This is a genomic window from Aeromonas sp. 1HA1 (assembly GCF_029237385.1).
GTDB lineage: Bacteria > Pseudomonadota > Gammaproteobacteria > Enterobacterales > Aeromonadaceae > Aeromonas > Aeromonas popoffii.
On record NZ_JAACGC010000004.1, the window covers coordinates 1 to 113,097 of the forward strand.

At 59.2% G+C, this 113,097-nt stretch carries 103 protein-coding genes, 5 tRNA genes and 4 pseudogenes (1 of these 112 only partly in view); 75 read left to right on the top strand and 37 right to left on the bottom strand.

Annotation, left to right across the window (positions count from 1 at the left end; translation table 11 throughout):
- Window positions 1–126 precede the first annotated feature (126 nt).
- Window positions 127–435, bottom strand: a pseudogene (locus GWQ22_RS02010) (hypothetical protein); the annotation flags it as partial.
- Between the two features lie 185 nt (window positions 436–620).
- A complete protein-coding gene (locus GWQ22_RS02015) occupies window positions 621–1,007 on the bottom strand; it encodes a TraR/DksA C4-type zinc finger protein (RefSeq protein ID WP_005318322.1) in 387 nt (128 codons plus the stop codon).
- Between the two features lie 467 nt (window positions 1,008–1,474).
- Between GWQ22_RS02015 and GWQ22_RS02020 the strand changes: the two genes are divergently transcribed.
- From GWQ22_RS02020 to GWQ22_RS02060, 9 genes are all read left to right on the top strand, one after another.
- Window positions 1,475–2,806, top strand: coding sequence for a glutamine synthetase family protein (locus GWQ22_RS02020; protein WP_275929329.1), 1,332 nt, complete (start codon window positions 1,475–1,477; stop codon window positions 2,804–2,806).
- A gap of 175 nt (window positions 2,807–2,981) precedes the next feature.
- Window positions 2,982–4,343, top strand: a complete 1,362-nt coding sequence (locus GWQ22_RS02025; protein ID WP_275929330.1) for an aspartate aminotransferase family protein — start codon at window positions 2,982–2,984, stop codon at window positions 4,341–4,343.
- 54 nt (window positions 4,344–4,397) lie between these two features.
- Complete coding sequence (locus GWQ22_RS02030; protein ID WP_042035913.1) at window positions 4,398–5,495, top strand: polyamine ABC transporter substrate-binding protein; 1,098 nt, start codon at window positions 4,398–4,400, stop codon at window positions 5,493–5,495.
- A gap of 116 nt (window positions 5,496–5,611) precedes the next feature.
- Window positions 5,612–6,697 (top strand): polyamine ABC transporter substrate-binding protein, encoded by a 1,086-nt coding sequence (locus GWQ22_RS02035; RefSeq protein ID WP_275929331.1) that lies wholly within the window; start codon window positions 5,612–5,614, stop codon window positions 6,695–6,697.
- Window positions 6,698–6,771: 74 nt separating this feature from the next.
- Window positions 6,772–7,926, top strand: a complete 1,155-nt coding sequence (potA, locus tag GWQ22_RS02040) for a polyamine ABC transporter ATP-binding protein (protein ID WP_042035915.1) — start codon at window positions 6,772–6,774, stop codon at window positions 7,924–7,926.
- Entirely contained in the window at window positions 7,923–8,828 is a 906-nt protein-coding gene (locus tag GWQ22_RS02045) for an ABC transporter permease subunit (RefSeq protein ID WP_108537724.1), read from the top strand. Before potA ends, GWQ22_RS02045 begins: the two co-directional genes overlap by 4 nt.
- On the top strand, window positions 8,825–9,667 hold the full coding sequence (locus GWQ22_RS02050; RefSeq protein ID WP_212512865.1) for an ABC transporter permease subunit: 843 nt from the start codon (window positions 8,825–8,827) through the stop codon (window positions 9,665–9,667). The genes GWQ22_RS02045 and GWQ22_RS02050 overlap by 4 nt, the downstream gene beginning before the upstream one ends.
- A 45-nt stretch (window positions 9,668–9,712) precedes the next feature.
- Complete coding sequence (locus GWQ22_RS02055) at window positions 9,713–10,417, top strand: MOSC domain-containing protein (protein ID WP_275929332.1); 705 nt, start codon at window positions 9,713–9,715, stop codon at window positions 10,415–10,417.
- Window positions 10,418–10,571: 154 nt separating this feature from the next.
- Window positions 10,572–10,648, top strand: a tRNA-Pro gene (locus GWQ22_RS02060).
- 265 nt (window positions 10,649–10,913) lie between these two features.
- Here GWQ22_RS02060 and GWQ22_RS02065 read toward each other — a convergent pair.
- Both GWQ22_RS02065 and GWQ22_RS02070 read right to left on the bottom strand, forming a co-directional pair.
- On the bottom strand, window positions 10,914–11,441 hold the full coding sequence (locus GWQ22_RS02065) for a hypothetical protein (protein WP_212512867.1): 528 nt from the start codon (window positions 11,439–11,441) through the stop codon (window positions 10,914–10,916).
- 123 nt (window positions 11,442–11,564) lie between these two features.
- A complete protein-coding gene (locus tag GWQ22_RS02070) occupies window positions 11,565–12,029 on the bottom strand; it encodes a thioesterase family protein (RefSeq protein ID WP_042035920.1) in 465 nt (154 codons plus the stop codon).
- A 133-nt stretch (window positions 12,030–12,162) separates the two neighbouring features.
- Between GWQ22_RS02070 and recQ the strand changes: the two genes are divergently transcribed.
- Window positions 12,163–13,986 (top strand): ATP-dependent DNA helicase RecQ, encoded by a 1,824-nt coding sequence (gene recQ, locus GWQ22_RS02075; protein ID WP_275929333.1) that lies wholly within the window; start codon window positions 12,163–12,165, stop codon window positions 13,984–13,986.
- Between the two features lie 50 nt (window positions 13,987–14,036).
- Here the strand turns inward: recQ and GWQ22_RS02080 are convergent, their stop codons facing one another.
- The gene (locus GWQ22_RS02080) at window positions 14,037–14,336 is read right to left on the bottom strand and encodes a cytochrome c (protein WP_108536127.1); all 300 of its coding nucleotides are present in this window, start codon (window positions 14,334–14,336) and stop codon (window positions 14,037–14,039) included.
- A gap of 104 nt (window positions 14,337–14,440) precedes the next feature.
- On the opposite strand from GWQ22_RS02080, the gene GWQ22_RS02085 reads away from it, so the two are divergent.
- The 3 genes from GWQ22_RS02085 (at window position 14,441) to GWQ22_RS02095 (ending at window position 17,013) form a co-directional block, all read left to right on the top strand.
- Window positions 14,441–15,868 carry a protein adenylyltransferase SelO gene (locus tag GWQ22_RS02085; RefSeq protein WP_275929334.1) on the top strand — a complete coding sequence of 476 codons (1,428 nt, stop codon included), beginning with the start codon at window positions 14,441–14,443 and terminating at the stop codon, window positions 15,866–15,868.
- Window positions 15,869–15,878: 10 nt separating this feature from the next.
- Window positions 15,879–16,169 carry a DUF3630 family protein gene (locus GWQ22_RS02090; RefSeq protein WP_042035924.1) on the top strand — a complete coding sequence of 97 codons (291 nt, stop codon included), beginning with the start codon at window positions 15,879–15,881 and terminating at the stop codon, window positions 16,167–16,169.
- 169 nt (window positions 16,170–16,338) lie between these two features.
- A complete protein-coding gene (locus GWQ22_RS02095; RefSeq protein ID WP_042035925.1) occupies window positions 16,339–17,013 on the top strand; it encodes a 7-cyano-7-deazaguanine/7-aminomethyl-7-deazaguanine transporter in 675 nt (224 codons plus the stop codon).
- Between the two features lie 273 nt (window positions 17,014–17,286).
- On the opposite strand, the gene rraA is transcribed toward GWQ22_RS02095, so the two are convergent.
- Window positions 17,287–17,772 carry a ribonuclease E activity regulator RraA gene (rraA, locus tag GWQ22_RS02100; protein WP_026456861.1) on the bottom strand — a complete coding sequence of 162 codons (486 nt, stop codon included), beginning with the start codon at window positions 17,770–17,772 and terminating at the stop codon, window positions 17,287–17,289.
- Between the two features lie 146 nt (window positions 17,773–17,918).
- Between rraA and GWQ22_RS02105 the strand changes: the two genes are divergently transcribed.
- Window positions 17,919–18,107, top strand: a complete 189-nt coding sequence (locus GWQ22_RS02105) for a hypothetical protein (RefSeq protein ID WP_275929380.1) — start codon at window positions 17,919–17,921, stop codon at window positions 18,105–18,107.
- A 71-nt stretch (window positions 18,108–18,178) separates the two neighbouring features.
- Here the strand turns inward: GWQ22_RS02105 and mgtE are convergent, their stop codons facing one another.
- The 5 genes from mgtE to argS all read right to left on the bottom strand — a co-directional run bounded on the left by mgtE (window position 18,179) and on the right by argS (window position 24,564).
- Window positions 18,179–19,603, bottom strand: a complete 1,425-nt coding sequence (gene mgtE, locus GWQ22_RS02110) for a magnesium transporter (RefSeq protein ID WP_042035927.1) — start codon at window positions 19,601–19,603, stop codon at window positions 18,179–18,181.
- Between the two features lie 276 nt (window positions 19,604–19,879).
- Window positions 19,880–21,208, bottom strand: coding sequence for an HslU--HslV peptidase ATPase subunit (gene hslU / locus GWQ22_RS02115; protein WP_042035928.1), 1,329 nt, complete (start codon window positions 21,206–21,208; stop codon window positions 19,880–19,882).
- Between the two features lie 64 nt (window positions 21,209–21,272).
- Window positions 21,273–21,806 (bottom strand): ATP-dependent protease subunit HslV, encoded by a 534-nt coding sequence (gene hslV, locus GWQ22_RS02120; protein ID WP_108537143.1) that lies wholly within the window; start codon window positions 21,804–21,806, stop codon window positions 21,273–21,275.
- Window positions 21,807–21,999: 193 nt separating this feature from the next.
- Complete coding sequence (locus GWQ22_RS02125) at window positions 22,000–22,815, bottom strand: SPOR domain-containing protein (protein ID WP_042035932.1); 816 nt, start codon at window positions 22,813–22,815, stop codon at window positions 22,000–22,002.
- 3 nt (window positions 22,816–22,818) lie between these two features.
- Entirely contained in the window at window positions 22,819–24,564 is a 1,746-nt protein-coding gene (gene argS / locus GWQ22_RS02130) for an arginine--tRNA ligase (protein WP_275929335.1), read from the bottom strand.
- Between the two features lie 314 nt (window positions 24,565–24,878).
- Here argS and GWQ22_RS02135 point away from each other — a divergent pair, with 314 nt between their 5' ends.
- From GWQ22_RS02135 to GWQ22_RS02145, 3 genes are all read left to right on the top strand, one after another.
- Window positions 24,879–25,445 carry an LON peptidase substrate-binding domain-containing protein gene (locus tag GWQ22_RS02135; protein WP_275929336.1) on the top strand — a complete coding sequence of 189 codons (567 nt, stop codon included), beginning with the start codon at window positions 24,879–24,881 and terminating at the stop codon, window positions 25,443–25,445.
- Between the two features lie 133 nt (window positions 25,446–25,578).
- Window positions 25,579–26,148, top strand: coding sequence for a sigma-70 family RNA polymerase sigma factor (locus GWQ22_RS02140; protein WP_042035936.1), 570 nt, complete (start codon window positions 25,579–25,581; stop codon window positions 26,146–26,148).
- Window positions 26,141–26,818 carry a ChrR family anti-sigma-E factor gene (locus GWQ22_RS02145; protein WP_275929337.1) on the top strand — a complete coding sequence of 226 codons (678 nt, stop codon included), beginning with the start codon at window positions 26,141–26,143 and terminating at the stop codon, window positions 26,816–26,818. Before GWQ22_RS02140 ends, GWQ22_RS02145 begins: the two co-directional genes overlap by 8 nt.
- Window positions 26,819–26,881: 63 nt before the next feature.
- Here the strand turns inward: GWQ22_RS02145 and bacA are convergent, their stop codons facing one another.
- The 5 genes from bacA to galE form a co-directional block, all read right to left on the bottom strand.
- Window positions 26,882–27,697 (bottom strand): undecaprenyl-diphosphate phosphatase, encoded by an 816-nt coding sequence (bacA, locus tag GWQ22_RS02150; RefSeq protein ID WP_275929338.1) that lies wholly within the window; start codon window positions 27,695–27,697, stop codon window positions 26,882–26,884.
- 115 nt (window positions 27,698–27,812) lie between these two features.
- Window positions 27,813–28,838 carry a galactose-1-epimerase gene (gene galM, locus GWQ22_RS02155; RefSeq protein WP_275929339.1) on the bottom strand — a complete coding sequence of 342 codons (1,026 nt, stop codon included), beginning with the start codon at window positions 28,836–28,838 and terminating at the stop codon, window positions 27,813–27,815.
- Complete coding sequence (gene galK / locus GWQ22_RS02160) at window positions 28,835–29,983, bottom strand: galactokinase (RefSeq protein ID WP_275929340.1); 1,149 nt, start codon at window positions 29,981–29,983, stop codon at window positions 28,835–28,837. Before galK ends, galM begins: the two co-directional genes overlap by 4 nt.
- Window positions 29,980–31,038 (bottom strand): UDP-glucose--hexose-1-phosphate uridylyltransferase, encoded by a 1,059-nt coding sequence (locus GWQ22_RS02165; RefSeq protein WP_275929379.1) that lies wholly within the window; start codon window positions 31,036–31,038, stop codon window positions 29,980–29,982. Before GWQ22_RS02165 ends, galK begins: the two co-directional genes overlap by 4 nt.
- Window positions 31,039–31,120: 82 nt before the next feature.
- A complete protein-coding gene (galE, locus tag GWQ22_RS02170; protein WP_275929341.1) occupies window positions 31,121–32,134 on the bottom strand; it encodes a UDP-glucose 4-epimerase GalE in 1,014 nt (337 codons plus the stop codon).
- Window positions 32,135–32,336: 202 nt separating this feature from the next.
- On the opposite strand from galE, the gene GWQ22_RS02175 reads away from it, so the two are divergent.
- The 6 genes and pseudogenes from GWQ22_RS02175 to GWQ22_RS02200 all read left to right on the top strand — a co-directional run.
- Window positions 32,337–33,344: a substrate-binding domain-containing protein gene (locus GWQ22_RS02175; protein ID WP_275929342.1), complete on the top strand. Its 1,008-nt coding sequence runs from the start codon at window positions 32,337–32,339 to the stop codon at window positions 33,342–33,344.
- A gap of 190 nt (window positions 33,345–33,534) precedes the next feature.
- On the top strand, window positions 33,535–36,606 hold the full coding sequence (locus tag GWQ22_RS02180) for a beta-galactosidase (protein WP_275929343.1): 3,072 nt from the start codon (window positions 33,535–33,537) through the stop codon (window positions 36,604–36,606).
- Between the two features lie 235 nt (window positions 36,607–36,841).
- Window positions 36,842–37,828, top strand: coding sequence for a galactose/glucose ABC transporter substrate-binding protein MglB (gene mglB / locus GWQ22_RS02185; RefSeq protein ID WP_042035948.1), 987 nt, complete (start codon window positions 36,842–36,844; stop codon window positions 37,826–37,828).
- A gap of 53 nt (window positions 37,829–37,881) precedes the next feature.
- Window positions 37,882–39,402, top strand: a complete 1,521-nt coding sequence (mglA, locus tag GWQ22_RS02190) for a galactose/methyl galactoside ABC transporter ATP-binding protein MglA (RefSeq protein ID WP_275929344.1) — start codon at window positions 37,882–37,884, stop codon at window positions 39,400–39,402.
- Between the two features lie 16 nt (window positions 39,403–39,418).
- Complete coding sequence (gene mglC, locus GWQ22_RS02195) at window positions 39,419–40,429, top strand: galactose/methyl galactoside ABC transporter permease MglC (protein WP_017412477.1); 1,011 nt, start codon at window positions 39,419–39,421, stop codon at window positions 40,427–40,429.
- Between the two features lie 95 nt (window positions 40,430–40,524).
- Window positions 40,525–40,704, top strand: a pseudogene (locus tag GWQ22_RS02200) (hypothetical protein); the annotation flags it as partial.
- A 669-nt stretch (window positions 40,705–41,373) separates the two neighbouring features.
- On the opposite strand, the pseudogene GWQ22_RS02205 reads toward GWQ22_RS02200, so the two are convergent.
- The 3 genes and pseudogenes from GWQ22_RS02205 to GWQ22_RS02210 form a co-directional block, all read right to left on the bottom strand.
- Window positions 41,374–41,556 (bottom strand): annotated as a pseudogene (locus GWQ22_RS02205) (carbamate kinase); the annotation flags it as partial.
- Window positions 41,548–41,944, bottom strand: a pseudogene (locus GWQ22_RS21840) (hypothetical protein); the annotation flags it as partial. The pseudogenes GWQ22_RS21840 and GWQ22_RS02205, both read right to left, overlap by 9 nt.
- Complete coding sequence (locus tag GWQ22_RS02210; protein ID WP_167335271.1) at window positions 41,925–42,101, bottom strand: hypothetical protein; 177 nt, start codon at window positions 42,099–42,101, stop codon at window positions 41,925–41,927. The pseudogene GWQ22_RS21840 and the gene GWQ22_RS02210, both read right to left, overlap by 20 nt.
- Before the next feature lie 747 nt (window positions 42,102–42,848).
- On the opposite strand from GWQ22_RS02210, the gene arcA reads away from it, so the two are divergent.
- The 4 genes from arcA to GWQ22_RS02230 all read left to right on the top strand — a co-directional run bounded on the left by arcA (window position 42,849) and on the right by GWQ22_RS02230 (window position 47,692).
- Window positions 42,849–44,069 carry an arginine deiminase gene (gene arcA / locus GWQ22_RS02215; RefSeq protein ID WP_042035951.1) on the top strand — a complete coding sequence of 407 codons (1,221 nt, stop codon included), beginning with the start codon at window positions 42,849–42,851 and terminating at the stop codon, window positions 44,067–44,069.
- A gap of 62 nt (window positions 44,070–44,131) precedes the next feature.
- Window positions 44,132–45,058: a carbamate kinase gene (arcC, locus tag GWQ22_RS02220; RefSeq protein ID WP_042035952.1), complete on the top strand. Its 927-nt coding sequence runs from the start codon at window positions 44,132–44,134 to the stop codon at window positions 45,056–45,058.
- Between the two features lie 100 nt (window positions 45,059–45,158).
- Window positions 45,159–46,163 (top strand): ornithine carbamoyltransferase, encoded by a 1,005-nt coding sequence (gene argF, locus GWQ22_RS02225; RefSeq protein WP_042035954.1) that lies wholly within the window; start codon window positions 45,159–45,161, stop codon window positions 46,161–46,163.
- A gap of 122 nt (window positions 46,164–46,285) precedes the next feature.
- Window positions 46,286–47,692 (top strand): YfcC family protein, encoded by a 1,407-nt coding sequence (locus GWQ22_RS02230; RefSeq protein ID WP_042035955.1) that lies wholly within the window; start codon window positions 46,286–46,288, stop codon window positions 47,690–47,692.
- Between the two features lie 206 nt (window positions 47,693–47,898).
- On the opposite strand, the gene GWQ22_RS02235 is transcribed toward GWQ22_RS02230, so the two are convergent.
- The 4 genes from GWQ22_RS02235 to GWQ22_RS02250 form a co-directional block, all read right to left on the bottom strand.
- Entirely contained in the window at window positions 47,899–48,390 is a 492-nt protein-coding gene (locus GWQ22_RS02235) for an ArgR family transcriptional regulator (RefSeq protein WP_275929345.1), read from the bottom strand.
- 201 nt (window positions 48,391–48,591) lie between these two features.
- Window positions 48,592–49,056, bottom strand: a complete 465-nt coding sequence (pyrI, locus tag GWQ22_RS02240) for an aspartate carbamoyltransferase regulatory subunit (protein ID WP_005318436.1) — start codon at window positions 49,054–49,056, stop codon at window positions 48,592–48,594.
- Window positions 49,057–49,073: 17 nt separating this feature from the next.
- The gene (gene pyrB, locus GWQ22_RS02245; protein ID WP_042035958.1) at window positions 49,074–49,994 is read right to left on the bottom strand and encodes an aspartate carbamoyltransferase; all 921 of its coding nucleotides are present in this window, start codon (window positions 49,992–49,994) and stop codon (window positions 49,074–49,076) included.
- A gap of 274 nt (window positions 49,995–50,268) precedes the next feature.
- Complete coding sequence (locus tag GWQ22_RS02250) at window positions 50,269–50,811, bottom strand: hypothetical protein (RefSeq protein WP_275929346.1); 543 nt, start codon at window positions 50,809–50,811, stop codon at window positions 50,269–50,271.
- A gap of 201 nt (window positions 50,812–51,012) precedes the next feature.
- Between GWQ22_RS02250 and GWQ22_RS02255 the strand changes: the two genes are divergently transcribed.
- Window positions 51,013–51,089, top strand: a tRNA-Trp gene (locus GWQ22_RS02255).
- A 319-nt stretch (window positions 51,090–51,408) separates the two neighbouring features.
- Window positions 51,409–52,779, top strand: a complete 1,371-nt coding sequence (locus tag GWQ22_RS02260; RefSeq protein WP_275929347.1) for a phosphatidylserine decarboxylase family protein — start codon at window positions 51,409–51,411, stop codon at window positions 52,777–52,779.
- 53 nt (window positions 52,780–52,832) lie between these two features.
- Here the strand turns inward: GWQ22_RS02260 and GWQ22_RS02265 are convergent, their stop codons facing one another.
- Entirely contained in the window at window positions 52,833–53,351 is a 519-nt protein-coding gene (locus GWQ22_RS02265) for a class IV adenylate cyclase (RefSeq protein ID WP_275929348.1), read from the bottom strand.
- A gap of 180 nt (window positions 53,352–53,531) precedes the next feature.
- Window positions 53,532–53,714 carry a hypothetical protein gene (locus tag GWQ22_RS02270; RefSeq protein WP_275929349.1) on the bottom strand — a complete coding sequence of 61 codons (183 nt, stop codon included), beginning with the start codon at window positions 53,712–53,714 and terminating at the stop codon, window positions 53,532–53,534.
- Between GWQ22_RS02270 and GWQ22_RS02275 the strand changes: the two genes are divergently transcribed.
- Window positions 53,713–55,602 (top strand): methyl-accepting chemotaxis protein, encoded by a 1,890-nt coding sequence (locus GWQ22_RS02275; RefSeq protein WP_042035962.1) that lies wholly within the window; start codon window positions 53,713–53,715, stop codon window positions 55,600–55,602. The two genes, GWQ22_RS02270 and GWQ22_RS02275, sit on opposite strands and share 2 nt — an antisense overlap.
- Before the next feature lie 54 nt (window positions 55,603–55,656).
- Here GWQ22_RS02275 and GWQ22_RS02280 read toward each other — a convergent pair whose 3' ends face one another.
- Window positions 55,657–56,169, bottom strand: coding sequence for a lipocalin family protein (locus GWQ22_RS02280; protein WP_042035963.1), 513 nt, complete (start codon window positions 56,167–56,169; stop codon window positions 55,657–55,659).
- A 17-nt stretch (window positions 56,170–56,186) separates the two neighbouring features.
- On the bottom strand, window positions 56,187–57,089 hold the full coding sequence (locus tag GWQ22_RS02285) for an AraC family transcriptional regulator (RefSeq protein WP_042035964.1): 903 nt from the start codon (window positions 57,087–57,089) through the stop codon (window positions 56,187–56,189).
- A 157-nt stretch (window positions 57,090–57,246) separates the two neighbouring features.
- Here GWQ22_RS02285 and yqhD point away from each other — a divergent pair, with 157 nt between their 5' ends.
- The 7 genes from yqhD (at window position 57,247) to GWQ22_RS02320 (ending at window position 67,463) form a co-directional block, all read left to right on the top strand.
- A complete protein-coding gene (gene yqhD / locus GWQ22_RS02290) occupies window positions 57,247–58,410 on the top strand; it encodes an alcohol dehydrogenase (RefSeq protein WP_275929350.1) in 1,164 nt (387 codons plus the stop codon).
- Window positions 58,411–58,915: 505 nt separating this feature from the next.
- Window positions 58,916–60,439, top strand: a complete 1,524-nt coding sequence (locus tag GWQ22_RS02295) for a Re/Si-specific NAD(P)(+) transhydrogenase subunit alpha (protein WP_275929351.1) — start codon at window positions 58,916–58,918, stop codon at window positions 60,437–60,439.
- Window positions 60,440–60,450: 11 nt separating this feature from the next.
- Window positions 60,451–61,935 carry a Re/Si-specific NAD(P)(+) transhydrogenase subunit beta gene (gene pntB, locus GWQ22_RS02300; protein ID WP_275929352.1) on the top strand — a complete coding sequence of 495 codons (1,485 nt, stop codon included), beginning with the start codon at window positions 60,451–60,453 and terminating at the stop codon, window positions 61,933–61,935.
- A 463-nt stretch (window positions 61,936–62,398) separates the two neighbouring features.
- On the top strand, window positions 62,399–63,067 hold the full coding sequence (locus GWQ22_RS02305; protein WP_275929353.1) for a PAS domain-containing protein: 669 nt from the start codon (window positions 62,399–62,401) through the stop codon (window positions 63,065–63,067).
- Between the two features lie 39 nt (window positions 63,068–63,106).
- On the top strand, window positions 63,107–64,399 hold the full coding sequence (locus GWQ22_RS02310; RefSeq protein ID WP_275929354.1) for an L-serine ammonia-lyase, iron-sulfur-dependent, subunit alpha: 1,293 nt from the start codon (window positions 63,107–63,109) through the stop codon (window positions 64,397–64,399).
- Between the two features lie 239 nt (window positions 64,400–64,638).
- Window positions 64,639–66,039, top strand: a complete 1,401-nt coding sequence (locus tag GWQ22_RS02315) for an L-cystine transporter (protein WP_042035970.1) — start codon at window positions 64,639–64,641, stop codon at window positions 66,037–66,039.
- Between the two features lie 95 nt (window positions 66,040–66,134).
- On the top strand, window positions 66,135–67,463 hold the full coding sequence (locus tag GWQ22_RS02320; RefSeq protein ID WP_275929355.1) for a CoA-disulfide reductase: 1,329 nt from the start codon (window positions 66,135–66,137) through the stop codon (window positions 67,461–67,463).
- A gap of 126 nt (window positions 67,464–67,589) precedes the next feature.
- Here GWQ22_RS02320 and GWQ22_RS02325 read toward each other — a convergent pair whose 3' ends face one another.
- Window positions 67,590–68,345 carry an outer membrane protein assembly factor BamD gene (locus GWQ22_RS02325; RefSeq protein WP_042036042.1) on the bottom strand — a complete coding sequence of 252 codons (756 nt, stop codon included), beginning with the start codon at window positions 68,343–68,345 and terminating at the stop codon, window positions 67,590–67,592.
- A 117-nt stretch (window positions 68,346–68,462) separates the two neighbouring features.
- On the opposite strand from GWQ22_RS02325, the gene rluD reads away from it, so the two are divergent.
- From rluD to GWQ22_RS02345, 4 genes are all read left to right on the top strand, one after another.
- Window positions 68,463–69,443: a 23S rRNA pseudouridine(1911/1915/1917) synthase RluD gene (rluD, locus tag GWQ22_RS02330; RefSeq protein ID WP_108536082.1), complete on the top strand. Its 981-nt coding sequence runs from the start codon at window positions 68,463–68,465 to the stop codon at window positions 69,441–69,443.
- 105 nt (window positions 69,444–69,548) lie between these two features.
- Entirely contained in the window at window positions 69,549–70,286 is a 738-nt protein-coding gene (gene pgeF, locus GWQ22_RS02335) for a peptidoglycan editing factor PgeF (protein WP_275929356.1), read from the top strand.
- Between the two features lie 207 nt (window positions 70,287–70,493).
- Window positions 70,494–73,067: an ATP-dependent chaperone ClpB gene (gene clpB / locus GWQ22_RS02340; RefSeq protein WP_275929357.1), complete on the top strand. Its 2,574-nt coding sequence runs from the start codon at window positions 70,494–70,496 to the stop codon at window positions 73,065–73,067.
- A 61-nt stretch (window positions 73,068–73,128) separates the two neighbouring features.
- Window positions 73,129–73,953, top strand: coding sequence for an MBL fold metallo-hydrolase (locus GWQ22_RS02345; RefSeq protein ID WP_042035979.1), 825 nt, complete (start codon window positions 73,129–73,131; stop codon window positions 73,951–73,953).
- A gap of 311 nt (window positions 73,954–74,264) precedes the next feature.
- Here the strand turns inward: GWQ22_RS02345 and asnA are convergent, their stop codons facing one another.
- Window positions 74,265–75,257: an aspartate--ammonia ligase gene (gene asnA, locus GWQ22_RS02350; RefSeq protein WP_275929358.1), complete on the bottom strand. Its 993-nt coding sequence runs from the start codon at window positions 75,255–75,257 to the stop codon at window positions 74,265–74,267.
- A gap of 153 nt (window positions 75,258–75,410) precedes the next feature.
- Between asnA and asnC the strand changes: the two genes are divergently transcribed.
- Window positions 75,411–75,872, top strand: coding sequence for a transcriptional regulator AsnC (asnC, locus tag GWQ22_RS02355; protein WP_345893612.1), 462 nt, complete (start codon window positions 75,411–75,413; stop codon window positions 75,870–75,872).
- Window positions 75,873–75,988: 116 nt separating this feature from the next.
- Here asnC and GWQ22_RS02360 read toward each other — a convergent pair whose 3' ends face one another.
- Window positions 75,989–76,753, bottom strand: coding sequence for a transporter substrate-binding domain-containing protein (locus GWQ22_RS02360; RefSeq protein ID WP_275929360.1), 765 nt, complete (start codon window positions 76,751–76,753; stop codon window positions 75,989–75,991).
- Between the two features lie 85 nt (window positions 76,754–76,838).
- On the opposite strand from GWQ22_RS02360, the gene GWQ22_RS02365 reads away from it, so the two are divergent.
- On the top strand, window positions 76,839–77,375 hold the full coding sequence (locus tag GWQ22_RS02365) for a DUF2301 domain-containing membrane protein (RefSeq protein WP_275929361.1): 537 nt from the start codon (window positions 76,839–76,841) through the stop codon (window positions 77,373–77,375).
- Here the strand turns inward: GWQ22_RS02365 and GWQ22_RS02370 are convergent.
- Entirely contained in the window at window positions 77,372–77,776 is a 405-nt protein-coding gene (locus GWQ22_RS02370; RefSeq protein WP_108537126.1) for a CBS domain-containing protein, read from the bottom strand. The genes GWQ22_RS02365 and GWQ22_RS02370 overlap by 4 nt on opposite strands.
- Window positions 77,777–77,910: 134 nt before the next feature.
- Between GWQ22_RS02370 and GWQ22_RS02375 the strand changes: the two genes are divergently transcribed.
- Complete coding sequence (locus GWQ22_RS02375; RefSeq protein WP_275929362.1) at window positions 77,911–78,615, top strand: SDR family oxidoreductase; 705 nt, start codon at window positions 77,911–77,913, stop codon at window positions 78,613–78,615.
- Window positions 78,616–78,653: 38 nt separating this feature from the next.
- Here GWQ22_RS02375 and GWQ22_RS02380 read toward each other — a convergent pair whose 3' ends face one another.
- Window positions 78,654–79,166 carry a 2-amino-4-hydroxy-6-hydroxymethyldihydropteridine diphosphokinase gene (locus GWQ22_RS02380; protein ID WP_275929363.1) on the bottom strand — a complete coding sequence of 171 codons (513 nt, stop codon included), beginning with the start codon at window positions 79,164–79,166 and terminating at the stop codon, window positions 78,654–78,656.
- A 126-nt stretch (window positions 79,167–79,292) separates the two neighbouring features.
- On the opposite strand from GWQ22_RS02380, the gene GWQ22_RS02385 reads away from it, so the two are divergent.
- The 4 genes from GWQ22_RS02385 to GWQ22_RS02400 all read left to right on the top strand — a co-directional run bounded on the left by GWQ22_RS02385 (window position 79,293) and on the right by GWQ22_RS02400 (window position 82,692).
- Window positions 79,293–79,385 carry a YnhF family membrane protein gene (locus tag GWQ22_RS02385; protein ID WP_108536977.1) on the top strand — a complete coding sequence of 31 codons (93 nt, stop codon included), beginning with the start codon at window positions 79,293–79,295 and terminating at the stop codon, window positions 79,383–79,385.
- Between the two features lie 105 nt (window positions 79,386–79,490).
- Window positions 79,491–80,891, top strand: a complete 1,401-nt coding sequence (locus tag GWQ22_RS02390; RefSeq protein WP_275929364.1) for a HAMP domain-containing sensor histidine kinase — start codon at window positions 79,491–79,493, stop codon at window positions 80,889–80,891.
- A gap of 8 nt (window positions 80,892–80,899) precedes the next feature.
- On the top strand, window positions 80,900–81,415 hold the full coding sequence (locus GWQ22_RS02395; RefSeq protein ID WP_275929365.1) for a hypothetical protein: 516 nt from the start codon (window positions 80,900–80,902) through the stop codon (window positions 81,413–81,415).
- Window positions 81,412–82,692 (top strand): sigma 54-interacting transcriptional regulator, encoded by a 1,281-nt coding sequence (locus GWQ22_RS02400; RefSeq protein ID WP_275929366.1) that lies wholly within the window; start codon window positions 81,412–81,414, stop codon window positions 82,690–82,692. Before GWQ22_RS02395 ends, GWQ22_RS02400 begins: the two co-directional genes overlap by 4 nt.
- A gap of 55 nt (window positions 82,693–82,747) precedes the next feature.
- Here GWQ22_RS02400 and GWQ22_RS02405 read toward each other — a convergent pair whose 3' ends face one another.
- A complete protein-coding gene (locus GWQ22_RS02405; RefSeq protein ID WP_275929367.1) occupies window positions 82,748–83,230 on the bottom strand; it encodes a DUF1097 domain-containing protein in 483 nt (160 codons plus the stop codon).
- Between the two features lie 373 nt (window positions 83,231–83,603).
- On the opposite strand from GWQ22_RS02405, the gene msrP reads away from it, so the two are divergent.
- Window positions 83,604–84,608, top strand: coding sequence for a protein-methionine-sulfoxide reductase catalytic subunit MsrP (msrP, locus tag GWQ22_RS02410; RefSeq protein WP_275929368.1), 1,005 nt, complete (start codon window positions 83,604–83,606; stop codon window positions 84,606–84,608).
- Entirely contained in the window at window positions 84,599–85,225 is a 627-nt protein-coding gene (gene msrQ / locus GWQ22_RS02415; RefSeq protein ID WP_275929369.1) for a protein-methionine-sulfoxide reductase heme-binding subunit MsrQ, read from the top strand. Before msrP ends, msrQ begins: the two co-directional genes overlap by 10 nt.
- 46 nt (window positions 85,226–85,271) lie before the next feature.
- On the opposite strand, the gene GWQ22_RS02420 is transcribed toward msrQ, so the two are convergent.
- Window positions 85,272–85,520, bottom strand: coding sequence for a PepSY domain-containing protein (locus GWQ22_RS02420; RefSeq protein WP_042035998.1), 249 nt, complete (start codon window positions 85,518–85,520; stop codon window positions 85,272–85,274).
- 63 nt (window positions 85,521–85,583) lie between these two features.
- Between GWQ22_RS02420 and GWQ22_RS02425 the strand changes: the two genes are divergently transcribed.
- The 5 genes from GWQ22_RS02425 (at window position 85,584) to GWQ22_RS02445 (ending at window position 90,925) form a co-directional block, all read left to right on the top strand.
- Complete coding sequence (locus GWQ22_RS02425) at window positions 85,584–85,916, top strand: hypothetical protein (protein WP_042035999.1); 333 nt, start codon at window positions 85,584–85,586, stop codon at window positions 85,914–85,916.
- 82 nt (window positions 85,917–85,998) lie between these two features.
- Window positions 85,999–86,655 (top strand): response regulator transcription factor, encoded by a 657-nt coding sequence (locus tag GWQ22_RS02430; RefSeq protein WP_042036000.1) that lies wholly within the window; start codon window positions 85,999–86,001, stop codon window positions 86,653–86,655.
- Between the two features lie 37 nt (window positions 86,656–86,692).
- Window positions 86,693–88,042 carry a sensor histidine kinase gene (locus GWQ22_RS02435; protein ID WP_275929370.1) on the top strand — a complete coding sequence of 450 codons (1,350 nt, stop codon included), beginning with the start codon at window positions 86,693–86,695 and terminating at the stop codon, window positions 88,040–88,042.
- 125 nt (window positions 88,043–88,167) lie between these two features.
- Entirely contained in the window at window positions 88,168–88,629 is a 462-nt protein-coding gene (locus GWQ22_RS02440; protein WP_042036002.1) for a hypothetical protein, read from the top strand.
- Window positions 88,630–88,957: 328 nt separating this feature from the next.
- A complete protein-coding gene (locus tag GWQ22_RS02445) occupies window positions 88,958–90,925 on the top strand; it encodes a DNA topoisomerase III (RefSeq protein WP_275929371.1) in 1,968 nt (655 codons plus the stop codon).
- A 73-nt stretch (window positions 90,926–90,998) separates the two neighbouring features.
- On the opposite strand, the gene GWQ22_RS02450 is transcribed toward GWQ22_RS02445, so the two are convergent.
- Complete coding sequence (locus GWQ22_RS02450) at window positions 90,999–92,354, bottom strand: TrkH family potassium uptake protein (protein WP_275929372.1); 1,356 nt, start codon at window positions 92,352–92,354, stop codon at window positions 90,999–91,001.
- On the bottom strand, window positions 92,351–93,004 hold the full coding sequence (locus GWQ22_RS02455) for a TrkA family potassium uptake protein (RefSeq protein ID WP_275929373.1): 654 nt from the start codon (window positions 93,002–93,004) through the stop codon (window positions 92,351–92,353). Before GWQ22_RS02455 ends, GWQ22_RS02450 begins: the two co-directional genes overlap by 4 nt.
- 127 nt (window positions 93,005–93,131) lie before the next feature.
- Between GWQ22_RS02455 and murB the strand changes: the two genes are divergently transcribed.
- Both murB and birA read left to right on the top strand, forming a co-directional pair.
- On the top strand, window positions 93,132–94,169 hold the full coding sequence (gene murB, locus GWQ22_RS02460; RefSeq protein ID WP_275929374.1) for a UDP-N-acetylmuramate dehydrogenase: 1,038 nt from the start codon (window positions 93,132–93,134) through the stop codon (window positions 94,167–94,169).
- The gene (birA, locus tag GWQ22_RS02465; protein ID WP_275929375.1) at window positions 94,166–95,131 is read left to right on the top strand and encodes a bifunctional biotin--[acetyl-CoA-carboxylase] ligase/biotin operon repressor BirA; all 966 of its coding nucleotides are present in this window, start codon (window positions 94,166–94,168) and stop codon (window positions 95,129–95,131) included. Before murB ends, birA begins: the two co-directional genes overlap by 4 nt.
- Before the next feature lie 80 nt (window positions 95,132–95,211).
- Here birA and coaA read toward each other — a convergent pair whose 3' ends face one another.
- The gene (coaA, locus tag GWQ22_RS02470) at window positions 95,212–96,150 is read right to left on the bottom strand and encodes a type I pantothenate kinase (RefSeq protein WP_042036009.1); all 939 of its coding nucleotides are present in this window, start codon (window positions 96,148–96,150) and stop codon (window positions 95,212–95,214) included.
- A gap of 261 nt (window positions 96,151–96,411) precedes the next feature.
- On the opposite strand from coaA, the gene GWQ22_RS02475 reads away from it, so the two are divergent.
- The 18 genes from GWQ22_RS02475 to rpsL all read left to right on the top strand — a co-directional run.
- Window positions 96,412–96,496: transfer RNA gene (locus tag GWQ22_RS02475), tRNA-Tyr, on the top strand.
- Window positions 96,497–96,534: 38 nt separating this feature from the next.
- Window positions 96,535–96,609: transfer RNA gene (locus GWQ22_RS02480), tRNA-Gly, on the top strand.
- A gap of 172 nt (window positions 96,610–96,781) precedes the next feature.
- Window positions 96,782–97,966, top strand: coding sequence for an elongation factor Tu (gene tuf, locus GWQ22_RS02485; RefSeq protein WP_033135315.1), 1,185 nt, complete (start codon window positions 96,782–96,784; stop codon window positions 97,964–97,966).
- Window positions 97,967–98,019: 53 nt separating this feature from the next.
- Window positions 98,020–98,096 (top strand) — tRNA-Trp (locus tag GWQ22_RS02490).
- A gap of 60 nt (window positions 98,097–98,156) precedes the next feature.
- A complete protein-coding gene (gene secE, locus GWQ22_RS02495; RefSeq protein WP_042036010.1) occupies window positions 98,157–98,540 on the top strand; it encodes a preprotein translocase subunit SecE in 384 nt (127 codons plus the stop codon).
- A 9-nt stretch (window positions 98,541–98,549) separates the two neighbouring features.
- Window positions 98,550–99,101 carry a transcription termination/antitermination protein NusG gene (gene nusG / locus GWQ22_RS02500; RefSeq protein ID WP_005318554.1) on the top strand — a complete coding sequence of 184 codons (552 nt, stop codon included), beginning with the start codon at window positions 98,550–98,552 and terminating at the stop codon, window positions 99,099–99,101.
- A 133-nt stretch (window positions 99,102–99,234) separates the two neighbouring features.
- Window positions 99,235–99,663 (top strand): 50S ribosomal protein L11, encoded by a 429-nt coding sequence (gene rplK / locus GWQ22_RS02505; protein ID WP_005318556.1) that lies wholly within the window; start codon window positions 99,235–99,237, stop codon window positions 99,661–99,663.
- Between the two features lie 4 nt (window positions 99,664–99,667).
- On the top strand, window positions 99,668–100,369 hold the full coding sequence (gene rplA, locus GWQ22_RS02510; RefSeq protein ID WP_042036011.1) for a 50S ribosomal protein L1: 702 nt from the start codon (window positions 99,668–99,670) through the stop codon (window positions 100,367–100,369).
- A 256-nt stretch (window positions 100,370–100,625) separates the two neighbouring features.
- Window positions 100,626–101,126, top strand: a complete 501-nt coding sequence (gene rplJ / locus GWQ22_RS02515; protein ID WP_005318563.1) for a 50S ribosomal protein L10 — start codon at window positions 100,626–100,628, stop codon at window positions 101,124–101,126.
- Window positions 101,127–101,177: 51 nt separating this feature from the next.
- The gene (gene rplL / locus GWQ22_RS02520; RefSeq protein ID WP_042036012.1) at window positions 101,178–101,540 is read left to right on the top strand and encodes a 50S ribosomal protein L7/L12; all 363 of its coding nucleotides are present in this window, start codon (window positions 101,178–101,180) and stop codon (window positions 101,538–101,540) included.
- 222 nt (window positions 101,541–101,762) lie between these two features.
- Entirely contained in the window at window positions 101,763–105,791 is a 4,029-nt protein-coding gene (gene rpoB, locus GWQ22_RS02525) for a DNA-directed RNA polymerase subunit beta (protein WP_275929376.1), read from the top strand.
- Window positions 105,792–105,881: 90 nt separating this feature from the next.
- Entirely contained in the window at window positions 105,882–110,186 is a 4,305-nt protein-coding gene (gene rpoC, locus GWQ22_RS02530; protein WP_108536018.1) for a DNA-directed RNA polymerase subunit beta', read from the top strand.
- 196 nt (window positions 110,187–110,382) lie between these two features.
- On the top strand, window positions 110,383–111,099 hold the full coding sequence (locus GWQ22_RS02535; RefSeq protein WP_042036015.1) for a transcriptional regulator: 717 nt from the start codon (window positions 110,383–110,385) through the stop codon (window positions 111,097–111,099).
- A gap of 25 nt (window positions 111,100–111,124) precedes the next feature.
- Window positions 111,125–111,505 (top strand): RidA family protein, encoded by a 381-nt coding sequence (locus tag GWQ22_RS02540; protein WP_042036016.1) that lies wholly within the window; start codon window positions 111,125–111,127, stop codon window positions 111,503–111,505.
- A gap of 86 nt (window positions 111,506–111,591) precedes the next feature.
- Window positions 111,592–111,984: a sulfurtransferase complex subunit TusD gene (tusD, locus tag GWQ22_RS02545; protein ID WP_275929377.1), complete on the top strand. Its 393-nt coding sequence runs from the start codon at window positions 111,592–111,594 to the stop codon at window positions 111,982–111,984.
- 8 nt (window positions 111,985–111,992) lie between these two features.
- Window positions 111,993–112,349, top strand: a complete 357-nt coding sequence (tusC, locus tag GWQ22_RS02550; protein ID WP_108536016.1) for a sulfurtransferase complex subunit TusC — start codon at window positions 111,993–111,995, stop codon at window positions 112,347–112,349.
- 7 nt (window positions 112,350–112,356) lie between these two features.
- Window positions 112,357–112,635: a sulfurtransferase complex subunit TusB gene (gene tusB, locus GWQ22_RS02555; protein ID WP_042036020.1), complete on the top strand. Its 279-nt coding sequence runs from the start codon at window positions 112,357–112,359 to the stop codon at window positions 112,633–112,635.
- A 183-nt stretch (window positions 112,636–112,818) separates the two neighbouring features.
- On the top strand, window positions 112,819–113,097 hold the 5' portion of the coding sequence (gene rpsL / locus GWQ22_RS02560) for a 30S ribosomal protein S12 (RefSeq protein WP_005306278.1). The gene runs 96 nt beyond the window's last position; the window shows 279 of its 375 coding nt (coding positions 1–279); it begins with the start codon at window positions 112,819–112,821; its stop codon lies beyond the right edge, outside the window.

The window sequence follows — 113,097 nt, forward strand, 5'->3', positions numbered from 1 at the left end:
CGGCCGCACGATGAAGAGCAAAAGTTAGCATGATCGTTACCATGTTCGGGAGTCACATAGGAGATCAGATCCTGGAAATCGGGAAAAGTGCCAATCAGTTCACAATATTTGTGTATAAGAGTCAGCTTCCAGACCGCGAAACAGCGGTATGGGGACGGCGATGAGGGAGGATTCGAGTGCGCTGGAGGTGCCCATCCAGAACACATTGATGGTTTGGCCCTTGCTCAGCTGCTGTTGCAGGCTGTGCTGGTTGAGGTTGAGTTCGACCTGCTGGATGCGAAATGGCTGCCCGGCATGGGTCAGCGCCAGTTCCAGCAGCTTGAGCTGGTATTCCTTGTCGAGATCGTTGATCGGTCGGCTGGGGACCTTGACCGTGAGGGTCTGTGCTTGTGCCAGCAACGGCAGACACAAGCACAGTTTGAGGAACCATTTCACTCTCTGCTCTCCTGTAGATTCCGGACTTGCCCGGAGTCTAACAGAACTTGTCACTCTCTTGTGCGACGCCGTGATCAGGGCTCATGTGAAGCTTTTTATCCGCATTTATCAACATAAACGCCGGTTCCTGTGCTGCGCATGGCTGACGACTTCTCGCGACCGGCTCGTGACGGTTCTTCGAAGAATCAGGCGACGCGACGATACACATGGGTATCGTTGAACTCCTTGGTACTCTGGCATTCGACGCAGAAGCGGGACTCGGGACGAGCCTGTAGTCGCTTGAGTGAGATCTCGTCACCGCAAGATTCGCAGTAGCCAAAATCCCCTTCGTTGATACGCCTTAATGCACCCTGCAGCTTGCGCAGGTGCAACTTGTCATGCTCGATGCGGTTCAGCTCCAGACGACGGGCTTCCTCGATACTGGCACGGTCAATTTCATCTGCCATCTCGTTGGTATCGGTGGCGATGGCCTGGCTGGCCTGGGAATTGAGGCGATCCTCGAGTTCGAGGATCTGGCGCTCGATCTGCCCCTTGTAAAAGGCCAGTTGGTCTTTAGTCATGAAATCACACATACGGTTTACTACCAGTCAGTTACTAACCCAATTATCCCTGTTTATGGGGGCTGTCTGCCTGCAGACCAAGCCCTGTGTCCTGCATTTGCACCAAATCCAAGCAGGAGAGTGCAAATCAGGGCGGGCCTTGTACCAAAAAAAAGCAGGTATGCAAAGCAAATAGGGCAAGGATTGTGCGCCCTTGCAAAAAAATGACCCGATTCGGACAGGGGCTGACTGAGAACATGGGGGATCAGGCCCCCTCGGTGGCACCGGGATTGCCGTCAGCGTTGAGGGCGCCAGGGTGTTTAGTATTTGGTGTCGCCATGGTCATTATATGCACCGTTACTTATCATTTTTTAAACACCACTGCTTGACATTGGCTATAACGGCGGGCTTTTATGGTGGTGTTGATTACAATTCGATAACAAGGGTGTTCCATATATTAGACACCTTTGCCAATGGCAATCGTAAAGTCGGGGTTTAACATGGACAGTATCAAGGGCTGGATGGAGAGCAATCGCATCACGGAAGTGGAGTGCCTGTTTCCGGATTTCACCGGTAATGCCCGAGGCAAGATCATTCCAGCCAACAAATTTTTGCGCGAAGGGGGCATGCGGCTGCCCGAGGTCATCTTCACCCAGACGGTGACCGGCGAGTACCCGGATGACGACAGCATGATAGACCCGCTGGAGCGGGACATGCAGCTCTACCCGGACCCCAACACCATTCGTTTTGTGCCCTGGGCGCTGGAGCCGACCGCTCAGGTGATCCACGACTGTTTCGACATCAATGGCAAGCTGATCGACATAGCACCGCGCTCCGTGCTGCGTCGGGTCCTGTCATTTTATGAGAAACAGGGCTGGAAGCCGGTGGTGGCGCCCGAGCTGGAGTTCTATCTGGTCAAGCGCAACGAAGACCCCGACTATCCGCTGGTGCCGCCCATTGGCCGCAATGGCCGTCCCGAGACGGCCCGCCAGTCGTTCAGTATTGATGCGGTCAACGAATTCGACCCCATCTTCGAAGACATGTACGACTACTGTGAGGCGCAGGAGCTGGAAGTGGACACCCTGATCCACGAATCCGGCGCCGCCCAGATGGAGATCAACTTCCTGCACGGCGATGCCATCGATCTGGCGGATCAGGTGTTCCTGTTCAAGCGCACCATGCGTGAGGCGGCCCACAAGCATGGCATCTACGCCACCTTTATGGCCAAGCCGATGAGCGACGAGCCGGGCTCCGCCATGCACATCCACCAGAGCCTGGAAGATGTGGACGGTCGCAACCTGTTCAGCACGGAAAATGGCGGCAATACCGAGCAGTTCATGCACTTCATCGCGGGCCTGCAAAAGTACACCCCGGCGGTGACCGCCTTGCTGGCGCCGAACGTCAACTCCTACCGTCGCCTCACCTTCGGCGAGAGCGCGCCGCGCAACGTGCAGTGGGGGGTGGAAAACCGCACCTGCGGCCTGCGCGTACCCTTCTCCGAGGCCGGTGCACGCCGGGTCGAAAACCGCTTCGCCGGGGCCGATGCCAATCCGTATCTGGCCCTGGCCGCCACCCTGGCCTGTGGTTACCTCGGCATGATGGAGAAGCTCGAGCCGCTGCAGGAGATGAAGTCGAGTGCCTATGATCTGCCCTACAGCCTGCCCCGCTCGCTGGAGGAGGCTCTGAGTCACCTGGAACAGTGCGAGCCCATCAAGGAGATGCTGGGGGAGCGCTTCATCCGGGCCTTTGTCGCGGTCAAGCGCAAGGAGTACGAGACCTACTTCGGGGTGATCAGCCGCTGGGAGCGGGAGTTCCTGCTGCTGAACGTGTGATCCGGATGCGTGCTTGCCACGCGCCGCCCAGATAGGGGGAGGCCAATGACGGCCTCCCCTCTGCTCATATCGCATCAACACCCCACCCGTGAGTGGCAGTGCTGTGAGTGCGCCAGCCGTCCTCACCGACTGACGAAACAGTCTCGCTTAAATCGAAGGAACCGAGGAGCAAGCAATGAAGCAGACCACACGTGAGTGGCAACAGCTGGATGCCAGCCACCACCTGCACCCCTTTACCGACTTTCAGGCGCTCAACAAGAAGGGCAGCCGCATCATCACCAAGGCCGAAGGCATCTATCTGGAAGATTCGGAGGGGCGCCGCATCCTGGACGGGATGGCGGGTCTCTGGTGCGTCAACATGGGTTATGGTCGGCAGGAACTGGTGGATGCCGCCACCAAACAGATGCAGCTACTGCCCTACTACAACCTCTTCTTCCAGACCAGCCACCCGCCTGCGGCCGAGCTGGCGACCCTGCTGGCCGAGATCACCCCCTCCCATCTCAATCACGTCTTCTTCACCGGTTCGGGCTCCGAGTGCAACGATACCGTACTGCGCATGGTACGCCACTACTGGGCCAGCAAGGGGCAGCCGGACAAGCAGGTGATCATCAGTCGCCACAATGCCTACCACGGCTCGACGGTGGCGGGCGCCAGCCTGGGCGGCATGAAGGGCATGCATGCCCAGGGTGGCCTGCCCATCCCCGGCATAGTGCACATCGATCAGCCCTACCACTTCGGTGAGGGGCAGGGGATGAGCGCCCATGAGTTTGGTCTGGAGCGCGCCCGCCAGCTGGAACAGAAGATACTGGAACTGGGGGTGGACAAGGTCGCCGCCTTTATCGGCGAGCCCATCCAGGGTGCTGGCGGCGTCATCATCCCGCCCGACAGCTACTGGCCCGAGATCCAGCGTATTTGCGATCACTACGGCATCCTGCTCATTGCCGACGAGGTGATCTGCGGTTTCGGCCGTACCGGTCACTGGTTCGCCAGCGAAGGGTTTGGCATCAAGCCGGACCTCATGTGCCTGGCCAAGGGGATCACCTCCGGCTATCTGCCGATGGGGGCCGTGATGGTGGGTGACAGGGTCGCCAAGGTGCTGGTGGAGGAGGGCGGCGAATTCAACCACGGCTTCACCTATTCCGGGCATCCGGTGGCCTGTGCCGTCGCTATCGCCAACATTACGCTTATGCAAAATGAAAGCATAGTTAAGCGAATTCATGATAATATCGGCCCCTATTTGCAGCGCCGCTGGCGCGAACTGGCAGACCATCCGCTGGTGGGAGAAACCCGTAGCAAAGGCCTGGTGGCCGCGCTGGAAATAGTGCAGGACAAACAGACCAACAGCCGCTTCCCGGCTGCGCTGCAGGCCGGTATGACCTGCCGGGAGTTCTGCTTTAACAATGGCTTGGTGATGAGGGCTGTCGGCGATACCATGATCATATCGCCCCCCTTGGTGATCACTGAGGAACAGGTGGATGAATTGGTCAATCTGGCCAGGCTCAGTCTGGATCTGACGGCTGCAAAGCTGAAAGGGTAGGTGAGTGCCGGGCAGGTTGGCTTGCGCATACAATTTGCTTAGGAGACAAGGACGATGTCTTTCAAAACGGGAATGATTGCCGCTTCTGTCGCGTTGGTCATGATGAGTACCGGGGCGATGGCTGAGAACAAGGTGTTGCACGTCTACAACTGGAGCGACTATATCGCGCCGGATACCCTGGAAAACTTCCAGAAAGAGACGGGCATCAAGGTGGTATACGACGTGTTCGACAGTAACGAGGTGCTGGAAGCCAAGTTGTTGGCGGGCAGTTCGGGCTACGACATAGTCGTGCCGTCCAACCCCTTCCTGGCCAAACAGATCAAGGCGGGCGTGTTCCAGAAGCTGGACAAGTCCAAGCTCTCCAATTGGCAAAACATGGATGTCGACCTGTTGAAGGCGCTCGATCCGAGCGACCCGGGCAACCAATACTCCATTCCTTACATGTGGGGCACCATTGGCTTCGCCTACAACGCCGAGAAGGTGAAAGCCGTGCTGGGCAAGGACGCGCCTGTGGACTCCTGGGATCTGGTGTTCAAACCGGAGAACATGGCCAAACTGAAAGAGTGTGGTGTCTCTTTCCTCGACTCCCCGACCGAAATGCTGCCGGCTGCCCTGCAATATCTGGGCTTCAAACCGGATAGCCAGAAGCCGGACGAGTTGAAGCAGGCAGAGGCACTGTTCCTCTCCATCCGTCCCTATACCGCTTATTTCCACTCCTCCAAGTACATCTCGGATCTGGCCAACGGCAACCTGTGTGTCGCTGTCGGTTACTCGGGGGACTTGCAGCAGTCCAAGGCGCGGGCGGCGGAGGCCAAGAACGGCGTGACCCTGACCTACACCATTCCGAAAGAGGGGGCTGGCAGCTTCTTTGACATGCTGGCCATTCCGGCCGATGCCAAGAACGTCGAGGCCGCCCACACCTTCATCAACTACCTGATGAAGCCGGAAGTGATCGCCAACATCACCAACGTGGTGCAGTTCCCGAACGGCAACAGGGCGGCGACCCCGCTGGTGGATGAGCCTATCCGTACCGACCCGGGTATCTACCCGAACGCGGAGACGCTCAAGAAGATCTATACCTTCCCGGATCTGCCGGCCAAGACGCAGCGTCTGATGACCCGCAGCTGGACCAAGATAAAATCAGGCAAGTAAGTGATGAGTGCCCCTCCCGGTCTGCAGTTCGGCCGGGAGGGTGGTGGCAACCCGACAGGTTGGACGGCGCGCATGGATGCGCACTGGCATACCCAAAAACATGAGGACTGATATACGTGCACACAACCAAGATAGTGACGATGGCCCTGGCGTTGGGGTTGGCAAACGTGGCCCAGGCAGCCCCAGTGGTTCATTTTTACAACTGGTCCGATTATATCGGCGAGACCACCCTCAGTGACTTTCAGCAGGCAACCGGGATCCGGACCGTCTACGACGTGTTTGATTCCAACGAGACCCTGGAAGGCAAGCTGCTGACCGGACGCACCGGTTACGATCTGGTGGTGCCTTCCAACAATTTCCTGGCCAAGCAGATCAAGGCTGGTGCGTTCCAGAAGCTGGATCCTGCCCTGCTGCCCAATCTGGTCAATCTGGATCCTGTGTTGCTCAAGCAGCTCGACAAAGTGGATCCGGGTCATCAGTACGCCGTGCCCTACCTGTGGGGTACCAATGGCATCGGTTACAACGTTGACAAGGTCAAGGCCGTGCTGGGGGTCGACAAGATTGACTCCTGGGCCATGATTTTCGAGCCGGAAAACATGCAGAAGCTGGCCCGTTGCGGCGTCGCCTTTCTCGACTCGGCCGACGAGATGATCCCGGCGGCGCTCAACTACCTCGGGCTAGATCCCAACAGCCAGGAACCGGCCGATCTCAAGCGTGCCGAGAGCCAGTTGCTCAAGGTGCGACCCTATGTGGCCTACTTCCACTCCTCCAAGTACATAGGCGATCTGGCCAATGGCGACATCTGCGTCGCAGCCGGCTTCTCCGGCGACATATTGCAGGCGGCGGCTCGTGCCGACGAGGCGGGCAAGGGGATCAAGATTGCTTACAGCATCCCGAAAGAGGGGGGCAACCTCTGGTTCGACATGATGGCGATCCCGGCGGATGCCACCAATGTGAAAGAGGCGCACGCCCTGATCAACTACATACTCCAGCCAGAGGTGATAGCCAAGATCAGCAACCATGTGGGCTATGCGAATCCCAATGCCAAGGCGGGAGAGTACATGGACGAGAGCGTGCGTGATGACGAGTCCGTCTATCCACCCCAGGCGGTGCTGGAACGGCTGTATGTGCAGCAGGCACATCCCCGTGCGGTGCAGCGTCTGATCACCCGGAGTTGGACCAAGATCAAGTCCGGAACCTAACCTGGCGCCCGTTCGGGGGCGCCAGACTGTTTTATGGATCGGCCCAGGCCGGTATCACGTTTGGGAGTTTGGTAATGGCGATAGCCTCCAGTGCCTACAAGAAAGCCCTCGAGGGCAACCAGCAGCGCAAAGAAGTGCTGGTGAAGATTGACAGGGTAAGCAAGCAGTTCGATGAAACGCTGGCGGTCGACAACGTGTCCCTCAACATCCACAAGGGCGAAATCTTCGCCCTGCTGGGGGGGTCCGGCTCCGGCAAGTCGACTCTGCTGCGGATGCTGGCTGGATTCGAGCGCCCCACCGAGGGGCGCTTGTTTCTCGATGGTGTCGACATCACCGACATGCCGCCCTATGAACGTCCCATCAACATGATGTTCCAGTCCTACGCTCTGTTCCCCCACATGACGGTGGCGCAGAACATCGCCTTCGGTCTCAAGCAGGATGGCCTGCCCAAGGCGGAGGTGAATGCGCGAGTGGAGGAGATGCTCAAGCTGGTGCAGATGACCCAGTATGCGCGCCGCAAGCCGCACCAACTCTCCGGTGGTCAGCGCCAGCGGGTCGCCCTGGCCCGTTCCCTGGCCAAGCGCCCCAAGCTGTTGCTGCTGGACGAACCCATGGGAGCATTGGACAAGAAGCTGCGTTCGCAGATGCAGTTGGAGCTGGTCGAGATCATCGAGCGCGTCGGTGTAACCTGCGTCATGGTGACCCACGATCAGGAAGAGGCCATGACCATGGCCGAACGGATCGCCATTATGCATCTGGGCTGCATCGAGCAGATCGGCAGCCCCATGGATATCTACGAGACTCCGGCCAGCCGGCTGGTGTGCGAGTTCATCGGCAACGTCAATCTGTTCGACGGTCTGTTGGTGGAGGATGAGCAGGACCATGCCACCATCGCCTGCGCCGACTTGGAACAACCCATCTACGTGGGCCACGGCATCAGCTCCCGCGCCGAGAACAAGAAGGTGACCTACGCCCTGCGGCCGGAAAAACTGCTGATGAGCACCCAGAAACCGACCGAGATTGAGCACCCGGACTTCAACTGGACCAAGGGTGAGGTCTATGACATCGCCTATCTGGGCGGCCACTCGGTTTACCACATCCAGCTGCCCTCGGGCAAAATCGTTCAGGCTTTCATCGCCAACGCCGAACGCCACGGCAAGCGGCCAACCTGGGATGATCAGGTGTTCCTCTATTGGGAAGATGACAGCGGCGTGGTGTTGCAATCATGAAGGCATTGAGACGACTGAAGCGACTGGGTGGGCGCCAGCTGGTGATCGGCATTCCGTTCTTCTGGCTGTTCCTCTTCTTCTTGCTGCCCTTCATCATAGTGGTGAAGATCAGCTTCGCCGAAGCGGACGTGGCGATCCCGCCCTACACGGACGTGGTGAGCTGGGCCGACAATCAGCTCACCATCTTGCTCAACATGGGCAACTACCTGCTGCTGTGGGAGGATGAACTCTACATAGCGGCCTATCTCGGTTCTCTCAAGATTGCCTTCGTCAGCACCCTGCTCTGTCTGCTGATCGGCTATCCCATGGCCTACTCCATCGCGCGGGCCAACAAGGAGACCCAGACCGTTCTGCTGCTGCTCATCATGATGCCGACCTGGACCGCGATCCTGATCCGGGTCTATGCGTGGATGGGGATCCTCAGCAACAACGGTCTGCTCAACAGCGTCTTGCTGGGGATCGGGGTGATCGATGAACCGCTGCAGATCCTCAATACCAACCTGGCGGTCTATATCGGCATCGTTTACTCCTACCTGCCGTTCATGGTGCTGCCGCTCTACGCCAACCTGGTCAAGCACGATCAGAGCCTGCTGGAGGCGGCCTCTGACCTCGGTGCCCGCAACCTGACCCGCTTCTGGCAGATCACGGTGCCACTGTCCAAAAACGGCATCATAGCCGGCTGCATGCTGGTGTTCATTCCCGTGGTGGGCGAATTCGTGATCCCGGAACTGCTCGGCGGCCCCGAGACCCTGATGATCGGCAAGGTACTGTGGCAGGAGTTCTTCAACAACCGCGACTGGCCTGTGGCGTCTGCCCTGGCGGTGGTGATGCTGGCAGTGCTTATCGTGCCCATCATCCTGTTTAACCGCAACCAGGCGAAAGAATTAGAGGGCAAGGTATGAAGCGTTTCGGTTTTGCCAAGCTGATGTTGTGGCTGGGGCTGCTGTTTATCTACCTGCCCATGGTCATCATGGTGATCTACTCCTTCAACGCCTCCAAGCTGGTGACTGTGTGGGGGGGCTGGTCGCTCAGGTGGTACTTCGGCCTGCTCGACAACAAACAGCTGATAGGCTCTGTGCTGCGCTCGCTGGAGATTGCGCTCTATACGGCGGTTGCCGCCGTGGCGCTGGGGACGGTGGCGGCCTTCGTGTTGACCCGGATCCCGCACTTCCGCGGCCGGACCCTGTTCGGCGGGCTGGTGACGGCACCCCTGGTGATGCCCGAGGTGATCACGGGTCTGTCGCTGTTGCTGCTGTTTGTGGCCATGGCCCAGCTGGTGGGTTGGCCTGCCGAGCGGGGCATGGTGACCATCTGGATCGCTCACACCACCTTCTGTACCGCTTATGTGGCGATCGTGGTGTCGGCGCGCCTGCGGGAGCTGGATCTCTCTATCGAGGAGGCGGCCATGGATCTGGGGGCAAAACCCTGGAAGGTGTTCTTCCTGATCACCATCCCCATGATAGCCCCCTCGCTGGCGGCGGGTGGCATGATGTCGTTTGCCCTGTCGCTGGATGATCTGGTGCTGGCGAGCTTTGTCTCGGGTCCGGGGGCGACCACCTTGCCGATGGAAGTCTTCTCGGCAGTGCGGCTCGGGGTGAAACCCGAGATCAACGCGGTAGCCAGCTTGATCCTGCTGTCAGTGTCGCTGTTCACCTTTGGTAGCTGGTACCTGATGGCCAAGGCTGAGAAACGCCGTCGCGCCGAGATAGCCATGACCACCCAGATGCAGGCCGTCGTCTGACGCCATGATAAGATCCGCCTACTCTCGTCAACCTGGAGGATGAGTATGCGGATCTCCCTTTTTAGCGGTCGTGGCACCGAGCTGGTGCCCGGCCTCACCACCGCCATTCACAAGCAACCGATCGCTGCGTCCGTTCGCTGTACCTTTGCCGGTCTGGAAGGCGATGAGCAGTGTGACCTGCGCCACCACGGTGGCCCGGATCGGGCGCTCCACTACTATCCTGCCGATCACTATCCCTGGTGGCAGACCTGGCAAACCGCCATGGGCCTTGCTGCGCCCCGCACACCCTGGCAACCCGCCGCTTTTGGCGAGAATCTGTCCGGCCTTGGGTTGACCGAGCCGCAGGCCTGTATTGGTGATATCTATCGGCTCGGTGAGGCGCTGATCCAGATAAGCCAGCCGAGATCCCCCTGTTTCAAGCTCAACCAGCGTTTCGGTTATGGTCAAATATCACAGGTGATGCAGCTCAATGGCCGCTGTGGCTGGCTGTTGAGGGTGCTGGAGGAGGGGGCGGTCGCACCGCAGGAAACTATGGTGCTGGTCGACAGGCCCTATCCCGCCCTGACGGTGAAGCGGACCGCCGATATCCTGTTCAATCAGGTACGGGACGAAGCGGATCTGCTGTTGCTGCTGGAGAACCCGGCGCTCTCTCCCAATTGGCGCCAGCATGCGGCCAACTGGCTGGAACATGGGGAGGTGGCCGACTGGCAGCGCCGCTTGCTGGGACCCGCCGAATGTCAGCTTCCCTAGGGTGGGTTGGAGAAATGTCACGCCCTTACGCCCTTTCTGTGAACCCGGTGCCAAAGCGCTGAATAGTTGAACGAACGGCCATTTTTTTCCCTTAAAACACAAAAAAGGCTTGTGTCATGTCGGGGCATTAGGTAAATTCTCGCCCCGCAGACATCGGTGTGTAGCGCAGCTTGGTAGCGCACTTCGTTCGGGACGAAGGGGTCGGAGGTTCGAATCCTCTCACACCGACCATATTAGAAAAGGCCGCTCAATGAGCGGCCTTTTCGCATTCGGATTTTACCGATCCCGGTACGGAATGTCTGGCTGGCTGTGGCATGCCGAGGTCGTTGCAGCTTTCTTGCCCATCTATCCGGGTGCCGTCGTAGTGTGCAGGCATTAAAAGGGCCACCGCTCGGTGGTCCAGGGTGGAGTCTGATCCTGACTCCGGCACTCTAGATTGTGGCAATCTCGCTATGGGTCTTGTCTATGGTGCCCTCCTTGCGCGCAAGGCGCTTACTCAGATATGCCAGTGCTGATGCCGCAATGCCTTGAAGCTGTGTTGAGGTTGCAAGGCTGCGTGTTTGGGGTACTCACTAATGAAATGTTCGATTCCCTCCATCAGTTGTGAACGTAATGAAGACACGGGTTCATGCCAGGCTTGCAGGCATAAATGGCCGGGGATCAACTGCTCCTGATAATCTTCCAGCAGCTGCTCTGGCCAGGGTTCAATACCGGAATTGCGTTGCAGTAGATAATGGGTGGCGGGTTCACGGGCATAGATGAACTGAATCTGGGCCAGATCGCGTTGGCTTAGCGTTTGACTGTTGATATGACAGGTCAAATATTTTCCCGTCTTCAGATCCAAGAAGTGACCGCGTTGCCGACAGGCTACGATGCGATACCAAGGCAGGGGCGAACAGAGAGAGTATCCCTCAAGCTCCTGTTCCAGCCAGTGGCGACACTCGGGTGTCTGCACCTCGTCGAGCATGGACTCGATCTGTGTCAACAAGGCTCTGGATGGTTTGGTGGCCCGTTTCGCACTCATCGCCTGCAATCCTCCCTCTGCACACAATCCCGAATGTCAGTATGGACCCGTGGGTGGCAGAGGGGGTAACGATTCTAATGATTAAAATCAGATTAGCAGTGTTGTTTTTATGCAATCGGTGAGTCAGCCCACCAGATAGGTGCCGGTCCCGAAGGCGATGTGGGTGCCCTCTTCATTGTGCAATTCCATCCGGGCGACGGCGACCTTACTGCCGGCACGGATGATGTGGGCGGTGGCGATGAACTCGTTGCCGCGGCCCGGGCGCAGGTAGTCCACGCGCAGGTCTATGGTGCCGAGGCGGGAGAAGCGCTCTTTGAGGTAGTTGGGGGAGAAGTCTTCCAGCTCGTCGATGCAGGAGGCGGCGACTATCATGCCGCCGGCCACATCCAGCAGGCTGGCGGTGACGCCGCCGTGCAAGATGTTGTGGAAGGGGTTGCCGATTAGCTTGTCATCCATCTTGATGCGCAGCTCCACCTTCTCGAAGTCGTAGTGAGTCACCTGTATGCCAATCAGCTTGTTGAACGGCATCCGCTCGGCGAACAGGTTGGCAATACCACTGAGCGCCATCTTCTTCAGCATGTGTTTCATTCTCTGATACCGCTCCCTGTCATCAACGACGAGTAACAACGCCAGCCAGTCTGCAACACTTCATTAACAGTCGCAATGGCAGGTTTATTGTGAGCGGCGGCTGCTTTAGAATGGCGACCCCAAAGGAGAGCCCATGACCGCCATTGCCGAAACCTTGCCCGATACACCTCTTGCCCTGTTGCAGGCGGTATTCGGCTACCAGCAATTTCGGCCGGGCCAGCTGGAGATCATCGAGCAGATAGTGGCGGGACGTGATGCCATGGTGCTCAAGCCCACCGGTGGTGGCAAGTCACTCTGCTTCCAGATCCCGGCGTTGCTGCGCCCCGGGCTCGGGGTGGTGGTCTCCCCGCTTATCTCGTTGATGAAGGATCAGGTCGATAGCCTGCGGGCCAACGGTGTGGCGGCCATCTACATCAACTCGGCACTGAGCCGGGAGGAGATGATCCAGAACTTTGCCGCCATGCGCCGTGGCGAGATCAAACTGCTGTATGTCTCCCCCGAGCGCTTGCTGCAGCATGAGTTCATGGATCGGCTGGCGGAGCTGCCGCTCGGCTTGTTCGCCATCGACGAGGCCCACTGTGTCTCCCAGTGGGGTCACGATTTTCGGCCGGAATACGCGGCGCTCGGGCGGCTCAAGCAGTGGTTCCCCCAAGTGCCAGTCGTGGCGCTCACCGCGACCGCCGACGAGGCGACCCGCAGCGACATGCTGCACCGATTGGAGCTCAACGATCCCTTCGTCCACACAGCCAGCTTCGACAGACCCAACATTCGCTACAGCCTGGTGGAGAAGTTCAAGGCGGCGGAGCAGTTGCTGCGCTACGTGCAGAGCCAGAAGGGCAACTGCGGCATCGTCTACTGCTCCAGCCGCAACCGTGTGGAAGAGGTCGCAGAGCGCCTCTCCCGCCATGGCAGCAAGGCTGCGCCCTACCACGCCGGCCTGCCGTTGGCCCAGCGCCAGCAGACCCAGGATGCCTTCCTCAAGGATGACATCGAGATAGTGGTGGCGACGGTGGCATTCGGCATGGGTATCGACAAGCCGAACGTGCGTTTCGTGGTGCACTACGACATTCCCAAGAACATCGAGTCCTACTATCAGGAAACGGGCCGGGCTGGCCGTGACGGTACCCCGGCCGAGGCGCTGCTGCTGTACGATCCCGCCGACATAGGCCGGGTGCGGCGCCTGCTCGACAACATAGAAAATCCCCAGCAGTTGCAGGTTGAGCAGTACAAGCTCAACGTGATGGCGGCTTTTGCCGAGGCGCAGACCTGCCGCCGTCAGGTGCTGCTCAACTATTTCGGCGAGTACAACGACAAGCCGTGCGGCAACTGCGACATCTGTCTGGACCCGCCCAAGAGTTATGACGGTACCGAAGATGCCCAGAAGGCGCTCTCCTGCGTCTGGCGGGTGGGCCAGAACTTCGGTGTGGGTTACGTGGTGGAGGTACTGCGTGGCTCTCTCAACCAGCGCATCAAGGATCACGGCCACGACAAGCTGTCGACCTACGGCATCGGCAAGGATCAGAGTCACGAGTACTGGATGAGTGTGATCCGCCAGTTGATCCACAAGGGGCTGCTGACCCAGAACATCACCCGCAATCTGGTGCTGCAGCTGACCGAAGCGGCCCGCCCTGTGCTGCGTGGTGAGATGAAGCTGGAACTGGCGGTGCCACGGTTGCAGCCCATCTCCAGTCGCAAGGAGAAGCGCAACGGCCTGCTGGACAACACCAACTATGACAAACGGCTGTTCAAGGAGCTGCGCGGCCTGCGCAAGCAGATCGCCGAGGATGAAGAGGTGCCGCCCTACGTGGTGTTCAACGACGCGACCCTGGTGGAGATGGCCCAGCTGATGCCGATGACCGAGGGCGAGATGCTGGCCATCAATGGCGTCGGGCATCGTAAGCTGGAGCGCTTCGGCGAAGCCTTTATGGACCTTATCATCGACTACTGCCGCCGCTAGGAAAGCAGGTCCATCAGGAATAGGGCGCCCGTCCGCCGGGCACCGCGAGGCTATTTCAAGCTGGCGTAGTAGGCCGCCAGGTTCTCCATGTCGGTCTCGGTTAGCGGGGCCATGAAGGGCAGCATCAGGGGTTCCTTGCGACTGCCGTCCTTGAAGGCTTTCAACTGTTTCACCAGATAGGCGGCATTCTGGCCGGCCAGATGGGGATAGCCGGGGATCAGTGCCTTGCCCTCAACCCCATGGCAGGCGGAGCAGACCACCGCCTTGGCCTTGCCCGTCTCGATATCGGCCGCCAGGGCTTGTCCCCACAACAACATCAGCAGGGGCAGGGCGCCCAACCATCTTTGCATCTTTTTCCCCTCGAAATGAAATAGCGCGATCGCCTGTTAGCCTGAGTGGGCCGACGGCGGTATAAAGAGTGACACGAGCATACGCAGGGACGAATCGTACTACCATGAAGCTGATCAACACTTTTGCCACCGAACTGCCCTGGGCCTGTGAGCCCGTGGCCCCCCAGCCGCTGCACGAGCCTAGCTTGCTGCACCTCAACCACAGCCTGCTGAACGAGCTGGGACTGGGCGATGTCAGCGAAACAGACTGGCTTGCCTGCTGTGGTCTGGGTCAGCCGCTGTCCGGTATGCAGCCGGTGGCCCAAGTCTATGCGGGCCATCAGTTCGGCGGTTACAGCCCACGCCTCGGTGATGGGCGTGCGCTGCTGCTGGTTGAGCTGCGGGCGCCGGATGGTCAGGGCTGGGATCTGCACCTGAAAGGGGCGGGCAAGACGCCTTTCTCCCGCTTTGGTGACGGTCGCGCCGTGCTGAGATCCAGCATCCGCGAATATCTCGCCTCAGAGGCGCTCCATGCCCTCGGCATTCCCACCACGCGTGCGCTGGTACTGGTTGGCAGCAAGGAGCCTGTCTACCGGGAGCAGGAAGAGACGGGCGCAACCGTGCTGCGAACCGCTCCCAGCCACCTGCGGTTCGGTCACATCGAATATTTCGCCTGGAGCGGGCAGGGGGAGAAGATACCGCTGCTCATCGACTATCTGCTGCGTCACCACTTCCCCGAGCTGGACAGCGGGGCTGAGCTGTTTGCCGAGGTGGTACGGCGTACCGCGCGGCTCATCGCCAAGTGGCAGGCGGCGGGCTTCTGTCATGGGGTGATGAACACCGACAACATGTCGCTGCTCGGGCTGACCCTGGATTACGGCCCATACGGCTTCATCGATGCCTATGTGCCCGATTTTGTCTGTAATCACTCGGATCCGGGCGGTCGCTATGCACTGGATCAGCAACCCGCTGTGGGTTACTGGAATCTGCAAAAGCTGGCGCAGGCGTTGGCAGACCATGTGGATGGCGACGCCCTGGCCGCCGCGCTGGCCCAGTACGAGCAGCAGCTGATGCTGCACTACTCCGAACTGATGCGCGCCCGGCTCGGGTTGGTGGTGTGGGAAGAGGAGGACCCGACGTTGTTCCGCGAGCTGTTCCAACTGCTGGCGAGCCAGAGAGTGGACTATCACCTCTTCCTGCGCCGCCTGGGTGAGCTGACTCAGCAGGGGGAGTGGCCAGCCGCCCTGCTGGCTCTGCTGCCGGATCCTGCGCACTGGCAGCAGTGGCTCGCGCTCTATCGGGCGCGACTGGTGCGGGAGGGAAGCGAAGATGCCGCCCGCAAGCGGCAGATGGATGCCATCAATCCCAAGTACGTGCTGCGTAATGCCCTGGCTCAGCAGGTGATAGATGCCGCTGAGGTGGGGGATATGACTCTGTTCGAGCGGTTGTTTGCGGCCTTGCAGCACCCCTATGACGAACAACCCGAGTATGACGACCTGGCGACCCCGGTTCCCCAGTGGTATTGCGGTGGCGAGCTTTCTTGCAGCAGTTGAGGGATGAGCGATGGATTGGCGTGTAACGCGGACAGACACGGAGTCAGCCGTGCTGATGCTGGATTGCCCCGGACTCTGCTGGGATACCTTCCCGGCGCTGGCAGGGACTTTGCTGCAGGAGTGGGAGCTCAGGCTGCTCGACAAGGAGTGGGGCGCCGATCGCCACGGCTGGTTGCTGGAATTTGAAGGGAGTCAGTTCAGGCTGGAGTATGAACATCATAGCGGTTGCTGGCTGACGGCGGTGCAGCCGGTCGATCGCGAGGTCTTGTTCTGGCTTGGCTGCCAGCATAATAAAGGCTGAGCGGGCTGCTTGGGGGGCATGACCTTGCCCTTTGATGACAATGGCCGCTGGTTGAGTCAATAGCATAAAGATTGAACTATCAGTTGGGGGGCGTATAATCGCGCCCCTCAATTATCGCCAATGGTGGCGGTATGGGTTCCCTAACCCCATTAACCAAAAAGGTCACAATATGAATCTGACCCCTGCTCAGCACCAGACGGCGCTGGTGCGTCTCTCGTTGTTCCACATCCTGATCATTGCCAGCAGCAACTACCTGGTGCAGCTGCCGATTACCATCTTTGGCTTCCACACCACCTGGGGTGCCTTCAGCTTCCCGTTCATCTTTCTGGCCACCGATCTGACGGTGCGGATTTTCGGTGTCGGTCTGGCCCGCAAGATCATCCAGACCGTGATGCTGCCTGCGCTGGCGGTTTCCTATGTGCTCTCCGTGCTGTTCTTCGAGGGCAGTTATCAGGGCATGGGCAATCTGGCGGAGTTTAACCTGTTCGTGGCTCGCATCGCGCTGGCCAGCTTTATGGCCTATCTGGTGGGCCAGTTTATGGACGTGGTGGTATTCAACCGCCTGCGGCGGCTCAGGGCCTGGTGGGTGGCACCCGCCGCCTCGACCCTGTTTGGCAACCTGGTGGATACCATCGCCTTCTTCAGCATCGCCTTCTGGCGTAGCACGGATCCCTTCATGGCCGAGCACTGGGTCGAGATCGCAACCGTGGACTATGTGTTCAAGTTGCTGATAAGCCTTGGTCTGTTTGTGCCTCTCTACGGCGTCCTACTGCGTTATCTCAGCAGCAAGCTGGTGGGTGAGGCCGGATTGGCCGGCCTGCAAGCGGCGACGCGCCAAGCCTGACGCAATTGACCATCCCCGGGGTGGTCAATTTTTTTGCACTTTTGCCAAATAAGAGTTGCTTAGTTAAATGAGAATGATTATTGTTAACTTGTTTTCCGGGAAAGACTTCATTCGTTCCAACGTGATGGACTTCTTGTGAAGGCACGACATTGCTCACATTGCTTCCAGTTATAGGGCCAGTTCTTCTGGCCCTCTTTTTTTGTTTTTTTCAGCAAGTGACAGCCATAAAAAAATGGGAGCCAAGGCTCCCATCGTCACAACTCAGGTTGCGGCTTACTCGATATCGAGCGCCTCAGGGGAGAGGATCACCCCTGTGGTATCTGCGTAGAGATGGTCATCCGGCAGGAAGGTGACGCCACCGAAGTTGACCGGCAGATCCGTCTCCCCCACGTCCTTGCTGTCGGCGCCCACCGGAATGGCAGCCAGTGCCTGAATGCCGATATCCAGATCCTCCAGGATGTCGACTTCGCGCACGCAGCCGTAGCAGACGATGCCTTCCCACTCGTTCTCGGCTGCCGTAGTGGCAATCTCGCTGTCGATCAAGGCACGGCGCATGGAGCCACCGCCATCGATCAGCAGCACGCGGCCGACGCCGTTCTCTTTAACGATCTCACGGATCAGGCCATTCGATTCGAAGCATTTGACTGTGGTGATGACGCCGCCGAAAGAGGCGCGGCCGCCGAAGGAGCAGAGCATGGGTTCGAGCACATCCACCATGTCCTGATAGATGTCGCACAGTTCTGAAGTGTTGTATTCCATAGTGTCAAATCCACGGCTGGAAACAGGTGGGATCCAGTATAAGGAGTGGGACTGGCATTTCAATGAATATTCCTTGAACAACAACGGGGATAGCGTTTTCTGCGTAATCTCAATGCACTCCATTCCCTGTTCGTGAGAGGTCCATCGTGCTGATCCGTCATAAGTTGATCCTGAACACAGTGCTGGTGGCCAGCGAGGTGAACCGCAACGTCAACAACATCCGCGACATAGCCCAGGAGGCGAGCCTGATGGCGGAGGAAAATGCCACATGCAGCCATGGCTTGACCGAGCAGGCCAAGCTGCTCAATCAGGCGGTGGCTAGGTATCGGGTCTAGCTGCCCGCCCCCTGGAACAGAGAAAGGGGTCCGTTCAGGACCCCTTTTTTGATCGGGACGACTCGTCCTTACTAGATGAGGAACAGGGTCGCCAGCCCGAGGAAGATGAAGAAGCCGCCGGTATCCGTGATGGCGGTGATCATCACGCTGGCACCGATCGCCGGATCCCGGCCGAGACGTGACATCGTCATGGGGATGATGACCCCCATCAGGGCGGCGACCAGCAGGTTGATCATCATGGCCAGCGTCATTACGGCGCCCAGTGCGGCATCCTGATAGAGGGCATAGGTGGCCAGCCCCATGGTGCCGCCCCACACCAGGCCGTTGATAAGTGCCACCCCCAGTTCGCGCCACAGCAGGAAGGAGACGTTGCCAGCCTGGATGTGCTGCAGCGCCAGCGCCCGCACTATCATGGTGATGGTCTGGTTGCCTGTGTTGCCGCCGATCCCCGCGACTATGGGCATCAGGGCCGCCAGCGCCACCAGTTGCGATATGGTGTGCTCGAACAGACCTATGACCCGGGAGGCCACGAAGGCGGTACAGAGGTTGATGGCGAGCCAGGCCCAGCGGGTCTTGACCGCTTTGCTGACCGGGGCGAATACGTCTTCATCTTCGCTGATCCCCCCCATGCGGCGCAGATCTGTGTCGCTCTCCTCATACACCAGATCCACCACTTCGGCGACGGTGAGGCGGCCCATCAGCTTGCCGCGTGCGTCCACCACGGCGGCGGAGATCAGGTCATCCCGCTCGAAGGTGCGGGCCGCGGCCTCGTCGTTGTCCTCCGGATCGAAGGTGACTGGATCCCGCTCCATCACCTCGGCGACCAGGGTTGCCGGCTTGTGCAGTAGCACTGTGGTGAGCGGCAGTTCCCCCTGCAGTCGGTTGCGCCTGTCGATGACGAACAGCTTGTCGGTGTTGACGGGGATCTTGCCGCGCAGGCGCAGGTAGCGCTGCACGGTCGCCAGACTCACCTCGGCGCGCACCGTGATGAGCTCGAAGTCCATCATGGTGCCGACCGTGTGCTTGCCGTAGCGGATCACCTCTCTCACCCGATCGCGCTGGGGAGGTGCCATGGAGGTGAGCAGTCGGCCCATCAGGTTGCGGGGCAGATATTGGCCGAGGTAGATCTGATCGTCTATGTCCAGGGTGCGCAGGGCGTGCAGCAGCGCCTTGTCGCTCATGCCGCTGATCAGGCTGTCCCACACTGTCTCCGAGGCCTCGACCAGAACCTGGCCATGCTTCGCCTCATCCACCAGTTGCCACAGCACGTGGCGCTCGTCCGGTGGCAGGGATTCCAGCGCATCGGCGATATCTGCGGCGGGCAGGCGGTTGACCAGATTGGTGATCTCGCTGGTCTGGTCGCGTAGCTCGGCATCCTGTACCGCCTGCGGATCCAGCAGGCTGTCGGTGAGGGCATCATCGACCAGCAGTAGGGTGAGAATGCGCGATCTGTCTTGTTCACGCTGCTTGGCGCTGTTCTTGACGGGGAGAGACATGACACAGAATTCCTGAATTCGGTTGGCCGGATGACCTTCCCTATAGGATACCAGACTCAAAACAAGAGGTTATGACCATGAATGCGGTAAGTGCGGATAAAAAACTGCCACCATGATGGTGAGGGTCTCAATGGCGAGTCTGACGGCGGGCTCAGGCCAGTGCAGCGCACCTGTCTGGCCTGGATGTTGTGCGGGCAGCGACGTGAGACTGAAATGGCATAAAAAACGCCTCCACAGGGGGAGGCGTCTTGGTACGGAAGGGTGCTGCGCTTGTGCTTACAGGATGAAGCGGCTCAGATCCTCGTCCTCGATCAGCGCACCGAGGTGGGCGTTGACGTAGTCGGTATCGATGACGAAGGTCTCGCCGGACTTCTCGGAGGCATCATAGGAGATGTCTTCCATCAGCCGCTCCATGACGGTGTGCAGGCGGCGGGCACCTATGTTCTCGGTGCGCTCGTTGACCTGCCAGGCCGCTTCGGCCAGACGGCGGATACCATCTTTGGTGAACTCGATCTTGACCCCTTCGGTGGCCATCAGCGCCTGGTACTGATCGGTGAGCGAGGCGTTCGGCTCGGTCAGGATGCGCTCGAAGTCATCTGTGGTGAGCGCGGTCAGCTCGACCCGGATGGGCAGGCGACCCTGCAGCTCTGGGATGAGATCGGACGGGCGGGCCACCTGAAAGGCACCGGAGGCGACAAACAGTATGTGGTCTGTCTTGACCATGCCGTGCTTGGTGCTGACCGTGCAGCCCTCCACCAGCGGTAGCAGGTCGCGCTGTACCCCCTCGCGGGAGACATCGGGGCCCGAGCTCTCGCCGCGCTTGCAGATCTTGTCGATCTCGTCGAGGAAGACGATGCCGTTGTTTTCGACCGCCGCAATCGCCTTCTGCTTCAACTCTTCCGGATTGACCAGCCGGGCTGCTTCCTCTTCGATCAGCACCTTCATGGCCTCTTTGACCTTGATCCTGCGCTTCTTCTTCTGGTTCTGCCCCAGGTTCTGGAACAGCCCCTGCAACTGGCTTGCCATCTCTTCCATGCCAGGGGGGGTCATGATGTCGACACCCATGGGACTGGCTGACAGCTCGAGTTCGATCTCCTTGTCATTCAGCTGGCCTTCTCGCAGCTTCTTGCGGAAGATCTGGCGGGTGTTGGAGTTGTCTGCCTTCTCCTCCTCGCCCCAGCTGTTGCGCGGGTTGGGCAGCAGGGCGTCGAGGATGCGCTCCTCGGCGGCTTCCTCGGCGCGGTATTTCATCTTCTCCATCTCGGTCTCGCGCACCAGCTTGATGGCGACGTCGGTCAGATCGCGGATGATGCTGTCCACTTCCTTACCCACATAGCCCACCTCAGTGAACTTGGTCGCTTCCACCTTGATGAAGGGGGCGTTGGCCAGCTTGGCCAGACGACGGGCGATCTCGGTCTTGCCGACCCCGGTCGGGCCTATCATCAGGATGTTTTTCGGGGTCACTTCGTGACGCATCTCTTCATCGAGCTGCATCCGGCGCCAGCGATTGCGCAGGGCGACGGCGACGGCACGCTTGGCGTCGGCCTGACCAATGATGTGTCGGTCCAGCTCGTGGACGATTTCTCTCGGGGTCATCTCGGACATGATGGAGTTCCTGTATCCGGGGCGGGCAGGGCCCACCCCTTGGAGAATGGGTTACGTGGCTGGCTTATTTAGCAGAATAGTTCAGCACTTCAATGGTGTGGTGGCCATTGGTGAAGACGCAGATGTCGCCCGCAATCTTGAGGGACTTCTCGACGATGGTCTTGGCATCCAGCTCGGTGTTTTCCAGCAGCGCGATGGCGGCGGACTGGGCGAAGTTGCCACCCGAGCCGATGGCGATCAGGTCATGCTCCGGCTGCACCACATCACCGTTGCCGGTGATGATGAAGGATTTGTTTTCATCGGCCACCGCCAGCAGGGCCTCGAGACGGCGCAGGGCGCGATCGGTGCGCCAATCTTTGGCCAGCGCCACGGCGGCGCGCTCCAGATTACCCTGATGGGCCTGCAGTTTGGCTTCGAAGCGCTCGAGCAGGGTGAAGGCGTCAGCGGTGCCGCCGGCGAAACCGGCCAGCACCTTGCCGTTATAGAGACGATGAACCTTGCGGGCGTTGCCCTTCATGACGGTGTTGCCAAGAGAGACTTGGCCATCGCCACCGATGACGACCTGACCGTTGCGGCGAACTGAAACTATGGTAGTCACTTTACTTACCTCGCTTGAGCCGAATAACGGCCAGACTGTGCATGGCAAGAAAGATGGGGATGGCAAGCGGGTTTTTCAAGCCTGTTGTTTGGCGGGACAAAACGGGGCGGGACAGGTGCAGTAGCGAGTGGCACCAAAAGAAACAGGGCCGGGTGTTGCCACCCGGCCCTGATCACTCATCCGCTGGCGGTGGTCATCCCTTTTTGGGGATGCAGCCGCTGATGCCGGCGCTTTGCAGCTTGCGGTTGGCCGCATCGACGGCCGCCTTGCCGCTAAAGGGACCCACCATCACCTTATAGACGGTGCCATTGTCGCCATTTACCATCTGCAGGCTGGAGGAGAGGCCGGCGCCAAAGGCGATACGCGCCTTGAGCGACTCGGCAGAATCCTGTGAGCGCAGCGCGGCACATTGCATCATGTAGCGACCGCTGTCAGCCGCCGCCTGAGCCCTGGTGGTCTCGGCCCGTTCCCGTTCCAGCTCGGCTCGCAGTTCACGCTCCATCCGTTCCCGCTCAGCTTGGCGGTCGATCACCTGCACCTGGGCTGTGGCCACGGGGGCGGGCTTGGCGGGTTGAACCGGTTGCGGCTTGTAAGGCTGCACCTGACCTATGGGGGTGCCCGGCTGGGGAATGTCGGTCGGCACCGGCTGCGGCAGTTTCTCCGGCTGCAAGGTCAGGGTCTGGGCAGGGGGCGGTGGCAGCACACCCGGTCGGGGGGGCGGCTCTGTGATATCGACCTGCTTGTTCTCCAGCCGTTCGATATAGCTCCACTTCTCCTGTGGCAACCCGTTGTTTTGCGTCTTGGGCTTGTTGGCCTTGACCTGTTCTTCAATGGTGGGGGCATCGCTGCCCTTGCCGTTGATCATGTAGAGGAAGCCACCAAAGCCTGCCAGCAGTGCCACGACCAGCAGGATTGGAATAACAGGAAAGCGGCGAGGGGCCGCTTTCTTGGTATTGCGGCCACCCGCCCGACGTCGCGGGCGGCTGCCGACATAATCTCGGGTTGCCATCTATTACATGCGCTCCAGGGTATGGATACCCAGCACGCCCAGACCCAGTTTCAGGACCTTGGCGGTGGCGGCGCACAGCAGCAGACGGCTCTGACGGCTTGCTTCGTCCACGCCATCCTTGTTGATCGGGCAGGCTTCATAGAAGGTCATGAAGTTGCCGGACAGCTCGTAAAGGTAGGTACAGAGCAGGTGTGGCATGCCTTTGTCTGCCACGCCGTTGACCGCGTCGGAGAACTGGATCAGTTTCTGGGCCAGGGTCTCTTCGGCTTCCTCGTTCAGGGTCACAGTGCCGGTCAAGGTCTCGGCATTGACGCCGGCCTTGCGGAAGATGGACTGGATACGGGTGTAAGCGTACTGCAGGTAAGGGGCCGTGTTGCCTTCGAACGACAGCATCATGTCCCAGTCGAAGATGTAGTCTGTGGTGCGGTTCTTGGAGAGATCCGCATACTTGACCGCACCCATGGCGATGGCGTGTACCACTTCGGCCTTCTCTGCGGCGGAGAGATCGCTGTTGCGGTTCTCCAGCAGGGCGCTCGCGCGCTCCTCGGCTTCGTTGAGCAGATCAACCAGCTTGACGGTGCCACCGGAACGAGTCTTGTAGGGGCGGCCATCTTTGCCCAGCATCATGCCGAAGGCGTGGTGCTCAAGGGGGACGGATTCCGGCACATAGCCCGCCTTGCGGGTGATGGTCCAGGCCTGCATCAGGTGCTGGTGCTGACGGGAGTCGATGAAGTACATGACGCGGTCGGCGCCCAGGGTCTCGTAACGATACTTGGCACAGGCGATGTCGGTAGTGGTGTAGAGGAAACCGCCATCGCTCTTCTGGATGATGACGCCCATGGGCTCGCCATCCTTGTTCTTGAACTCGTCCAGGAACACCACGGTCGCCCCTTCGCTCTCGACCGCCAGACCCTTGGCTTTCAGGTCGTCCACGATTTGCGGCAGCATGTCGTTGTACATGGACTCGCCCATGATGTCCTTGTTGGTCAGGGAGACATTCAGGCGGTCGTAGTTGATCTGGTTCTGTTCCATGGTCATGTCGACCAGCTTCTTCCACATGGTACGGCAGTACTCATCGCCGCCCTGCAGCTTGACCACGTAGTTACGGGCACGCTCGGCGAAGGCTTCGTCTTCGTCGTAGCAACGCTTGGCCTGGGTGTAGAAGGCTTCGAGATCCTTGAGTGCCATGTCGCTGGCGTGCTCGTTGGCCATCTTCTCCAGATAGGCGATCAGCATGCCGAACTGGGTACCCCAGTCGCCGATGTGGTTGGCGCGCACTACCTTGTGGCCGAGGAATTCCAAGGCTCGGGCGGCTACGTCACCGAGCACTGTGCTGCGGATGTGGTGCACCGCCATCTCTTTGGCCACGTTCGGCGCCGAGTAATCCACCACCACGGTCTGCGGGCTGGGCAGTTTCACGTTGGCGTTGGCGCTGGTCACCATGGCCTCGACCTGGCCGGCCAGCCAGCGCTGGTCGAAGAAGAAGTTGATGAAGCCGGGGCCGGCGATCTCGACCTTGGCGATCAGGTCCGAGGCGGGCAGGTGCTCTATGATGGCAGCGGCCAGCTCACGGGGGGTCTTGCGGGCCGGTTTGGCCAGCAGCATGGCCAGGTTGGTGGCCAGGTCACCGTGAGCCTTCTCCTTGCATCGGTCTACTTGCACCCGGGCTTCCAGGTCCGCCGGCAACACGCCTGCTGACTTGAGATTGGCTACCGTTTGTTCAAGTAGATGATGAATATGCTCTTTCATAACTGACCACCGAGGTTGCGCGTCGAAAAATGACTGATATATAAGGGCGTGAATTTTACCCGCATCGGCCCGAGAAAACTATAGGGACGGCCCGCCAGAGTGGGTCGGGCGGATATTTCACTACATTTGTCACCCGTATCCAGAATATTCAATGGAATAAATGGTGCTTATCCATTTCTACTGCATATCGAAGCGGCTTGTCCAGGCTATTTTCCCCTGATTGTTAAGGGTTTTTTTTATTCCAACTCGGTCTGAATGATCTGCCCTTCCACGACGGTCGTATCGACAGGTATCTTCCACAGAGGAATATTCTGATGAAACTGGCGCTGTTTCCCCTCTCGGCTCACCTGCTGCCCGGTGGCATCATGCCGCTGCGAATTTTCGAGCCCAGATACCAGCGCATGATCGCCGCGGCGGGAGATCAGGGCTTCGTGCTCTGCATGCTCGACCCCCGCCAGCCTGATGCGCTGCGCAACATGTATCCCATCGCCACCCGGGTGCGGATCATCGATTTCGATCAACTGCCAGATGGTCTGCTGGGGATCACAGTGCTCGGCATTGAGCGAGTCAGGATCGCCCAGCTGTGGCAGGAGCCCGACGGGCTGAGGATTGGCGAGGTGGCGCTGCTGCCGCCCTGGCAGGCGGGTCGGCTCAATGCCGATCAGCACTCCCTGGCCAGGGCACTGCAGGATGTGTTCAATGACTACCCGGAATATGCGGCGCTCTACCATGATCCCGACTGGGACGATGCCAGCTGGGTGGCTCAGCGTTGGCTGGAGGTGCTGCCCATTCCCGTAGAACAGAAGCAGTGGTTGCTGGCGGCGGAAGACAACCAGCCCGCACTCTCCCTGCTGAGCGGCCTGCTGGTTGCCAGCCATTGAGTGTATATTTTCGGCCCTGCCAGTGATCCTTTTTCCACACCCGGCGTAATGGTGATGACCACAACATTGAAGGCATGGCGCAATGGCATATACTGGCCAACCCCAATCGACTCAGCGCAGGATATCGCCCCCCATGGACAACCCAGATGGCGATCTGAAGTCTCTTCTCATCCGGGTCGCCGAGCAGGCCGACAAGGCTGCCTTCGCCCGCCTGTTTCACCACTTTGCGCCGCGCATCCGTAGCTATGGGCTGCGTCACCTCGGCAGCGAAGCCAACGCCATGGAGCTGGTGCAGGAAACCATGTTGCTGGTGTGGCAGAAGGCCCGCCTCTACCACCCCGAGAAGGGGGCGCCGACCACCTGGATCTACACCGTCATGCGCAACCAGAGTTTTGACATGCTGCGCCGCCGCCGCGCCAGCAAGGAGGATCTCTGCGCCGAGGAGTTGTGGCCCATGCTGGAGTTCAGGGCGGAAGAGGAGCATCTGAGCGGTGGTGAGGATGCCGTGCTGACTCGCCAGATGGCGCACTACCTCGCCACTCTGCCGGAACCGCAACAGCAGGTGGTGCGCGGCATCTATCTGCAGGAGTTCTCCCAGCAGGAGCTGGCGGAGCGACTCGGCGTGCCGCTTGGTACCATCAAATCCCGCCTCAGACTGGCATTACAGAAATTGAAAGAGCAAGTGGAGCAAGGCCATGATTAAAACCCATCCGATTCACGCCATGTTGCGCGCCTTCGCTGCCGACGAGCTGCCCCTGCCGCTGGCGGTCGGTGTCTCTGCCCATTGCGAGCTCTGCCCCGAGTGTGCCGCCCGCTTGCAGGCCTGTGAAGAGGCGCTGGCCCGTCAGTATCTTGAGCCGGTAGATGAGCCAACTGAGACAAGCGAAAGCATGCCGGTGGAGCTCGATGCCATGCTGGCTGGCATACTGCAACAGCCGGTGGCCAGCCCGGTCGAACTCGGCCAGCCGGTGCGGCCAGCACCCGAGTTGCAGGTGGCGGGCCAGTCATACCGGTTGCCCAGGGTGTTGGCTCGTCACCATGCCCCCAAGTGGCGCCACATAGGTGCCATTCGTCAGCACAGCTTGCCGCTGGACGAGTTGGGGGCTCGTGCCAGCCTGCTGCACATCGAGGCAGGTGGCCGCATACCCGAGCATACCCATCAGGGCTATGAGTTGACCCTGCTGCTGGCTGGCAACATACAGGACGGGGAGACCAGCTATCAGGCGGGGGACTTCATCTGGCGCGATGCCAGCCATGCCCACAGCCCGCACACCCCGGACGGGTGCCTCTGCTACACGGTGCAGGATGCGCCGGTCCAGTTCACCAAGGGACTGTCGCGGCTGCTCAACGGCATCACCCATCGTCTCTATTGAGGTGGGGCAGCAATAGAAAAAGGGACCGAAAGGTCCCTTTTTCATTCGGCTATTTGCCTGTCATCAGGCCACAAACACCAGGTAGACGACGAAGGCCACGATAAAGCGATAGATGGCGAACGGAATGAAGTCGAGGCGACGGATCAGCGCCAGGAAGGTCTTGATGGCAATCATGGCGACCACGAAGGCAGTGATGAACCCCACCGCAAACATGGGAAAGTCGGCCATGGAGAGGAGGTCGCGGCTCTTGTAGAGATCCAGCCCGCTTGCCGCCACCATCATGGGCACCGCCAGGATGAAGGAGAACTCGGCTGCCGCCTGACGACTGATCCCCATCAGCATGCCGCCGCTGATGGTGGCGCCGGAGCGGGAGAAGCCGGGCCAGAGCGCCAGACACTGGAACAGACCTATGCCGAACGCCTGTTTGTAGCTGATGTCATCCAGGGTCTCGGAGCGTACCGCCGGGCGACATTTCTCGGCGATGATCAGCAGTATGCCGCCAGCCACCAGGGCGTACATCACTGTCTCGGGGCCGAACAGGTTGGCTTTGATCCAGCTGTGAATAGCGAGGCCGATGATCACGGCGGGCAGCATGCCGAGGATGATGTGCACCAGGGAGAGGGTGGCGTGATCCTGTGCTGGCTTCTGGCCAAAGTGGATGCCAAGCAGGCCAAACAGGCGGCGCCAGAAGACGGCCACGACCGCGAGAATGGAGCCCATCTGGATCACTATCTCGAAGGTGGCGGCCTTGGGGCCTTCGAAGCCCAGCAGGTGGCCGACGATGATCATGTGGCCGGTGGAGGAGACGGGGAGGAACTCGGTCAGCCCCTCGACGACGCCCAGAATAAAGGCGACCAGCAGGCTATAAGTGTCAGTCATCGAACAAACAGTCCTTAATTTCGTTGATGTAAAAACGCCCCGGGAAGGTCTCGGGGCGGTTTATCTTGCTCGATTGTGACAGATGAGGCCATGTAAATCTTAAGATCGGCCGATCTCAGTTGCGGATAAAACGGTAGCGGGTCTGGTGGTGGTAGTAGTGTCCCGGCAGCAGCCAGGGATTGCCGAGCTCGGGCCGGTTGGGGCTGTCCGGTAACTGCTGCGCCTCCAGGCAGAAGCCGTCGTAATCCCGATACGGCTGGTCGTTGCGGCTCGGCGTATTGGCCAGCCAGTTGCCGGTGTAAAACTGCAGCGAAGGCTGGTTGGTGTAGACCTCCATCGCCAGCTGCCGATCGCCGGAGATCACTCGTGCGGCCCAGGTATGCTCAGGGTCAGCGAGCGGTAAAGAGGGGATCTCTCGGCTGTCATGCCGTAGCTGGTTGAGCAGGAAGGCGTGATCGTACCCCCTGGCCTGCTGTTGCTGGGGATGGCTCAGCCAATCCTGGCCTATTGGGCGCTGGGCGCGCAGATCGAAGGGGCCTTCCACCGGCGTAATGGCCAGCGGCAGACCGCTCTCATCGGTTGGCAAAAAGCGATCGGCGTTGAGGCTGATGGTGTGCTCGCGTACATCGCCGCCCCCATCCAGGTTGAAGTAGGCATGACTGGTGAGACTGACCGGGGTCGGTGCATCCGTGCTGGCCCTGAAATCGACCACCAGATCGCACTGCTCCAGCCGGTACTCCAGCGTCACCCGCACGTTGCCGGGGAAACCCTGATCGCCCGCCTTTGACAGCAGGACGAGTCTGACCCTATCAGCCTCCAGCTCCTTGATGTTCCAGCGCTGGCGATGAAACCCCTCCCGTCCGCCGTGCAGGCAGTGGGGCGCCTGATTGGCATCCAGCGGCCAGTGCTGGCCATCGCGCACCAGTTTGGCGCCGCCAATGCGGTTAGCAAAACGCCCGGCGACTGCGCCCAGCCACGCTTGCTGCGCAGGATAGGCTGCTTCGGCGCAGCCCAGCAGCACCTCGCGGTGCTTGCCCGCTACCGGCAGGGTGAGGGAGGTGAGGGTGGCGCCAAAATCGAGGCCGCGCAGGCGCAGCCCCTCTTCGTTTTCCAGATCGAATGGGGTCATGGCGCCGCTCATAACTTGCCTGCCCCTGAACTGGCGCGGCAGACATAGCTATCGGCCTTGAGACCGAAGCGGGCCGGATACTCGGCGTCGACGGCGGCAATCACCTCGGCCACCTGCGCCGGGCGTAGCAGGGCAACCACGCAGCCACCGAAGCCGCCGCCCGTCATCCGCACACCGCCTTCGCGGCCAAGCTTGGCCTTGATGATCTCCACCAGACCGTCGATGGGGGGCACTGTGATCTCGAAGTCATCGCGCATGGCAGCGTGGGACTCGGCCATCAGTTCGCCGAGGCGCACCAGATCGCCGTACTCCAGCGCATCGGCGGCGGCCAGGGTGCGGGCGTTTTCGCCCACCACGTGGCGAGCGCGGCGGTAGCAGACCTCATCCAGCCCGGCCTTGCCCGCTTCCAGCGCGGCCATGTCGAGGTCGCGCAGCGCCTTGACCCCGTAGTGGCGGGCGGCGGTTTCACACTGCTGACGGCGGGTGTTGTATTCGCTGTCCACCAGACCGCGCCACACGTTGGAGTTGACGATCAGCACCGCCAGATCGGGGGGCATGGGGATGAGACGGGTCTGGAGCGAGCGGCAGTCGAGCAGCAGGGCATGATCCTGCTTGCCGCTGGCGGAGATCATCTGATCCATGATGCCGCAGTTGCAGCCGACGAACTGGTTCTCCGCCTGCTGGCCATTGAGCGCTATCTCGGCCTGGCTGATGTCGAGCCCCAGCGCCTCCTTGAAGGCCTGGCCTATGGCCACTTCCAGCGAGGCGGACGACGACAGGCCGGTGCCCTGCGGCACGTTGCCCGAGACCACCAGGTTGAGGCCGCGCAGCGCATGGCCGCGCACCTGCAGGTATTTCACCACGCCGCGGATGTAGTCGCTCCAGCGCTGCTCGGCATGATGGGTGATGGGGTGGTTAAGATCGAACAGGTCGTGCTGGTTGCCATAATCGGCGGCGATCACGTGCACCAGGCTGTCATCCCGCAGGCCGATGGCGACGCAGGTTTCGAAGTCGATGGCGCAGGGCAGCACGAAACCGTCGTTGTAGTCAGTGTGCTCGCCGATGAGGTTGACGCGGCCGGGGGCACGCACCAGCAGGTCGGGTTGCTGCCCAAACTGCTCTGCAAAAACGGTGCTGACGTGTTGGCTGGGGGTCATAGGGTTTCCTCATTGGCTTGGCTGGTCTGGTTGTAGTGAATCGGGTTCAGGGCACGCAGCCGTTCTGCAGCTTGCTCCGGTGTGAGGTCGCGCTGGGCTTCTGCCAGCATCTCGAAACCCACCATGAACTTGCGCACCGTGGCGGAGCGCAGCAGGGGCGGATAGAAGTGGGCGTGCAGCTGCCAGGCTTCCGGGCAGTCGGAGTGCGGCGGCGCGAAGTGCCAACCCATGGAGTAGGGAAAGCTGCACTCGAACAGGTTGTCGTAACGGCTGGTGAGCTCCTTGAGTGCCACCGCCAGATCCTGCTGCAGCTCGGGGGTGAGGCCGAGCAGGGAGGGCACATGGGTCTTGGGCAGCAGCAGGGTTTCGAACGGCCAGGCGGCCCAGAAGGGAACGACTGCCAGCCAGTGTTCGGTTTCCACGACGATGCGGGTACGATCCACCAGCTCCCGCTCCACATATTCGACCAGCAGCGGGCGGCCATGCTCGGCCAGCCAGTCACGCTGGTGCTGCTCTTCGCGGGCGATTTCGTTGGGCAGAAAATCGCTGCCCCACAACTGGCCGTGAGGGTGGGGGTTGGAGCAGCCCATGACGGCGCCCTTGTTTTCAAACACTTGCACCCATTGCCACTGGCTCGACAGCTCGGCCACCTGTTCCATCCAGGTGGTGATCACGGCCTCTATGGCGGGCAGCGGCAGCTCGGGCAGTGTCTTGCCGTGATCGGGCGAGAAACAGATGACCCGGCTGGTGCCGCGGGCGGCCTCCAGTTTCAGCAGGGGATCCTGGTCGCCATGGGCGGGCGGCGTGTCCTGCATCAGGGCGGCGAAGTCGTTGGTGAAGACGAAGGTGCCCTGATAGTCCGGGTTCTTGTCGCCGGTGACGCGCTGGTTGCCTGCGCAGAGGAAGCAATCCGGATCATGGGAGTAATTCGGCGCCTGACTTATCTTCTCTACCTGGCCCTGCCATGGGCGCTTGGCCCTGTGGGGGGAGACCAGCACGTATTGACCGGTCAGTGGGTTGAAACGACGGTGGGGGTGATCAACCGGGTTGAACATCATCACTCCTCATTATTTGATGAAATGGATAGATTAGCCGCCTGCCGGGCGGACGAAGGAGGGCGAGTGGCACTGGGCATGTTCACGCCTCGTACCCCTGCGGATTGGCGGACTGCCAGCGCCAGCTGTCGGCGCACATGGTTGCGAGATCCCGACTGGCCCGCCAGCCCAGCTCGCGCTCTGCCTTGGCGGGATCGGCCCAGCACTCGGCGATGTCGCCGGGGCGCCTGGGTTCAATGCGATAGGGCAGCGGCCGACCGGAGGCGGCTTCGAACGCGGCGACCATTTGCAACACGCTCTGGCCCTGACCTGTGCCCAGGTTGTAGACGTGTATGCCCCCCTGCCGGGCGCAATGTTGCAGCGCTTTGACGTGTCCCTCGGCGAGATCCATCACGTGGATGTAGTCCCGCACCCCGGTGCCATCGACGGTGGGGTAATCGTTTCCAAAGACAGAGAGAGAGGCGCGGCGGCCGATGGCGACCTGGGTCAGGAAGGGCATCAGATTGTTGGGTATGCCCTGAGGATCTTCCCCCAGGGAGCCGGAGCTATGGGCGCCGACCGGGTTGAAGTAGCGCAGCAGCGTCATGCTCCAATGGGGTTCAGCCTGCTGCAGATCCTCGAGGATCTCCTCGATGATCAGCTTGGATCGCCCGTAGGGATTGGTGGCGCTGCGCGGGAAGTCCTCCCGGATGGGCGTGCTGGCCGGATCGCCATAGACGGTGGCTGACGAGCTGAACACCAGGCTGTCGACCCCGGCACGTTTCATCGCCTGCAACAGGGTGAGGGTGCCGCTCAGGTTGTTCTCGTAGTAGTCCAGCGGAATACGGGTCGACTCACCGACGGCTTTCAGAGCGGCAAAATGGATCACTGCGTCGATCTGTTGTTCGGCAAAGATCCGATCCAGCAGGACGGCATCGCGAATATCCCCTTGATAGAAGACGGGTTGCTGGCCGCTGATGGCGGCGATGCGAGCCAGTACGCCCGCCTTGCTATTGCAGAGGCTATCCACCACAACGGGTTTCATTCCCGCTGCCTGCAAGGCCAGACAGGTGTGGCTGCCGATATATCCGCAACCGCCGGTGACCAGAACGTTCATCTTGCTCTCCACTGAAAAAGTGTCTGAAAGGAGTCTAGCCGAGGGGGTGGCGACCAAACTGTGAGCTTGCTTGCAAAACAGTGTAAACGATTACATTATTTTTGAGATTATTCTGGTAGCAGATATGCGCTTCACCCCTGTTTTCAATAGGTTTGCTGGGTATAATGGTGCGCTATTGCACAGTGAAATAAGTGAAAACAGCATGAGCACCATCAAGGATGTCGCCCGTTTGGCCAATGTGTCGGTGGCAACGGTTTCACGGGTGATGAACAACTCTCCCAAGGCCAGCGCCGCTTCTCGCGAGGTGGTGCAGAAGGCCATGGCCGAGCTGGGTTATACCCCCAACGCCAACGCGCGGGCACTGGTGAGCCAGACCTGTGACACCATGGGCGTGGTGGTCGGTGACGTGGCGGATCCCTTCTTCGGCGCCCTGATCAAGGGGGTGGCGGCGATTGCGGTGGGGCAGGGGTTGCACCTGTTGATGGGTAATGGTTTTCACAGGGCGCAACAAGAGCGGGAATCCATCGAGCTGCTGATCGGCAAGCGCTGCGAGGCGCTGGTGGTGCACAGCAAGGCGCTGAGCGACGAGGAGCTTATCGACTACGCCATGCGGGTGCCCGGCATGGTGCTGATCAACCGCGATATTCCTGCCCTCAAGGGACGCTGCATCGCCCTTAACAACCGGCTGGGGGCCGCTACGGCGACCCGTCATCTGATCGATCTGGGCCATCGCCATATCGCGTTTATCAGCTCGGATCACGCCATTGAGGATGCCACCTTGCGTCTGGAGGGCTATCAGGACGGGTTGATGGAGGCGGGTCTGGCAGCAAATCCGGAGCTGATCGAGAGCGGCACACCGAGCGAGGAGGGGGGCGAGCGCGCCATGCTCAACCTGTTGGCCAAGGGGCTCAGGGTGACCGCCGTAGTGGCCTATAACGATGCCATGGCGGCCGGCGCCATCTCGGTGCTGGCGGATAATGGCCTCAAGGTGCCGGAGGAGGTCTCTGTGGTGGGCTTCGATGACATCATCTATGCCAGATACCTGAGACCCAAGCTATCCACCATGCGCTATCCCATCGAGCTGATGGCTGCCCAGGCTGCCAAGCTGGCTATTCAGCTGGCGGCGGGGGAGAGTGAGGCGACCCAGAGCCGGATTTATACCCCCACGCTGATCAATCGCCACTCGGTCGCACCGGTTCGGGCCGGATAGCGATCAGACACGGCCTCGTTCGAGGTCGTGTTATGCGCGTTTATTTTTTTACCTGGTTTTTAATCATTTTTACTCCGTTTTACTTAACAAAATTGGTGTAATCGTTTACATGTGTGTGAGCGAGATCGCCGTTCCCTGCGTCATACTTCTCTAGACTGAAGAGGTTTTCCAATCAGCAGGGAGAGAGTGAATGCTCAGGGAGATAGTGGCACGTCAGGATTGGCAGACCCAGGCCATTACGTCGGTAAACCGGCTGGCTGCCCATACCCCCATGTTCAGCTGGCGCAGCGAAGCGGATGCCAGGGATGATCTGGCTTCTTCCTCCCGTCTCTTGCTCGATGGCGAGTGGCGCTTCTCTTTCTTTGCCGCACCCGAGCTGGTGCCCGAAGGCTGGCTGGCGCAGGATCTGGCGGATGCCTGCCCCATTACGGTGCCGGGCAACTGGCAGCTGGATGCCGCCTACCCGGCATCGCGTCCGCTCACGGACAGCCCCATCTACACCAACATCAAGTACCCCTTCCCCTGCGATCCGCCCAGGGTGCCTGCTGCCAATCCGACCGGCTGCTACTCTCGCGAGTTCGAGTTGCCCGCCGACTGGCTGGCCAGCGGCCAGACCCGCATCATCTTCGACGGGGTCGACAGCGCCTTCTACCTGTTCTGCAACGGCCACTGGGTAGGCTACTCCCAGGACAGCCGGCTGCCCGCCGAATTCGATCTCAGCCCCTTTCTGCAGGCCAGCCGCAACCGGCTGGCTGTGTTGGTGTTGCGCTGGTCCGATGGCTCCTATCTGGAGGATCAGGACATGTGGCGCCTGAGTGGTATCTTCCGTTCCGTCAGTCTGCTGCACAAACCCGATCGCCACCTGATGGATGTGCGGCTGACACCCGTGCTGGATGATTGCTATCGGGATGCAGGTCTCAAGATCGCGCTGCAGGCCGCCAACGCAATGGATCTGTCGGTGGAGGTCAGCCTCTACGACGGCACAGAGCGGGTGGCCAACCTGCGCCAGCGGCTTGGTACCTCAACCATAACCATCGACGAGAAGGGGGCCTATGAGGATCGCAGCGAGTTGTGGCTGGCGGTCACGGCCCCTCGCAAGTGGAGCGCCGAGACACCCCACCTCTACCGGCTGACCCTGACCTTGCTCGGCGAGCAGGGCGAGCCCATCGAGAGCGAGGCCTATGATGTGGGCTTTCGGGCCGTGGAGATCAAAGGCGGTCTGCTGCGAGTCAATGGCCTGCCTCTGCTGATCCGTGGTGCCAACCGCCACGAACACGATGCGGCCCAGGGCCACGTGGTGACCCCCGCCACCATGGCGCGGGATCTGCGGCTGCTGAAACAGCACAACTTCAACGCGGTGCGCTGCTCCCATTACCCCAACCATCCGGAGTTTTACCGCCTTTGCGATCGGCTCGGCCTCTACGTGGTGGACGAGGCGAATCTGGAGACCCACGGCATGACCCCCATGGGGCGGCTGGCGCGGGATCCGGCCTGGAGCAATGCCTTTCTGGAGCGGGCGACCCGCATGGTGGCGCGCGACTTCAACCACCCCTCGATCATCATCTGGTCGCTGGGTAACGAGTCGGGCTATGGCCCGGCCCACGATGCCATGTATGGCTGGGTCAAGGGCAGCGACCCGAGCCGTCCGGTGCAGTACGAGGGGGGCGGCGCCGATACTGCGGCCACCGACATCATCTGCCCTATGTATGCGCGCACCCATCAGGATCAGCCCTTTCCGGCCGTGCCAAAGTGGGCGCTGGCCAAGTGGATCGGCCTGCCGGACGAGACCCGTCCGCTGATCCTCTGCGAATACGCCCATGCCATGGGCAACAGCCTGGGGGGCTATGCCCACTACTGGCAGGCGTTTCGCGATCATCCCAGGCTACAGGGCGGTTTCGTGTGGGATTGGATGGATCAGGGGCTCGACAAGCAGACCGACGATGGCCGTCACTACTGGGCCTACGGCGGTGACTTCGGCGACCAGCCCAATGATCGCCAGTTTTGCTGCAACGGCCTGCTGTTCCCGGATCGCACCCCCCATCCCGCCCTGTGCGAGGCGAAACGGGCCCAGCAGCCGTTCCGCTTCAGCCTGCTCCAGCACACCCCGCTGCGGGTGCGGATCGAGAGCGAATACCTGTTCCGCGCCACCGATAACGAACGGCTTTGCTGGCAGCTGTGCGAGAACGGCCATGTGATGCAGCAGGGGGAGCTCTCCCTCATGTTGGCGCCGCAAGGGGTGGTCGAGTTGACCCTGACCGGGACGCTGCCCGCCTTTGCGGCGGGCTTCCTCGCCTGGCTGGATCTGGCCATAGTGCAACCCGCAGCCACGGCCTGGGCCGAGCCTGAGCATGAGGTGGCGCGCCAGCAATTTATGCTGCCAACGCCTATGGCGATACCGGCGGCGTGTAACCCCGCCGCGATAAACGAGCAGCCGGATCATTGGCTTGTCTGCGCGGCTGGCAGTGAGTGGCAACTGGACAAAACCAGCGGCCGCATACGCAGTTGGCAGAAACATGGCCGCGAACGACTGCAAGATGCCATCGCCGATCACTTCTATCGTGCGCCGCTCGACAACGACATAGGCGCCAGCGAGGCGGATCACATAGATCCCAACGCCTGGATTGCCCGCTGGCAAGGCGCCGGACTCAACGATCTGGAGCATCGTTGTCTTGGGCTGGAGGTGGATCCCCATCATGGCCGCGTGCTGGTCAGGCACGGTTACTTTGTCCAGGGGGTGCTCAAACTGTCGACCCGCTGGCAGCACGACTTCGGTGCAGACGGTGCCATGGCGCTTACCATAGCCGTCGAGGTCGCGGCCGGCATGCCGTCACTGCCCCGCATCGGCGCCTTGCTTTGGGTGGTCGACGAGGTGGCAGAGGTGAGCTGGCTGGGGCTGGGTCCTCACGAGAACTATCCGGATCGCCTGCTCGGCGCCGATCTCGGTCGCTGGCAGTTGCCGCTGGCGGCCCTGCATACCCCTTATGTCTTCCCGACTGACAACGGACTGCGCTGTGATACCCGCCAACTACAACTGGGGGATCTCGTGGTCGAAGGGCAGTTCCATTTCAGCGTCAGCCGCTACAGCCAGCAGCAGCTGGCCCTGGCCCGTCACCAGACAGATCTGGTGGCCGAGGGCGGCCTGTATCTCTGCCTCGATGGCTTCCATATGGGGATTGGTGGCGACGACTCCTGGAGTCAGAGCGTGCGACCGGAATATTGGTTACAGCCAGGCGGCTACTATTGGAACTGTGTTCTACGCTGAATCTGAGCCATGGGTGGGTCGACTGAGGTGGCGGTTAAGCCTCAATGGAGATTCATTGCTCATAACCATATGATATTTAGTTTTTTTGTTGCCACGTAACAAATTGTAATCGTTTTCATTTTGTTGTCAGGGTCACAGAGCATTGCACAACAAATTGATTACATTAAGGCTGGCGCCAGCTCAATTGGCGCACAGCATTCCCTACAAAAACAGATAGAGAGATCGGAGCATAACAATGAAAAAAATCACGACAATTGCCGCCGTGCTGATGAGCCTGATGGCAGGAGCCACTGCCCATGCCGAGACCCGTATCGGGGTGACCGTCTATAAGTACGACGACAACTTCATGGCGGTGGTACGCAAGGCGATCGAGAAGGAAGCGGCTGCCAACCCCGGGGTTGAGCTGCTGATGAATGACTCCCAGAACGACCAGTCCAAGCAGAACGACCAGATAGACGTGCTGCTGGCCAAGGGCGTGAAGGCGCTGGCTATCAACCTGGTTGACCCGGCTGCGGCCCCTGTCGTGATTGAGAAGGCCCGTGGCGAAGATGTGCCCGTGGTGTTCTACAACAAGGAGCCGAGTGCTGCCGATCTGGCCAGCTATGAGAAGGCTTACTACGTGGGGACCGACTCCAAGGAGTCAGGAATCATCCAGGGTCAGCTGATTGCCAAACACTGGCAAGCTCATCCGGAGTGGGATCTGAACAAGGATGGCGTGATCCAGTTTGTGCTGCTGAAAGGTGAGCCGGGTCACCCGGATGCGGAAGCCCGTACCTCCTACGTGGTCAAGACCCTGAACGATGGCGGCGTCAAGACTCAGCAGCTGCACATGGATACCGGTATGTGGGATACCGCCATGGCGAAAGACAAGATGGATGCCTGGATCTCCGGCCCCAACGCTAACAAGATTGAAGTGGTCATCGCCAACAACGACGGCATGGCAATGGGCGCGGTCGAGTCACTGAAAGCGCAGGGCAAGAGTGCCATCCCGGTGTTCGGCGTTGATGCACTGCCGGAAGCGCTGGCCATGGTCAAGAGCGGTGCCATGGCGGGTACAGTGCTGAACGATGCGGCCAACCAGGCCAAAGCCACCTTCGAGCTGACCAAGAACCTGGCTGAAGGCAAACCGGCCGGTGAAGGCACCAAGTGGAATATCGTCGACAAGGTCGTGCGTGTTGCCTACGTCGGTGTGGATAAAGACAACCTGTCTCAATTCGAGTAATTCCCTCCTCCAGGGCAAGGGCGATCCCCTTGCCCTTTTTTCAACCAGATGTGATGGCTGATATGACAACACAGCAACAATCAGAATGGCTGTTGGAGATGATTGACGTCAGTAAGAGCTTTCCCGGCGTCAAGGCACTCGATAATGTCAATTTACGGGTCCGTCCTCATTCTGTGCATGCGTTGATGGGCGAGAACGGAGCGGGAAAATCCACACTGCTCAAGTGCCTGTTCGGCATTTACGAGAAGGATCAGGGCAAAATCTTCTTCAAGGGGCAGGAGATCAACTTCAGCTCCTCCAAGCAGGCGCTGGAAAATGGCGTCTCCATGGTGCATCAGGAGCTCAACCTGGTGTTGCAGCGTACTGTGATGGACAACATGTGGCTCGGCCGCTACCCCACCAAGGGGTGGTTTATCGACCACGGCAAGATGTATGACGACACCAAGCGCATCTTCGATGAACTCGACATCGACATCGATCCCAAGGTGAAGGTCGCGACCCTGTCGGTCTCCCAGATGCAGATGATCGAGATCGCCAAGGCATTCTCCTATGACGCCAAGATCGTCATCATGGACGAGCCTACCTCCTCCCTGACCGAGAAAGAGGTGAACCACCTCTTCAAAATCATCAACAAGTTGAAGGACAAGGGGTGCGGCATCGTCTACATCTCTCACAAGATGGAGGAGATCTTCCAGCTCTGTGACGAGATCACCATATTACGGGATGGCCAGTGGGTGGCAACCCAACCGCTCAAGGGGATGACCATGGATCAGATCATCGGCATGATGGTTGGTCGTGAGCTGACCCAGCGTTTCCCGGAAAAGACCAACCAGCCGCAAGAGGTGATCCTCGAGATCGAACACCTGACGGCTAAGAACCAGCCCTCCATTAAGGACGTGACCTTCAACCTGCACAAGGGGGAGATCCTCGGCATCGCCGGGTTGGTCGGGGCCAAGCGCACCGATATCGTCGAGACCCTGTTCGGCATTCGCGATCGCAGCCAGGGCAGCATCAAGCTGCACGGCAAAGAGGTGGCCAACCACAATGCCCACGAAGCGATTCGCAACGGCTTTGCGCTGGTGACGGAAGAGCGTCGCTCCACCGGTATATATTCGCGTCTCGACATCGCCTTCAACTCCCTGATTGCCAACATGGACAGCTACAAAGGTTCCATGGGGCTGCTCAGCGACAACAAGATGAAGAGCGATACCCAGTGGGTTATCGACTCCATGCGGGTCAAGACGCCGACCCAGCAGACCCAGATCGGTTCTCTCTCCGGGGGCAACCAGCAGAAGGTGATCATCGGTCGCTGGCTGCTGACCCAGCCGGAGATCCTGATGCTCGACGAGCCCACCCGCGGCATCGACGTGGGGGCCAAGTTCGAGATCTACCAGCTGATCCTGGAGCTGGCGAAGAAGGAGAAGGGGATCATCATCATCTCGTCTGAAATGCCCGAACTGCTGGGGATCACCGACCGCATCATGGTGATGAGCAATGGCCGGGTCGCCGGGATCGTCAATACCAAAGAAACTGACCAGAGCGAGATACTGCGCCTGGCATCTCTGTACCTCTAGAGACAGGAAGACATTTATGGAGTCGGCTAAAAATTTCAATCTGATGCAGGCGCTAAAGGAAAACGCCATCTACTTGGTGTTGCTGGTACTGCTCATGGTCATCGTGATCCAGGAGCCCTCCTTCCTGAGCCTCACCAACTTCAGCAACATCCTGACCCAGTCCTCGGTGCGAGTCATCATAGCGCTGGGGGTGGCGGGCATCATCATCACCCAGGGGACGGATCTCTCGGCCGGTCGTCAGGTCGGTCTGGCGGCGCTGATTGCGGCGACCATGCTGCAGGCGCTGACCAACGTCAACAAGGTGTTCCCCAGTCTGGGGGAGGTGCCCATTCCGGTGGTGATCCTGCTGGTGTGTGCCGTGGGGGCGCTGATCGGGCTGGTTAACGGCCTCATCGTGGCTTACCTGAACGTGACCCCGTTCATAACCACCCTGGGCACCATGATCATCGTTTACGGTATCAACTCCCTCTACTTTGACTCGGTGGGCGCCTCGCCGGTGGCCGGGTTTGATCCCCGCTTCTCCAGCTTCGCCCAGGGATTTATCCGGATAGGAGGATTCAAGCTCTCGTATCTCACCTTCTATGCAGCCATCGCCAGCGTCTTTGTCTGGGTGCTGTGGAACAAGACCCGCTTTGGCAAAAACATCTTCGCCATCGGTGGCAACCCCGAGGCGGCCAAGGTCTCCGGCGTCAACGTGGCGGTCAATCTGGTGATGATCTATGCCCTGGCAGGGGTCTTCTACGCCTTTGGTGGCATGCTGGAGGCGGGCCGTGTGGGCAGTGCCACCAATAACCTCGGCTTCATGTACGAGCTTGATGCCATCGCGGCCTGCGTGGTGGGCGGGGTATCGTTTGCTGGCGGGGTAGGGACAGTCGCGGGTGTGATTACCGGCGTACTTATCTTTACCCTGATCAACTACGGTTTGACCTATATCGGGGTCAGCCCTTACTGGCAGTTCATCATCAAGGGCGGCATCATCATTCTGGCGGTCGCGCTGGACTCCATGAAGTACGCCAAGAAGAAATAACGATTGGCAGGGAGGGTTGGCATTGCCAGCCCTCTCTTCTAGAGGGGCCCATGCCATTCAGGTCGAGATTGACCTCTTGCTGAGACTGGACACCATTGATGCCACGCGGCGCCGGCTCTGCCTACCTTTACTACCTCGACATGAGCGAATTCAAGAAGCTGCTGGAGAAGATGAGTGGTGAGGGGCGTTACTTTTCGCTGCTTGGCGTGGCGATAGTGGTGCCGGAGCCGTCCCATGGCAGTGGCGATCTCACTCGCCGTCTGACCGTGACCAGCTTGGCTTCAATGCAGCAGACCTATCACAGGCTGAGGGAAATCGTGGGGTCCTTCCGGCAGCAGTAACGGCATCTGGAGTTGGGGTCCAGATAAAAAAAGGTCAAAAAGATGGGGGCGACTTGCGTCGCCCCCGATAGTCTTATCGCTCATATCCTTGAACGAAGTTGCTCCCTGCAATCCCTGACTATACCTCTTCCTTTAGGTTTCCCCTTCCCAATCCTTTGGGGTGTCCTGTAGCCATCATGGCTTGACGAGTCGTCCGTTCCCGTCGCACTTTCTCCGTCCTGGGAGGTGTCCTTTACCACATCCTGTGGTGAGTCCATTTGCCCAACCCTGGCAGCCAGTCTTCCTGACCGACTTCATTGCGTCCGTGCATGAGTAACTATAAGGATTTCGCAGGGGACGACAACGGTAGCCTGAAAAACGTTTTTACGAATCTCGTTACGCAAGAAACTTGTTGCGTTTTTTGTCATTTAAAATCATATGGTTGAGTGTTTATAGTTCAGGTTAGTTGATCCCATCTTCCGACTATCTCGGGATTTTTTTCGGCGTTTTGCTCACAGGGTGTGTGGCGAATATCTCACACGCGGTTTAACTCGGGTTCAAAAAGGGGGAAGAGGCAGATGGCTGGTTGCCGGAAAGGCAAGAATGACTACCAATATGGTGGGCCAGCAGAGCAGTGACGTTGCGGCTCGGCATCAGGTTCTTGAGCTGCTGGATCAGCATGTAGCCGATCATGCCCTGGGACTCTGCACCCAGCACATCCAGGGGATAGGGGGCGACTTTGGTATAAGTGCTGTTTTGCAGGGCCAGCAGGCCGACTTGCGGGCCATTATCGTGCACCAGTACCATGGCGGCCTTGAGGGTAGGATTGACCATCTTGCAGGTGGTGATGCGATCTCCCATCTGTGGCCACTAGCATGGTGGAGCGCTGTGCCCGGTTGCCCTCGCCGCCACAGTCGACGATGACGTAGTCATAGCGCTTCTTCAGGCTGAGCAAGTCGTTGCGAATATTGCCTTAGAGCTGAACGCTGTTTATCTGGGGCCGAGCCGGGTTGTCGTTGCGTGCCTGGATCCAGTCCACTGTGGTGAGTTGTGGGTCACCATCGACCAACAGGATCATGACTATTTCCTATCCCTATGAAAACAGCTGCCTTGAATATAGGAGGAGGGACGCATGACAAGCCAAGAGGAGGCGACCTCCTCCTGGGCTTTCATTTTCAGTGGTGTTGGCGGCCACCGTACCACTTGCACACGTACTCTGGGACCAGCATCTGGGGAGCCTGGTCGACATGGCAGACCACCATGGGTATCGCGGGGGCGCCCGCAGCGCTGACCAGCGATGGGGTCATGGGCAAGGTCAGGGCGGCGAACAGAAACAGTGACTTGATCTTCATGGCTATCTCCTTGGTAACAGAACACGGTGTGATCTGGATCACTTTCTGAGTAAAGCCGAGCGGGCCTGCGACGCAAGGTGATGAAATAAATTCACCGAATGAAAAAAGTTTGAACAGAGAGGGTGGCAAGGGGGCTGAGAAATACATGACCAAGATGCGGGCTTTGTGCATATCCATATAACCGGCATGTTGTTGACAACGTCTGCCACGAGCCTGTGCTGGCGGGTTTGGCACAATGCCATGATCTGGGACAAGAAGCAGATTATTCAGCGCGCCGCTCACTTATGACTATTTATCTCGATGTTGATCCCGTAAAAATCAGTGAAAAATTCAGTTTCATGCACATTAAATTCAGGTGATGCATTTTTATTTTGTATCACATTGAAAATAATGGTTTTTTGTTTTTTTCTATATCCTTTGGCAGATATGAGAAATGAATGAAATAGGATGAAATTTGAAATTAAAGCATGGGTTTATGCGTGTTGATGCATGATGGCTGAATGAGAGATTGTCAGTTCTGTTACCCTCATCAAAGAATAAACCGTGATTTTATTCAGTTCAGAGTGAATGTGATCAATGTCTAAGTTTATCGTGATTAGCAGGTCTAACCTCGGTCTCGAAAGGCAAGGGCAGGATAGAACACAAGCTGAGTACCCTACATAAAGAATATCCCGCCTTAGCCACGAGCATGAATAGAAGGAATCTATTCAATCACTCGCAGGGACCACTGCTAGACGGAATATAATCATGAGCAAATTTTATGTAGGTTCTGAAGTTGGCCAATTGCGCCGTGTCATGTTGCACCGCCCCAACCTCAGTCTGAAGCGTCTGACCCCTTCCAACTGCCAGGACCTGCTGTTTGATGATGTCCTGTCGGTTGAACGCGCCGGTCAGGAGCACGACAAATTCGCTCAGGTACTGCGCGATCAGAATGTCGACGTTTTCCTGCTGACTAACCTGCTGGCCGAGACGCTGGATGTGCCGGAAGCCAAAACCTGGCTGCTGCAACATCAAGTGTCCGATTATCGCCTCGGCTCTTCCCTCGCCAACGACGTGCGCTGCTTCTTGGCGGACATGCCGCACCGCGAACTGGCGCGCATTCTCTCCGGTGGCCTGACCTACTCAGAGATGCCTTACAGTGGCGTCAACATGGTAGTAGGCATGCACGCCCCGACCGATTTCATCATAGAGCCGCTGCCCAACCACCTCTTTACCCGTGATACCTCCTGCTGGGTCTATGGTGGCGTCTCCATCAACCCCATGGCCAAGGCGGCCCGTCGTCGCGAAACCAACCATGTGAAGGCTATCTACCGCTGGCACCCGCAGTTTGCCGGTCAGGATTTCATCAAGTACTTCGGTGACGAGGATCGTGACTACGACAACTCCACCATCGAAGGGGGTGATGTACTGGTTATCGGCCGTGGGGCCGTGCTCATCGGCATGTCCGAGCGCACCACGCCGCAAGGGGTCGAGCACCTGGCTCGCAGCCTGTTCAAACACGGTCAGGCCAAACAGGTCATCGCCATGGAACTGCCGAAACACCGCAGCTGCATGCACCTGGATACCGTCATGACTCACATGGATATAGATACTTTCTCCGTCTATCCGGAAGTCATCCGCAAGGATGTGAATTGCTGGAGCCTGACTCCGGGCGGTGCCACCGGCATGAACATCAAGGAAGAGGGTTACTTCGTGACCGCCATCGAGAAGGCGCTGGGCGTGGATCAGCTCAAGCTCATCACCACAGGTGGTGACAGTTTCGAGGCCGAACGCGAACAGTGGAACGATGCCAACAACGTGCTGACAGTGCGTCCTGGCGTAGTCGTGGGTTATGAGCGCAACACCTATACCAACGAGAAATATGACAAGGCCGGTATCACAGTGCTCCCTATTCCGGGTGAAGAACTGGGTCGTGGCCGCGGCGGTGCCCGCTGCATGAGCTGCCCGATGGAACGTGACGGCATCTAACAAGACGGCGTGGCGCCGGCAGAGGCTGGCGCCACACATACCAAGACTCGAGATCAACACTCATGAAAAAACCAACTGTCGTCGTCGCCCTGGGTGGCAATGCTCTGCTTCGTCGTGGCGAGCCGCTTGAAGCGGATATCCAGCGCAAGAATATCGCCACCGCCGCCAAGACCATCGCTCTGATCGCTCAGGAGTACAACGTGGTGCTGGTGCACGGCAACGGCCCGCAAGTCGGCCTGCTGGCCCTGCAAAACAGCGCCTATACCAAGGTTGCCCCCTATCCTCTGGATGTGCTGGGTGCCGAGTCCCAGGGCATGATCGGCTACATGCTGATCCAGGAACTCAAGAACCTGATGCCGAGCCGCAACGTCACCGCGCTGCTGACCCAGGTGCAGGTCGATCCCCAGGATCCGGCATTTGCCAATCCGACCAAGTTTATCGGACCCGTCTATGACGAAGCCGAAGCCCGCGCCCTTGCCGAAGAGAAGCACTGGGTGGTCAAGGCCGACGGCAAGTTCTTCCGCCGCGTGGTGCCGTCTCCGTTGCCCCAGCGCATCGTTGAAGGTGATGCCATCGAAACCCTGATAGCCCAGGGCCACCTCATCATCTGTACCGGTGGTGGTGGCATTCCTGTGACTTGGGATGGCCAGTGCCTGACCGGTATCGAAGCCGTCATCGACAAGGACATGTCTGCCGCCTACCTGGCCAAGCAGATCAAGGCCGATGCCCTGCTGATCCTGACCGATGCCGATGCTGTCTACCTGGATTGGGGCAAACCGACCCAGCACCCGCTGCGAGTCACCAGCCCGGCCGAACTGGCTGGCGTCAAGTTCGATGCCGGCTCCATGGGACCGAAAGTCGAAGCCTCCTGTGAATTCGTCAAGGCGACCGGTGGCATGGTCGGGATCGGTTCTCTGGAAGATGGTCTGGCCATCCTCAAAGGTGAGGCCGGCACCAATATCGTCGCTATCCGCACCGTGAATGCCTAGTCAACCATTGCCCGAATGGGGCCTGAACAACTTTGTATTGTGTATGCGTAGTCAATAACACTGCCCAAATTGGTCTGAACAAATATAGAGAGAACTCATCATGGCTTTTAATCTGCGTAACCGTAACTTCCTGAAACTGCTCGACTTCACCCCGCGCGAAATCCAATACATGATCGACTTGGCCATTGACCTGAAAAAAGCCAAATACGGTGGCTACGAGCGCAAGCATCTAAGTGGAAAGAATATCGCCCTGATCTTCGAAAAGACTTCCACCCGTACCCGTTGTGCGTTCGAAGTGGCGGCCTTCGACCAGGGGGCGCAAGTCTCCTATCTCGGCCCAAGCGGTTCCCAGATTGGCCACAAGGAGTCCATGAAGGACACTGCCCGGGTACTGGGGCGCATGTATGACGGCATCGAATACCGTGGCTACGGCCAGGAGATCGTCGAAGAGCTGGGCGCCCATGCCGGTGTGCCGGTCTGGAACGGCCTGACCAACGAATTCCACCCGACCCAGATCCTGGCCGACTTCATGACCATGCTGGAGCACGGCAAGGGCAAGCGTCTGGATCAAATCAAGTTCGCCTACCTGGGTGATGCCCGCAACAACATGGGCAATTCCCTGATGGTCGGTGCTGCCAAGATGGGCATGGACATCCGTCTGGTCGCTCCGAAAGCCTTCTGGCCGGAAGAGGATCTGGTTGCCAAGTGCCGCCTGATCGCCGAAGAGACCGGCGCACGCATCACCCTGACCGAGGATGTGAAAGAGGGTGTGCTGGGCACCGACTTCCTCTACACCGACGTCTGGGTCTCCATGGGTGAAGCGAAAGAAGCGTGGGATCAACGGGTGAAACTGATGACCCCGTATCAGATCAACATGGATGTCATCAACGCCACCAAGAACCCGGATGTGAAGTTCATGCACTGCCTGCCGGCGTTCCACAATGATGAGACCACCATGGGCAAGGAAGTGGCTGACAAGTATGGGATGAAAGGTCTGGAAGTGACCGAGGACGTGTTCGAATCCGAGCACAGCATCGTGTTTGACGAGGCCGAAAACCGGATGCACACCATCAAGGCAGTGATGGTTGCTACGCTGGGCGATTAAGGTCGCAGTAGTGGTGCCGGGGGGCAACCCCCGGCTTTTCGACCATGTGACGGCGGCATAATACCTCTAACCCTACAACCCGCAGCTTGCATGGATACCACACCACAGAAGGAAGCTGGACCATGACCAAATTCAAGTTCCCATCAGCCTACACCATACTGTTTGTGCTAATCGCCTTGGTGGCCGCCCTGAGCTGGGTAGTGCCAGCCGGCAAATATGACATGATCATGAATGAGGCCCTCGGCAAGGAAGTGCCGGTGACCGGAACCTACAAGCTGGTAGAGGCGAATCCCCAGGGGATAGTCGACGTGCTGTTGGCACCCATCGATGGTCTCTACAACCATGACACCTATCAGGCAGGTGCCATCGACGTCTCCCTGTTTATCCTGATCATCGGTGGTTTTCTTGGCATTGTGACCAAGACTGGCGCCATCGACGCCGGTATCGAGCGTGTTACTTACCGCCTGCGTGGCCGTGAAGAGTGGATGATTCCGATCCTGATGGCGCTGTTCGCTGCCGGGGGGACCATTTACGGCATGGCGGAAGAGTCGCTGCCCTTTTACACCCTACTGGTGCCCGTGATGATGGCCGCCCGCTTCGACCCTGTGGTCGCCGCGGCGACCGTGTTGCTCGGCGCCGGTATCGGTACCCTGGGCTCCACCATCAACCCGTTTGCCACCGTGATCGCCGCCAACGCGGCCGGTATCTCCTTTACCGACGGTATCTGGCTGCGCATTGCCATGTTGGTGGCTGGCTGGTTGATCTGTGTTACTTACGTCATGCGTTACGCCAAGATGGTGCGCAACGATCCCAGCAAATCCCTGGTGGCTGACAAGTGGGAAGAGAACCGTGCCCACTTCCTCGGCAACAAGAGCGACCAGATGCTGGAGTTCACTCTGACTCGCAAGATAGTGCTGGGTATCTTCGTCGCCGCTTTCGCCGTGATGATCTACGGTGTGGCAGTGCTGGGCTGGTGGATGGCACAGATCTCCGGCCTTTTCCTGGCTGCTGCCATCCTTGTCGGCGTCACCGCCCGCATGAGCGAAGAGGAGCTGACCACCAACTTCATTGACGGTGCTCGCGACCTGCTGGGTGTGGCCCTCATCATAGGTATCGCCCGCGGTATCGTGGTGGTGATGGACAACGGCATGATCACGCATACCATATTGCACAGTGCAGAAGGGATAGTGACCGGCCTCTCTACCGTGGTGTTCATCAACGTGATGTTCGTGCTGGAGCTGGTGCTCTCCTTCCTGGTGCCGTCTTCTTCCGGTCTGGCCGTGCTGACCATGCCGATCATGGCGCCGCTGGCCGACTTCGCCAACGTGGGCCGCGAGCTGGTGGTGACTGCTTACCAGTCTGCCTCCGGTCTGGTGAACCTGGTGACCCCGACCTCCGCCGTGGTCATGGGGGGGCTGGCCATCGCCAAGGTGCCCTATGTGCGCTGGCTGAAGTGGGTGGCACCGCTGCTCGGTATCCTGACCGTGCTGATCGTGGTCTGCCTTAGCCTGGGCGCCTTGCTCTCATAAGGAGTGCCCAGCAAGATGAAACGGGAGCCTGCGGGCTCCCGTTTTTTATGGCCAGGCACGGCGTCTTGCGCCACCTGCTCTACCCCTCTTATCCAGGATGGCACTACGCCAGGCAAGGAGGAACAGGCAAAGAGAGCAAGAAAAATAGAGCGTGCGGTAACAAAGAGGCGACCCCGGGGTCGCCTTGTGCATTCAGGGGAGCAACGTCAGCGCGCCTGCTCCAGGGTACGCACCACGGCCGCGTGGGCCAGGCGGGTGCGGCTGATATGGCGTGGCGCGACCAGTACCACGTCGTTGCCAGCGACGGCGCCCATGATCTCGGGATTGGCGTTGCGATCGAGCAGGCGGGCCACCACGGTCGCAGCGCCCGGGGTGGTGTGGACCAGCACCATCTGCTGGTTGTGCACCACGTCGCGCACCATGTCGTGGATGGAGCGGGTGCTGCCAGCAGGTTCCAGCTGATCGTCCACCAGGGTGTAGACCTTCTTGCCGTTGGCATTCTGCGCTTTGGCGACGCCGAGGCGGCGCAGCAGGCGGGAGATGGTGGACTGGCTGATGTCGGCAAAGCCGCGCTCTGACAACTCGCGGCGGATCTCTTCCTGGGTGCTGTAGCAGTGCTGACCGATGATCTGGCGACAGGCACCCAGCTGGGCCAAGTCGGGATCTTGTTCAACGGGACGACTGAGGGTTTTGACCACGGCGATTTCCTTTGACTGTGACCGAAGGCTATCGCTCGAAATCTGCCATCAGTGCCTTTTAATAGATAAAAGTTCTGATAGAAAGGAGTGGGACAGGGAATGAGCGATGTTTAGCCTTTATAGGATGGTAAATTATAGCTAAACGGAGAATCCGTGATGTGACAGGGGTCAAAAATGGGCCCTACAGGGCCCATTCAGATATCAGTAACGTTCGCTGACAATATCCTGGGTGAAGGACTTCTCGCAGTATTTGCACTTCATGCGCACCACGCCTTTCACCTCCCTAACCCGGAAGTAGCTGTCTACCGGCTCGTTGTGGGAGATGCAGTTGGAGTTGGGGCAGTGGAACACGCCCGTGATGAACTCCGGCAGTTCCAGTTGATGCTTCTTCACCACGGCGAAGTCTTCGATGATGTTGACGGTTGCCTTGGGGGCGAACAGGGCCAGCTGGTTGGCCTGCTCTGCGGTCAGGCGGGTGTTCTCTATCTTGATGAGATCCTTCTTGCCCAGCGCGCCGGATTTCAGGTTGAAACCGACGGTGATCCGCTCCTGGGTCTCGATCAGCTGGAACAGCTTGAGGATCTTGATGCCCTGGCCGGCGGGGACGTGGTCGATGACGGAGCCGTGACGGATGGCTTCGACTTGCAGTTGATTCTTCTCGGACATGATGTTCCCCTTTTCCCTTAGACGGTTTCGTTCAGTACCAGAGCCAGCAGTGCCTGGCGTGCGTAGACCCCGTTTTCCGCTTGCTGGAAGTAGTAAGCATGGGGAGTCTTGTCGACCGCCACATCAATCTCGTCGACGCGGGGCAGGGGGTGCAGGATCTTCATGGTGGGCTTGGCCCCTTCCAGGGTGGCCAGCTCCAGCACAAACTTGGCGGCCATGTGCTTGTATTCGGTCTCGTCGAAGCGCTCTTTCTGGACCCGGGTCATGTAGAGGATGTCGAGCTCCGGCATCACCTCTTCCATGGTCTCGTGCACGCTGAACCGTATGCCCTTCTCTTCCAGCTCTTCGCAGATGTAGTCCGGCATCGCCAGCGCCTCCGGGGAGATGAAGAAGAAGCGGCAGTTGAACAGGCTGAGGGCCTGGGCCAGGGAGTGGACGGTGCGACCGTACTTGAGGTCGCCGACGAAGGCCACGTTGAGGCCATCGAGCTTGCCTTGCGTCTCATGAATGGAGAAGAGATCGAGCAGGGTCTGGGTCGGATGCTGGTTGGAACCGTCACCGCCGTTGATGACCGGCACGCGGGAGAACTCGGAGGCCAGACGGGCGGCACCTTCTTTCGGGTGGCGCATCACCACGGCATCCGAGTAGGAGCCGATGATCTTGATGGAGTCGGCCAGGGTCTCGCCTTTCTTGGCGCTGGTGTTGCCACCGTCGGCGAAGCCGATGATGTTGCCACCCAGACGCTGAACCGCGGTCTCGAAGGAGAGGCGGGTGCGGGTGGACGCTTCGAAGAAGCAGCTGGCAACCAGCTTGTCTTTCAACAGGCGGGTGTCGGGCTCGGCCTTCAACCGCTGTGCGGTTGCGACCACCAGTTCCATGTCGGACCGGGTCAGGTCCGAAATGGAGATGACATGTTTCTTATAGAGTGGATTGGTCATCGTCTGCATTCCCTTTGACATCAATGAAGGTTTTTCGGGCACAAAAAAAAGCCCCTGAAACAGGGGCTTTTTTTAAAAATAATTGGGGGTCTGTGGGTCGGGAACTGGAAACAACGGGGCTGCTCTGGTGCGCTCCACCCGTCTGCAAGGCTGTTTTCTGAATCAAAAACTGCATCGTTTCGTCTCGACCTTTTTCAAAACCGGACAGATTATAGAGTCGTATTTTGAATTGTCAAAAATTTATTTCAAAGGCAAGATTTGCGCGGAAAAACGTTTAAGCGTCGTGAACGGGTCGGCAAACCCACACGCTGTGCTCCATTTGCAGGGGCAGGTCATCGTCGGCCATGCAGCGCAGATAGGCGAGTCTGTGGTGTCCTTCCAGCAGGCAATAGGGTTGCGGCAGCAGCTGTCCGTCCGGATAACGGGTATCCGGCGCGGTGGCCAGCACTATGATGGGTTCGGACCAGGTGCCCTGGGTCAGCATGTATTCGCCGAGCCAGGAGCGGCGTACGTAACGGTTGTGGCGCAGCATCTCGCCCCAGCGGTCGATCACCTCCATGTGACGCGATCCTGTCTGGGTCAGGACGCGGCTGGTGGGCCACTGTTCGCACTCGAACCGGTGACGGGCGAGGTCGATAAAGCTCCAGTTAGACTCAAATCCGCGCCAATGGCGATAAATCCACTGGGAAAGCACGTTGTGGGGAATGAAGGGCACACGCGGCGCGACCCGGTCGAGATAGTCGGGCAGGTGCTCAGTCTTGCGTTCATCCCTGAAGTTGAGCGGTGCCAGTTGTTGGAGCAATCGGTAATTGAGCATGAGTCGCCTCCCGGAGCCAGACTTAACCCTACCCCCATTTATGTGGCTTTCCTACCCTGACAAGGCTGTAAATACAGCAAGTTACCCCGTCAGGCTGCGCAAATTACTGCGAGTTGCTCGTCATTTGTGCAATCGAATCGAAAGTGAGAAAAAAGCCTTTACCTTTGAACCCGGCTTTGTATAATTCGCCTCGTTTGTTGCAGGGGCGTAGTTCCAATTGGTAGAACAGCGGTCTCCAAAACCGATGGTTGCGGGTTCGAGTCCTGCCGCCCCTGCCATTTTCAGAAAAGCCAGCTCATTGAGCTGGCTTTTCGCATTTCTGCGATCCCGGTTTTTCCTCCCGTCACGCCTGCGCCGATGGCTGCCGTTTTTCGGCGGCGTCAGCCCATTTCCGGCACCTCTTTCCCTTCAGCTCCCGCCCTGCCCCTGACCGCTAGTTGTTATTGTGCCAGTTCGCCCTGTCGTTTCTGGCAATCGTGCTTCAGGGGACCGTGTGATACACAACATGGGCGGTGTCATTGCGTGTTGATGGCAAGCCGATAGCCAATGCTCAAGCCGTGGATTGTGGGCGTGAACATCACTTGAGGAGAGAGATTCATGAACAAGGCAGTTGAAACCCGGTTGAACAAGTCTCGCCCCGGTGGCTGGATGCCACAGGATAGTGCCCGTATCGAGCGCTGGATCCGGCGGATCAAGCACTATGTTGCCAACCAGCCGCGCGCGCTTGTGGCGCCGATCGCCGAATTGCGGGATCTGGTCAATGCCGACCCTTCGCTGCACGCCCAGGCCGAAGCCATGTTCAAGGAGGCTTGGCGCCACAAGCATCTGACCCCGCTCGGTCAGGTCGAGGTGCGATCCTTCGAGGAGTTTCTGGGGCTGCTCAACGGCATCATGACCACGGCCCCCGAGGCGTATCAGGATATCCCGACGCACGAGCCCTCCGGTCTCATCGGTTTTCCCATCAATGCGCTGCTCGACTGGCCCATGGCGACCCAGTCCGGTTATCACTTTTTCGCCAATGCCCTGATCAACCAGCAGTTCAAGAAGATCCTCGATTACTGGGCGCTGTTTCTGCAAAGCCCGGCTTCGCGATACGTGCTGAACGAGCCGGTCAGTCGGCTGGATCGGGAGACTCTGGTGGTACCCTGGCTCGGCAAGGTAGCCATGGCCGAGATGGTCAAGGTGGCAACCGGCGCCCTGGGTGAGGGTTCCAATCCCACGCCAGCCAGCTTCGAGCAGATCTTTCAGTGCGATCCGGCGGCTGAGTATTTTGGCTTCGGTAGCTGGGATGCGTTCTTCACCCGCACCTTCCGCCCCGGTGTACGGCCTGTTTCGGCGCCAGAGGATGACAATGTCATCGTCAACGCCTGCGAGTCTGCACCGCTGCAGGTGAAAAAAGAGGTGAGCCGCAGCGATCAGTTCTGGCTCAAGGGTCAGCCCTATTCGCTGGACAACATGCTCGATTTTGACGATCTGGCGCCTTGCTTCGAAGGCGGCACCGTGTATCAGGCCTTCCTCAGTGCGCTCAGCTATCACCGCTGGCATAGCCCGGTGAGCGGCATCATTCGCAAGGTGCGCATCGTCAACGGCACCTACTATCTGGAGAACCAGTTCGAGGGCTTTGGCGACCCGCAGGGGGCGGATCCCAGCGCCCCCAACAACTCGCAGCCCTTCCTTACCTCAGTGGCGACCCGGGCGCTGATTTTCATCGAAGCCGATAACCCCAAAATCGGGCTGATGTGCGTGGTACCTGTGGGCATGGCCGAGGTGTCGAGCTGCGACATCACAGTGCGGGCGGGGGATCGGGTGAAGAAGGGGGATCAGCTCGGCATGTTCCACTTCGGTGGCTCGACCCACTGCCTGCTGTTCCGCCCCGGGGTTGATCTGGAGTTCGAGTTTTACGGCCAGACTCCGAGCCTGGATGCCGGCAACATGCGGCTCAACACCGCCATAGCCCGGGTGAAGTAAGGGTCATTTAATGGAAACGGCCGCCTGCGGGCGGCCTGTTTGTTATCGCAAGCTCAGGCCAGCGTCTCTGCCAGCAAGTCCATGTAGGCACCCTCGATCAACTGGGAGGGCTCCACACCAAGGTGCGTCATAATGTCATGAGCCTCCTGTATCCCTGCCTCGAGCAGCTCGTCATCCTCCAACACTACCTCTAGCTCGAGAAAGTGACCGAGCCCCTCGACCAGATCGAGATGGATCCGTGTTCTGCCGGCTAGAAAGAGGGTGCGCGTCTTGCGTACCCTACCGATCTGGCCACAGGCCAGGCTGAGGGTTTCGCGGAGGCTGTCCGGTTCGCTCGTCGGAGTGACGTGATAGAAGCTCTCCTTGGGACCTTGCTGATTTGCACGGCGGTAGAAGATTAGTTGGCCGGCAGAGGGCGATAGGGTGCGCAGTTTGAGGCGGCCTGACTCGCAGCGAAAGAAAGTATCATCCTGTGCTATCTCGATGGGACCCTGATTGGCGATGGCGGCCGCCTTGGGGAAGAGTGTGTCGATCCGTTCGATCTTGGCCTTGATCTCTATGTTTCGGGGCATGGAATGTGGGGCTCCCTAAGCGCAATGGGTCTACCAAGCTACCACAGATTGGGCTTGCCGGTGCCGGCAACATGCGGCTCAACACCGCCATAGCCCGGGTACGCTAGATCGTTTTTTTGCGTGCTGGATACACACAGGCCACCTCCTGGAGGTGGCCTGTTGACAGCGGCGGAGGGGGTGTCAGACGGGTTTTTGAGGGATTATTCCCATGCCGGATGGCAAGGGATATTGCCAGGATTTAGTTACTGATTCATTTAAAATCAACGGATTGAAATTCATGGTTCGGGATTTTCTGTCGATATAGTCCACACAGGGCGTGCAGCCTTGTTTGACGCCATTGAGACAGCCATAAGGATATCCCATGAATCTCTCCCTTCGCGGCAAGTTGTTGGCCACCAGTCTTGGCGTGGTCCTGATCACGGTCTGCCTGCTGGGCATGACTGCTTTCTATACTCTGAAAAACCAGACCCTGAGTGCCATCGACAGCGAGGCGCGCAACTACGCCAGCGCCTATGCGGAGGGGATAGGCAAATGGATGCAGGACAGGCGCGAGAGCCTGACCGCCCAGGTCGATGTCATCGCCAGCCACCCGACCTCCGAGCTGGTGCCCCATCTGCAGCAAACCTTGCGTTCCGGTGGCTTCGGGCTGGCTTACTACGGTTCGGAGGAGGGGGTGATGACCCGCAACGATCCCTCCCTCAACAAGGGTAACTATGACCCGCGCGAGCGACCCTGGTATCAGGACGCGGTCAAGGCGGGCAAGCTCATCATCACCGAACCCTATGTCAGCGTGACCATGCAGCAACTGGTGGTGACCCTGGCCGAGCCCGTGATGCAGCAGGGTCGGCTGGCTGGCGTGGTCGGTGCCAACCTGGCGCTTGAACAGCTCATCAAGGATGTGCTGGCGATGCGGGTACAAGGGGATGGTTACGCCATGTTGCTGGACAAGAGCGGCCTCATCGTCGCCCATCCGGACAAGGCGCTGGCGCTCAAGAAGAGCCAGGATCTGGCACCTGAGCTGGATGCCAGCCGACTGGTGAGCATGAGCCAGCAGGGCGGTCTGCAGCTGGTGCAGATCGGCGGACGCGATGCCCAGATGCTGGTGCTGCCCATTCCCAACACCGACTGGCTGCTGGCCATGGTGATGCATGAGGATGTGCTGATGGCACCGCTGCAGAGCCTGCTGTGGGAGCTGTTACTCATCAGTGCCGGCCTGATCCTGGTATTTGGTCTGGTGCTGACCAGCACCTTCAACTTCCTGTTCCAGGATCTGGGGCGGGTGGCCGGGGCGTTGCACGATATAGCCCACGGCGAGGGGGATCTCACGGTCCACATCAACACTCGCAGCAAGGACGAGGTGGGCCAGCTGGCCGAGAGCTTCAACCAGTTCGTGGCGCGGCTGCACGGCATCGTCAGTCGCCTGCGTGACGTGACCCTGGAGCTGACGGCCCAGTCCCGCACCCAGGCGGCCGGTGCCCAGGCCCGCAGTCAGCGGGTGCGTCAGCAGCAGGACGAGATCGTGATGGTGGCGACCGCGGTGACCGAGATGGCCTCCGCCACTCAGGAGATCGCCGGTAACGCTGAGTTTGCCGCCACCACCGCCACCGATGCGGTCGCGCTGGCGGTCGCGGGTCAATCCCAGGTTGGTCAGAGTCAGCGCAGCATTACCGGCCTGGCAGATGAAGTGGCGGATGCCAGCCAGATCATCCACGAGCTGGATGCCCACGCCCAGAAGATCAGCGGTATTCTGGCAACCATCAGCGGCATTGCCGAGCAGACCAACCTGCTGGCACTCAACGCAGCCATCGAGGCGGCCCGGGCCGGTGAGCAGGGGCGCGGCTTTGCGGTAGTCGCGGATGAGGTGCGAGTGCTGTCGCGCCGCACTCATGATTCCACCGACGAGATCCAGCAGATGATCGAGACACTGCAGCAGACTACCCGTCGCGCCGTGGGTGGCATGGAGACCAGCCGCCAGCTGGCAGGCACCAGCGTGGAGGATGCAGAAGCCGCCAACCTGAGTCTTGGCCGGATCAACCAGGCCATAGGTTCCATCAGCGATATGGCGACCCAGATAGCGGCGGCGGCGGAGGAGCAGACCTCGGTCACCAGCGAGATCAGCCGCAATACCGAGAACATACGCCACGTTTCTCAGGAGTTGGCCGAGCAGGCGGGCGAAGAGGCCGCCCAGGCCGCCGAGCTCAAGTCGCTGACCGAGCGGCTGGAGCAGGAGATCGGCCGTTTCCGGCTCTGATCATCAGGCAAGAGAAAGGGCAGCCCGCGGGCTGCCCTTTGCTATTTCTGGCGCTTATCCCGGCTGTTTGACCCAAATCAGCTGGTCGGTGGCAAAGCCCAGCGCTTGGGCCTTGGCTACCAGCGCATCCACCTTCGCCTTGGGCGGATTGGGGGAGCGGGAGAGGATCCAGAGATAGTCGTGGTTGTAGCTGGTCACCAGCGAGAGCTGGTAGTCGGGGTCGAGATCGATGACGTTGTAGCCGCCGTAGAAGGGGCCGAAGAAACTCACCTTGAGCCGTGCCTCGTCCGGGCTGCCCACGAAGTAAGCCTTGCCCTCGGCTTCACGCCAGCTGCCATCACTCTGCTTGCCGCGGTTGAGCACCTTGACGCCACCATCGTCACGCAGGCTGTAGGTGGCGCTCACCTGCTCCAGCCCCCGTTCGAAGCTGTGGTCGAGGCGGGCAATTTCGTACCAGGTGCCGAGATAGCGATCGAGCTGGAAGCCGGTGACGGGGCGGGTGCCGTCGGCAATCCCGGTACAGGCCGTCAGTAGCCAAGCGGTGAACAGGCAAAGCAGTGAACGCATAGGTAATCCCTCTCTTGTTATCCCTCGATGATGCGCAGCTGGCCATCCCGGAAGCGGGAGGCCTGATCCGTCGGTGTGCTGCCGAAGAAGCGCTTGTACTCCCGGCTGAACTGGGAGTTGCTTTCGTAACCGACTCTGGCCGCCGCGGTGCCCGCCTTGATGCCGTCGTGCAGCATCATGATGCGCGCCTTGTGCAGGCGAAACGACTTGATGTACTGCAGTGGCGAGGTGGCGGTGACCGCCTTGAAGTGGTGGTGAAAGGCGGAGACGCTCATGTTCACCTCTCGCGCCAGCTCCTCCATGGTGAGGTTGTCGGCATAACGCGACTCTATCATACGCAGCACCCGGGCTATCTGGCCCACATGGTTGTGGCGATTGGCGAGCGCCTGCAAGGCGGGGCCACCCCCCTCGGTGAGGGCGTGGAACAGCATCTCGCGCACCGTCTGCGGTCCCAGCACCTTGGCGTGCAGCGGGTTGTCCATCAAGTCGATCAGCCGCTCGGCGGCGCAGAACATCGCCTCCGACAGGGGCACCGAGTGGATGCCGCTCTTCTGCGGTGCCGCAGCGGGTAGGGCGTCTCCCAGCTCCAGCAACAGCGCTTGCAGGGTGACCATGTTGATCTCGATGGTAAAACCGATAAGCGGCTGCTCGGGGGAGGCGAAGCACTCGCACTCGCAGGGCAGCGGCAAGGTCATCAGCAGGTAGTGGTTGGGGTCGTAGCGAAACACCTGATCCGCCAGATAACCCACCTTGTGCCCCTGCAGGATCACTATCATCCGTGGCTGATAGAGCACCGGGGTACGGCCGTGGTACTCGGTGGTATAGATGAAATTCACCTGCTCCACCGGGGAGGGGGTGATGCCGGGGGCGGTGACGTGGCGAGTCACTCTGGCAGCGAGGTCGCTGTAACGGTTTTGCATGGGCGCTCTTTGATTCAACTGTTCCAGTTTTCGCTGCTTTGTAGAAATAGGCAAGAATCAAGCAGGATGTTGTCTTGATGGTAGAGGGGTTCTGGAGAAAAATGCAATCACGATTTCGCGGCCTGGCCGCCCTGACTATCAGAAGAAGGCAATGTCGATGAACAATTTTACTCTGCATACCCCGACCAAGATCCTGTTCGGCAAGGGCCAGGTTGCCCAGCTTCGTGAACAGCTCCCCAGCGACGCCCGCATCCTGATCACCTATGGCGGTGGCAGCGTGGTGCGCAGTGGCCTGCTGGAGCAGATCCGCTGCGAGCTGGCTGGCATGACCCTGTTCGAATTCGGTGGTATCGAGCCCAACCCCACCTATGAAACCCTGATGGGAGCGGTGGCGCTGGCCCGTGCCGAGCGGATCGACTTTCTGCTCGCCGTCGGCGGCGGCTCCGTGCTGGATGGCACCAAGTTCATTGCCGCCGCTGCCCATTATGATGAGGCCAGAGATCCCTGGCACATACTCGAGACAGTCGGCAGCGAAGTGCGCTCCGCCATTGCGCTGGGTTCAGTGCTGACTCTGCCCGCCACCGGCTCAGAGATGAACATGGGCGCCGTGGTGACCCGTCGTAGCACGGGTGACAAGGTGCACTTCTTCTCGCCGTTCGTGATGCCGCGCTTCGCCGTGCTCGATCCGGTGCTCACCTACACCCTGCCCGAGCGTCAGGTGGCGAACGGGGTGGTGGATGCCTTCGTCCATATCGTGGAGCAATACCTCACCTATCCGGTCAATGCCAAGGTGCAGGATCGCTTCGCCGAAGGCTTGCTGCTGACCCTGATCGAAGAGGGCCCGAAGGCACTGGCCGATCCGCATAATTACGAGGTGCGCGCCAACATCATGTGGAGCGCCACCATGGCGCTGAACGGCCTGATCGGTGCCGGTGTGCCGCAGGATTGGGCCACTCATATGCTGGGTCACGAGCTGACCGCCCTGCACGGTCTCGACCACGCCCAGACCCTGGCCGTCGTGCTGCCTGCCCTGCTGCAGGCCAAACGCCAGCAGAAGCACGCCAAGCTGCTGCAATACGCCGAACGGGTGTGGGATCTGCGCAGTGGCAGCGAAGCGGAGCGCATCGACGATGCCATCGCCGCCACCCGCGACTTCTTCGAGCGGATGGGGGTCAAGACCCGACTGCGCGACTACGGCCTGAACGATCTGGGTATCGACACCCTGATTGGCAAGTTGGGGGAGCACGGCATGACTGCCATCGGTGAGCACGGCGACATCGACTTGGTGCAGAGCCAACATATTTATGAAGCGGCCTGGTAAGGGCTCCCAATCGGCGCCACTCGGGCGAAGCGATTAAATTGTCGGGGCCGTCCTCCGCCATCTGGCGGCGGGGCGGCCCCGTTTTTGTTGGGAAAATGTTACTTTCCGCGTTTCGCTGCGGGAAGTGAGACGAAAGCGGATTTCGTAAGAACAAAAAACGCTAAGATAGAGGGCCGGTAAAACATTTTTTTGACTGGTTGGATCACTTTATTCAGCCGTTTTTACTGGTATAAGCCTCTAATTTGGTTTGTTTTTTTAAATTGTAGCCAGGGATGGGCTGAATTCTGTACGAGTGCCGTCGGGACTGCGGTTGTAATAAAACTCCAAAATTTGATACTAATCACCTTCGCGCCTGAAAAGCGGGGGCCTGACCATGACAGGAGGTTGAGGTAAAGCCTACTGATTTTCATAACAAAGAGCCCTGGACCTGCACTTTGGTCATGTCTTGTTTCGTCAGAAATGCGACACTGGGCAGCGATTGTTTATTAACCATCAGGGAATAGTCATGCAGATTGGAATACCGAGAGAGAGTCTCGCCGGTGAGACCCGGGTCGCAGCGACCCCGGCTACCGTCGAGCAGCTGAAAAAGCTCGGCTTCGAGGTCGCCATCGAGGCCGGTGCTGGCCAGTTGGCCAGCTTCGATGATGCCGCCTTCGAGGCTGCCGGTGCCAGCGTGGTGCCGAACGTCTGGCAAGCCGACCTTATCTTCAAGGTCAATGCGCCGACCGATGCCGAGATCGCACAAATTAAAGATGGCGCCACTCTGGTGAGCTTCATCTGGCCTGCCCAGAACCCTGAGCTGGTCAAGAAGCTGTCCGAGCGCAACATCAATGTGATGGCGATGGACATGGTGCCGCGGATCTCCCGTGCCCAGTCCCTCGATGCCCTCTCCTCCATGGCCAACATCGGTGGCTATCGCGCCGTGGTTGAAGCTGCGCACCAGTTCGGTCGCTTCTTCACCGGTCAAATCACCGCAGCCGGTAAAGTGCCGCCTGCCAAGGTGCTGGTGATCGGTGCCGGTGTCGCCGGTCTGGCCGCCATTGGTACTGCCGGTTCCCTCGGCGCCATCGTGCGCGCGTTTGATACCCGTCTGGAAGTGGCCGAGCAGATCGAATCCATGGGTGGGGAATTCCTCAAGCTGGACTTCGGTGGCGAAGACGGCGCATCCAGCGATGGTTATGCCAAGGTGATGTCCGATGAGTTCATCGCGGCCGAGATGGCGCTGTTTGCCCAGCAAGCCAAAGAGGTGGACATCATCATCACTACCGCCCTGATCCCTGGTCGTCCGGCTCCGAAGCTTATCACCAAGGAGATGGTCGACAGCATGAAGCCGGGTTCCGTCATCGTGGACTTGGCTGCCGCAACCGGTGGCAACTGTGAATACACCAAGCCGACCGAGTTGTTCGTCACCCCCAATGGCGTCAAGGTGATCGGTTACACCGATCTGCCGGGTCGTCTGCCTGCCCAATCCTCCCAGCTCTACGGTACCAACCTGGTCAACCTGATGAAGCTGATGTGCAAGGAGAAGGACGGCCAGGTTGCCATCGACTTCGACGATGTGGTTCAGCGCAACATGACGGTGATCCAGGCCGGTGAAGTGACCTTCCCGCCGCCCGCCATCGCCGTCTCCGCCGCGCCGCAGAAGCCTGCAGCTGCCCCGATCAAGAAGGCCGAAGCGAAGCAGCCCTCGAACAAGAAGTTCGTGTTTGGCGCCCTCGGTATCGCGGCCTTTGGCTGGATCGCCTCCGTGGCACCGGCTGCCTTCCTCTCCCACCTCACCGTGTTCATCCTGGCCTGTGTGGTCGGTTACTACGTGGTGTGGAATGTCTCCCACTCCCTGCATACGCCGCTGATGTCGGTCACCAATGCCATCTCCGGCATTATCGTGGTCGGTGCCCTGTTGCAAATTGGTCAGGGGTCTACGCTCGTCACTGCGCTCTCGTTTGTCGCCGTGCTGATTGCCAGTATCAACATCTTTGGTGGCTTCACCGTCACCCAGCGCATGCTGAAGATGTTCCGTAAGGATTAAGGGGGTTTAACGTGTCTCAAGGACTGGTAACAGCATCCTATATCGTTGCCGCCGTGCTCTTCATCCTCAGTCTCGCGGGACTGTCGAAGCAAGAAACGGCCAAGCATGGCAACTTGTTCGGTATCGCGGGTATGGCTATCGCCCTGCTCGCCACCGTCTTCAACCCGGAAACCAGTGGTGTGCACTGGATCATCCTGGCCATGGTCATCGGTGGTGCCATCGGTGTGCGGCTGGCACTCAAGGTCGAGATGACCGAGATGCCCGAGCTGGTCGCCGTGCTGCACAGCTTCGTGGGTATGGCGGCCGTGTTGGTGGGCCTCAACAGCTTCATCGATCTGCACCCCTCTGCTCCCGCTGAGGTGGTGGTGTCCGTTGGTTCCAATCTGGATGCGACTCTGGCTGCGGCCCGGGCGGCGTTCGAACAGGCGGCCAGTGTCGCTCAGGTCGAGCACCTCTCCGGCGCCATGCTGAACATCCACCTGGTCGAGATCTTCCTGGGCGTCTTCATCGGTGCCGTGACCTTCACCGGTTCCGTGGTTGCCTTCGGCAAGCTGCGTGGTCTCATCTCCTCCAAGCCGCTGATGCTGCCCCATCGTCACAAGCTGAACCTGCTGGCTGTGGTGGCCTCGCTGGTATTGATGATCTTCTTCGTCAACGCCGGTGGCTCCACCTTCGCCCTGCTGGTGATGACCCTGATCGCGTTCGCCTTTGGCTGGCATCTGGTTGCCTCCATCGGCGGTGCCGATATGCCGGTGGTGGTCTCCATGCTCAACTCCTACTCGGGTTGGGCAGCGGCAGCGGCGGGCTTCATGCTCTCCAATGACCTACTGATCGTGGTGGGTGCGCTGGTAGGTTCCTCCGGTGCCATCCTCTCTTACATCATGTGTAAGGCGATGAACCGCTCCTTCATCTCCGTCATCGCCGGTGGCTTCGGCTCCGATGGTGTGGCCTCCACGGCTGATCAGGAGATGGGCGAATACCGCGAGACCAACGCCGAGGAAGTGGCTGACCTGCTGAAGAACGCCAGCACTGTCATCATCACCCCGGGCTACGGCATGGCGGTGGCACAGGCCCAGTACCCGGTGGCCGAGATCACCCAGAAGCTGCGTGATCGCGGCGTCAAGGTGCGCTTCGGTATCCATCCGGTTGCCGGTCGTCTGCCAGGCCACATGAACGTGCTGCTGGCGGAAGCGAAAGTCCCTTACGATATCGTGCTGGAAATGGACGAGATCAACGAGGACTTCAACGATACCGATGTGGTATTGGTGATCGGTGCCAACGACACAGTCAACCCGGCTGCCATGGAAGATCCGGGCAGCCCCATCGCCGGCATGCCGGTGCTGGAAGTGTGGAAGGCGCAGAACGTCATCGGCTTCAAGCGTTCCATGAACACTGGTTATGCCGGTGTCCAGAACCCGCTGTTCTTCAAAGAGAATACCCAGATGCTGTTTGGCGATGCCAAGGCCAGCGTCGAGGCGATCCTGAAAGCGCTGTAAGCGTTTGTCAGGTATGAAACGAGGAGGCTTCGGCCTCCTTTTTTCATACTTACTTTTTGGTTTACCCTCAGCCACTGCATGGATGGAGATCGCCGCATGATGTGGCGTAAGGGATGGATCCTGCTCTGCCTCTGGTAGGGGCTGGTGGTACAGGCAGAGGCACAGCTGACCCTGTTGACCGAGTTGTGGCCGCTATGTGATCTATCCGTTCTCCCTCGCCCTCAAGGCCTTCAAGCAGACTCCCGAGTACCAGGCCTGTTGACCCGTTACGGGCTCTGAACAGGGGCGTTCAGGTTCCGTGTGGTGAGTCAGATGACCCATTCAGACCTGCCGTTACATGCCCGTTCACAAACGGTGGCACTTTGCCGCCAGTTGGGCATAATGCCTGCGAACAAGCGATACGGCTCAACTTTATTTGAGTCCAATGGCTTTAGCGTTACCCCAAGTTGACCGGATGACTCCTATGATGCAGGCCACTCCATTACGCCAAGCCCGTGTGCTGACCGATGAAGAGCACCACCTGATCGCCAGCTTCGAACCTGCCGTGGAGGCGCTCTCTGCCCTGTTTGGCCCGGGTTGTGAAGTGGTGTTGCATGCCTTCGACAGCCTGCATGCCTCCGTCATCAAGATCGCCAACGGCCATCTCACCGGGCGGGAGGAGGGGGCAGCTGTCACCTACGTCGCCCTCAACAAGCTGCAGAGTGCGGCGGGCAGTCAGTGGAGCAGTTACTTCTCCCGTACTCGTGGGGGGGCGCTGCTCAAGTCCTCCTCCATCACCATCAGCAACAGAGAGGGCAAACCCATCGGCATGCTGTGCGTGAACTTCAGCCTGGAGACGCCGCTAGGCGCCCTGCTCGATACGTTCTCGCTGCCCGCCGCGCCGGCGCCGCTCAACAACGAGACCTTCGCCAGTTCGGTGGACGATCTGGTGGCCCAGGTGATCGACAAGGTGGAGCAGGATGCCAGCCTCGGCAGCAGCGTGCGCAACAAGGTGATCGTGCACCGGCTCTACGACATGGGCATCTTCGAGATCAAGGATGCCGCCCAGCTGGTGGCCGAGATGCTCGGCATCTCCCGTCATACCGTCTATCTGCATATCCGCAACCGCAAGGCGGATCTGACCGAACAATAAGAACCCGCCCGTGGGCGACATGAACATGGAAACATCGCAATGAAAGCACAATGGACCGACTTTATTACCCTGCTCAAGCGTGAAGTGGTGCCGGCCCTGGGCTGTACCGAACCCATGTCGGTGGCGCTGGCGGCGGCCAACTGCCGCAAGCTGTTGGGGCAGGATCCGACCCGTGTCAGCGTCTGGGTCAGTGGCAACCTGTTCAAGAATGGCATGGGGGTCGGCGTTCCCGGCACTGGCATGATAGGGCTGCCGGTGGCGGCGGCGGTCGGTTTCACAGGGGGCAACCCGGATGCGGGGCTGGAAGTGCTCAATACCCTGACCCCGGCTCAGGTGGAGGCCGCCAAGGCTTTGCTGCCCATCATCAAGGTGGACGTGAAGGATGTGCCTGACGTGCTCTACGCCGAGGTGCTGGCTGAGGTGGAGGGCCACAGTGCCCGTGTGGTGATCTGTACCGACCACACTCGCATCGTCTTGATGGAGCTGGATGGCGAGGTGCTGATGGAGCAGGCCAGCGCCCCTGGCGTGCAGATCCAGCCCGCCAAATCCGGCAAGCCCGCCATGACGCTACGGGAAATAGTGGCGTTTGCGCTGGAGGTGCCGCTGGCGGAGATCGACTTCATTTGCGCCGCGGCCACCATGAATCAGGCGCTGGCGGATGAAGGGCTGCAGGGCTATGGCCTGCAGATTGGCAAGATCCTGACCGAGCAGGTGGAGCGCAAGTTGCTCTCCGACGATCTGATGACGCTGGCCATGCGGCTCTCGTCCGCCGCCTCCGATGCGCGCATGGACGGCGCCATGCTGCCCGCGATGTCTAACTCCGGCTCCGGTAATCAGGGCATAGCCGCCACCATGCCGGTGGTCGCCGCTGCCCGCTTCCTCAAGGCGAGCGACGAGCAGCTGACCCGGGCGCTGGTGATGAGCCATCTGGTGGCCATCTACATCAAGACCCATCAGAACAAACTGTCGGCCCTCTGTGCCGCGAGCACCGCCGCCATGGGGTCGGGGGCAGCCATCACCTGGCTGCTGGGTGGCCAGTTTGAGCAAATTAGTCACTGTATCAACAACATGATCGGTGACGTTTCCGGTATCATTTGCGATGGGGCGGGCAGTGCCTGTTCCATGAAGGTCTCTACCTCCACTTCGGCGGCGGTCAAATCGTCGCTGATGGCCATCAACAATCTGCACGTGCCCCAGAGCGAAGGCATAGTTTCCGACGACGTGGACGAGACTATCGCCAACCTGGGCCGCCTCTCCAAACTGGGGATGCTGGATACGGATATCGAGATCATCAACATCATGCGGGCCAAGCAACAGGGCAAAGCCCAGTGATGCAAGGGGTGGCGCAAGCCACCCTCTGTTTTGCTGCCTGCTGACGTCACCCCGGCCACGGGGCGTCCGATACGGTCTATGTCAGGGTTGTGCCTGTCAGGCGCAGCCCGGTTTTGTGTCACCCCGCTTGCACCGGGGGACAAGTCGCCACGATGCGGCAAGTTTCGGGGAGGAGTGTGCGTACAGGACACTCGTCCGTATACCTCGGGCCCGGCCCGACTATTTTGGGGAATATCGTCATGACTCTTAGCGTTATAGGTAATCTGGCCATCCTGGTCATGTTGCTGCTGTTTCTCTATCGGTTGCAGCAAACCCACGTCAGCTTCACCCGTCGGGTCTTCTCGGGGCTGGGGCTGGGCATCTTGTTCGGCGCAGCCTTGCAGCTGCTGTATGGTGCCGGCTCCAGTGTGCTGGTGCAGACAGGTGACTACCTGGATATCGTCGGCAGCGGCTATGTGAAGCTGCTGCAGATGATCATCATTCCGCTCATCATGGTCTCCATCATAGGCGCCATCCTCAAGCTCAACGGCGGCACCGCCCTTGGCAAGATCAGCGCCATGACCATAGGGGTACTGATCTTCACCACCATGATCGCCGCCGGGGCGGGCATACTGATGTCCAACCTGTTTGGCCTGACCGCCGAAGGGCTCACCGCTGGTGCCGCCGAGACCGCCCGTGGCGCCGCGCTGCAGACGACCCTCGGCAGCGTCGAGAGCATGTCTTTTGCCAAGCTGATGCTGGAGTTCATCCCGGCCAACCCCTTCCTCGACATGACGGGCGCGCGCAAGACCTCCACCATCGCCGTGGTGATCTTCTCCATCTTCATCGGCCTGTCAGCCACCGGTATCGCCCGCAAGAAACCCGAGATCTTCGAGAGCTTTGGTCGCTTCATGCAGGTGGCACATGCCATCGTGATGCGCATGGTGACCCTGGTGCTGCGCCTCACTCCCTATGGCGTACTGGCGCTGATGGCCAAGGTGGTCTCCGGCTCCAACTATGCAGACATCCTCAACCTGCTCAGCTTCGTCATGGCCTCTTACGGCGCCATCGCCATCATGTTTGCGGTGCACCTGCTGCTGGTGGGTCTGGTGGGGATCAATCCGGTCCGTTACCTGAAGAAGATCATGCCGGTGCTGGCCTTTGCCTTCACTTCCCGTACCAGTGCGGGCTCGATCCCGATGAACGTGCAGACCCAGACCAAGGCGCTCGGTATTCCGGAGGGGATCGCCAACTTCGCCGCTTCCTTCGGTTCCACCATTGGCCAGAACGGCTGCGCGGGCATCTATCCGGCCATGCTGGCGGTGATGATAGCCCCGACCGTGGGGGTCAACCCCATGGATCCCGGCTTCATCATGACGCTGATCGCCATCATCACGGTCAGCTCGTTCGGGGTGGCCGGGATCGGTGGCGGCGCCACCTTCGCCGCGCTGATCGTGCTCTCTGCCCTGGACTTCCCGGTGGCACTGGCTGGCCTGCTCATCTCCATCGAGCCGCTGATCGACATGGGCCGCACTGCGCTGAACGTCTCTGGCTCCATCACGGCCGGTACGGTTACCAGCCGGCTGATGGGCGAGACCGATATGCAGGTGTTCAACAGCGAGCACGAGGTGTGTCTGGACGGCGAAGAGTCCACCATCTGATCCGCTGATCCGCACGCCAGGGGAGGGGTCAGCCTCTGCCCATCTATAGACAGAAGGGAGGGCATGCCCTCCCTTCGCCATTGAAAGGAAAAACGATGAGAATCCTGATCATAGGTGGCGAAGCCGCCGGTATGAGTGCGGCGGCCAAGGCGCGCCGACTGGCCAAAGAGGCTGACATAGTGGTGTACGAGGCTTCCGAGGTGATCTCCTTCGGTGCCTGCGGCCTGCCTTACTTCGTCGGTGACGAGTTTCAGGAGCCCGGCTACATGGCCGAGTTCACCCCCGAGCAGTTCGCTGCCAAGGGGATCGAGGTCAAGATTGGTCACCGGGTGCTCAGCATCGACGCGGCTGCCCAGACCCTGGTGGTGGAATACAACGGCGATACCTTCACCGATCGCTACGATCGACTGATGATTGCCACCGGTGCCCGTGAAGTGATGCCCCCCATCCCCGGTTTGCAGCAGCAAGGGGTATTCGGTCTGCGCCGGATGGCTGACGGACTGGCGTTGAAGGAGGCGGTGCAGGACAAGCGCAACACCCGCGCCCTGGTGATTGGCTCCGGCTTTATCGGGCTGGAAGTGGTCGAGGCGCTGGTCCATCAGGGCAAAGAAGTGCGCCTGATCGAGCTGGCGGATCGGGTCATCCCGGATGCCTTCGACAGCGAGATCACCCATCACATCGAAACCGAACTGCGCGAGCAGGGCGTCTCTCTCCATCTGGGTGAGCGCGTTGAGGCGTTGCTGGGGGATGGCAGGGTGACCGGCGTGCGAACCAGCCAGGGCGAGTACGAGGCCGATATCGTGGTGGTCTGCACCGGGGTCAAGCCCAACACCGAGTTTCTGGCTGACACTGGCATCAAACGGCTGGCCAATGGCGCCATCGAGGTGGACAGGCAGGGCCGTACCTCGCTGGCCAACGTCTGGTCTGCCGGCGACTGCGCCAGCGTCTGGCACAGCGTCAAGCAGCAGCAGGTCTATGTGCCGCTCGCCACCATCGCCAACAAGCTGGGCCGGATGGTGGGCGAGAACCTGGCCGGGGGCGAGCAGACGTTCCCGGGCACCCTCGGCTCTGCTGCGCTCAAGGTACTGGGGCTGGAGGTGGGGCGCACCGGTCTCTGTGAGCAAGAAGCCCAGGCGATGGGCATCGACTATCGCACCGTGGTGATCAAGGACAAGTGCCACACCAACTACTGCCCGGGCCAGTCAGATATCCACGTCAAGCTGGTGTTTGATCCGGCCAGCAAGCGGCTGCTGGGCGGCCAGATCCTGGGTCGCAAGGGGGCGGTCCACCGCATCGACGCGCTGGCGGTCGCCATCACCATGGGGGTGACTACCGAGCAGCTTGGCATGCTGGACTTTGCCTATGCCCCCCCCTTCTCTCGCACCTGGGACGTGCTCAACGTGGCGGGCAATGTGGCGAGATAACAGGATAAGGAGGATGGCGCATAGCACTGCGCCATCCTCCTCGTCACGGCCTGGACCACATGGCAGGCATAAAAAAACCGATGCCTGGGCATCGGTTTTTTGTTGCTACCGGTTTAGCCATTTCGCTCAGCCACGGCCGAGGCGGTTGTCCGGGTAGTTCTTGGCCAGCACTTCGCGGGCATTCTGGGTCAGGGCCGGCATCTTCAGGGTCTCGTAAGACCGGACCATGATCTCCAGCGCCTTCTCGGTTTCGGCCGTGTCGGGATAGGTCTCGACAATCAGCTTGGCCCGGTTGGCGGCAGCGATCAGCGCGTTGCGCTTCACGTAGAACTCGGCCACGCTCAGGTCGTAGCGGGCAAGGCGGTTCTTCAGGCCGATCATGCGAGCACGGGCATCGGCGGCATAGACACTGTTGGGATAGTTCTGCAACAGCGTCTTGAAGTCCTGGAAGGCCTGACGGGCATAAGAGGGGTCTTTATCGTCCCGATCGATGCTCAGGAGGTCCTGGAAGAAGTTGTAATCGCTGGCCATGTTGGTCAGGCCGCGCATGTAGAACACATAATCGATATTTTTATGCGCCGGATTGAGGCGGATAAAACGGTCGATATTGGCGATCGCCTGGGCGGTATCGTCCTGTTTGTAGTAGGCGTAAATGAGGTCAAGCTGAACCTGGTTGGAGTAGGCGCCGAAAGGATAACGCGAGTCCAATGCTTCCAATAATTCGATAGCATTCACGTAGTTACCGGCATCCAGCTTGAGGCGTGCTTTCTGGTACAGGGTCTCCGGCGGTTCGTCGGGGACCTTGGGTTTGGTGCTGGAACAGCCCGTGATCAAGGTAGCAACCAAGGCGAGCGACATCAGCAGGTGAGACTTCTTTCCCATCAACAACATCCGGTCCATTTCCACGAAATTGGCAAAGTATCCGTTATGCTTGGCTAAAAGAAAAGCTAGAATACCCGGATTATTTCGAATTGATACCCCCCGCTCAAGAGACCATACATGAGCCAGCATATTGAACTGACAGGCGAATTTCAGGATCACCAATTCGGGCAGAGACTCGACCAGGCCCTTGCTGAATTATTTCCAGACTACTCCCGAACACGCATCAAGGAGTGGATTTTACAGGACAGAGTGACCCTGGATGGTCAGGTTGCGAACACCCCGCGCGAGAAGGTAATGGCCGGGCAACAGGTACATGTAGATGTCGAGCTGGAAGATGACACCCGCTGGGATGCTCAGGACATAGCACTCAACATCGTCTACGAAGATGAACACATTCTGGTGATCGACAAACCGGCCGGTCTGGTGGTTCACCCGGGTGCAGGCACGCCGGATGGCACCATACTCAACGCCCTGCTGCATCGCTATCCAGGCATTGCCGAGGTACCCCGCGCCGGTATAGTGCACCGTCTGGATAAAGACACCACAGGCTTGATGGTGGTTGCCAAAACGGTGCCCGCCCAGACTCATCTGGTGGAGGCGCTGCAGGCGCGCCAGATCACCCGTGAGTACGAAGCCATCGCCATCGGTCACATGACCGCAGGCGGCACAGTTGATGCCCCCATCGGCCGTCACCCGACCCAGCGTACCCACATGGCTGTGGTGCCCAATGGCCGTCCTTCCGTGACCCACTATCGGGTACACGAGAAATTCCGTGGCCACACCCGTCTGCGTCTGCGTCTGGAAACCGGTCGTACCCACCAGATCCGTGTGCACATGGCGCACATCAAGCATCCGCTGGTGGGGGATCCCGCCTACGGTGGCCGTCTGCGCCTGCTGCGCAATGCAACCCCGGAGCTGACCCAGATGCTGCGCAGCTTCAATCGTCAGGCGTTGCATGCGACCATGCTGCAACTGGCGCACCCCATCACGGGTGAAGTGATGCAGTGGCACTCCGCCACACCGCAAGACATGGTGGAGCTGATGGAAGTGCTGCGCGCGGATACCCTCGCCAATCCGGACGATCTGGTCTGGAACTGATGCGATAGGGCCTGCGTCGGTTTCTGCCGTCATCCGGCCCGAATAGATGCCAAACGGGGTTCCCTTTCAGGAGCCCCGTTTTTATATGAATGAAAGGAGCCACAGATGAAATGGATCGAACCCGACTGGCCAGCACCGGCTTGCGTCAGAGCCCTGTCGACCACCCGGGATGGCGGCGAGAGTGAAGGGGTGTTCGCCGGTCTCAATCTGGGCGCCCATGTGGGGGACGCGCCAGCGCGGGTCGAGGCCAATCGTGCCCGCTTGCAGCAGGCCGCCCGGATCCCCGGCCCCCTTAACTGGCTCAATCAGGTGCACGGTACCGTCGTTCATCCGGTCAGCAACCAGTATGATGCCGTGTCGGATGCCGATGCGGCTTGCGCCCATGAGGCAGGGCAGGCCTGCATAGTGATGACCGCCGACTGCCTGCCGGTGCTCTTTTGCGATCGGGCAGGTACTGTGGTGGCAGCCGCCCATGCCGGTTGGCGCGGGCTGCAAGGTGGGGTATTGGAAGCCAGCATCCGGGCCATGGGTTGCGATCCTCGCGATCTTCTCGCCTGGCTTGGCCCGGCCATAGGCCCCGCAGCGTTCGAGGTGGGGGGCGAGGTGCGCGATGCTTTTATGGCGGAGCAGGCCGAAGCGGAAGCCGCATTCGAACCTTCGCCCAACGAGGGGAAATGGCTGGCGGATATCTACCGGTTGGCCCGGTTGCGGCTGGCTCGAGCCAGTGTGAGCGCTATTTATGGCGGCGAGTTCTGCACCTTCGGCGATAGCGAGCAGTTCTACTCTTATCGTCGCGATGGCCAGACTGGCCGGATGGCCTCCATCATCTGGTTGGCCCGCTAAGTACCGGATACGTATCCGGTCAGCAATTGTCCCGCCCCTGTCGCTGCCAAGCCAGTCCGAGAGGGGCGGGTATTCTGCCCGTTCCCCACTTTGCAGAAAAAATAACCAACCCTTCCCCTTGAAATAGCCCGTACGGGCCTCATCTTTCATCTCAGAAAGTTATGTTGTTTGCCGCATGAGCGGCGTCTGTCTGAAAGGGGGAGCGCGATGCGCCTCGATCGCCTGACCAGCAAATTCCAGGTTGCTATTTCCGATGCCCAGTCCCTTGCACTGGGTCGTGATCACCAATTTATCGAACCCGTCCATCTGATGACCGCGCTGGTCAATCAGGACGGTGGCTCCATTCGTCCACTGCTCACCCTGACCGGGATGGACATCAATGCCCTGCGCTCTCGCCTCGGTGAAGAGTTGGATCGGTTGCCCAAGGTGAGCGGTGTGGAGGGCGACGTGCAGCTCTCCAATGGTTTGGGTCGCCTGCTCAACGTCTGTGACAAGCTGGCTCAGCAGCGCAAGGATCAGTTCATCTCATCCGAGCTGTTCGTGCTGGCTGCCCTCGACGAGAGGGGCAACCTGGGCGAGCTGCTGCGTGCCCAGGGCCTGAGCAAAGAGAAACTTGAAACCGCCATCGACAAGGTGCGCGGTGGCAGAAAGATCGAAGATGCCAACGCCGAGGAGAATCGCCAGGCGCTGGAAAAATACACCATAGACCTCACGGAACGGGCCGAGCTCGGCAAGCTGGATCCGGTGATCGGTCGCGATGAAGAGATCCGACGTACCATCCAGGTGCTGCAACGCCGTACCAAGAACAACCCTGTGCTGATCGGTGCCCCCGGCGTCGGCAAGACCGCTATCGTCGAAGGGCTGGCCCAGCGCATCATCAACGGTGAAGTGCCGGAAGGGCTCAAGAACAAGCGGGTGCTATCGCTCGACATGGGCGCCCTGGTAGCCGGAGCCAAGTACCGTGGCGAGTTTGAAGAGCGGCTGAAAGCCGTGCTGAGCGATCTGGCCAAGGAGGAGGGCAACGTCATCCTCTTCATCGACGAGCTGCACACCATGGTCGGCGCCGGTAAGGGCGAGGGGGCCATGGACGCGGGCAATATGCTGAAACCTGCGCTGGCCCGTGGCGATCTGCACTGCGTCGGCGCCACCACCCTGGACGAGTACCGCCAGTACATAGAGAAGGATGCTGCCCTCGAGCGTCGCTTCCAGAAGGTGCTGGTGGAAGAGCCGAGCGTGGAAGACACCATCGCCATCCTGCGCGGCCTGAAGGAGCGTTACGAGCTGCACCACCATGTGCAGATCACCGACCCCGCGATTGTGGCGGCGGCCCAGCTGTCGCACCGTTATATCGCTGACCGTCAGTTGCCGGACAAGGCCATCGATCTCATCGACGAGGCGGCGGCCAGCATCCGGCTGCAGATAGACTCCAAGCCCGAGTCACTCGATCGGCTGGAGCGGCGCATCATACAGCTCAAGCTGGAGCAGCAGGCGCTGATGAAAGAGGATGACGACGCCAGCCGCAAGCGGCTCGATCTCATCAATCAGGAGATCGGCGAAAAGGATAGGGAATACAACGAGCTGGATGAGGTGTGGAAGGCCGAGAAGGCTGCCCTCGCCGGTACCCAGTACATCAAGGCGGCACTGGAGCAGGCCCGTCAGGATCTCGACGTGGCACGCCGCGCCGGTGATCTCGGTCGCATGTCAGAGCTGCAATACGGTCGCATTCCCGAGCTGGAGAAACAGCTGGATCTCGCCACCCAGGCCGAGATGCAGGAGACCAGCCTGCTGCGCAACCGGGTCACAGACGTGGAGATAGCCGACGTGCTGGCCCGTGCAACCGGCATTCCGGTGGCCCGCATGCTGGAAGGGGAGCGCGACAAGCTGCTGAGGATGGAAGAGCAGTTGCACAGCCGGGTGATTGGTCAGGAGGAAGCGGTTGAAGCGGTTTCCAACGCCATTCGCCGCTCCCGTGCCGGACTCTCGGATCCGAACCGTCCCATCGGCTCTTTCCTGTTCCTGGGGCCCACCGGGGTGGGCAAGACGGAACTGTGTAAGGCGCTGGCCGAGTTCCTGTTCGATACCCAGGACGCCATGGTGCGGATCGACATGTCCGAGTTCATGGAGAAGCACAGCGTGGCCCGTCTGGTGGGCGCACCTCCCGGCTACGTGGGCTATGAGGAGGGGGGTTATCTGACCGAGGCGGTACGCCGTCGCCCCTACTCGGTGATCCTGCTCGACGAAGTGGAGAAGGCGCACCCGGATGTGTTCAATATCCTGTTGCAGGTGCTCGATGATGGCCGCCTGACCGATGGTCAGGGTCGTACCGTCGATTTTCGCAACTCGGTGGTGATCATGACCTCCAACCTCGGCTCGGATCTGATCCAGGAGCACCACTCCGAGAAGGATTACGATGAGATGAAGGCCATGTTGATGGAGGTGCTGACCCGCAGTTTCCGACCGGAGTTTATCAACCGGATCGACGAGACAGTGGTGTTCCATCCCCTCGACGAGGCTCACATCAAGTCCATCGCCCGCATCCAGCTCAAGAGCCTGATGGGCCGCCTGGAGGCCCAGGGTTACGAGGTGGAGGTGAGCGAGGCGCTGCTCGAGAAGCTGGTGCATGCCGGGTTCGACCCCGTCTACGGGGCGCGGCCCCTCAAGCGGGCAATCCAGCACAAGGTGGAGAACCCGCTGGCCCAGGCGCTGCTCTCCGGTCGCATCGTCCCCGGCAAGAAGTGGCTGCTGGGGGCCGACAGCAATGGCCTGACCATGACCCAGTAACCGGGTCGCACTATAAAAAACGCAGGCTTAGTGCCTGCGTTTTGTTTTCGGGGTAATTGGGATGCTCAAGTTTTCCGTGCTGGTAGATGATGATGTTCATCTACCCGGCTGTTTGCCTGAAAAGGGGCTGTCGTTACTGTTGGAGTGCGATGGCCTCAAGGTGTTGTTTGACAGCGGTCGCGGACAGGCTTTGCAACACAATGCTGCCGTGATGGGGATCGATCTCGCCTCGCTCACTCACGTGGTGTTATCTCACGGTCATTACGATCATGTGGGCGGTATCAGCTTGCTGCCGGTCTATTCCGATCCGATCCCCTTGATAGCCTGTCCGGATGTGTTCTGCGAACGGGGCTATTTTCTGCCGTTGCCCTTCTTGCGTCGCAACCTTTATCGCCTCTCGGGGGATTTGGTGCGGGAGTCGCTGGTGGCGAGGGGCTTGCTTGCCCACTGCTCGGCCGAGCAGATGTGGCTTTCGGAACGTCTGGTGTTCCTCGGGAGCGTAGCGCGGCGCGACAAGGCCGCTCCTTCCCTGCTTGGCTACATACTGCGTGGTGGGCGAATAGAGAAGGACGCCATATCGGATGATTCGGCGCTGGCCTACAAGAGCCCTCGTGGGCTCATCATCTTCATTGGCTGCGGTCACGCCGGGGTCGAAAATATTGTCCAACGGGCCAAGGAGGTGTGTGGTGATGAGCGAGTGTATGCCGTCATCGGTGGCTTGCATTTGAAATTTTCCAGCCCGCAGCGAGCTGCGGCACTGGGCATGTATCTGCAACAGGAGGAGGTGGAGAGCCTCTTCGCCTGCCATTGCACCGGCAAACGGAAAGTGGGGCTGCCACGGCAGACCAACATAGGTGCGGGGTTCGCATATGTATTTCCGCCATAAAAAAACGGCAATCCGAAGATTGCCGGGAGGAATGTAGTAACGCGACCTTGCGTGGGTTGAGCGGGTCGCAGGGGCAAGCCCCGGTTTCGCAGAGGGTCAGGGTGACCCTCTCCTTACAGCATGCCCGTGATGCGCTCTATCATCCCGGGCGGCCACACACCTGTCAGGTCTGACCTGCGTGCCACAGCTCGCAGGTCAGACCCATTGAATTATCTTGCTTACAGCATGCCCGGCACGGCGGCCTTCATCTCGGGGGACCAGACGCCGACCTGTGCCTGTTTGTCGATATGCTCCTTTACAAGAAAACCGGCTTACAACATGCCCGGGATGGCGGCCTTCATCTCGGGGGACCAGACGCCGACCTGTACCTGACCGATATGCTCTTTTTGCAGCAGCAACATGGCCAGACGGGATTGGCCTATGCCGCCGCCTATGGTCTGCGGCATCCGTGCTGCCAGCAGATCCTGATGCCAGTCGTATTGCAGGCGATCTTCATCGCCGGTGATGGCGAGCTGGCGGCGCAGGGCCTCGGCGTCCACCCGGATCCCCATGGAGGAGATCTCGAAGCTGTCTTCCAGCACCGGGTTCCACACCAGGATGTCACCGTTCAGACCCGCCAGACCCAGCTCGCTGTGGCTGCTCCAGTCGTCATAGTCAGGGGCGCGTACATCGTGGCGCTCGCCGTGGGAGAGGGCCCCGCCGATACCGATGAGGAAGACGGCGCCCAGCTCCTTGGCGATGGCGCGCTCGCGCCCCTTGGCGTCGAGATCCGGGTAACGGGTCAGCAGCGCTTCGCTGTGCAGGAACTGGATCTCGCTTGGCAGGAAAGGGGTCAGCTCATGCTCGGCACAGACGGCGCGCTCGGTGGCCTTGATGGCAGCCCAGATGCCACGCACCGTCTCCTGCAGATAGGCCAGATCGCGGCGCTCGCTCGGCATCACCTTCTCCCAGTCCCACTGATCCACGTAGACGGAGTGGATGGGGGTCAACTTGTCTTCGTCCGGACGCAACGCCTTCATGTGGGTGTAGATACCCTCACCCGGGCCAAAGCCGAAGCGACCCAGGGTCTGGCGCTTCCACTTGGCCAGTGAGTGCACCACCTCGTAGCTGTGTTCGGGGAGTGTCTTCACCTTGACCTGCACCGCATTCTCGTGGCCAGAGAGGTTGTCTTGAGTGCCATCACCGACCCGGCTCAGAATGGGGGCTTGCACCTCCATCAGACCCAGTTGCTGGGCGAGTTGGCGGGAGAACATCTCTTTGACGAAGCTGATCTGTTGTTGGCTGCGAATGTAGTGCTGTTTCATGCTGAATACCTGTCTCAAATTCGTTGGATGTGACGATTCTTCAACAGATTGCCAAGTAAATTCAATATTCGTTAATAGAAATAGGCTTTGTGTGTTTTTTTCTTCAAAATAAAGCCGTCATTAATGAGATATCGTCAAAGGGAGTGCAAAAAAGTGTCGGAAAATTATCGGATCGATAATCTCGATCAGGCCATCCTCACCGCCCTGATGGACAATGCGCGGATCCCTTACGCCGAGTTGGCCAAACAGCTGGTGGTCAGCCCGGGCACCATTCATGTGCGGGTGGAGAAGATGAAGCAGGCGGGGATCATCGAGGGTACACGGGTGCAGGTGAACGCGAAGAAGCTGGGCTATGACGTCTGCTGCTTCATCGGCATCAATCTCAAGAGCGCCAAGGATTATCCTTCGGCGCTGGCCAAGCTGCAGGCGCTGGACGAGGTGGTGGAAGCCTACTACACCACAGGCCACTACAGCATCTTCATGAAGGTGATGACCCGCTCCATCGACGAGTTGCAGACGGTGCTGATCCACAAGATCCAGACCATAGACGAGATCCAGTCCACTGAAACCCTGATCTCGTTACAGAATCCGATCCTGCGCGATGTGAAGCCCTGAAGCCTATTGCGCGTGGAGGGAAGCGCGATATCCATGTCACATGCGAAGCGCGCATTTCGCTGCAGCATCCGATAGTGAGAGACGTGAAACCTTGATGAAAGAGTCTGACCGTCGGATCAGGGCGCGATATAGGGGATGCCGTACTTGTCGTAGATGGCCTTGAGCCGGCCATCCCGCTTCATATGCAACAGCTCGGCATCGTAGGCCGCCATCAGGGCCGGGGTGCCGGCATCGGCGCGAGCCCTGGTCCAGACGGTGTAGTAGGGGCTGGTCTTGAGGGGCTTGGGCAGGTAGTCGAGCTTGCCCTCCAGCCCCACCTCTTTGATCTGGGCGAAGGCGGTGACCAGCGGCATGGGCACGGCATCGATACGTCCGGCGTTCAGCTTGCGCAGTTGCAGCTGGTTGATAGGGATCCCCTGGAAGTGATATGCCGGATCGGCCAGGGCCGCCGCCAGTTCAGGGGTGTAGGAGAAGTCTTTGGTGACGCCGATGCGCCAGGGTTTGAGATCGCTCAGGGTGTCGTAGTGGATCTTCCGCATATCGGCCTTGCGCACGAAGAAGTGCCAGCTATGACGCAGATGAGACTGCTTTGGGTAGAGCAGATAGCTCTCTCGCTCCGGCTTGTAGGAGTGGGTCATCACCAGGTCATACACGCCGGTTTCGGCATTACGGGTGAGGCGGGCGCCCGAGTCGGCCAGCTCGATCCTGATGGGGACCTTGAGCTTGCCGAAGATGGCGGTGACCATGTCCACATCCAGTCCACAGGGGCGGGCCTGGTCGTCCAGAAATTTCAGTGGCGGTTCCAGTGTGCCACCTATGACCAGTTCTTTGGCCTGGAGCCAGAGGGGAAGCAGCAGGCAGAGCAGAATGAACCTTCGCAAACAACATCTCCTGCCCTGAATAGGGAACCGTCCACGGGCATAATTCAAGTATAATGGCCCGGATATTCAACAGAGACGACCCCGGATGGCAAATCCTGAAATCGAAAGTCAACTGGACGGTATCGACAGGTTGTCGGTCTGCCTCTATCGCCTTGGCCTGAGTCTGGCAGCTTTATTACTGGTATGTCGAGGGGCCAGCCTGCTGATTGGGCAGGATTTTTTACCGCCGGCGATCTGGCTGGTGTCCATGGTGGTGGCGAGCGGGGTGTGCGGACTCTGTCTGCATATCTATGACAAGCGTATTCGCTTCATTTTGCAGGTGATGGCCTGGGGCGGCCTGATACTGAGCGCCAGCGGGGCGCCGGACATGCTGGTGCTGGGGGCGGCGCTGGCCACGCTTTCCGGCCTGGCCTTCAAGGAGCAGTTCTGTTTCGCCATTCCTGGCATCAAGGCGGTTCCCCTGTTGCTGCCATTGTTATGGGGGCTGGAATGGGCCCGGCTCGACTGGGCCGCCGCGCCGGTTTCCCTGGCGTGCGGCCTGCTGCTCTGTCTGCTGAGTCTGGCCAAGTGGCGCATGCCTCTGCACTTTGATATTGGTGACAAGGGGCGCTACCAGAGCTAGGTCTGCTGGCAGCCTTTCATCTGCTGATTGAGGGCCTGCATCACCTGATGGCGGCTGATGATACCGAGCACCTTGCCCCCTTGCAGTACCGGATAGATCTTGGGCTTGGCCTCGCTCATCTGGCGCGCCAGGTCCACTATGCTGTCGTCCGGGGCGACCGAGAGCGGCGTGTGGCTCATGAGGTCTTCCACCCGGGTGCGGGTGTCGCAGTGGTAGCTGCCGGTGAGCAGGCTGGGAATGCAGTCCTGCTCGGAGAGAAAACCGATCAGCCGTTTTTGCTCGTCCAGCACCGGCAGGCCGCTCAGCCCGGAGTGGTGCAGCTTGTCCAGCGCCTCGGCCAGGCTGAGTCGCGGGGTGAGGGAGTGGGTCAGGCGGCTCATGTGATCGCGGATCTGCAGCATATGGGTGGCTCCAAAAGGGGTAAAGTGGTGTCACTATGGCCGCAGGACGGCGAGCGGGGCCAATGGCTTGTGCCGTGGAGATTGATAGGCACGGCCTTGCCACGGGTCGGCAAGCAATGACAAAAGGAGAGGTTATGCGTGCATTGGTGACAGGGTGTGGCCGCCGGCTCGGTTTTTATCTGTGTGAACAGCTGGTGGCGGCCGGCTGGCAGGTGACGGGCAGTTATCGCAGCGAGCGGCCCGAGCTGGCCAGACTGGCGGCGCTCGGGGTCGAGCTGGTGCAGGCGGATTTCGCTCGTGAAGAGGAGGTTGGCAGGCTGATCGAGGCGCTGGCCGCCCATCAGGATCTGGCGCTGGTGATCCACAACGCCTCGGCTTTCGAGCCCCAGGCGGCGGATCCGGCGGCGCAACTGGCCCAGTTCGAGCAGTTTTATCGTGTGCACATGGCGGCCCCCTTCCAGCTCAACCGGGGGCTGGCGCCCCGGTTGGCCAGCCATGGCAATGCCAGCATCATCCACATCACGGATATCTACATTCACGCCCCGGTCCCCCAGTTTGCCAGCTATGTGGCCACCAAGGCGGGGGCTCACTCCCTTGCCATGAGCTTTGCCCGCGAACTGGCGCCTGCCATCCGGGTCAATACCATAGAGCCTGGCCCCATACTGTTTCTCGACGAACATGGTGACGCGTGGCGCCAGCAGGTGCTGGCGAAAACGCCGCTGGCGCGGGAAGGAGGACTCGAGCCCATCTGGCAGGCGGTGCAGCTGCTGATGGGGAACGACTACATGACGGGCGCCAGTATCCGGGTCGATGGCGGTCGCAGCCTGGCCGTCATCTGAGCTCTGATCCAGGGTTGCAATGGCGCAAGCCCTGATCTTCAGCTCCTGGCGACAGAGACCTCTGTTGCCTGATACAGGGCGAGGGGGGTGAGGCCGACCCGCTGCTCCTCGATCACCTTGCCCTCCATCTGCCGGGTATGCAGTGGTAGCATCACCTTGTGGTCGTGAACCTCCCCCTGCCCATACAGTTCGGCCAGCAGCTCGTTGAGATAGGCATCGACCCGGGTGGCGGCGAAGTCATCAGTCGGGCTGCTGGCCAGAATGTCTATGTCCAGCGGCCGGTCCAGCACCTTGCAGTTCGGATCGCTGCGATCCCGACCGTGCGCCAGCTCCATGGCGATGAAGAAGGTTTTCAGCTGCTGGGGCGCCAGCGTGCTTTCGGTGACAAACAGGCAGTTGAGGAAGTCGTGACGGGAGTGCATTCCCACCGGCTTGGTCTGGATCACCGAGCTCAGATGCAGGCGACCGAAACGCTCGAGCAGTTCGCCGAGCGCCTGGCTGACATGCTGATGGGGATCGAGATTCGATCCAATGCTGCACAGATAGAACATCTTTATCGGTCCTTGCGTAGGGCTCATATGAAATATATACACAGCTCACGATAATCGGATTAACTATGCATTAACATCAACTTGTCTGTTGTGATCAAGCTCTGTGTTGGCAAAAAGGAGGTTTGCATGAGTGTGGAACTGAAGTGGGCACTGTTGACCACGTCTGGCGCGTTGGCGATGATCCTGATTATCTGTGTGGTATCCGTCGGTCTGGCGTGAACCCCATCCCTCATTTTGCAGTATGAACCGGCCCCCTGGCCGGTTTTGCTTTTTGGGGGAGTGCGGATATGCTGGCCCACCCATGATGAATCGAGATAGTCCAAGATGACCAAGGTACGCCCACGCTCCCTGTTGCAAGTGGTATTGATGGGCTTCGTCCTGGTATTGATGCCGCTGGGCGGCATGATCTGGCACGACAGCCAGGCTCTCGAACACCTCAGCCAGTTGACCAGCGACGAGCTGGAACGTGCGGTGCGCGATACCCGACGGGCGACACTGTTCACCACTCAAGCCATTGATCTGGAGCGTACTCTTCGTCGTTATGCCGTACTGGGAGATGAGCGCATCCTGGCCAGTTATCAGCAGCAGCTGGCGAGCTATCGCAGCCTGCTCGCCGCCCATCAAAGTTCGATCCCGGATGCCGAGGTCTACACGGGGCTCGAACAGGCGCTGACCTGGCTCGACAGCATGCAGGATCTGACCCGCGCCAAGGCTGAGTCGACCAGTCCGAAGTTTGATGAATTTAATCAATTTAATCAGCAACTTGAAATAATTACCCGCAGCCAGGTTGATGAGCATGTGAGCCGGGTGCGAGCCACTATCGCCGACCTGATGACGGAGATCTGGTGGGTCAGCGGCTTCGTGGCCGTGCTCAGCCTGTTGCTGGTATTGCTGTTTACCTATCTGATCATCCACCCGGTACGTCAGATTGAGTCGCGGATCTTGAGCCTGGGTGCCGGTGTGGAACCGGACAAGCGCCCGGTGGACGGGCCGGCTGAACTGGTATTGCTGGGGGAGCGGATCGGCTGGCTGCACGACAAATTGAAGGAGTTGGAGCAGCAGAAATACCAGTTCCTGCGCCACGTTTCTCACGAGTTGAAGACCCCGCTGGCGGTGTTGCGGGAGGGGGCGGATCTGCTCTCAGAGCAGCTTGTGGGGCCCTTGACCCCGGATCAGCAGGAGATCTGCCAGATGCTGGAGGAGAACAGCCGCAGGTTGCAGACCCTGATCGAACGCCTGCTCGACTTCAACCGCCTCAGCCAACAGGAGGTGTTCAACTTGACCCCGGTGGCGTTGGCGCCCCTGCTGTCTGAATTATCTGCCGAGTACCGGCTGGCGCTGGAATCCAAACAAATCAGTGTACACTTGCCGACCGATCCAATCATGCTGCAGGCCGAGTCGTATCGCTTGCGGTTGATCCTCGACAATCTGTTTTCCAACGCGGTCAGTTATGGCGCCAAGGGTGGCCAGATCTGGATCCGTGCCGGGCAGGATGTCGATGGCGGCTGGCTGGAGGTGGCTAACGAGGGGCCCTCCATTCCGGTGGCCGAGCGGGAACGGATCTTCGAGCCGTTCGAACAGGGCAGCCTAGTGCGACAAGGTTTGTTGAACGGCTCCGGTATGGGGCTCTCTATCGCTCGCGAGTCGGCGATGAGTCTTGGCGGCGAGCTGGTATTGGTTGAAGATGAACAGGCGGATGTCTGTTTCCGGTTGACGTTGAAGTGAAGCCTAAGATGAAACAATGTGTTGTTCCGGTATTGATGATGGGGCTGCTCACAGGCTGCTCCCTGTTGCCAGCGCGTGAACCGGTGGTGTCGTCGGATCTCGCCCTCGCCAAGCGGATGGAGTTTGCCAACAAGGAGATGCAGGTGCGCCTGCAGTACTCGGACTGGTTGCTGGCCAGCCATGCCCTGCAGCGGGTGCAGGAGCGCCAGCGCCTCAAGGGGGCGACCGATATCGAGAGCCGGGTCAGTCTGGCCATGGTCAATACCCATCCGTCCGAGTCGGTGGCAAATCGCCGGGCCGGACTGGACAAACTCAAAAGCCTGCTGCCCGAGCTGGGGCTGGATGCCCAGGCCTTCCTGCGCAGCTGGATTGCCCTCGGTGAGGAGCTGCTGGCCCGTGATAGCCGACGCGACGATCAGAGTCAGGAGGTGCAGCGTCTGCATCGCCAGATCGAACAGCTCTCCGCCATCGATGAACAGCTCAATCAGCGCAAGCTGAACGGCAATGGCGAGGCGCTAAAATGAGTCGCATCCTGCTGGTCGACGACGATGTCAGCCTGCTCAAACTGATGAGCATGCGCCTGCGCAGCCAAGGCTACGTGGTGGATACCGCCGACAGCGCCGAAGGGGCGCTGGACAGACTGCGCCAGCAGCGGGCCGATCTGGTGCTGAGCGATCTGCGTATGACGGGCATGGACGGACTGGCGCTGTTCGAGCGCATCCAGTCCCAGTGGCTGGGGCTGCCGGTCATCATAATGACAGCCCACGGTACGATACCCGATGCCATTCAGGCCACCCGTTCCGGGGTGTTCAGCTTTCTCACCAAGCCCATCGACAAGGATGAGCTGTTTGCCACCATAGAGCATGCGCTGAGCCTGACTCGCCCAAAGCAGCGGCAGGATTGGCAATCGCTGATCCTGACCCGCAACCCACAGATGGAGCAGCTGCTGATCCAGGCCAACAGCATAGCCGGCATGGACGTGCCCGTGCTGATCATGGGGCCGTCCGGTTCCGGTAAAGGGGTGATGACCCAGGCACTGCATCAGGCCAGCAGTCGCTGTGACAAGCCGTTGCACGCCATCAACTGCGCCGCCTTGCCGTGTAATGCATTGGATCTGCAGCTGTTTGGCGAGGACGGTCAGTCCGGCCTGTTCGAGCAGGCCAAGGGGGCGACCCTGTTTCTCGACGAGATAGGAGGTCTGTCGGAGTCATTGCAGGCCAAGTTGCTGCAGGTGCTGCAGGAGTACGGTCAGGGTATCCCCGAGGTGCGGGTCATCAGCTCCAGTCATCAGGATCTGGTGGCGGCGATGGAGGAGGGGCGCTTTCGGGAGGATCTCTTCTACCGCCTCAACGTGGCGAACATCACATTGCCGCCCCTCAGTGCCCGCAGTGAAGATATTCCGCTGCTGGCCAGACAGGCGCTGGACGAATATCGCAGCCGTCACGGCGACTGCGCGGCCCTCGGTTTCTCGCCGGAGGCGCTGGCCCTGCTGGCCGCGGCGGGTTGGCCCGGCAACGTGCGCCAGCTCTACAGCGTGGTGGAACAGCTGGCCAGCCTCTGCTGCAGTCCTGTGATCGGCGCCGCCATGGTGGAGTCTGCCCTGAGCGGCGGCAGCGGCGGCATCCCCTCGTTCAACGAGGCGCGTGCCGAGTTCGAGAAGGAGTATCTGATCCGCCTGCTGCGTACCACTGAGGGCAATGTGACCCTGGCGGCCAACATGGCGGGAAGAAACCGTACCGATTTTTACAAATTATTGAATCGGCACGGTATAGAAGCAGCAAATTTCAAGTCGAAGGGATAAGCCGGGCAGGAGAGGCCTGTGTGTCAGCGACGGATTATCCGCTGGTGAGCGTCATTCAGGCGGGATCGACCACGGCGGTAGCGGCTTGGGCTTTCTGGGTTTTATGGGAGAGCCAGAGGCCGCTCGCCTTCATCAGGTAACCGAACAGCGCGCCAATCACCAAGGAAGGCAGTATCAGTCGCCACTCTCCCGCCGCCCCGAAGGTGGCGCAGCAACCGGCGAAGGTGCCGGGAATATAGCCGAGCCACTGCTGCTTGGCTTGCACGCACATCAGGGTCGCGACCACCCCCGTCATCATGTAACCCGCCACACCGGCCCCCCACCAGGTATCCCCGTGGATCAGCAGCAGGGCCCACAGCATACCGCTCACATTGCACAGCATGGTTTGCAGCAGCGCCTTGTAGCCGCCGCTGGAGGCGAAGTAGCTGGTACAGCCGAGGAAGCCGACCCAGGAGATGAGCCCGAGGGCGACGGCGATCCAGCCCCAGATGGCGGAGAGGATCCCGGTCGTGATAGCGATGGCGATCAATGGGCTCATGGTGTGACTCTTCAAGAAGTGACGTCTGGAAAAAGGGGGAGCCTACCCCTCGCAGGGTGGGCGGCAAGCAGGGGCGAAATTGTGTGTGATCTTCATCACTTATTTCAACTCAGGAATACGCTTGCGCTCGCGAAAAAAATTCATTGGTGGCGTCTTTGACCCTGCACCATAGTTAGAGGCCCTGTCCTGCTCATGGAGTGAGTCTGATGGTGCCAAATGTGATCGTTCCTCTGCTGGTGTTCGTACTGCTGTTCCTTGTCGGAACCATGGCCAAGGCCCTGCCCCTGTACCAACTCATGTAAATGTGTGTGAAATAAAACTCGGCCGGGGCGGGTCTTATGGTTATCACCCTCATAGCCCCGGGAGTTTTTCCATGTTGATCAAGTGTCGCTCTTCCCATCATCCCACCGAGCAGGATGTCACCCCGGAAGCCGTCTATCAGGATCGCCGCCTCATCCTGAAAGGACTCGGGCTGGGGGCCGCAACCCTGGCGTTTCCCACTCAGGCGGGCGTGCTCGATCTCTTCTCCGCCGACAAACCGACCCTTGACGCCACGACCAGGCCACTCAACATCCATGCCGCCACCCGGCCCGAGGGCGTGATCATCACCCCGGAGGAGAAGGCCACCACCCACAACAACTTCTATGAGCTGGGCACCGACAAGGGGGATCCGGCCCGTAATGCCCATTACCTCAAACCCGAACCCTGGCAGTTGCGGGTGGAGGGGGAGGTGGCCAAGCCGTTTACTCTGGACGTGTGGGATCTCATCAACAAGAGCACCCTCGAGGAGCGCATCTACCGGCTGCGCTGCGTGGAGGCTTGGTCCATGGTGCTGCCCTGGAGCGGCATCTCGCTGGCGGAGCTCATTCGCCGTGCCGAGCCCAACAGTCGCGCCAAGTTCGTGGCCTTCGAGACCCTCTATGACCCCGAGCAGCTGCCGGGACAGGCGTCCCGTTCCCTCGGTGGCGGCATCGATTATCCCTACGTGGAGGGGCTGCGCATCGACGAGGCGATGAACCCGCTCTCCTTCCTGGCGATGGGGCTCTACGGCAAGACATTACCCGCCCAGAACGGCGCACCCATCCGGCTGGTGGTGCCCTGGAAGTACGGCTTCAAGAGCATCAAGAGCATAGTTTCCATCCGGTTGGTGGAAGAGAGACCACCGACCACCTGGAATCTGCTGGCGTCGAACGAATATGGCTTCTACGCCAACGTCAATCCACAAGTGGATCACCCGCGCTGGAGCCAGGCCAGTGAACGCTTCATCGGCGAGGGCGGCATCTTCGGCGCCAAGCGTCAGCCGACCCTGATGTTCAACGGCTATGCCGACGAGGTGGCCTCGCTCTATCAGGGGATGGATCTGAGAAAATGGTACTGAGATTGACGTCGATGCACATCAAGAGCCTGCGTGCCCTGGTACATCTGGGCTGCCTCGGCTTTCTGCTCTGGCTGGGATACGCCCTGCCAGCCGGATTACTGGGGGGAGACCCGGTGCAGGGGCTGACCCACTATCTCGGCAAGGGGGCGCTGAATCTGCTGCTGCTCACCCTGCTGGTGTCGCCGCTGGCCAAACGCTGGCTGCAGGGGCAGCTCATCAAGCTGCGCCGCCCCCTCGGACTCTGGTGTGCGGCTTGGGCCGTGTTGCACTTTATGGTCTGGCTGGGGCTGGATCTGCAGTTCGACTGGGGCTTGATGGGTGGTGAGCTGGTGAAGCGCAGCTACATACTGGTGGGGGCGCTGGCGCTCTTGCTGCTGGTGGCCTTGAGCATTACCTCGATCCCGGCCCTGCTGCGGGCCATGGGGCCGGCCTGGCAGAAGCTGCACAACTGGATCTATGCCGTGGCCCTGCTGGTGCCTGTGCACTACTGGTGGTCGGTGAAGAGTGGCTGGCAGGAGCCGCTCATCTATTTGCTGCTGGCCTGTGTCCTGCTGTGGCCACGGCGGGACAAGTTGCTGCGCTCCTGGCGTCAGCGGCAGAAACTGAAAGAGGCGTGACTCGTTGCGCGCTCATCCAACGCGCAGCGCACATAGCAAAAGAGGCCTAGTCGGCCTCTTTTTTGGTGATGTCGCCCGTGTAGACATCGACCAGCAGCTGCACTCGCCGCTCTTGGGCATCCAGGGTTTCTACCTCGAATTTATCCCCTTCCAGCTCAACTTCCCGAATGTCGTGGTACCCTTGGGCCAACAGCAACTTGACCAGCGCCGGTATGTCTATACGCGCTTGGGCCGCCCAGCCAAGGGTGGAAAAGAGGCAAAGGATCAGCAGAACACTGCGTGGGATCATATTCATTCCGGATTCATGGCTGGCAGACTATAAACAGCATTATGTTAGGTTTTTGGAGATGAATCATCCATGAATAGAGCCCTGTCTCTGCTTGGGTTGCTGCTACCTGTGATGGCGCAGGCGACCACGCCGAACGAGGCCTTGCTGCAACAAGCGGTCAGCGAGGGTCGGATCAGGCCTTTTCATGAGGTGATGGACGTGGCCTCTCGCCTGCCGGTGCGCGTGCTGCGCGTCGACTTGGGGGAAGAGGATGGCATCTGGTTGTATGAGCTCAAGCTCATCGACAGCGAGAACAGCGTCATCAAGGTGGGCTATCGCGCCGACAACCTGGAGATGGTGTGGCTCAAGGGCCATCATCTTGAGCGGCTGTTCGAGCCCCGCCCTCCACAAGAAAAAGAGTGACCTCTGCTGGGCGCTCGGGCAGACATGGTTGCCCGACCCCTCTCCGCTGACGCAAGTGTAACCCTGCTTTGGATACCCATTTATGCGCATTCTGATAGTTGAAGATGAGAAGACTCTGGCAGGCCAGCTGGCGGAACAGCTGCGTCTGTCCGGTTTCGTGACCGACCTTTGTCATGATGGCAACGAGGCCGGCTTTCTCGGCGAGAGCGAGCCCTATGATGCCATTATTCTGGATCTCGGCCTGCCGGGTCGCGATGGCCTGAGCGTGCTGAAGGAGTGGCGCAGCAAGGGGATCGATACCCCTGTGCTGGTACTGACCGCACGCGGCCAGTTGCACGAGAAGATTGAAGGGCTCAATGCCGGCGCTGACGACTACCTCACCAAGCCGTTCCAGGTGGCTGAGCTGGTCGCCAGGGTGCAGGCGCTGGTCCGGCGGGCGGCGGGTAATGCCAGTTCAATCCTGGAGATAGGCGGAGTGCGGCTCGACATGGCGGCGTCTCAGGTATGGTACGAAGGTACCCCCATCAAGCTCACCGCCCACGAATTTCGGGTGCTGGGCTACCTGATGCAGCACAGGGGCAAGGTGGTGTCGCGTAGCGAGCTGATCGACCACATCTATGCCCAGGATTTTGACCGCGACTCCAATACCGTCGAAGTCTTCATCGGCCGGATCCGCAAGAAGACCCACTCAGATCTTATTGAGACTGTGCGTGGTCTCGGATACCGGATCAACGAATGAGTCAGGCCTTGATGCAGCCACGGCAAGGGCTCGCGCAATGAGGCTGATACGTACCCTGCGTGGGCGGCTGGTGGTCATCGCCATGGTCTGGTGCGGCCTCCTCCTGTTCGCCACAGGTTTCAGCCTGCAGACCATGATGCGTAACTACTGGCAGGAGGCGGAAGCCGACTTCCTGCGCCTGCAGCTCTATGATCTGCTCTCCCGGCTCGAGATCCAGCCAGACGGCCTGCCCATCGTCACCGAGCCCATGGCGGATCCCCGTTTTCGCCAACCTTACTCCGGCTACTACTGGCAGCTGGAGCTGGGGGGGGAGGTCGTCAACCGTTCTCGCTCGCTGTGGGATGTGCACCTTGACGTGCACGGCCTGAGATCGGCGTTTGGTGATCCCGATCTCTTCGTCGGCAGGGGGCCCAACAAGGAGCCGCTGCTGATCATGACCCGTGCCGTGTTGCTGCCGAGCTCGGATCGGGAGTTTACCCTGGTGATGGCCAAGGACAGCAGTGCCCTGACCCAGACCTTGAAGAAGACCCGGATCAGCCTGTTCTTTGGCCTCGGTTTTGCCGCTACCGGTCTGGTACTGGGCTTCATATTCCAGATCGTCTATGGTCTGCGCCCGCTGCATCTGCTGCGCCGCGAGCTGGGACGGGTGCATCAGGGTCATCAGGAGGGATTTCGGCTGCGTTATCCACTGGAGATCCAACCGCTGGTGGAGGACATCAACCGCCTGCTGCACCACTACGGTGAACTGCTGCAACGGGCCCGTTTCCATACCGGCAATCTGGCCCACGCCCTCAAGACGCCGCTCAGCATAATGCGCAATCAGGTGGCCCAGTTGTCACCCGAGGATCAGGCCGCCATCGGCGAACAGCTCGACCAGATCCAGCGCCACATCGACTACCACCTCGGCAAGGCTCGGGTGACGGGCGCCGCCAAGATCCTCGGGGTCTCGACTCCGGTGCGGGCGCGGGTGGAGTACATCTGCCGCGCCTTCTCCCGTCTCTATCCGGGCAAGGCGGTGGATCTGCAGGTGCCAGCCAATCTGGCTGTCGGGGTGGAGGAGCAGGACTTCGACGAGATGGTGGGCAACTTGCTGGAGAACGCCTTCAAGTGGTCGGCCGGTCAGCTGCGTATCTCCAGCGCCGAGCTGGGGGGCTGGATCACGCTGCGCATCGAGGATGACGGTCCCGGCATGAGCGAGGATCAGATCGCCAAGGCGGTGCTGCGCGGGGTACGGCTCGACGAGAAGGTGCCAGGCTCGGGGCTTGGTCTCAACATAGTCTCCGATCTGGCCGAGGCCTATAGAGGTAATCTCATCATGGGCCGGGCAGAATTGGGTGGCCTGGCGGCGTCTCTGTCACTGCCCAAGGTGGCAAGGGTAGAGAGCTAGGTATCCAGCCTCGTTATGGGGCAGATGGCATTGGGTTAGCCCGCGCCCCGTCACCGCTCAAGGTGGCAAGGGGAGCGAGCCAAGCATAAGATAAGACACTGGTTAAAGCCTGAGGAAGGGTAGCAATGACAGATGATCCATGGGCACTATGTCATCTTGATGACTCGTTCGATTCCTCTGTACTGGGGATCAAGGGGGCTCAGCTCCAGTGGTTCGAAGACAGAGAGAGCCTGATCGCATTCCTGCTGGAAGATTTCATCGATCTGTTGGCCGATGTGGGTGAGCTGGACGAAGACGAAATCGCCAGCGCCCGCGAGCGCTTCACCCTGCTGGTGGAGCAGATCAGCGACGATCGTGCGTTGGTGGATGCGCTCAACGATCTCGCCTCCGGTCTGCGCCGGATCGCCTGGCTGGGGCCCCTCTCCGAGCTGGCCGAAGTCAGCGATGACTTCGCCGCCGGCCTGCGTCGCTATTTCTGGACCCAGTACGACGGCGACGAAGATGACCCGGATGCCTGGGTACCGGAAGAGCTCTGGCCCCAGCTGGTGGAGTGTGCGGAAGAGTACATGCAGGAAGGCGACTTCTGAGTCTCCACTGCTACAGCATATTGACAGCAACAAAAACGGCGCCTTATGGCGCCGTTTTTGTTGGTCGAGTGTGGACTCAGCCGTTGGCCGGGACCGTGTGGGCGGTGTTGGCCAGCACGGAGCCAGAGTCCTTCGGGGCGGGAATCAGGGTCAGCTTCATCATCTGGCCCGCATGCGCATCCTGAAGAGTCGTTGCATCCTTGACCCCGAGTCATGGTGCTGAACGATAGCGTGGTCACGATCATCGAACCCGCAGGTAGCCAGGCTTGGGCTTTGCAAAAGGCTCGGTATATACTGTTCACATATACAGTATTCAGGTGTGTTTGCCATGCGACTCTTTATCGCCGAGAAGCCCAGTCTGGGCCGCGCCATTGCCGATGTGTTACCAAAGCCCCACAAGAAGGGTGAGGGCTTCATCGAGACTGCCCAGGGGGATGTGGTGACCTGGTGCATCGGTCACCTGCTGGAGCAGGCCGAACCCGACGCCTACGACGCTGCCTTCAAGCAGTGGCGCATGGAGCAGCTGCCCATTATTCCCGCCCAGTGGCAACTGGTCGCCAAGCCCAAGACCAAAACCCAGCTCAGCGTCATCAAGCGGCTGATCAAGCAGGCCGACTGTGTGGTGAATGCCGGCGATCCGGACAGGGAAGGGCAACTGCTGGTGGACGAGGTGATCGACTTTCTCGGCTACCCCAAGACCAGGCCGGTACAGCGTTGCCTCATCAGTGACCTCAATCCGCCAGCGGTGCGCCGCGCCCTCGACAAGCTGCGGGACAACAAGGAGTTCGTGCCGCTGGCGGTGTCGGCGCTGGCCCGCAGCCGTGCCGACTGGCTCTACGGCATCAACATGACCCGGGCCTACACCCTGCTTGGTCGTAAGGGCGGTTGCAGCGATCTGCTGTCGGTCGGTCGGGTGCAGACCCCTTTGCTGGGGCTGGTGGTACGGCGGGATCTGGAGATAGAGGCCTTCGTGCCCAAACCCTTCTACGAGGTGCTGGCCCATGTGATGACCGAAGGTAGCGAGCGCTTCAGCGCCAAGTGGCTGCCTTCCGAGGCTTGCCAACCCTGGCAGGATGAGGAGGGGCGGGTGCTCAACCGGGCATTGGCCGAGAAGGTCGTCAGTCGCATCAATGGCCAACCAGCATCGGTGGAAGAGGTCGAGGAGCAGGCTCGCAAGCAGGCGGCGCCGCTGCCCTACAACCTATCCAGCCTGCAGATCGATGCCGCCAAACGCTTTGGCATGGATGCCAAGCGGGTGCTGGATGTGTGTCAGGGACTCTACGAGCGCCACAAGCTCATCACCTACCCGAGATCCGACAGCCGTCATCTGCCGAGCGATCATTTCAACCGGGCGGCCCAGGTGCGGGATGCCATCGCCGCGACCGCGCCAGCGCTCGCCAGGGCGGTGAGCGAGGCGGACGGCAAGATCCGCAGCAAGGCGTGGAACGACAGTAAGGTGGATGCCCATCACGCCATCATCCCCACCGAGAAGCGCGGCAACGAGGCCAGCCTTAGCAGCGATGAGGCCAACATTTACGGTCTGGTGGCGCGCCAATACCTGCTGCAGTTCTATCCGCCGTTCGAGTACAACGACAGCAAGGTGCTGCTTCGTATCGCCGGCGGCCTGTTCCAGGCCAAGGCGCGGCGGATCCTCAAGGCGGGCTGGAAGGCCCTGCTGGGGGTGGAAGAGGATGACGAAGAGGAGGCGGGCACCCTGCCTGCCCTGCAGCGGGGTGACGAGTTGCAGTGCGAGCGCAGCGAGCTGCTGGAGAAGATGACCCAGGCGCCCAAGTCGTTCACCGATGCCACCCTGCTGGCCGCTATGACCGGCATAGCCCGCTACGTGCAGGACCCCGAGATCCGCAAGACGTTGCGCGAAACCGACGGGCTCGGCACAGAGGCGACCCGGGCCGGCATCATAGACCTGCTGTTCAAGCGCCGTTTTCTGGTGCGCCAAGGCAAGAGCATCAAGGGCACCCCCACCGGACGGGCGCTGATCCTGGCGTTGCCCGCTACCGCCACCACACCTGACATGACGGCCCTGTGGGAGCAGCGCCTGGGTCAGATTGCCGAGCGGCACGCCAGCTACCAGCAGTTTATGGGGCCGCTTACCGAGCAGCTCAACGGCCTGATCGAGGGGGCGCGGCAGGACTCTGGCGCCAGTTTCAGTGCCCTGCCCAAGGCTGCGCCGGGGGCCAGCAAGCCGCGTTTCGCCCGCCGCAAGAGCGGTGCGGGGGCGGTTGGCACTGCTCGCAAGAGTGCGGGCAAGCGGCCGGCCAAGGCCAAGGTGGCCTGAGCCGTTGAACAGGGTGCCGATACCGAGAAAGAGAAAGGGGCCGTGATGGCCCCTTTCTCTTATGGATGTGGACTCAACCCGTATAGAGCCCCTCTTCCGGGTATTTGATGCGGGTCTCGACCGGGCGGGCCAGCATAAAGGCGAGGGTGAGGGGGCCAAGACGGCCGCAGATCATCACCAGCACCAGAATGAGCTTGCCAGGCTCGCTCAGGGAGGCCGTGATGCCGGTAGAGAGGCCGACAGTGGCAAACGCCGAGATGGTCTCGAACATGATTTTGTCGAACGGCAGATCCTCGGTCACCATCAGCAGGAACATCGCCAGCATCAACACCATGGTGCTGACGATGATGATGGCCAGCGAACGGGTGACGATCTGGGGCGACAGGGTACGGCCAAAGGCGGTGACATGGGGCCGCTTGGTCAGAAACGCCTTGGTCGCCAGCAGCACGACCGCGAAGGTGGTGACCTTGATACCACCACCGGTCGAGGTGGTGCCAGCACCGATAAACATCAACATCATCAGAAACAGCAGGGCTGCCGGGGTCATCAAGCCGATATTTATGGTATTGAAACCGGCAGTTCGGGCGCTGGCAGACTGAAAGAATGCCGCCAGCCACTGGTTGCCGAAGGAGGCTTTGCCGAGGGTGCCCGGGTTGTTGTGCTCCAACAGCCAGAACATCAGGGTACCGACCAGCAGCAGGGCCGGGGTCATGACCAGCATCAGCTTGCTGTGCAGCTTCAGCTTGCGCCAGCGGCGGTTGCGTACCAGATCGACGATAACGGTAAAACCTATGCCCCCCAGAATCAGCAAGAGCGCAATAGCCAGCGAGATCAGGGGATCATCCCGATAATCCATCAGGCCGTTGGAAAATAGCGAGAAGCCGGCGTTGTTGAAGGCCGAAACCGCGTGGAAGAAGCTGACATAGAGGCCGTGCTCCCAGCCCATCTCCGGCACCCAGCGGAACGCCATGAGGCCAGTGCCGATCAGCTGGGCGATGAAGGCGAACAGCACGATGCGCTTCACCAGCTGAATGATATTGACCGAGCCCTCCTGGCCCAGCGCCTCCTTGGCCAAGACCTGCTGGCGCAGACCGACACGCTGGCTGAACATGGCGATCAGCAGCAGGGTCATGGTCATCTGGCCCAGACCGCCAATTTCCATCAGTATCAGCAGGAAGATCTGCCCCTGCAGGGTGAAGGCGGTGCCGGTATCTACCACCCCGAGGCCGGTCACGCTGATGGCCGAGGTGGCGGTGAACAGGGCGTTGACGAAGGTGACCTCGCCTTTGTGGCTGGAAGGTTGCACCAGAAAGATGGCGCCAATCAGCAGGATGATCAGAAAGCTGCCGATGATCAGCCTTGCCTCGTTCCAGCGGGGGTCTCGCTCCCGATGGAGGGCGAAGGCGTAGCTGCTACGCCAACGTGTCATAAGGTTTCCAGCCAGTGGTCGATGGCATGCTTGTTGCCCGCCAGAATGAGGATGTCGCCCAGTTGCAGCTCCATCTTACCGGTCAGTACGTTGTGCAGCACTTCACCGCGTTTGATGGCTAGCAGTTGGAAATCGTTCTGCTGCAGCAGGTGCAGATCGCCCAGCACCTTGCCATTTTGCTGCAGCCCGATGACGAACTCGGTCAGTACCATGTTGTGACCCAGCTCCAGATAGTCGAACAGCCGGTTGTCCAGCATGCTCTGGGCGACCCGGCGGCCCATGTCCCATTCGGGGTTGATCACCTTGTCGGCACCGACTTTCTGCAGGATCTTTGCGTGGAACTTGTCGCGCGCCTTGACCCAGACCTTCTTCACCCCAGCCTCTTTCAATACGAGTGTGGTGAGGATGCTGGTCTCCAGGTTGTCACCGATGGCGACGAAGACGATGTCAAAGTTTGCCAGTCCCAGTTCGGCCACCGTGGCCTCGTCGGTCGCATCGGCGACGACGACATGGCTACACAGGGTGGCGATTTGGCGAGTCTTGTTCTCGTCTACATCAATCGCCAGTACCTCGGCATCCTGCCGTTGTAGTTCTTCGCACAGGGCGCTGCCAAACAGTCCCAGGCCGATGACGGCAAATTGGTTGTTCATGAGTACTTCCTCAAGAGTCGGATCCGCATACTCTACTCCAGCGGACCGAGTCCGAAAAGAGGGCCGGATTTTTCGTCCGGTGGGAATATAAGGTAGACTGCCCGCTTGCCATTGTCGGGACACGCAGATGAAACTCACCCCTCACGCCTCCTTGTTGACGTTCAACACCCTCGCCCTCGATGCCCATTGCCTCTGGCTGGCCGAGGTGGAACAGGTCGATGACCTGCGGCAGCTCGTGGTCAACCCAGAACTGAGCAGCCTGCCCCGCCTGGTGCTGGGTGGCGGCAGCAATGTGCTGTTTTGCAATGATTTTGCCGGTCTGGTGGTGCTTAACCGTTTGAAGGGCATTCAGCTGCAGGATGAGGGCGAGCACTGGCTGCTGCACGTGGCCGCCGGGGAGGGGTGGCATCAGCTGGTGTGCCACGCCTTGCAACAGGGCTGGTACGGCCTGGAGAATCTGGCGCTTATCCCGGGGACGGTCGGCGCCGCGCCTGTGCAGAACATAGGTGCCTACGGAGTCGAGCTGGCCAGCGTCTGTGCCTATGTCGAGGCGTTCAACTGGCAAAGTGGCCAGCTGGAGCGCATCAATGCTGTCGACTGCCATTTTGGCTATCGCGACAGCATCTTCAAGCATGCCTGTCAGAATTCCCATTTCATCACAGCCGTCGGTTTGCGCCTGCCCAAAGCCTGGACGCCTGTGCTGGGTTACGGGCCGCTGGCGGCGCTCGGGGACGCGCCCACCGCGCAGGCCATCTTCGATACCGTCTGCGCTACCCGCAGTGCCAAGCTGCCGGACCCCGCCGTACTTGGCAATGCGGGCAGCTTCTTCAAGAACCCCGTGGTAACGACGGCGCTGGCCGACATGCTCAAGCAGCAATATCCGCATATGCCCTGCTACCCGGCCGGGGAAGGGGGGGCCAAGCTGGCCGCGGGCTGGCTGATCGATCAGTGCGGTCTCAAGGGCTTTGCCATCGGCCGCGCCGCGGTCCATCAGGAGCAGGCGCTGGTGTTGGTCAATCTGGGGGGAGCCAGTGCCATGGAGCTCATTGCCCTGGCGGCCCATGTGCGCGACAGCGTGGAGCAGAAATTCGGGGTAGTGTTGGAGCACGAGGTGCGCTTCATGGGCCTGACCGGTGAGACTTGGCTCGATGAGGTGCTGGCATGACACTGACTCCCATCAGACAGACACTGATCACCTTGCTCAGCGATGGCCAGTTTCATTCCGGCGAGCAGCTCGGCGAGCAGCTCGGTATCAGTCGTGCGGCTGTGAGCAAGCACATGGCCGCCCTCAAGGAGCTTGGGCTGGATCTGTTCAGTCTGACTGGCAAGGGCTATCGACTGGCGGTGCCCATGGCGCTGTACGATCAGGTGCAGTTGCAGGCGCTGGCCCCCATGGCGCCGGTGCACTGCTTCCCGGTGATCGACTCTACCAACCAGTACCTGCTGGAGCGGGTCAACCAGCTGCAGTCCGGCGAGAGCTGTCTGGCCGAGTGCCAGACTGCGGGGCGCGGTCGCCGTGGCAAGCCCTGGGTCTCCCCTTTTGGTTGTCAACTGATCCTGAGCATGTACTGGCGGCTCGAACAGGGCATGGCGGCGGCCATGGGCCTGAGTCTGGCGGTCGGGGTGGCTGTGGTGCAGGCGCTGGAGTCTCTGGGGTATCCGGGGGTAGAACTGAAGTGGCCGAACGATCTCTATTATCAGGGGCGCAAGCTGGCAGGCATTTTGGTGGAGATGAGTGGTAGTGCTGGTGCCAGCTGCAACCTGGTGATCGGGGTTGGCCTCAATCTGGCGATGCCGGCCCGGGAGGGCGAACGGATCGATCAGGCCTGGTCCGAGCTGCGCCATATACAGCCGGAACTGGTGGATCGCAATCTGCTGGCTGCCCGCATGCTCGAGCACCTGCAACAGGCCATGCTGACCTTCGAGCAGAGCGGTCTGGCCAGTTTTGTCGACAACTGGAACCGGCTCGATCACTTCGCCGGTCGGCCGGTGCGCCTCCTGATGGGGGAGCAGGAGATCCCCGGGGTAGCTCGCGGTATCGACGATCGCGGTGCCCTGCGACTGGAGACGGGCGAGGGGATAAGATTCTATCTGGGGGGAGAGATATCCCTGCGACGGGGTGACTGATATCTCTGTGTGTCAGAGACACCAATGGAAGAGGGGGCCTGTGGGCCCCCTCTTCGTTTATGTACTGTATGCATCGACCATCACTTGCGCAGCTTGATCTGCTCAATGGCGTGCTCGTGGCCCTTGGTCAGGATCAAGTTGGCCCGTTCCCGTGTCGGCAGGATATTTTCCTGTAAATTCAGATAGTTGATATCTTGCCAGATGGTGTTGGCAATCTTGCTGGCTTCGCTCTCCGCCAGTTTGGCGTAGTGATGGAAGTAGGAGTCCGGATCCGAGAAGGCGCCGCTGCGGAACTTGAGGAAACGCTCGACATACCAGGTGCGCAGCAACTCGGCTTCGGCATCCACATAAATGGAGAAATCGACAAAATCTGACACGAAGACGCGATGGGGTTCCTGCGGGTAATCCATGCCGCTTTGCAGCACATTGAGCCCTTCCAGGATCAATATGTCAGGTTGCTCCACCACCTTCTTCTCATCGGGAATGATGTCATAGATGAGGTGGGAGTAGACGGGCGCCTCGACCTTCTCGTGGCCGGCCCGGATATTGGCGACAAACTCCACCAGATGGCGGATGTCATAGGATTCCGGAAAGCCTTTGCGACGCATCAGGCCGCGCTCTTCCAGCACCTTGTTGGGATAGAGGAAGCCATCCGTGGTGACCAGTTCCACCCTGGGGTGTTCGGGCCAGCGCTCCAGCAGGGCCTGCATGATGCGGGCCGTGGTGCTCTTTCCTCCCGCCACACTGCCGGCGATGCTGATGATGTAGGTGCCCTTGCCGCGGGACTGGCCGAGGAACTGTTCCAGCACCCGACTGCGGCGCTGCTTGGCCTTGACGTAGAGATTGAGCAGGCGGGAGAGGGGCAGATAGATCTCCTCGACCTCCTGCAATGACACCTTCTCATTGATCCCGCGCAGGGTCTGCAGATCGTGTTCGGTCAGGGTCAGGGGGACAGCATCGCGCAATAACGCCCATTGTTCGCGGGTGAATTGCAGATAGGGGTTATGCTCGGTCGTCATGGTGTCATCACTGTTTCTTGGGCAGGGCGACCATACACCAAGGGGTGGGGAGCGACAAGAGACGTGGCGGATTCGAGCAGAGAGTGAGTCCTTTTTTGCATGCTTCCCGGCAATAATACACATTTTGCAAGGCGCAATAGTTGCATCCCCAAAATCCTTACAATAAAATGCGCGACGCTTGGATGTCTGTCGCCTATTTGCCCGGCAAAAGCGACAAAACAACGGGTGCAAGCAGAATAACCGTTGTGGCATTTATGCATCGGAGGGGTTCCCGAGCGGCCAAAGGGATCAGACTGTAAATCTGACGGCTCTGCCTTCGAAGGTTCGAATCCTTCTCCCTCCACCATATTTCTCTGCGGTTTGAGTTCTTTGGGTGAGAGAAATGCGGGCATCGTATAATGGCTATTACCTCAGCCTTCCAAGCTGATGATGCGGGTTCGATTCCCGCTGCCCGCTCCAAGATGCTGATATGGCTCAGGCGATACCAAGAGTCACACCTCAGGGTGAGTTCGGCAATCGAACCTGGCTGTCAGCACCAACCTCTCTTCCCCACCAGATTCAAATCCATCATATAAACTGTTCTGTGGTTAGCTTGCCACCGCGTACTCAGCGTTAGTTTAGAGGGACGATCATGTCTAAAGAAAAATTTGAGCGTAATAAACCGCACGTTAACGTGGGTACCATCGGCCACGTTGACCACGGTAAAACCACCCTGACCGCCGCCATCACCAACGTGCTGGCCAAGCACTTCGGTGGTAAAGCTTTCGCCTTCGACCAGATCGACAAGGCACCGGAAGAGCGCGAGCGTGGTATCACCATCAACACCTCCCACGTAGAATACGACACCGCTACCCGTCACTACGCCCACGTAGATTGCCCGGGTCACGCTGACTACGTTAAAAACATGATCACCGGTGCTGCTCAGATGGACGGCGCGATCCTGGTAGTTGCTGCGACCGACGGCCCGATGCCGCAAACTCGTGAGCACATCCTGCTGGGTCGCCAGGTTGGTATCCCATACATGATCGTGTTCATGAACAAGTGCGACATGGTAGATGACGAAGAGCTGCTCGAACTGGTCGAGATGGAAGTGCGTGAACTGCTGACCGAGTACGACTTCCCGGGTGATGACCTGCCGGTAGTACGCGGTTCCGCGCTGAAAGCGCTGGAAGGCGACGCTGCATGGGAAGAGAAGATCATCGAGCTGGCTGGCCACCTGGATACCTACATCCCGGAGCCGGAGCGCGCAATTGACCTGCCGTTCCTGATGCCTATCGAAGACGTATTCTCTATCGCTGGCCGTGGTACCGTAGTAACCGGTCGTGTAGAGCGCGGTATCGTTAAAGTCGGTGAGACCGTAGAAATCGTTGGTATCAAAGATACCGTTTCTACCACCTGTACCGGTGTTGAAATGTTCCGCAAACTGCTGGACGAAGGTCGTGCAGGCGAGAACATCGGCGCGCTGCTGCGTGGCGTGAAGCGTGAAGACGTAGAGCGTGGTCAGGTACTGGCCAAGCCGGGCTCAATCAAGCCGCACACCAAGTTCGAATCTGAAGTGTACGTACTGTCCAAAGAAGAAGGTGGTCGTCATACCCCGTTCTTCAAAGGCTACCGTCCGCAGTTCTACTTCCGTACAACTGACGTGACCGGAACCATCGAACTGCCGGAAGGCGTAGAGATGGTAATGCCAGGCGACAACATCAAAATGGTTGTTACCCTGATTGCGCCGATCGCAATGGACGACGGCCTGCGTTTCGCTATCCGTGAAGGTGGCCGTACCGTAGGTGCCGGTGTTGTAGCCAGCGTGATTGCTTAATCTTTGGCTTACATAAATAAAGCAAAGCCCCTATAATAGGGGCTTTCTTGTGTAGGGGCGTAGTTCGAATTGGTAGAACAGCGGTCTCCAAAACCGATGGTTGCGGGTTCGAGTCCTGCCGCCCCTGCCACATACCTCGTCTCGTACGGGGCTTTTGTGTCTTTGGTTACGTCAGATACAGGTGGGTTGTATGAGTGTTAGTTCTGAGAGCCAGGGCGGAAGCAAGGATACCCTGCTTTGGGGCCTGGTTTTCATCATCCTGGTCGCAGCAGTTGGTGGAAACTGGTGGGTCGGTAAGCATTTCAATGATGTTAACGTTGCCTTGCGTGCTTTAGGCGTATTGGCTGCTATCGCAGGCGCTGGAATACTTGCAATACGCACTACTAAAGGTAAAGCCACAGTGGCATTTGCCCGTGAGTCTCGCCTGGAAGTCCGCAAGGTCGTATGGCCGACCCGTCAGGAAGCCATTCAGACAACCCTGATTGTGCTGGCGGTGACTGCCGTGATGGGACTGTTGCTGTTCATGCTGGACGGCGCCTTGGTCTGGTTGGTCAACCTGATTACCGGTGTGTAAGGATAAGCCATGACTGAACAACGTGAACAACGTATGAGATGGTATGTCGTGCAGGCATTCTCCGGCTACGAAGGTCGGGTTGCCAAATCTTTGCGCGAACATATCAAGATGCATGGCATGGAAGACATGTTCGGTGAAGTGCTGGTCCCGACTGAAGAAGTGGTCGAGATGCGTGCTGGCCAAAAGCGCAAGAGTGAGCGCAAGTTTTTCCCAGGCTACGTCCTGGTTCAGATGCTCATGGATGAAACCACATGGCACTTGGTGCGTAACGTACCGCGTGTGATGGGTTTCATCGGTGGCACCTCTGATCGTCCTGCTCCTATCTCTGATAAAGAAGCGGATGCCATCCTCAATCGTCTGCAAGATGCCCACGACAAGCCGCGTCCGAAAACCCTGTTTGAACCGGGTGAAATGGTGCGGGTTGCCGACGGTCCGTTCGCCGACTTTAACGGTACCGTTGAAGAGGTGGACTACGAGAAGAGCCGCGTGAAGGTCTCTGTTTTGATCTTCGGTCGCTCAACGCCGGTAGAACTGGATTTTGGTCAGGTCGAAAAGGGCTGATTAAACTCTGTACGTTAACGGTTGTCAGGGGCAGCGAATGTCACTATAATTCGCTGCCCCTTTATTAGTTGGGGAGCCGTTTGCAGGAGCATGTCTCCGAGGCGCTAGAACCCATTTCTGAGGTATTTTTCTAATGGCTAAGAAAGTCACAGCTTATATCAAGCTGCAAGTTAAGGCTGGCAGTGCTAACCCCAGCCCTCCCGTTGGTCCTGCTCTGGGTCAGCACGGTGTAAACATCATGGAATTCTGTAAGGCGTTTAACGCTCGTACAGAGAAGCTGGAAAAAGGTTCACCGACTCCGGTCGTGATCACCGTTTACAGTGACCGTTCCTTCACCTTCGAAACCAAGACTCCGCCTGCTGCCTTCCTGCTGAAGAAAGCTGCCGGGATCCAGTCTGGTTCGGCCAAGCCGAACAAAGACAAGGTTGGTAAGGTGACTGTTGCCCAGCTGCAAGAAATCGCCAAGACCAAAGAGCCGGATATGACCGGTGCCGATCTGGATGCAAAAGTACGTTGCATCGCAGGCTCCGCTCGTTCCATGGGCCTGGTAGTGGAGGATTAAGACAATGGCAAAACTTTCCAAGCGTATGCGCGTTATTCGCGAAAAAGTTGACGGTACCAAAGAGTATTCCATCAACGAAGCCATTGCCCTGCTGAAAGAACTGGCTACCGCCAAGTTCGTTGAAAGCGTTGACGTTGCTGTCAATCTGGGTATCGATGCTCGTAAATCTGACCAAAACGTTCGTGGTGCTACTGTACTGCCGCACGGTACTGGTCGTGATGTACGTGTTGCCGTATTCACCCAGGGTGCCAACGCCGAAGCCGCCAAAGCTGCCGGTGCTGAACTGGTTGGTATGGATGACCTGGCCGATCTGGTCAAGAAAGGCGAGATGAACTTCGACGTCGTGATCGCATCCCCGGATGCCATGCGTGTTGTTGGTCAACTGGGTCAAATCCTGGGCCCGCGTGGCCTGATGCCGAACCCGAAAGTCGGTACTGTAACTCCTAACGTTGCTGAAGCTGTGAAGAATGCCAAAGCGGGTCAGGTTCGTTACCGTAATGACAAGAATGGTATCATCCATACCACTCTGGGTAAGGTTTCTTTCGACGAAGTTCAGCTGAAAGAAAACTTGGAATCACTGCTGATTGCCCTGAAAAAGGCTAAGCCGTCTTCCGCCAAAGGTATCTTCATCAAGAAAGTCAGCATCTCCACCACCATGGGTGCAGGTGTTGCCGTAGACCAAGCTTCTCTGGAAGCTCAGGGCTAATTGATGAGTTTTACAAGGCACAAAATTTAATCTATAATTTTGCGCCTTGATTGGTTGGGGGCTTCGACCTCCGTCCAAGACCGCAGGAGGCTGTAAAGCCTTAATCCTTCCTGCGTAGACGGTGCCGGAAACCCAGCGAGAAAGATTCTTTCTCTTCTGGAATCCTGCTACCGCATCGTTCCCCTCTGTTGTTAAGGTAGGGGGGATGTGTCAGTACTGAGTCATGAGACTCAGATTCAATCCAGGAGTTAAGCCAATGGCATTGGGACTCGAAGACAAAAAGGCAATTGTTGCTGAAGTCAACGAAGCTGCCAAAGGCGCCCTGTCCGCAGTTGTAGCCGATTCTCGCGGCGTGACTGTAGACAAGATGACCGTCCTGCGTAAAACCGCTCGTGAAGCTGGTGTGTACATGCGCGTTGTGCGTAATACCCTGCTGCGTCGTGCGGTTGAAGGTACCGAATTCGCGTGCCTGAACGACGTATTGACTGGTCCTACCTTGATTGCTTTCTCCAACGAACACCCGGGCGCTGCCGCTCGTCTGTTCAAAGAGTTTGCCAAAGCGAACCAAAAGTTCGAAATCAAGGCCGGCGCTTTTAACGGTGAGTTTATCGCCGCAGCACAAATTGATCGTCTGGCCACGCTGCCGACCTACGACGAAGCAATTGCGAAGTTGATGGCGACTATGAAAGAAGCCTCTGCTGGCAAGCTGGTTCGTACCATCGCTGCTGTGCGTGATCAGAAACAAGCTGCTGCTTGATTCTCGCCTATTTAGGCTGTTTGAGTTTATTCAACATCAGGAATTTTTGTCATGTCTATCACTAAAGACCAAATCATCGAAGCCGTTGCTTCCATGTCCGTAATGGAAGTTGTTGAGCTGATCGAAGCTATGGAAGAGAAGTTCGGCGTTTCTGCCGCTGTTGCTGTTGCTGCCGGTCCGGCTGCTGAAGCAGTAGAAGAGAAAACCGAGTTCGACGTAGTTCTGACTGCTGCTGGCGCCAACAAAGTTGCCGTCATCAAGGCCGTTCGTGCCGCTACCGGTCTGGGCCTGAAAGAAGCCAAGGACCTGGTAGAAGCCGCTCCTGCCAACCTGAAAGAAGCCGTCTCCAAAGACGAAGCTGAAACTCTGAAGAAGCAGCTTGAAGAAGCTGGTGCTTCTGTTGAGATCAAATAATCTGCATTTATGTAGATTAGCCTGATAAAACAGGCTAGGGCTGGTGAATATTTGTTCACCAGCCTTTTTGCGCTGTAGACTGAGAGCATTTCACACCGTTTACGACTCTCGGTGCACCAGCAATCCGGACCGTTTCATCGTCCGGGCCAACACAAAACGGTGTTGAGACAGAGCTGTCCTGCGGGACAGAGTGGGTCACTTATCAGCGAGCTGAGGAACCCTATGGTTTACTCTTATACCGAAAAAAAACGCATTCGTAAGGACTTCGGTAAGCGAGACCAGGTACTGGACACGCCTTATCTGTTGTCCATTCAGCTGGACTCCTTCAAGCAGTTCATCGAGGCTGACCCGGAAGGTGAATACGGCCTAGAGGCCGCTTTCCGTAGCGTTTTCCCGATCACCAGTTACTCCGGTAGTGCTGAGCTTCAGTATGTCAGCTATCGCCTGGGTGAGCCGGTATTTGACGTAAAAGAATGCCAGATCCGTGGAGTGACCTACTCCGCGCCGCTGCGTGTCAAGCTTCGTATGGTTCTATACGATCGTGAAGCAGCTGCCGGCACCGTCAAAGACATCAAGGAACAAGAAGTATACATGGGCGAAATTCCGCTCATGACCGAGAACGGCACCTTTGTTATCAATGGTACCGAGCGGGTAATCGTCTCCCAGCTGCACCGTAGCCCGGGCGTCTTCTTTGACCACGATAAAGGCAAAACCCATTCATCCGGTAAGGTGCTGTATAACGCCCGCGTTATCCCCTACCGTGGCTCCTGGCTGGACTTCGAGTTCGATGCGAAAGACAACCTGTTTGTCCGTATCGACCGTCGTCGTAAATTGCCAGCTTCCATTATTCTGCGCGCCCTGGACTTCAGTTCCGAAGAAATCTTGGCCAACTTCTTCGAGACCATAGGTTTCGAAGTGAAAGATGGCAAGTTGATGATGGATCTGGTGCCCGAGCGTCTGCGTGGTGAAACTGCGACCTTTGACATCGTGGCCAATGGCGCCGTGGTGGTTGAGACCGGTCGTCGTGTGACTGCGCGTCACATCCGTCAGTTGGAAAAGGATGCCGTTACCCAGATTGAGGTACCGGTTGAGTATGTTGTTGGCAAAGTTGCTGCCAAGAACTACGCACATCCGCAAACTGGCGAAATGGTAGTGACTGCCAACCAGGCATTGAGCCTGGAAGCGGTTGCCAACCTTTCCCAAGCCGGCTTCAAGCACTTCGAGGTTCTGTTCACCAACGAACTGGATCACGGTGCCTACATGTCCGAGACCCTGCGTATCGACTCCAGCTCCAGCCGTTTGGAAGCACTGGTCGAAATATATCGCATGATGCGTCCGGGCGAGCCGCCTACCCGTGAAGCGGCAGAACAGCTGTTCGAGAACCTGTTCTTCTCTTCCGAGCGTTACGACCTGTCTACCGTAGGTCGGATGAAGTTCAACCGCCGTTTGTCCCGTGAAGACGAGACCGGTGCTGGCACTCTGACCAAAGACGACATCGTCGAAGTCATGAAGCGCCTGATCGACATCCGTAACGGCAATGACGAAGTGGACGATATCGACCACTTGGGTAACCGTCGTATCCGTTCTGTCGGTGAAATGGCTGAAAACCAGTTCCGTGTCGGTCTGGTGCGTGTCGAGCGTGCGGTCAAGGAGCGTCTCTCCCTGGGTGACCTAGACACCCTGATGCCGCAGGATCTGATCAATGCCAAGCCGATCTCCGCCGCAGTCAAAGAGTTCTTTGGTTCCAGCCAGCTGTCTCAGTTCATGGACCAAAACAACCCGCTGTCCGAAGTGACCCACAAGCGCCGTATCTCTGCGCTGGGCCCGGGCGGACTGACGCGTGAGCGTGCCGGTTTTGAAGTTCGAGATGTGCACCCGACTCACTACGGTCGTCTGTGCCCTATCGAGACTCCTGAAGGTCCGAACATCGGTCTGATCAACTCTCTGTCCGTGTACTCTCGTACCAACGAGTATGGTTTCCTCGAGACACCGTACCGTAAAGTCATTGATGGTGTGATCACCGACGAAGTGGACTATCTGTCTGCTATTGAAGAAGGCAAGTACGTGATCGCACAGGCTAACGCCGCGACCACCGAAGATGGCCGTCTGAAAGATGAATTGATCCCGTGCCGCCACAAAGGTGAATCCACCTTTATGAACGCCGACCAGATCCAGTATATGGACGTGAGCCCGCAGCAGATCGTATCTGTGGCAGCTGCTCTTATCCCGTTCCTGGAACACGATGATGCTAACCGAGCCCTGATGGGTTCGAACATGCAACGTCAGGCCGTACCGACTCTGCGTGCTGACAAGCCGCTGGTAGGTACCGGTATGGAACGCGCCGTGGCCGTGGACTCCGGTGTAACCGTAGTGGCCAAGCGTGGCGGCATGATCGACTACGTCGATGCCTCCCGTATCGTTATCAAGGTCAACGAAGATGAGCTGATGCCAGGCGAAGCCGGCATCGACATCTACAGCCTGACCAAGTACACCCGCTCCAACCAGAACACCTGTATCAACCAGCGTCCTTGCGTGATGTTGGGTGAGCCGGTCATGGCCGGTGACGTGGTTGCTGACGGTCCGTCTACCGATTTGGGCGAACTGGCGCTGGGCCAAAACCTGCGCGTCGCGTTCATGCCGTGGAACGGTTACAACTTCGAAGACTCGATTCTGGTGAATGAGCGTGTTGTTCAGGAAGATCGCCTGACCACCATCCATATCCAGGAACTGGCCTGTATCTCCCGTGACACCAAGCTGGGTCCGGAAGAGATCACTGCCGACATCCCGAACGTGGGTGAAGCCGCACTGTCCAAGCTGGACGAGTCCGGTATCGTCTACGTGGGTGCCGAAGTGAAGGGCGGCGACATTCTGGTCGGCAAGGTAACACCGAAAGGTGAAACCCAGCTGACGCCGGAAGAGAAGCTGCTGCGCGCCATCTTCGGTGAGAAGGCCTCCGATGTGAAGGACTCCTCCCTGCGTGTGCCGAACGGTGTGTACGGTACCGTGGTTGACGTGCAAGTCTTTACCCGCGATGGCGTGGAAAAAGACAAGCGCGCCAAAGAAATCGAAGAGATGCAGCTCAAGGAAGCGAAGAAGGACTTGACCGAAGAGTTCAAGATCCTGGAAGACGGCATTTTCGGCCGCTCCCGCAACCTGCTACTGGCCGCCGGTTACAGCGAAGATCGTCTGAACAAGCTGGATCGTACCAAGTGGTTTGAATTGGCCATCGAAGATGAAGCCAAGCAGATCGAGCTGGAACAGATCGCCGAACAGCACATCGAGCTGAAAGCCGACTTCGACAAGAAGTTCGAGAACAAGCGTCGCAAGATTATCCAGGGTGATGATCTGGCGCCGGGCGTACTGAAAATCGTCAAGGTTTACCTGGCAGTCAAGCGTCGCATCCAACCGGGTGACAAGATGGCGGGCCGTCACGGTAACAAGGGTGTTATCTCCAAGATCTGCCCGGTCGAGGATATGCCTCATGACGAGTACGGCCGTCCGGTCGATATCGTACTGAACCCCTTGGGCGTACCGTCCCGTATGAACATTGGTCAGATCCTCGAAGTACACCTGGGCCTCGCGGCCAAGGGTATCGGCGAGAAGATCGACCGCATGATCAAAGAACAGCGCGCGCTGCACGAGATGCGTGGCTTCCTGCAACAGGTCTATGACCTGGGCGAGAAAGACACCAAGCAAGTGGACATCGCCGAGCTATCTGACGACGACGTACGTACCCTGGTGGGTAACCTGCGCAAGGGTCTGCCGGTCGCTACACCTGTCTTTGATGGTGCCAAAGAGCACGAAATCAAGGCCTTGCTGAAGCTGGCCGATCTGCCGGAATCCGGTCAGATCTCCCTGTTCGACGGTCGTACCGGTAACGCCTTCGAGCGTAAGGTCACCGTGGGTTACATGTACATGCTGAAGCTGAACCACTTGGTAGACGACAAGATGCATGCGCGTTCTACCGGCTCTTACAGCCTGGTTACCCAGCAGCCGCTGGGTGGTAAGGCGCAGTTCGGTGGTCAGCGTTTCGGTGAGATGGAAGTGTGGGCCCTGGAGGCTTACGGTGCGGCATATACCCTGCAGGAAATGCTGACCGTCAAGTCTGACGATGTGAATGGCCGTACCAAGATGTACAAAAACATCGTGGATGGCGACCACCGTATGGAGCCGGGCATGCCCGAATCCTTCAACGTACTGTTGAAGGAAATCCGCTCTCTGGGTATCAACATCGAGCTGGACGAAGAGTAAGAGCTCGCTCTTATTGTTCGAGAATTGACGTGGGCGCCCCGCTGCTTTGGCAGCAGGGCGCCGAGGTTAGACTCCTGACAGGGGAAACACGTGAAAGACTTACTCAAGTTTTTGAAGGCTCAGACCAAGACCGAAGAGTTTGACAGTATCAAGATCGGTCTGGCCTCTCCTGACATGATCCGCTCCTGGTCATTCGGTGAGGTCAAAAAGCCTGAGACCATCAACTACCGGACTTTCAAGCCGGAACGTGATGGTCTGTTCTGCGCCCGTATCTTCGGACCGGTGAAGGACTACGAGTGTCTGTGCGGCAAGTACAAGCGCCTGAAACACCGTGGTGTGATCTGTGAGAAGTGTGGCGTAGAAGTGACCCAGACCAAGGTCCGTCGCGAGCGTATGGGCCACATTGAGCTGGCCAGCCCGACTGCCCACATCTGGTTCCTGAAGTCCCTGCCGTCCCGTATCGGTCTGCTGCTGGACATGACCCTGCGTGACATCGAGCGCGTGCTGTATTTCGAATCCTATGTAGTGATCGAACCCGGCATGACCAACCTCGAGCGCAGCCAGATGCTGTCCGAAGAGAACTATCTGGACGCACTGGAAGAGTGGGGCGACGAATTTGACGCCAAGATGGGTGCCGAAGCAATCCTTGCATTGCTGCGTGCCATCGATCTGGAAGGCGAAGTCAAGACCATGCGTGAGGAGCTGGATCAGACCAACTCCGAAACCAAGCGCAAGAAGACCACCAAGCGCCTGAAGCTGATGGAAGCCTTCCTGCAGTCCGGCAACAAGCCGGAGTGGATGATCATGACAGTGCTGCCTGTGCTGCCGCCGGACCTGCGTCCGCTGGTACCGCTGGACGGTGGCCGTTTCGCGACTTCCGATCTGAACGATCTGTACCGTCGCGTGATCAACCGTAACAACCGTTTGAAGCGCCTGCTGGACCTGGCTGCCCCGGATATCATAGTGCGCAACGAAAAGCGCATGCTGCAAGAGTCCGTGGATGCCCTGCTGGACAACGGCCGTCGTGGCCGTGCCATCACAGGTTCCAACAAGCGTCCGCTGAAATCCTTGGCCGATATGATCAAGGGTAAGCAAGGCCGTTTCCGTCAAAACCTGCTGGGTAAGCGCGTCGACTACTCTGGTCGTTCCGTTATCACTGTAGGCCCGACGCTGCGTCTGCATCAGTGCGGTCTGCCGAAGAAGATGGCGCTGGAACTGTTCAAGCCGTTCATCTATGGCAAGCTGGAGTCCCGCGGTCTGGCGACCACGATCAAGGCCGCCAAGAAGATGGTGGAGCGTGAAGAAGCTGTCGTTTGGGACATCCTGGACGAAGTGATCCGCGAACACCCGGTCCTGCTGAACCGTGCACCGACCCTGCACCGTCTGGGTATCCAGGCGTTTGAACCGACCCTGATCGAAGGCAAGGCCATCCAGCTGCACCCGCTCGTCTGTGCTGCCTATAACGCGGACTTCGATGGTGACCAGATGGCGGTCCACGTACCGCTGACCCTGGAAGCCCAGCTGGAAGCGCGCGCCCTGATGATGTCTACCAACAACATCCTGTCGCCTGCCTCCGGTGAGCCGATTATCGTTCCTTCCCAGGACGTGGTCTTGGGTCTGTACTACATGACCCGTGCCCGTATCAACGCCAAGGGCGAAGGTATGGTGCTGGCTGGCCCGAAAGAAGCCGAGAAGGTATATCGCGCCGGTCTGGCCGATCTGCACGCTCGCGTCAAAGTGCGCATCACCGAATATCTCCGTCAGGAAGATGATTCGCTGGTAGAGCGTACCGAGATGAAAAACACCACAGTTGGTCGTGCGATCCTGAGCCTGATCCTGCCGAAAGGCATGGAATACGCCCTGATCGATGAGCCCAAGGTGCTGACTGCTGCAGAGCAGGCTGATCTGGATGCCAATCCGCAGAACTGGATCAAGTCCGTATCCAACAAGGCGTTGGGCAAAAAGCTCATCTCCCGACTGCTGAACACCTGCTATCGCAAGCAGGGCCTGAAGGACACCGTTATCTTCGCTGACCAGCTGATGTATACCGGTTTCCATTATGCGGCCCTGTCTGGTGCTTCAGTTGGTATCGATGACATGGTCATCCCGGATGCCAAGAAAGACATCATTGCCGCAGCAGAGGCCGAAGTTGCCGAGATCCAGGACCAGTTCCTGTCCGGTTTGGTGACCGCTGGCGAACGCTATAACAAGGTTATCGATATCTGGGCCAGCGCCAACGAGCGCGTCTCCAAGGCCATGATGGAGAACTTGTCCAAAGAGCGTGATATCAACTCTCTGGGTGAAGAAGAAGAGCAGGCGTCGTTCAACAGCATCTTCATGATGGCCGACTCTGGTGCGCGGGGTTCCGCCGCCCAGATCCGTCAGCTGGCCGGTATGCGTGGCCTGATGGCGAAGCCGGATGGCTCCATCATCGAGACGCCTATCGTGGCTAACTTCCGCGAAGGTCTGAACGTACTGCAGTACTTTATCTCCACTCACGGTGCCCGTAAGGGTCTGGCGGATACCGCACTGAAGACGGCTAACTCCGGTTACCTGACTCGTCGTCTGGTTGACGTGGCGCAGGACATGGTGATCACCGAGGACGATTGCGGCACTATCGAAGGTCTGTGGATGACTCCGCTGATCGAAGGTGGTGACGTGGTCGAGCCGCTGCGTGAGCGTGTGCTGGGCCGTGTGGTCGCTGATGACGTGATCAAGCCGGGTACCGAGGACGAGATCCTGGTAGCGCGCAACACCCTGCTCGATGAGCAGCTGTGTGACCTGCTGGAGCAAAACTCTGTTGACCGCGTGAAGGTGCGTTCTGCCATCACCTGTGAAACTGACTTTGGTAACTGTGCTCACTGCTACGGCCGTGATCTGGCCCGTGGTCACCTGGTGAACAAGGGTGAGGCTGTCGGTGTTATTGCCGCCCAGTCCATCGGTGAACCGGGTACCCAGCTGACGATGCGTACTTTCCACATCGGTGGTGCCGCATCCCGAGCCGCTGCCGAGAACAGCATCCAGGTGAAGAATACCGGTACCATCAAGCTGCAGAACGCCAAGTTCGTTCACAACAGTGATGACAAACTGGTTATCACCTCCCGTTCTACCGAACTGACCATCATGGATGACATGGGCCGTACCAAGGAAAGCCACAAGCTGCCTTACGGTGCCGTGTTGGAAGTGAAGGACGGCCAGGCCGTGAGCGCCGGTGACACTGTCGCTAACTGGGATCCGCACACCCACCCGATCATCACCGAAGTGGCGGGTCGCCTCCAGTTCGAACACATGATCGATGGCGTGACCATCACTCGTCAGACCGACGAGCTGACCGGTCTCTCTTCTATCGTCGTACTGGATGTCAACGAGCGTCCGAGTGCCGGTAAAGAGATGCGTCCGACCGTTAAACTGGTCGACCTGAACGGCAAAGATGTCATGATCCCCGGTACCGATGTCGCCGCCCAGTACTTCCTGCCGGGCAAGGCAATCGTGAACCTGGAAGATGGTGCCAACGTGGGTGTGGGTGACGCGGTAGCGCGTATCCCGCAAGAGTCCAGCGGTACCAAGGATATCACCGGTGGTCTGCCGCGCGTTGCGGATCTGTTCGAAGCACGTCAACCGAAGGAACCTGCCATCCTGGCGGAAATCTCCGGTACCATCTCCTTCGGGAAAGAGACCAAGGGCAAACGCCGTCTGGTCATCACCCCGACCGATGGTGGCGACGTCTACGAGGAGATGATTCCGAAGTGGCGTAACCTGAACGTGTTCGAAGGTGAAAAAGTTGAGAAGGGTGAAGTGCTGGCGGACGGTCCTGAGTCTGCTCATGACATCCTGCGTCTGCGCGGTATCAGCCCGGTCGCCAACTACATCGCCAACGAAGTGCAGGACGTTTACCGTCTGCAAGGCGTTAAGATCAACGACAAGCACATCGAAGTCATCGTTCGTCAGATGCTGCGCAAGTGCGAGATCCTGAGCGCTGGCGACACCGATCTGATCGAAGGCGAGCAGGTTGAAGTGGCGCGTGTGAAGATTGCCAACCGTAAGCTGGTTGCAGAGGGCAAGGCCCCGGCTACCTTCCGTCATATTCTGATGGGTATTACCAAGGCATCTCTGAGCACAGAGTCCTTCATCTCCGCGGCTTCTTTCCAGGAAACCACCCGTGTTCTGACCGAAGCGGCCGTTGGCGGCAAGCGTGATGAACTGCGTGGCCTGAAAGAGAACGTGATCGTGGGTCGTCTGATCCCGGCTGGTACCGGCTTTGCCTACCACCATAGCCGGATCAACCAGCGTGCCGCCGCAGCTCGTGCTGTCGGCGTACCGCAGGTGACTGCCGATGAAGCTCAGCAAAACCTGGCGGATCTGCTCAACGCATCCGGCAGTTTTGACGAAGAGTAATCTTCTGCTGCAGTGATTGAAAAGGGCTCCTTCAAGGAGCCCTTTTTGTTGGTCGCTTTCTCACCAACCCCAGTAGCCACGTGGATATTCGGATGATCCAGAGCAAGGTTGGGGAGTAAAAAATCAAAAAAAGTTGACATTGCCCCCTCGCAATTGAAAACTCGTGAAAGTTGAATGGTTATTACAGGGGTAGAACATGACTGTCGGTATCGAGGAAGTACTGCTTCCCGAAGAGCAGCTGAGCGGTCGCACTTTTACAGATGAAGACAGGGAATTGTTGCACTCCTATGGAGGGCTTATCGAAGGCTTGGCCGAACTGTTCGGCAAGCACTGTGAAGTGGTTCTTCACTCCCTGGAAAATCTGCATGAGTCCGTGATCAAGATTGCCAACGGGTTCAATACGGGACGGAATGAGGGGGCACCCATTACCGATCTCGCGCTGCGTATGCTCAAGGACATAGAGAATACCGGCCAGGATTACACCCAGAGTTATTTTGCCCGCAGCCGTACCGGCGCCCTGATGAAGTCGAGTACCATCGCCATCAGGAACAGTGACAAGCAGGTGATCGGTCTTATCTGTATCAACCTGCACATCAATGCGCCTTTTCACGAGTTTGTCGCCGAATTCTTCCCGACGCCCCAGCAAGTGGAGCGCCAGTCGCCGGAGACCTTTGCCAACAGCGTCGAAGAGCTGGTCGCTCAGACGGTGGACAACACCATCGACGAGATCAACCGCGATCCGACGGTTGCCAACAATGCGAAAAACAGGTTTATCGTGACCCAGCTGTTCGAGAAGGGCATATTTGATATCAAGGACTCGATCAACCTGGTCGCCGACAAATTGAATATTTCCAAACATACCGTTTATCTGTACATCCGACAGCGCAAGCAGGGTGAAGACGAGAACGAGTAAGCGCCATAGAAGGGGATAGATAAGAATGGCTAAAGAAGTGATTGCAACCGACAAGGCGCCTGCCGCAATTGGTCCGTATGTTCAGGCTACCAAGCTGGGCGAATTGGTCTTCACCTCCGGGCAGATCCCGCTCGATCCGGCCACCATGGAGATAGTGGCTGGCGGCATCGAAGCTCAGGCCGAGCAGGTGATGAAGAACTTGGTTGCAGTATTGAAGGAAGCGGGTGCCGATACCGGCAAGGTGCTGAAGACCACCTGTTTCCTCAGCGACATGAACAACTTTGTTGCTTTTAACCAGGTATATGCCCGTTACTTTGGTGACTCGGCCCCGGCCCGCTCCTGCGTGGAGGTGGCGCGTCTGCCCAAGGATGTGCTGGTTGAAGTCGAAGCCATTGCTTACGTCTGATCCACGGCTGAATGAAGAGCCCCTCCCAGGAGGGGCTTTTTTGTCTTTGGCGTAGAATGGGCATACACCTGTACAGGAGTCCGGATATGAGTCTGAGTTTTGCCTTGCTGGTAACGGGGCCCGCTTATGGCACCCAGTCGGCCAGCACAGCTTACCGCTTCGCCTTGAGCCTCCTCGAGCAAGGCCACCGGCTGTCACATCTGTTTTTCTATCAGGACGGGGTTTGCAATGGTAACGGGTTGCATGCCCCGGCATCTGATGAGACCGACCTGGTGGCCCTGTGGCGCGAGCTGGCCATAGGGCAGGGGATCCGTATCGATGTGTGCGTTGCCGCCGCCATGCGGCGCGGTGTGCTCGATGAGACAGAGGCGAAGGGAGCAGGCAAGGATCAATTCAACCTGCAGGCCCCCTTCTGCCTGAGCGGGCTGGGCCAGCTGGCCGAAGCCAGCCTGACCGCCGATCGCTTTGTCCAGTTTTAGGGGGAGAGATGAACAAGATAGCCTTTATGTGTCGTCGCGGCCCTCATGGCACGTCCGCCGGACGGGAAGGACTGGATGCCTTGCTGGCGACCTCGGCACTGACCGAGTCGTTGGCTCTGTTCCTCGTCGGTGACGGTGTCTTGCAACTGGTCAGGGAGCAACAGCCTCAAACCATCTTGCAGCGCCACTATGCACCGACTTTCAAGCTACTGGAGCTGTACGACATCGAGGAGGTCTATGTGTGTGCCGACTCACTGACCGAACGCGGTCTGACGGTGGATGACCTGCTGATCCCCGTCGAGTGCCTCTCTCGTGCCGACATCCGCCACCAGTGGGACCACTGCACGACTCACATCTGTTTCTGAGGTGATCATGATACAGCTGATATTGACCTCTCCCTTCTTGAGCCGGGATCTGGAACAGGCGCTCTGCTATCGCCAGCCGGATGATCTGCTGGTACTAATGCAGGATGCTGTTATCGCTGCCACGGTTCCGCAATGGGGTGAGCGACTGGCGGGTATTCCGCTCTATGTGATGCGAGAAGACTTGCAGGCAAGGGGATTGCAGCACAGGATCGGGATGGATCTGGATATGGCCGGCCTGGTCGCATTGATCGCGGAGAACGGGTCACCGCAGACCTGGGGTGGCTAGCATCCATTTTTATCGATGAAGTTCAGTTAGTTATGACTATTGACAGGGGAAGCATTGTGCCCTTTTGCGGCACAGATTGTATAAATCTTGACTCCCTTGACAACAGGGCATAAAATTTCGCGTCCCCGTATCTGCGGGGAGGATTTTTCACATGTTTATGAAGTCATTATCAGGAGCCTTTTGATGGCAACTATTAACCAGTTGGTTCGCAAGCCACGCATCAAGCTCGTTGTGAAAAGCAACGTGCCTGCGCTGGAAGCGTGCCCTCAGAAGCGTGGCGTGTGCACCCGTGTATACACCACCACCCCGAAGAAGCCTAACTCTGCACTGCGTAAAGTATGCCGTGTACGTCTGACCAACGGCTTCGAAGTCACCTCCTATATCGGTGGTGAAGGTCACAACCTGCAAGAGCACTCCGTGGTGCTGATCCGTGGCGGTCGTGTCAAGGATTTGCCAGGTGTT

What these genes read in the sequence shown, in the direction of transcription:
- GWQ22_RS02015 (WP_005318322.1), bottom strand. Translation starts at nt 1,007, where the DNA reads ATGTGTGATTTCATGACTAAAGACCAACTGGCCTTTTACAAGGGGCAG.
- GWQ22_RS02020 (WP_275929329.1), top strand. Translation starts at nt 1,475, where the DNA reads ATGGACAGTATCAAGGGCTGGATGGAGAGCAATCGCATCACGGAAGTG.
- GWQ22_RS02025 (WP_275929330.1), top strand. Translation starts at nt 2,982, where the DNA reads ATGAAGCAGACCACACGTGAGTGGCAACAGCTGGATGCCAGCCACCAC.
- GWQ22_RS02030 (WP_042035913.1), top strand. Translation starts at nt 4,398, where the DNA reads ATGTCTTTCAAAACGGGAATGATTGCCGCTTCTGTCGCGTTGGTCATG.
- potA (WP_042035915.1), top strand. Translation starts at nt 6,772, where the DNA reads ATGGCGATAGCCTCCAGTGCCTACAAGAAAGCCCTCGAGGGCAACCAG.
- GWQ22_RS02045 (WP_108537724.1), top strand. Translation starts at nt 7,923, where the DNA reads ATGAAGGCATTGAGACGACTGAAGCGACTGGGTGGGCGCCAGCTGGTG.
- GWQ22_RS02050 (WP_212512865.1), top strand. Translation starts at nt 8,825, where the DNA reads ATGAAGCGTTTCGGTTTTGCCAAGCTGATGTTGTGGCTGGGGCTGCTG.
- GWQ22_RS02055 (WP_275929332.1), top strand. Translation starts at nt 9,713, where the DNA reads ATGCGGATCTCCCTTTTTAGCGGTCGTGGCACCGAGCTGGTGCCCGGC.
- GWQ22_RS02065 (WP_212512867.1), bottom strand. Translation starts at nt 11,441, where the DNA reads ATGAGTGCGAAACGGGCCACCAAACCATCCAGAGCCTTGTTGACACAG.
- GWQ22_RS02070 (WP_042035920.1), bottom strand. Translation starts at nt 12,029, where the DNA reads ATGAAACACATGCTGAAGAAGATGGCGCTCAGTGGTATTGCCAACCTG.
- recQ (WP_275929333.1), top strand. Translation starts at nt 12,163, where the DNA reads ATGACCGCCATTGCCGAAACCTTGCCCGATACACCTCTTGCCCTGTTG.
- GWQ22_RS02080 (WP_108536127.1), bottom strand. Translation starts at nt 14,336, where the DNA reads ATGCAAAGATGGTTGGGCGCCCTGCCCCTGCTGATGTTGTTGTGGGGA.
- GWQ22_RS02085 (WP_275929334.1), top strand. Translation starts at nt 14,441, where the DNA reads ATGAAGCTGATCAACACTTTTGCCACCGAACTGCCCTGGGCCTGTGAG.
- GWQ22_RS02090 (WP_042035924.1), top strand. Translation starts at nt 15,879, where the DNA reads ATGGATTGGCGTGTAACGCGGACAGACACGGAGTCAGCCGTGCTGATG.
- GWQ22_RS02095 (WP_042035925.1), top strand. Translation starts at nt 16,339, where the DNA reads ATGAATCTGACCCCTGCTCAGCACCAGACGGCGCTGGTGCGTCTCTCG.
- rraA (WP_026456861.1), bottom strand. Translation starts at nt 17,772, where the DNA reads ATGGAATACAACACTTCAGAACTGTGCGACATCTATCAGGACATGGTG.
- mgtE (WP_042035927.1), bottom strand. Translation starts at nt 19,603, where the DNA reads ATGTCTCTCCCCGTCAAGAACAGCGCCAAGCAGCGTGAACAAGACAGA.
- hslU (WP_042035928.1), bottom strand. Translation starts at nt 21,208, where the DNA reads ATGTCCGAGATGACCCCGAGAGAAATCGTCCACGAGCTGGACCGACAC.
- GWQ22_RS02125 (WP_042035932.1), bottom strand. Translation starts at nt 22,815, where the DNA reads ATGGCAACCCGAGATTATGTCGGCAGCCGCCCGCGACGTCGGGCGGGT.
- argS (WP_275929335.1), bottom strand. Translation starts at nt 24,564, where the DNA reads ATGAAAGAGCATATTCATCATCTACTTGAACAAACGGTAGCCAATCTC.
- GWQ22_RS02135 (WP_275929336.1), top strand. Translation starts at nt 24,879, where the DNA reads ATGAAACTGGCGCTGTTTCCCCTCTCGGCTCACCTGCTGCCCGGTGGC.
- GWQ22_RS02140 (WP_042035936.1), top strand. Translation starts at nt 25,579, where the DNA reads ATGGACAACCCAGATGGCGATCTGAAGTCTCTTCTCATCCGGGTCGCC.
- GWQ22_RS02145 (WP_275929337.1), top strand. Translation starts at nt 26,141, where the DNA reads ATGATTAAAACCCATCCGATTCACGCCATGTTGCGCGCCTTCGCTGCC.
- bacA (WP_275929338.1), bottom strand. Translation starts at nt 27,697, where the DNA reads ATGACTGACACTTATAGCCTGCTGGTCGCCTTTATTCTGGGCGTCGTC.
- galM (WP_275929339.1), bottom strand. Translation starts at nt 28,838, where the DNA reads ATGAGCGGCGCCATGACCCCATTCGATCTGGAAAACGAAGAGGGGCTG.
- galK (WP_275929340.1), bottom strand. Translation starts at nt 29,983, where the DNA reads ATGACCCCCAGCCAACACGTCAGCACCGTTTTTGCAGAGCAGTTTGGG.
- GWQ22_RS02165 (WP_275929379.1), bottom strand. Translation starts at nt 31,038, where the DNA reads ATGTTCAACCCGGTTGATCACCCCCACCGTCGTTTCAACCCACTGACC.
- galE (WP_275929341.1), bottom strand. Translation starts at nt 32,134, where the DNA reads ATGAACGTTCTGGTCACCGGCGGTTGCGGATATATCGGCAGCCACACC.
- GWQ22_RS02175 (WP_275929342.1), top strand. Translation starts at nt 32,337, where the DNA reads ATGAGCACCATCAAGGATGTCGCCCGTTTGGCCAATGTGTCGGTGGCA.
- GWQ22_RS02180 (WP_275929343.1), top strand. Translation starts at nt 33,535, where the DNA reads ATGCTCAGGGAGATAGTGGCACGTCAGGATTGGCAGACCCAGGCCATT.
- mglB (WP_042035948.1), top strand. Translation starts at nt 36,842, where the DNA reads ATGAAAAAAATCACGACAATTGCCGCCGTGCTGATGAGCCTGATGGCA.
- mglA (WP_275929344.1), top strand. Translation starts at nt 37,882, where the DNA reads ATGGCTGATATGACAACACAGCAACAATCAGAATGGCTGTTGGAGATG.
- mglC (WP_017412477.1), top strand. Translation starts at nt 39,419, where the DNA reads ATGGAGTCGGCTAAAAATTTCAATCTGATGCAGGCGCTAAAGGAAAAC.
- GWQ22_RS02210 (WP_167335271.1), bottom strand. Translation starts at nt 42,101, where the DNA reads ATGAAGATCAAGTCACTGTTTCTGTTCGCCGCCCTGACCTTGCCCATG.
- arcA (WP_042035951.1), top strand. Translation starts at nt 42,849, where the DNA reads ATGAGCAAATTTTATGTAGGTTCTGAAGTTGGCCAATTGCGCCGTGTC.
- arcC (WP_042035952.1), top strand. Translation starts at nt 44,132, where the DNA reads ATGAAAAAACCAACTGTCGTCGTCGCCCTGGGTGGCAATGCTCTGCTT.
- argF (WP_042035954.1), top strand. Translation starts at nt 45,159, where the DNA reads ATGGCTTTTAATCTGCGTAACCGTAACTTCCTGAAACTGCTCGACTTC.
- GWQ22_RS02230 (WP_042035955.1), top strand. Translation starts at nt 46,286, where the DNA reads ATGACCAAATTCAAGTTCCCATCAGCCTACACCATACTGTTTGTGCTA.
- pyrI (WP_005318436.1), bottom strand. Translation starts at nt 49,056, where the DNA reads ATGTCCGAGAAGAATCAACTGCAAGTCGAAGCCATCCGTCACGGCTCC.
- pyrB (WP_042035958.1), bottom strand. Translation starts at nt 49,994, where the DNA reads ATGACCAATCCACTCTATAAGAAACATGTCATCTCCATTTCGGACCTG.
- GWQ22_RS02250 (WP_275929346.1), bottom strand. Translation starts at nt 50,811, where the DNA reads ATGCTCAATTACCGATTGCTCCAACAACTGGCACCGCTCAACTTCAGG.
- GWQ22_RS02260 (WP_275929347.1), top strand. Translation starts at nt 51,409, where the DNA reads ATGAACAAGGCAGTTGAAACCCGGTTGAACAAGTCTCGCCCCGGTGGC.
- GWQ22_RS02265 (WP_275929348.1), bottom strand. Translation starts at nt 53,351, where the DNA reads ATGCCCCGAAACATAGAGATCAAGGCCAAGATCGAACGGATCGACACA.
- GWQ22_RS02275 (WP_042035962.1), top strand. Translation starts at nt 53,713, where the DNA reads ATGAATCTCTCCCTTCGCGGCAAGTTGTTGGCCACCAGTCTTGGCGTG.
- GWQ22_RS02270 (WP_275929349.1), bottom strand. Translation starts at nt 53,714, where the DNA reads ATGGGATATCCTTATGGCTGTCTCAATGGCGTCAAACAAGGCTGCACG.
- GWQ22_RS02280 (WP_042035963.1), bottom strand. Translation starts at nt 56,169, where the DNA reads ATGCGTTCACTGCTTTGCCTGTTCACCGCTTGGCTACTGACGGCCTGT.
- GWQ22_RS02285 (WP_042035964.1), bottom strand. Translation starts at nt 57,089, where the DNA reads ATGCAAAACCGTTACAGCGACCTCGCTGCCAGAGTGACTCGCCACGTC.
- yqhD (WP_275929350.1), top strand. Translation starts at nt 57,247, where the DNA reads ATGAACAATTTTACTCTGCATACCCCGACCAAGATCCTGTTCGGCAAG.
- GWQ22_RS02295 (WP_275929351.1), top strand. Translation starts at nt 58,916, where the DNA reads ATGCAGATTGGAATACCGAGAGAGAGTCTCGCCGGTGAGACCCGGGTC.
- GWQ22_RS02305 (WP_275929353.1), top strand. Translation starts at nt 62,399, where the DNA reads ATGATGCAGGCCACTCCATTACGCCAAGCCCGTGTGCTGACCGATGAA.
- GWQ22_RS02310 (WP_275929354.1), top strand. Translation starts at nt 63,107, where the DNA reads ATGAAAGCACAATGGACCGACTTTATTACCCTGCTCAAGCGTGAAGTG.
- GWQ22_RS02315 (WP_042035970.1), top strand. Translation starts at nt 64,639, where the DNA reads ATGACTCTTAGCGTTATAGGTAATCTGGCCATCCTGGTCATGTTGCTG.
- GWQ22_RS02320 (WP_275929355.1), top strand. Translation starts at nt 66,135, where the DNA reads ATGAGAATCCTGATCATAGGTGGCGAAGCCGCCGGTATGAGTGCGGCG.
- GWQ22_RS02325 (WP_042036042.1), bottom strand. Translation starts at nt 68,345, where the DNA reads ATGGGAAAGAAGTCTCACCTGCTGATGTCGCTCGCCTTGGTTGCTACC.
- rluD (WP_108536082.1), top strand. Translation starts at nt 68,463, where the DNA reads ATGAGCCAGCATATTGAACTGACAGGCGAATTTCAGGATCACCAATTC.
- pgeF (WP_275929356.1), top strand. Translation starts at nt 69,549, where the DNA reads ATGAAATGGATCGAACCCGACTGGCCAGCACCGGCTTGCGTCAGAGCC.
- clpB (WP_275929357.1), top strand. Translation starts at nt 70,494, where the DNA reads ATGCGCCTCGATCGCCTGACCAGCAAATTCCAGGTTGCTATTTCCGAT.
- GWQ22_RS02345 (WP_042035979.1), top strand. Translation starts at nt 73,129, where the DNA reads ATGCTCAAGTTTTCCGTGCTGGTAGATGATGATGTTCATCTACCCGGC.
- asnA (WP_275929358.1), bottom strand. Translation starts at nt 75,257, where the DNA reads ATGAAACAGCACTACATTCGCAGCCAACAACAGATCAGCTTCGTCAAA.
- GWQ22_RS02365 (WP_275929361.1), top strand. Translation starts at nt 76,839, where the DNA reads ATGGCAAATCCTGAAATCGAAAGTCAACTGGACGGTATCGACAGGTTG.
- GWQ22_RS02370 (WP_108537126.1), bottom strand. Translation starts at nt 77,776, where the DNA reads ATGCTGCAGATCCGCGATCACATGAGCCGCCTGACCCACTCCCTCACC.
- GWQ22_RS02375 (WP_275929362.1), top strand. Translation starts at nt 77,911, where the DNA reads ATGCGTGCATTGGTGACAGGGTGTGGCCGCCGGCTCGGTTTTTATCTG.
- GWQ22_RS02380 (WP_275929363.1), bottom strand. Translation starts at nt 79,166, where the DNA reads ATGTTCTATCTGTGCAGCATTGGATCGAATCTCGATCCCCATCAGCAT.
- GWQ22_RS02385 (WP_108536977.1), top strand. Translation starts at nt 79,293, where the DNA reads ATGAGTGTGGAACTGAAGTGGGCACTGTTGACCACGTCTGGCGCGTTG.
- GWQ22_RS02390 (WP_275929364.1), top strand. Translation starts at nt 79,491, where the DNA reads ATGACCAAGGTACGCCCACGCTCCCTGTTGCAAGTGGTATTGATGGGC.
- GWQ22_RS02395 (WP_275929365.1), top strand. Translation starts at nt 80,900, where the DNA reads ATGAAACAATGTGTTGTTCCGGTATTGATGATGGGGCTGCTCACAGGC.
- GWQ22_RS02400 (WP_275929366.1), top strand. Translation starts at nt 81,412, where the DNA reads ATGAGTCGCATCCTGCTGGTCGACGACGATGTCAGCCTGCTCAAACTG.
- GWQ22_RS02405 (WP_275929367.1), bottom strand. Translation starts at nt 83,230, where the DNA reads ATGAGCCCATTGATCGCCATCGCTATCACGACCGGGATCCTCTCCGCC.
- msrP (WP_275929368.1), top strand. Translation starts at nt 83,604, where the DNA reads ATGTTGATCAAGTGTCGCTCTTCCCATCATCCCACCGAGCAGGATGTC.
- msrQ (WP_275929369.1), top strand. Translation starts at nt 84,599, where the DNA reads ATGGTACTGAGATTGACGTCGATGCACATCAAGAGCCTGCGTGCCCTG.
- GWQ22_RS02420 (WP_042035998.1), bottom strand. Translation starts at nt 85,520, where the DNA reads ATGAATATGATCCCACGCAGTGTTCTGCTGATCCTTTGCCTCTTTTCC.
- GWQ22_RS02425 (WP_042035999.1), top strand. Translation starts at nt 85,584, where the DNA reads ATGAATAGAGCCCTGTCTCTGCTTGGGTTGCTGCTACCTGTGATGGCG.
- GWQ22_RS02430 (WP_042036000.1), top strand. Translation starts at nt 85,999, where the DNA reads ATGCGCATTCTGATAGTTGAAGATGAGAAGACTCTGGCAGGCCAGCTG.
- GWQ22_RS02435 (WP_275929370.1), top strand. Translation starts at nt 86,693, where the DNA reads ATGAGGCTGATACGTACCCTGCGTGGGCGGCTGGTGGTCATCGCCATG.
- GWQ22_RS02440 (WP_042036002.1), top strand. Translation starts at nt 88,168, where the DNA reads ATGACAGATGATCCATGGGCACTATGTCATCTTGATGACTCGTTCGAT.
- GWQ22_RS02445 (WP_275929371.1), top strand. Translation starts at nt 88,958, where the DNA reads ATGCGACTCTTTATCGCCGAGAAGCCCAGTCTGGGCCGCGCCATTGCC.
- GWQ22_RS02450 (WP_275929372.1), bottom strand. Translation starts at nt 92,354, where the DNA reads ATGACACGTTGGCGTAGCAGCTACGCCTTCGCCCTCCATCGGGAGCGA.
- GWQ22_RS02455 (WP_275929373.1), bottom strand. Translation starts at nt 93,004, where the DNA reads ATGAACAACCAATTTGCCGTCATCGGCCTGGGACTGTTTGGCAGCGCC.
- murB (WP_275929374.1), top strand. Translation starts at nt 93,132, where the DNA reads ATGAAACTCACCCCTCACGCCTCCTTGTTGACGTTCAACACCCTCGCC.
- birA (WP_275929375.1), top strand. Translation starts at nt 94,166, where the DNA reads ATGACACTGACTCCCATCAGACAGACACTGATCACCTTGCTCAGCGAT.
- coaA (WP_042036009.1), bottom strand. Translation starts at nt 96,150, where the DNA reads ATGACGACCGAGCATAACCCCTATCTGCAATTCACCCGCGAACAATGG.
- tuf (WP_033135315.1), top strand. Translation starts at nt 96,782, where the DNA reads ATGTCTAAAGAAAAATTTGAGCGTAATAAACCGCACGTTAACGTGGGT.
- secE (WP_042036010.1), top strand. Translation starts at nt 98,157, where the DNA reads ATGAGTGTTAGTTCTGAGAGCCAGGGCGGAAGCAAGGATACCCTGCTT.
- nusG (WP_005318554.1), top strand. Translation starts at nt 98,550, where the DNA reads ATGACTGAACAACGTGAACAACGTATGAGATGGTATGTCGTGCAGGCA.
- rplK (WP_005318556.1), top strand. Translation starts at nt 99,235, where the DNA reads ATGGCTAAGAAAGTCACAGCTTATATCAAGCTGCAAGTTAAGGCTGGC.
- rplA (WP_042036011.1), top strand. Translation starts at nt 99,668, where the DNA reads ATGGCAAAACTTTCCAAGCGTATGCGCGTTATTCGCGAAAAAGTTGAC.
- rplJ (WP_005318563.1), top strand. Translation starts at nt 100,626, where the DNA reads ATGGCATTGGGACTCGAAGACAAAAAGGCAATTGTTGCTGAAGTCAAC.
- rplL (WP_042036012.1), top strand. Translation starts at nt 101,178, where the DNA reads ATGTCTATCACTAAAGACCAAATCATCGAAGCCGTTGCTTCCATGTCC.
- rpoB (WP_275929376.1), top strand. Translation starts at nt 101,763, where the DNA reads ATGGTTTACTCTTATACCGAAAAAAAACGCATTCGTAAGGACTTCGGT.
- GWQ22_RS02535 (WP_042036015.1), top strand. Translation starts at nt 110,383, where the DNA reads ATGACTGTCGGTATCGAGGAAGTACTGCTTCCCGAAGAGCAGCTGAGC.
- GWQ22_RS02540 (WP_042036016.1), top strand. Translation starts at nt 111,125, where the DNA reads ATGGCTAAAGAAGTGATTGCAACCGACAAGGCGCCTGCCGCAATTGGT.
- tusD (WP_275929377.1), top strand. Translation starts at nt 111,592, where the DNA reads ATGAGTCTGAGTTTTGCCTTGCTGGTAACGGGGCCCGCTTATGGCACC.
- tusC (WP_108536016.1), top strand. Translation starts at nt 111,993, where the DNA reads ATGAACAAGATAGCCTTTATGTGTCGTCGCGGCCCTCATGGCACGTCC.
- tusB (WP_042036020.1), top strand. Translation starts at nt 112,357, where the DNA reads ATGATACAGCTGATATTGACCTCTCCCTTCTTGAGCCGGGATCTGGAA.